Origin of the sequence: Rhodococcus sp. 14-1411-2a, from assembly GCF_002259485.1 — a bacterium.
Taxonomy (GTDB): domain Bacteria; phylum Actinomycetota; class Actinomycetes; order Mycobacteriales; family Mycobacteriaceae; genus Rhodococcoides.
In genome coordinates this window covers 230687-346029 of the sequence record NZ_NPGA01000014.1, presented here as the reverse complement: position 1 = coordinate 346029, position 115343 = coordinate 230687, and the positions used below count along the sequence as shown (strand labels likewise).

The following is a 115343-nucleotide window of genomic DNA, read 5'->3' as shown; positions in this document are numbered from 1 at the left end:
GCATCGGGAACTGCGGTCCCACGGCGCGGGACGTCGTCCGCACCGACCATTCGTCGCCGCTCGCCCCGGCCTCGCCCAGCACGTCACCCTCGAACTCGGCCAGCACCTTGGGCAGGTGCCAGTTGGTCCGGCCGCCGTGGACAGATGTCGCGGAATCGACGGCGATGAACGGCACCGCCATCCGCGGAACGCGTCCGACGTCGCGGCGCAGCACCGGGCTCGCCAGGATCTCGCGGTACGGGCCGACCGGTGAGGTGACGTAGTCGACGACCATCGCCATCGTGATCGGCAACGTCTTGGCACCGACAGGTGCGAAGTCCGACGAGCGGGCCCGATGCCACCAGATCGTGGCTCGCACGTTCGCCGGCCACGGCGCTGCCGGACTGACCGGCCAGTCGGTGCGATCGGTATCGGATTCGGTGACACTCCACATCAGGAATCCCTCCCCACGACGGTCAGTGGAAGCCGCAGGGCACCCGGTGCCGACACCGGCACCACCGGCTGCACGGGCTGAGTGGGTGCGATCTCCTGATAGCCAGAGCCCACCGCGGGTCGCCGGTCGGGCTCACCCTTGTTGGGCCACAACGCCATTGCTCGCTCGGCCTGGGCGGTGATCGTCAGGGACGGATTGACGCCGAGGTTGGCACTGACGGCCGAACCGTCGAGCACGTGCAGCCCCTCGTAGCCGTAGACGCGCTGGTAACCGTCGATCACGCCGGTCTGCGGCGAGTCGCCGATCGCGCAGCCACCGAGGAAGTGCGCGGTCATCGGAATGTTGACGATCTCGGCGATCGACCCGCCCGGGTCACCGCCGATCTTGTCCGCGAGCAGACGAATTGCCTCGTGCCCCTGCGGAATCCACTGCGGCGGTGGATCACCCGCGCCGGGCCTGCTGGTGAGGCGACGCCCGAACGGCCCCTTCTTGGATCCGAGCTCGAGCGAGTTGTCGTCGGTCTGCATCACCAACGCGATGACGGTTCGCTCCGACCAACGATGCACCGACAGGCTCCGTACCGCAGCGCCGGGGTGACGGAGCGCGACGCCGAGCGTCTTGAGCACGCGCGGCACCTTCCCGCCGCCGTCGCTGAGCACGGTCTGCAGTAGGCCGATTGCGTTGCTGCCCTTGCCGTATCGCACCGGCTCGATGTGCGTGTGATCGTCCGGGTGGAACGACGACGTGATGGCCACGCCCTCGTGGTAGTCGACCTCACGGCCGCGAGCGGTCGCGGCGAGCACGGCCTCGGAGTTGGTGCGCACCAACGAGCCGATCTTGTCCGACAACCGCGGGAGCGAGCCCTTCTCCTTGGCCGCGAGCATCAGCTTCTGGGTGCCGTAGGTGCCGGCCGAAAAGATCACCTGATCGGCGGTGATCGTCTTCTCCTTGCGACGCAGCTTGCCACCGGTCCGACGCGTCACCACGTCGTAGCCCGCGCCGTTCGGCCGCACGTCCACGACGGTGGTCAACGGAAGAACATGCGCGCCTGCGTGTTCGGCGAGGTACAGGTAGTTCTTGACGAGGGTGTTCTTCGCGCCGACGCGGCAGCCGGTCATGCACGCTCCGCATTCGGTGCAGCCGGTGCGCTCGGGCCCGGCACCGCCGAAGAACGGGTCGGGCGCGGTGCGGCCGCGATCTCCGAAGTAGACGCCCACCGGGGTCGAGGTGAACGTGTCCCCCACCCCCATGTCCTCGGCCACCTCTTTCATCACCTTGTCCGAGGCGGTGATGGTCGGGTTGGTCTCGACGCCGAGCATCCGCCGGGCCTGGTCGTAGTACGGATTCAGCTCGCGCTGCCAATCGGTGATCGAACCCCACTGCGGGTCCTCGAAGAACTTCGCCGGGGGTTGATACAGGGTGTTCGCGTAGTTCAGCGAACCTCCGCCGACGCCTGCCCCTGCCATCACCAGTACATCGGGCAGCAGGTGGATACGTTGCACCCCATAGCAACCCAACGCCGGAGCCCAAAGATACTTGCGCAGCCGCCAGCTGGTCTTCGGCAGCTCGTCGTCCTCGAACCGTCGACCGGACTCGAGAACCGCCACCCGGTACCCCTTCTCGACTGCCCGCAACGCGGCGACACTGCCGCCGAAACCGGAGCCGATGATCAATACGTCGTAGTCGCTCATGCGGATACCACCTCGTTGTCTGAGTCGAGAGCGTCGGAGACGAGCCGATAGTTCGGCACGTCGAACTCGCGCGTCTTGTTGCGGAACCGGAATGTGTAGGTGGGCCACATCGTGGAATTGCGGCCGTTGGCGTCGAGGTACCAGCTCGAGCACCCGCCGGCATTCCACACGGTGCCGTCGAGCGCGGAATCGACCCACGAATTGTGTTGCCGCTGAGCGGATTCGTTGACCTCCACGGCCGCGATCCTGCGATCCTTCATCGCGTGCAGCGCGGACACCACGTAGTTGGCCTGCGACTCGAGCATGTAGACGATGGAACTGTGCCCGAGGTTGGTGTTGGGGCCGTACATCAGGAACAGGTTCGGGAAGCCGGCGACGGTGGTGCCGAGATGCGCCTGCGGGCTACCGCCCCAGTGCTCCGCGAGCGTCCGACCGTCGTTGCCGCGCAGCAGATGCGACACCGGCGGCTCGGTGGGGGTGAACCCCGTAGCGAAGATGATGGTGTCCACCTCGTGGTTGCGGCCCGAGGCGTCGACGACGCCGTTCTCGGTCACCGACGTCAGCCCCGACGTGACGAGATCGACGTCCGGCCGGTCCAGTGTCGGCAGCCAATCATTGGACAGCAGAAGCCTTTTGCAGCCGGGCGCGTAGTCGGGAGTCAGCGCCGCACGTTTCACCGGGTTCTTGACCTGGCGCTTCAGATTCGATTTCGCGAACACCTTCACCGCGGGCAGCAGCCACGGGTTGTCCGCCAGCACGGTCACGTAGGCCTCGCGGTAGCCGTAGATGACACCGCGAACCGCGCGGTGCGCCAGAGGGATTCGCTCGTACAGCGTGCGCTCGAGCCGGCCGATGGTGCGGTCCAGGCGCGGAATCACCCACGCGGGGGTGCGCTGGAAGACGGTGAGCCGCTCGGCCCGGTCGACTATCTCGGGGACGAACTGCACCGCAGACGCCCCGGTGCCGATCACGGCGACCCGCTCGCCGGTGAGGTCGTGCTCGTGATTCCAGGTCGCAGAATGGAACACGGTGCCCGAGAACGTGTCGATGCCGGGGACGTCCGGGATCTTCGGAGTGGACAACGCGCCGGTGGCGGCAACCAGAACACGCGCGCTCGCCGAACCCTGCGACGTCTGCACCGACCAACGCTTGTTCACCTCGTCCCAGGTCGCGGACTGCAACTCACAGTTCGTGACGATGCGATCGTTCAGGTCCAGACGATCCACCACCGAACGCAGGTAGTCGAACAATTCGGGCTGACGCGCGAAGGTGTGACTCCACTTGGGGCTCGGGGCGAACGAGAACGAGTACAGCGAGGTCGGCACGTCGCATGCACACCCCGGGTAGGTGTTGTCTCGCCACGTCCCACCCACGTCGGACGCGCGCTCGATGACGGTCACGTCGGCGGTCGGGTCGGCGGCGAGAATCTTCGCCACCGCGGCCAGGCCTGCGAAGCCGGCTCCGACCACCAGCACGTCGAGCTGTTCGGGGAGAGTTGCGTTCACGAATCCATCACCTTTTCGGACCAGACGGGAAGGAGCCGCCCGCGCAGCAGCGCGTCGGCTTCGGGAGTGCGGAACAGCGCCGAGACGGCCAGTCCGCGGGCGAGTTCGACACTGAGCTCGATGGATTCTGGGGACATCCGGCTACCCATGACGATCTGGGCACCGCCCTGAATGGCCTCGGCGACGCGCCGCTCCAAGGGGATCATCGCCTCGTGCAGCGCCGGGTCGGTACGGGCAGCCACCCAGAGCTCGAGCGCGGCGTAGAACAGGGGGCCGGAGAATGCGTCGGCGAGGATCTCGGGTCCTCGCTCGGGGTCCGGTTCGGCTTCGAGGATCTCCGAGAGACGACGATCGACGAGGTGCTCGACGGCCGCGATCAGCAAGGACTCCTTGGTCGGGAAGTGGTGCAGCTGCGCCCCCCGGGACACACCGGCACGCCGCGCGATCTCCTGGGTGCTGGTCTTGGCGAAGCCCAGTTCGACCAGGCAATCGATCGCGGCGTCGAGCAGCTTCGCCCGAGTGCCCGCGGTGCGTTCGGCCTGCGTCCGGCGCTCGGTGGGCGCTGAGTCGTCGAGCCCTGTGTCGGTAGTCACACTTCGCACAGTAGCGCTAAATCAACAAACAGTCCAGCCTGACTTTAAGTTTGCTTCGGGAAGCAGTCGGTCTCGATCTCACCGTTTGATCGGAAAGTCGACTGGACTGCGCGCACCGCTTTCCAAACCATTTCCACTGTCTCGGCTCTACGATCAGGTCGGTTCGACCTGCTGTAGCCACGCGAATGCTGCGTCGAATCAGGCAAAAGAGGGCCGATGACAATCTCGACCGTCGGTGTTCGTGGGGCCGCATGCGCAGTCGTGGTAATCCACGCGTTCACCTCAGCCGACTGCAGCAGTGGATCCGACTCGGCGACCGCAGACAAGCTGGCACCACAGTTTGCGGTGATCAACCATGGGCAATTCTGTCGCCATGCCCCTCGCTTCTCATGGTCGCTTCGACTACTCCCCCATCGGCGATCGCCCACAGTTCGAGTGGCCGGGTGGGGCGCGCCTCGCGGTGTACGTGGCAGTCAACTGCGAGCACTTTCCGTACGACGACGGAGGGCCAGGGCTGGGCTACACACCCGGGATGGACCAGCCGAACACTTACAACTGGGGTTGGCGCGAGTACGGCAACCGGGTGGGCGGGTTCCGGATCGCGGAGACGTTGCAGCAGAGCGGTTTTCGCCCGACATTGCTCGTCAATACCGAGGTGTACGAGCATGCTCCGCAGCTGGTCGACGCCTTCCGCGCCCTCGATGCGGAGGTCGTCGCGCACGGACGAACGAACGCCGTGCAACCGAACGATCAAGACGAGGAAGCCGAACGACGCTCGATCGACGAGGTGACGACCGCCATCGAGCGCCACGAGGGAGCACCGCCTCGGGGTTGGATGAGCCCCGGCGCCAACCCCAGCCGAGTGACCGAGGACCTGCTCGCCGAACGTGGCTACGAATACACCTTGGACTGGCCCATCGATGATCAGCCGGTCTGGCTGAGGACCCGCGGTGGCCCGTTGCTCAGCGTTCCGTACCCGCACGAGGTGAACGACCTTCCGATGTTCGTTCACCATCACCAGACCGCAGCGACGTTCGAGCGCAACATAATCGACAGTTTCGACGAACTGAAGGAGAATTCGGAGCACCAACCCGTAGTGCTCGCCATCTCTCTGCACACGTTTCTCACCGGACAGCCTTACCGACTTCGCCGGTTCCGGTCCGCCCTGCAGCACATGCTCGACAACAGCGACGGCGTCTGGTTCACCACACCGGGCGAGATCGCCACGCACTATCGCGGTCTCGTAGCTCCCTCGGACAGCGGCCGTCGACCGCTGCGCGACGGATAGTCCACTGCCGGTGCCGCCAGCGACCTGGTCCACATGGATGCCTACCGACTGTTGAAAGCCAGCCGGTCGTCGGTGAAGCAGGTCAAGGGTGCACCGATGCCCTCTCCGATCGCGGTGGTTGCTGCGGCCGTGGAAGGGTCGGTACTCGACTTCGAGTCGGAAAAGCTCGGGCGCGCAGGAGAACTGCTGATGCGTGAGGTGCCTGGCCCGTAAGCGCTGATCGACAGCACCGTGCGCGCAGGGGGCCAGCCCGCCGAAGCCGCGCGGCCGGCGCACGGCTTCGAGAGGGAATGGCTTGGGCGGCCGAGTGGCGCGACTGATGTGTTGTCAGGCTGCGCGACGTTTTCGGCGGTGGTAGCTGGGGATGGGTTGTCGTGTGGGGTCGATGGATTCGGGTGGGATGGCGTAGGGGTGTCCGTCGTCGCCCATGAGCAGTTGCCAGTCGCCGTGGTGGACGAGGCGGTGGCATTCTCCGCAGACCAGCGCGAGGTTGTTCAGGTCGGTGCGGCCGCCGTGTTCCCAGAACTTCACGTGGTGGGCCTGGCACCACTGTGCGGGGCGGCCACACATCACGCAGCACCGATCGCGGATGGTCAGGGCGATGCGTTGGTCGTCGCTGGCAAGTCTGGTGCTGCGGCCCAGGGCGAGCGGGACGCCGTGGTGGTCGACGATGACCGGGGTGAGGTCGGCATCGCAGGTGAGAAGTTCGGCGAAAGCGCGGCTCATCGGCCCGGTCCAGTCGAAGTGGAACGGCCAGTCGGCATCACCGGGCTCGGGTGCAGACTTCTGCCCGGAATGGTCACCGGCACCAGTGCTGGGACCGACACGATCGCCGCGGGGATCACCGGTCGGTGAACCGTCGCCGACACCGCTCCCGACGTCGTGACCGCCATCAGCATCGTCGGGACCCGTGTCGGCATCGCCGGTCCGTGAACTGTCGCCGGCACCAGCACTGCTTTCGCTGACGTGGGGACCGCCGCCAGCATCACCGGTCCGTGAACTGTCACCGATGCCAGCAAGGTTCCCGCTGACGCGACGACCGGTTCCACGATCGGGACCCGCGTCGGTATTGCCGGCCCTTGAGTCGTCGCCGGCACCAGTACGGTTCCCGCTGACGCGACGACCGGCACCACGATCGGGACCCGTGTCGGTATCGCTCGTTCGTGAACTGTCGCCGGCACCCGCGCCGCTCCCGCTGACGCGACGACCGTTGCCACGATCGGGACCGCCCTCGGTATCGCTTGTTTGTGAGTGGCCGCCTGCACCGGATGCCTTCGAACCCGTTGTTGGCCTGTTCGATTGCGTGTGTCCGCGGTCGGCGAGCAGGTCACGCAGCGGGACGATCAGGTGCACCGATGCCCGCGCCCCGCCCGCCGATCCGCGGCCACCACCGCTCAGGTGCCGGTCGAGGATCCGATCGAGGGCATCGGCCCGCCGCTTCGACGGACCACGTAGGTCGCGTTCACCGCCGGGGCCGGGCTGCGGCGCGGTCAACGCCGACAGTGCGGTGAGCAGCTTCTCGGCCAGGAGCCGGTCGACGTTGCCGCCCATCTGGAAGCGGCCACTGGCAAGCGGGTGAACATCGAAACGGTTCAACTCCGGGTTCTCCGACACTGGTATCGGCGGCGGTCCAGCTGGAACAGGTTCGGGCCGAGCAGGTTCGGGCTCGCCCGAGCCGGCTGCGTCACCCGCGTCAGCTCGGCTCGCACGGTCCCGCTCTTGCTCCCGCTCCTGTTCCCGCTCCTGTTCTTGTCGTTGCTTCTCTGCCTGCTCGTGGCGGGCTCTGGCGTCCTCGGCCGCAGAATGCGCCAGTGCCTGCGCGCGGGAGGCGACCTGCCCGGCGGTGCTGCGCATGGCGGTTTCGAGCAGTTCGGCGACGACAGCGTCGCGGCGTTGTTCGTCGAGGGTGGGGTCGGCGACCACCACGGTGGCGTAACCGTCGGCGATCGCCGAGGCGTGCGCGGCGTGGATGTCACCACCTGCGAGGGCACCCAACACGCTGGGCCGGTCGGTGAGCCACTGCCCCAGCTCCATCTGACGGGCCGCGGACCCGTCGGTGATACGCACCGATCGCGCGTACCACCGGGTCACCGACGAGTAGCCGAGTTTCATGGCCAGACCGCGCCGGTCCATCTCCGCCAGCAGCGTCAATCGCGTTGCAGCGAGCTCGTTTTCGAGGGAAGACACGCCAGCGAGCTCGGAGACCAAATCCTGGTCGCCGAGCCCGAACACATCCCCCCATGTCTTCACACCACGAAAGCTATACCCACCCACCGACAAGCTTTGTCACGGAGCGACGGTGCGGTACCTGAGCATCATTTCGTGGTCCTCGTGATCGAGCATGTGGCAGTGCCACATGTACCCCTGCAGTTCGCCGCCCCCACCCATGTCGTGTCCACCGTGCTCGCCGCCGTGGTGCGCGGCCGGCCCGGCGAAGGTGGCGTCGGGGTCGAACCCGAGCTCGTCGGCCGTCGGGAATCCAACGAGGATCTGCGTGACGGTGCCCGGGTAGGTGTTGACGGTGTCCTTCCACCCGGCTTCCCACGCCGCCGGGGGCACCGACGGACCGGTGAGGAACTTCTCCACCGGCGGAGCCCATCGGGTACCGAATGTGGGCCTGGGGAAATCACGTTGGTAGGCGGCGAGGTCGATCGGGATGCGTCCCAGCGTCCGGAAGTGGGCCAGGTGCAGGTGAATCGGGTGCGGCTCCACCGTCGTGTTGACGATGTTCCACATCTCCACGGTCCCCTGCTTGGGCATCTCGATGTCCGGGTCCGAGTACCTCAGGTTGTTCAGGTTCATCAGCGTCATGTCCAGGTTGTGCCCACCGGACGGCTGGTTGACGGTGACCGTTCGCGTGAATGTCGCGGTCGGCAACGGCGGCAACACATCCGGCTGCCCCTTGCCACCGCGCAGCAGCGTCGGCACGCCGCCCCGGAACCCCGCCGCGGACGCGACGCGGAACTGGCAGAACATCGGCATCGGGACCGCACCGAGCGATGCCGCCTGAGCGGGTGGTGGCTCGTCGTTGAGCAGCTCGATCAGTGCGCCCGGCTCCACGGCACCGAAATCGACGAGGATGTCGGCGCGCTCGGCCGGGGCGAGTCGGATGCTGGTGGCTTCCACCGGAGCGTCGAGCAATCCCCCGTCGTTCCCGATGACCCAGAATCGAAGTCTGTTGGTGAAGAACAGGTTCCACACGCTGTACGACCCTGCGTTGACGACGCGCAGTCGGTACATTCCCCTGGCGACTTCCATCGTCGGCCAGATCTTGCCGTTGACGACGCCCACGTCTCCGGTGCCGCCGCCCTCCCATTTACCCTGCGGCACAGTGATGTTGGAACGGATACTCATGCTGCCGTCGGGATTCATGATCTTTTCCTGCAGCACCAACGGCAGCTCGAACTCACCCGACGGCAGACCCAGCACATTGTCGGACGTACCAGTGTCCCAACGGTCCCGCACGAGGTTCATGCCGAGCAGGCCCGCGTACACGTTGATGCGCGTCATCGACATCGCGTGATCGTGGTACCAGAGTCCCGCGGCGTCGTTGAGCCCCGAGAAGTTGTGCGTCATCGACTCTCCCGGGCGCACCAGCATCTCGGAGTGCCCGTCGCTCGCCGGTTCGGTGACGGCCCCGTGCAGGTGCAGCGCCGTCGGTGTCATCGTGCGGTCCATCTCGCTCATGCCGTGCAGCGAGGTGTCGATGTCGGCGGCGAGCGGGTTGCCTGCGGTTGTGTTGGAGTACTTCAGTGTCCAGGGCTGGCCGGTCTGCGACTCGATGGTCGGTCCGAGGTAGTCGCACTGGCCGTATCCGAAGGTGGGCGCGGGTCGCAGATCGGCGTGGAACACGTGGGTGGAGCTGTGCGCGTCCAACGTCACCTCGGTACCGCTGGTCAGCGGCAACCTGGGCAGCTCGTCCCGGAACGGCGTGAGGGGCGGTGAGTGGAACAGCAGGGGGCTCTGGCCACGAAGGAAGTCGTCGGCCATCGCGCGGCGCGTCGTCGACGCCACCGGGAGTGCAGCGGCACCAGCGGCTACTGCGGCGACGGCGAGCCCTCGAAGGGCGGTTCGCCTGGACACAGATCCGCTCACCGAGCCACCTCTCTCCTTGTTGTGATTGGGGCCATACTATGTGCCCGTCGGCTCCCGCCGTCACCCCACACTCGGATCGTCCGGCACGTTCCTGCCGGTGGAGGGATCTATCTGTCATGGCAACGATTACTTTCGAGCGCACCACCAGGCTGTTTCCGGGCTCAGACGCCCCCGCGGTGGACGAGCTCGACCTGCACATCGAGGACGGTGAATTCCTCGTTCTGGTCGGCCCGTCGGGTTGCGGAAAGTCGACGTCGCTGCGGATGCTCGCGGGGCTCGAAGAGGTCAATTCCGGTCGCATCCTCATCGGCGGCAAGGACGTCACCCACTCCGAACCCAAGGATCGCGACATCGCGATGGTGTTCCAGAACTATGCGCTGTATCCGCACATGACCGTCGCGGAGAACATGGGCTTCGCTCTGAAGTTGGCAAAGGCGAACAAGGACGACATTCGCACTCGCGTCGAGGAGGCCGCGAAGCTACTCGACCTCGAGCCGTATCTCGATCGCAAGCCCAAGGCGCTCTCCGGCGGGCAGCGGCAGCGAGTTGCCATGGGCCGCGCCATCGTTCGCCAACCCCAGGTGTTCCTGATGGACGAGCCCCTGAGCAATCTCGACGCCAAACTGCGAGTCCAAACGCGCACCCAGATCGCGCAGTTGCAGCGACGGCTCGGGACGACGACGGTCTACGTCACCCACGATCAGGTCGAGGCCATGACGATGGGCGATCGCGTCGCCGTCCTGAAAGGTGGTGTGCTGCAGCAGTGCGCCACCCCGCGCGAGCTGTACCGGAAGCCGGTCAATGCGTTCGTCGCCGGGTTCATGGGCTCACCGTCGATGAATCTGTTCCGCGTCCCGGTCACCGACGGCGGCGTTCGCCTGGCCGATCAGGTGATACCGGTGCCGCGACAAACTCTCGGCTCGGCCACCGAGGTGATGTTCGGCATCAGGCCCGAGCACATCGAGATCGCGAGCAGCGGAATCGCTCTGGAGATCGACGTGGTCGAGGAACTCGGCTCCGAGGCCTTCGTGTTCGGCCGTGCGGACATCAACGGCCGCACCGAGACCATCGTCGCACGGGCCGATTGGCGCAGCCCACCCGAGAAGGGTGACCGCGTCCACGTCCGTATCGACGACGCGCACGCACACATCTTCGACGCCTCCGCCGAGGGTCACCGCCTGAACTGATCGTCGTGCGCGTTGTGCGTACCCCTGGGGACGCACAACGCGCACGGCGTCAGACCAGCAGCTCGGCGATCTGAATCGTGTTGAGCGCCGCGCCCTTACGCAGGTTGTCGCCCGAGACGAACAGTGCCAATCCGCGGCCCTCGGGAACACCCGGGTCCTGGCGGATCCGGCCGACGAGGGAATCGTCCGCGCCTGCGGCCTGCAACGGCGTCGGCACGTCGACCAGAGAGACGCCCGGGGCGGAGGCGAGCAGCTCACGAGCGCGTTCCACCGAGAGCGGGTTGGCGAATTCGGCATTGATCGACAGCGAGTGACCGGTGAACACGGGCACGCGGACGCAGGTGCCGCTGACCAGCAGGTCCGGCAGGCCGAGGATCTTGCGCGATTCGTTGCGCAGCTTCTGGTCCTCGTCGGTTTCGCCGGATCCGTCGTCCACCAACGCACCGGCCAGCGGCAGGACGTTGAAGGCGATGGGCGCGACGTACTTGTTCGGGGCCGGGAAATCCACCGACGAACCGTCGTGCACCAGCTTTTCGACGTCGCCGATGACGGCGCGCGCCTGGGTGGCGAGCTCCTCGACACCGGCGAGTCCGCTGCCGGACACGGCCTGGTAGCTCGAGACGATCAGGCGCTGCAGGCCTGCTTCGTCGTGCAACACCTTGAGCACCGGCATCGCGGCCATGGTGGTGCAGTTGGGGTTGGCGATGATGCCGCGGGGCGGGTTCTTCGCGTCCTCGGGGTTGACCTCGCTGACCACCAGCGGCACGTCCGAGTCCTTGCGGAACGCCGAGGAGTTGTCGATAACGGTGGCACCTGCTGCGGCGAAACGCGGTGCCTGCTCACGCGAGAGAGTTGCACCCGCGGAGAACAGTGCGATGTCGATTCCGGCGAGGTCTGCGGTGGAGGCGTCCTCGACGACGATCTCCTCGCCGCGGAACGGCAGCTTCTTGCCCGCGGACCTGGCGGAGGCGAAGAATCGAACGGTGTCGGCGGGGAAGTTACGCTCCTCCAACAGGGTTCGCATGACGGCACCGACCTGGCCGGTGGCTCCTACGACTGCAACTGTGGTCATCGTCTATCGTCCTGTCCCTGCGTGTACGACGGCTTCTTCGTCGCCGCCCAGATCGAAGGCGGCGTGCAGCGCGCGTACTGCTTCGTCGAGCTGAGTGTCACTGCACAGCACCGAGATACGGATCTCCGAGGTGCTGATCAGGTCGATGTTGATGCCGGCGTCGGCGAGGGCCTCACAGAACGTCGCGGTGACGCCGGGGTGGCTCTTCATGCCTGCACCGACGAGGGAGACCTTGCCGATGTGGTCGTCGTAGAGCACCTGAGCGAAGCCGATCTCGGCCTGGAGCTTGGTGAGCTTCTCCACTGCCGTCGGGCCGTCGGCCTTGGGGCAGGTGAAGGTGATGTCGGTCTTGCCGGTGTCGATCTTGGACACGTTCTGCAACACCATGTCGATGTTGATCTCGGAATCTGCCACGGCGCGAAACACTTTGGCGGCGTAGCCGGGGGTGTCGGGCAAACCGACGACGGTGACCTTCGCCTCGCTGCGATCGTGTGCGACGCCGGTGAGAATTGCTTCTTCCACTGGAATGTCCTCCATAGATCCGGAGACGATCGTTCCGGGTTTCGTGGTGTACGACGAGCGCACGTGAACGGGAACGTTGTAGCGACGGGCATATTCGACGCAGCGCAACATCAGCACCTTTGCGCCGCAGGCCGCCATTTCGAGCATTTCCTCGAACGAGACGGTCTCGAGGTGACGGGCGTTGGGCACGATGCGCGGGTCGGCGGTGAAGATGCCGTCGACGTCGGTGTAGATCTCGCAGACGTCGGCGTTCAGCGCTGCGGCCAGCGCGACGGCGGTCGTGTCCGATCCACCGCGACCGAGCGTCGTGACGTCCTTGCTGTCCTGGCTGACGCCCTGGAAGCCGGCGACGAGAACGATCGAGCCCTCGTCGAGTGCGCTGCGCACGCGGCCGGGGGTGACGTCGATGATCTTGGCGTTGCCGTGCACGCTGGTGGTGACGACGCCTGCCTGGGAGCCGGTGAACGACCGGGCCTCGGCACCGAGCGAGTGGATGGCCATCGCGACCAGCGCGTTGGAGATGCGTTCACCCGAGGTGAGCAGCATGTCCATCTCGCGGGCCGGCGGGGCCGGGCACACCTGCTGGGCCAGGTCGAGTAGTTCGTCGGTGGTGTCGCCCATGGCCGACACGACCACGACGACGTCGTTGCCTGCCTTCTTGGTCTCGACGATTCGTTCAGCGACGCGTCGGATACGTTCGGCGGTTCCCACCGACGATCCACCGTACTTCTGGACGATGAGAGCCACGCCTGTTTACCTCCGCTGGATAGCCGACAATCGGGCGATTGTTCCGGGGTAACCCTACCGAGCGAATGCCCCGAGCAGTGGCCCGGGTAGCTCCGAGCTGGGACTTTAGGGCGGTTCGCCTGCGGATACACCTGACCTAACATGTTCGGGTGACCCTTCCCGAGCACCGCCCACCCCCACCCCCGCGAGGTCTGCGGGTGCTCTTCGGGCTCCCTGCCGTCGGCCGTCGCTGGCCGGGTGGACTGCGCTCGGCTCTGGCGTTCGGTATCCCCGCGATCGCGGCGTGGGTTCTCGGGTTCCACACCGAGGCCCTGCTGGTGGTCTCGGGCAGTTTCGCCGTCATCTACGGCGAGGGGCGTCCCTATCGTTCGCGTTGGTGGGTCGTCCTGACCGCGGGCGGCGCACTGGTGGCGTCGGTGTGGCTCGGGGCGACGGCCGGGCAGGTGGCGCTCGATCTCGGGAGTACCGGATGGGCGCAGATGATCCCGGTGACCCTGCTCTCGCTCCTGGCTCTCGTGGCGGTCTACGTCATCGCTGCGCTGCGACTCGGACCGCCGGGTGCGTTCTTCTTCGTGCTGGTGTGCGCGGTGTCGTCGTACATCCCCGGGGCCGGCATCGGCGCCGTTCACGGAGCGGTCTGCGCGGCGATCGGCGTCGCGTCGGCGCTGCTGGTGTCGATGTCCGGGGTGCTGTGGGATCCGCGAGGACCCGAGCGCGAGGCCGTCGGAGCCGCGGTGGGCGCGATCGAGAAATACACGAGCTCGCCGACGCCGTCTGCCGCCGATCGTCACGTCGCGGCCGCGCGTCTGCACGCAGCCTGGGCCGCCGTGTACGACGCCGGTGCTGCACGGTTGTCGTCGAGGCCGGTGCTGGTGCAGAGGCTGTTCGACGCCCATCGGGCGTTCGCGGCCACTAACTCTCGAGGCATGGATGCCGACCAGGCAGTCGACTCGGTGCCGGATCAGCTGCCGCTGGCGAGGCCGAGCATCGCCTACCGGTTGCGGCGCTCGCTGCACCGGGATTCACACGCATCGTCCACGGCGATCAGGGTCTTCTGCGCGGCAGCGGCGGCAGGCGGGATCAGCGTCGCGCTGGATCTGAGCCGACCGGACTGGGCGATCCTCGGTGCCGTCCTGGTGCTGCAACAGGGTCCCGACCGGGTGCACGGCACCTATCGCGGCCTGCAGCGGCTCGGCGGAACCCTCGCGGGGGTGGCCCTGTTCTCCGCCATCTTCCTCTCGCCGCTGACCGGTCTGGCCGTCATCGTGGTGTTGATGGTGTTGCAGTTCGCGATCGAGGTGTCGGTGGCGCGCAACTACGGGTTGGCCGTCACGTTCATCACTCCGCTCGCCCTGCTGATGGGGACACTGACACATCCGGGAGCTGTGCTGGAGGACATCGTCGTGGACCGGATCGTGGAAACCACGGTGGGCGTCGCTCTGGCCTTCGCTGCGCTGTGGCTGCTGCTTCCCGGGGCGTTCAGGCGCGCATTGCAGTGGTCCGACGGCCGAGTCCTGACGCTCAGCGCCGATCTGCTGACGGTGTTGCGCACCGAGGACGTGGCCGGATCGAGCGCTCTCACCGCCCGGCGCGACGTCCAGTTCGAGCTGGTCGGGTCCGCGTTGGCCGGTGCCGAGGCCGCACACAACGATCGGCGGTGGGCTCATCGGGTGTGGTCGCAGCATGCCGAGGTCGATTGCCTCGGGTACGAACTCCTCGCGCACTGCTGGACGATCACCGACGTCGGACGAATGAATGACATCGGGCACTGGCAACGCAGAGTCGATGCAGCAACTGCAGAATTCCACTCGTCAACCCTGGGGTAGGCGGTCGGCGCGCGGTAGTACACTCAGCCCATGCTGCGAGCTCTCCTTCTTAACAGCCGCGACGGGGTCTGAGACCAGACTGGCTTCCCGTCGCGGGGTTCGTTGCGCCGGTCGAACACATTGCTCTGATCTGTACGGAGAGACGAAGACCATGTCACCAGCCGACGCATTCACCTCGGGAACTCGCACCATCACCCCGCCCTCGCGGCCCGCACCAAGCGACCAGCCCGCCTGGAACACCCAGAAGAACTCCTCGATGCCGACCTACCGTTACCGGCCGTTCGCCGAGGAGGTCGAGCACGTCACCCTTCCCGACCGCACGTGGCCGGACAAGATCATCGACCGGACGCCGCAGTGGTGCGCCGTCGATCTGCGCGACGGCAACCAGGCGCTGATCGATCCGATGAGCCCGGCCCGCAAGCGCCGCATGTTCGACCTGCTGGTTCGCATGGGCTACAAGCAGATCGAGGTCGGCTTCCCGTCGGCCAGCCAGACCGACTTCGACTTCGTCCGCGAGATCATCGAGGACGGCGCGATCCCCGACGACGTCACCATCCAGGTGCTGACGCAGTGCCGTCCCGAGCTGATCGAGCGCACCTTCGTCGCGTGCGAGGGTGCCCGCAGCGTCATCGTGCACTTCTACAACTCGACGTCCATCCTGCAGCGCCGAGTGGTGTTCCGGGCCGAGCGTGACGTCATCAAGAAGATCGCCACCGACGGTGCCCGCAAGGTCCTCGAAGAAGCATCCAAGTTCCCCGATACCGACTGGCGCTACGAGTACTCCCCCGAGTCCTACACCGGCACCGAACTGTCCTACGCCAAAGAGGTGTGCGACGCGGTCACCGCGATCATCGATCCCACTCCCGCCAAGCCGCTGATCCTGAATCTGCCTGCGACAGTCGAGATGGCGACACCCAACGTCTATGCCGACTCGATCGAGTGGATGAGCCGCAACCTCGATCGGCGCGACAGCATCGTACTGTCACTGCACCCGCACAACGACCGCGGAACCGGTGTTGCCGCAGCAGAACTCGGCTACCAGGCCGGTGCGGATCGCATCGAGGGCTGCCTGTTCGGCAACGGCGAGCGCACCGGCAACGTCTGCCTGGTCACGCTCGGGTTGAACCTGTTCACCCGCGGTGTCGATCCGCAGATCGACTTCTCCAACATCGACGAGGTCCGTCGAACCGTGGAGTACTGCAACCAACTTCCCGTCGCCGAGCGTCACCCCTACGGCGGCGACTTGGTCTACACCGCCTTCTCCGGCAGCCACCAGGACGCCATCAACAAGGGCCTGGACGCGATGAAAGTCACTGCGGACGAACAGGGTTCGGACATCGGAGACGTCACCTGGCAGGTCCCGTATCTGCCCGTCGACCCGAAGGACGTCGGTCGCACCTACGAGGCCGTCATTCGCGTCAACTCGCAGTCCGGCAAGGGCGGCGTCGCGTACATCATGAAGTCCGATCACGGCCTGAACCTGCCGCGTCGACTCCAGATCGAGTTCTCCCAGGCCGTCCAGCGCATCACCGACGGTGAGGGCGGCGAGGTCTCGCCCAAGGAGATGTGGGACGTCTTCGCCGAGGAGTACCTGACCCCGATCCGCCCCCTCGAGCGCATCAAGCAGTCGGTCATCGCGGCCGAGCACGACGGTGGCACCGACACGATCACCGCGACGGTCAAGGTCGACGGCGTGGAGCAGGAGATCTCCGGATCCGGCAACGGCCCCCTCGCCTCGTTCGTCGACGCACTGTCCACCATCGGATACGACGTCAGCGTCCTCGACTACTCCGAGCACGCCATGTCCGCCGGCGACGACGCCCAGGCCGCGGCCTACGTCGAGGCCTCGGTCACCTCTCCTGCCGGTGTCGCCACCACCGTCTGGGGCGTCGGCATCGCGACGTCGATCACCACCGCGTCACTGCGTGCCGTGGTCTCGGCCGTGAACCGTGCACTGAAGTAGATTCTCTGCTCGACGCGAAGCCGCCCATATCATCACGAATGGGCGGCTTTTCGCTGTTTATCGACGCTCAGCTGGTACGCCGCGTGCGACAATGAACCTGCCGTCGGGGCACTTTAGGGAATGGAAGTTCGCCATGGATTCTTTCTGGGATTTTCTCTGGCTTCTCATCGTCGGTTTCGCATTCGTGGCTTACCTCATGGTGATGCTGTCGATCATCGGAGACCTCTTCCGAAACCACAAAGCATCCGGGCTCGTGAAAGCCGCGTGGGTGCTCTTCCTCATCATCGCGCCGTTCTTCACCGCGCTGATCTACCTCATCGTGAACGGCGGCAACATGGCCGAGCGTCAGGTTGCCGCCCTGCAGCACGCCAAGGACCAGCAGGAGAACTACATCAAAGAAGTGGCCGGTCGGTCCGCATCGGAGGAGATCGCACACGCAAAGACGTTGCTGGACAACGGAACCATCGATCAGGACGAGTTCAGGACGCTGAAGGCCAAAGCTCTGTCCTGAGGTCTGCCTCCGCCCGGAACGCGTCGAGCACGGCCGCGATCGCCGGTAGGCGTCGAGCGTCGGGCCTGGTCGCAAGTTCGTAGATGCGCCCGGCCCGAACACCCGATAACTCTCGACGCACCAGACCGGGATGCACCACGGCGTACCGCGGCATCAGTGCCACGCCGTGACCGGCCGCCACCAACACCTCGGTGACGCGAAAATCGTTCACGCGCTGAACCACTCGGGGTTCGACGCCGGTGGCCGCGGCTACCGAGAGCAGCACGTCGTCGACCGGGAATCCGCCGCGGACACTGATCCATCGTTCGTCGACCAGGTCCCTGAGGTCTATCGATTCGTGTTGCGCCAGGCCGTGATCGGGCGGGAGCACCAGATCGATGGGCTCGCGCATCAGGGTCGTCACTTCGATGCGCGGGCCTGCGGTCGACGGGGCCCGCTCGTCGCGGTGGGTGAGCACCACGTCGTAGTCGGCCAACAGTTCCGGCACCGAGGATGCAGGCAGGTCCTCGTCGCGTGCCTCGATGTCGACGTCCGAGTTACCCAACCGCGTCAGCACCCCGGGCAGCAGCAGAGCAGCACCGGACGGGAACAGCGCGACTCGGACGCGTCCCCGCGGGGACGCACGGTACCGATCCATCTCGGCTCTAGCGCGGCCGACCGCAGCGAGCACCTCGTCGGTACGCAGCACTAGAGCGCGTCCGGCATCGGTCAGTCGGAGCCGGCGACCGTCCGGTTCGAGGAGCGTCACACCCGCTTCCCTGGCCAGCAGCTTGAGTTGCTGGGATACCGCCGAAGGGGTCGTCGACATCGCGTCGGCCACCGCTGCGACAGTTCCGCGGTCGGCGAGTTCCGCGAGGATCCGTAGCCGCTCCACGTTCATGCAGTAAATCTTAACTGTTGATGCGGATATATTCGATTGTGCTGATCATTCGCAGCGGACACGATGGACGCCATGACCACTCGCGACCGCCTCCTCGGATTGACCGTCGCCGTGCTGTGGGGACTGAACTTCCTCGCCATTCGCGTCGGACTCGATCATTTTCCGCCGTTCTTCTTCGGCGCATTGCGCTTCCTGGTCATCGCCATCCCGGTCGTCCTGTTCGTCCCGAGGCCGAAAGTGCCGCTGAAGTGGTTGCTGCTCTACGGCTTCGGGTTCGGATTTCTGCAATTCGCCTTCCTGTTCGCGGCGATGGCAGCAGGCATGCCCACCGGATTGGCGTCACTCGTGCTGCAATCGTCCGCCCCGTTCACCGTTGTGCTCGGCGCTGTTCTGCTGCGCGAACACGTCTCTCGCAGACAGGCGATCGGCATCGCGGTCGCCGTCCTCGGCATGGTCCTGATCGGATGGGACCGCGCTCAGAACGCCTCCCTGCTTCCGGTGATCCTCACCCTCCTCGCCGGCCTCGGCTGGGCGTTCGGCAATCTGGGAAACCGACTCGCCAAGTCCGATTCGCCGATGACGCTGATGCTGTGGATGACCGTCGTTCCGCCGCTGCCGATGCTGGCGCTGTCCGCGATCTTCGAGGGCCCGAGCACCGGCTGGCATGCGCTGACGGAGTCGTTCGGTCCGCAAGGCTGGCCAGGGTTGGTCGCGTTGGCCTACATCGTGATTCCCGCCACCATCATCGGCAGCGGTCTCTGGAGCATCCTGATGAGCCGCAACCCCGCCGGACTGGTCGCGCCGTTCTCACTGCTCGTTCCCGTTGTCGGAATCGCCGGTGCCTGGATATTCCTGGGCGAGAACCCGTCCGTGCTCGCACTGATCGGTGGCGTCGTCGTGATCGGCGGATGCCTCGGCGGCATGGCCGTGCGACGTTCGGTCGAAGTTCGGGAGAAAGCACCGGTGTGAGAGGCGGGAGTGGAGCCTGCGGAACGACCCGGGGGTCGCGGGAGTGGAGCCTGCGGAACGACCCGGGGGTCGCGGGAGTGGAGCCTGCGGAACGACCCGGGGGTAGCGGGAGTGGAGCCTGCGGAACGACCCGGGGGTAGCGGGAGTGGAGCCTGCGGAATGACCGAGGGGTAGAAACCGCCGACGTGAAACTGCACGCTCTTCTGTGCCAGACTCGGCGGATGGTTGAAGTGGGTGAGCGCAGACGTATCGGTGCACGTGGCCGTGTGGCACTGCGCGCGGCGGAGCTGGCGACCTGGGCGTCTCGCAAGGCGGGTCGGGGCAAGGGCTCGATGATCGGCGGACTCGTCGCCCTGAAGATCGATCCGAACATCCTCGGCGGGCTCGGTCGCGGACGACGAACCGTCATCGTCACCGGCACCAACGGCAAATCCACCACCACGCGTATGACGGCCGCTGCCCTTGCCACCCTCGGTGACGTCGCCACCCAGGCCGACGGTGCGAACATGGATGCCGGCATCGTCGCGGCCCTGCACGCTCACTTCGATGCCGAACTGGCTGCTCTCGAGGTCGACGAACTGCACGTCCCCCATGTCTCCGACGAGGTGGAACCGGCGGCTATCGTGTTGCTCAACCTCAGTCGCGATCAGCTCGACCGCGTGGGCGAGATCAACATGATCGAACGCAAGCTGCGCGCCGGACTGGCCCGGCATCCCGAGACCGTCGTCATCGCCAACTGCGACGACGTCCTCGTCACGTCGGCAGCATTCGACGCACCGAACGTCGTCTGGGTCGCGGCCGGCGGCGGATGGGCCGGCGATTCGGTCAGCTGCCCGCGCACGGGCGAACCCATCCTGTGGGAGGGCGAGCACTGGTACAGCACCGGCAGCGACTTCAAGCGCCCGACGCCGGACTGGTGGCTCGACGACGAGAATCTCTACGGGCCCGACGGACTCGTCCTGCCGATGACGTTGTCACTGCCAGGTAAAGCCAACCGCGGCAACGCAGCTCAGGCCGTGGCCGCCGCAGTGACCCTCGGCGCGAGCGCGGAAGGTGCCGTCGCCGCCGCGTCGAGCGTCGACGAAGTAGCCGGACGCTACTCCACCATCCAGTACGGATCTCATTCCGTCAGAATGCTTCTCGCGAAAAACCCTGCCGGCTGGCAGGAGGCGCTGTCGATGATCGACCCCACCTGCGACGGGCTCGTCATCGCCGTCAACGGTCAGGTTCCCGACGGCGAAGACCTGTCGTGGTTGTGGGACGTCCGCTTCGAGCATTTCGAGAACGTGGCCGTCGTCGCCGCCGGCGAACGTGCAACCGACCTCGGAGTTCGCCTGCTCTACGCGGGTTCGCAGCACACCACCATCGCAGATCCGTTGCAGGCCATCGCGTCCTGTCCGCCGGGCCGCGTCGAAGTGCTCGCCAACTACACCGCGTTCCGCGATCTCGGGCGCGCGCTGGCACGTGAGGTGAAAGATGTCTGAGTCCACCGTCCGCATCGGTCTGGTCCTGCCCGACGTGATGGGCACCTATGGCGACAACGGCAACGCGCTCATTCTGCGGCAGCGGCTTCGGATGCGAGACATCGACGCCGAGGTCGTGCAGATCACCCTCAGCGATCCGGTTCCCGATTCACTCGACGTATACACCCTTGGTGGAGCCGAGGATTCGGCGCAGCGCCTGGCGACGCGTCACCTCACCCGATACCCCGGACTACAGAACGCCGCTGCTCGCGGAGCGCCCGTGCTGGCCATCTGCGCCGCGATCCAGGTCCTCGGCCACTGGTACGAGACCTCCGCAGGCGAACGCGTCGACGGCATCTCGCTCTTCGACGTCACCACCGCACCGCAGGCGACGCGTTCGATCGGTGAAGTCGTCACCGAACCCGCGCTCGAAGGACTCACTCAGAAGCTCACCGGTTTCGAGAACCACCGCGGCGGAACGACTCTCGGCCTGGATGCGTCGCCGTTGGCCAAGGTCACCCACGGTGTCGGCAACGGTGTCGGCGACGGACGCGAAGGCGTCGTGCAGGGTTCTGTGATCGGCACGTACATGCACGGCCCGGTACTCGCCCGGAACCCGGAATTGGCGGACTACTTGTTGGAGCGGGCATTGGGCACCACTCTCGCTCCCCTCGAGCTTGCCGAGGTTGCGCAGTTACGTAAAGAGCGGCTGCGCCGTACGTGAATGAAAACTCGTAGCCCGCTACGAATTTCCACTCACAAGGCGCAACGTTCGCACGGGTACGACGCGTCGTCCCAACCCTCTCTGACCAGCACCTCGCGGACCTCGCGGTACACACCGCACGGGTCGTCGGTCACTTCGCGCCAGCCGTACATCAACCGCGGCAGGTTCCTCAGCTCCGCGGCATTGTCACGCCTGCGATCGCGAAATCGCCGCTGCTTGGCAGAGTGGAAGGCCTGGCCGTCCAGCCTGACGATGAGGTCGCAGATCTGATAGCGAATGTCCTCGAAAAGCTGTCGGCCGTCAACGAATACCGGGGCCTGCCGCTGCCCGACCGGCAGACCGTGTGCCTGCTCGACGTCGAGTACATAACGGTGTTCGAGTGCAGAATGGACTCCGTCGCGCATGAGAGCCAGCGTGTGCAAAATCGGTTTGAGGTAGCGCATCGGTCGCCGGACTTCGACCTTGCTCGTCATGGCTGCGACGTTCACGCCACCCGAAGACATCGCCGAGACCAATGTGGTCGTCGCTTGCCTCGACGTCGGCTCTGCGACAACGAGATCGAGGACCGTATCGACGGTGCTCGTTCGAGCCGGATTCGTCTCGACACCGATGTGTCCCATGGCTCGGGAACGGTGGACCACTACCCCGGGATGGATTTGTTCGTTGCTTTCCGAGGTGAAGTTCTGCTTGGCGTGCCTCATCGTCGGCGGCTTGCTGGTGGCCGAGCATCCGTACGGAACGGTGACGTGAACCGGGCCTGCCGCAGGCCGAACCCACCCCCATTCCTCCGCGGCGGTGGTGTGACCGAGCAACGCTCCCCGCCCTGCGTACAGCAGCGCTGCAGATAATTGCATCTCACGAGTCAGCGGCCCATTGGTCACCGAGACGACTCCACGAAACACTCTCAGCCACTGCCCGGTTTCCACGTAGTGGTTGATCGAATCCTTGTTGACGCCGAAAGCATGCATCTGTTTCGTGGTGATGATTCCGTGCTGCTCGTCCAATAATCGCTGCCAGGTACCCGCTGGTCTTGTCCTCATGGACCTCAGGATGGCCGGTCTCCAGCGCCCACGTCAGAATCTATCCACAGGGTGTGCACAACTCCGGGTCGTGAGTGGAAACTCGACCCCTGCTACGAGGTTTCGTGCACGTGCGGCGAAGCCGCTCTACATGCGCCGACGCCCCGTCAACGCGCGCCCCAACGTCAACTCATCAGCGAATTCGAGGTCTCCGCCCATGGGCAGGCCAGAGGCGAGGCGAGTGATGGCCAGGCCGGGGAAGTCACGCATCATGCGGACCAGATACGTGGCAGTGGCTTCGCCCTCGGTGTTGGGGTCGGTGGCGATGATGACTTCGGTGACGTCGACGCCGTCGTCCTGGGTTCCGACGCGGGTCAACAACTCTCGGATTCGGAGCTGATCCGGCCCCACTCCGTTCAGTGGGTCGAGCGCTCCGCCGAGTACGTGGTAGCGGCCCTTGAACTCTCGTGTACGTTCCACGGCCTGGACATCTTTGGGCTCTTCGACGACGCAGATCATCGATCTGTCACGACGTGAGTCCGCGCAGATTCGACATAGTTCCTTGTCCGAGACCGTGCCGCAGACGATGCAGAACTGCACACCGTCGCGAATGCGCTGCAGCGCGCGCATGAGCCGATCCACCTCGGGAGGTTCGACGCCCAGGAGGTGAAAAGCTATGCGCTGAGCGCTCTTCGGACCGACTCCGGGAAACTTGCCGAGTTCGTCGATCAGATCCTGTACGGGACCTTCGTACACCGCTCAGAACCCGGGAAGGCCGGGCATGCCTCCGAGACCACCAGCGAGGGGGCCCATCTTCTCGCTCGCGACGGCCTGAGCCGCGCGAGACGCATCGGCGATCGCGCCGATCACCAGGTCCTGCAGAGTCTCGACGTCGCTCGGGTCTACGACCTTGGGGTCGATGGTCAGTCCGACCACCTCACCGGTTCCCTTGACGGTGGCGACCACGAGGCCACCGCCCGCCTGGCCGGTCACTTCGGTTTCCGCGATCTCGGCCTGCGCCGCCATCAGCTGCTGCTGCATCTGCTGGGCCTGCTGCAGGATCGATGCCATGTCGGGCTGTTCACCGGGTTGCACTGTGTCGTCCTCTCGCGTGGGTCGAAGCGAACACCAGCGTAGCCGCACCTTGGATCGCTGTGATTCACTGCGCGTCGAATCGACCTACCGACCTGAGTGTCCACAATTTCGCGGCAGACACGGGATCGCGCCTGCGGTGACGAATGGTGGACACTCAGCGCAGTGCCTTCCGGCGATGCCGCACGGTTCGCCCTCGGTAACGAGGATCAGCGTTGCTCCGCGCGATGGTCGTATCCGGCGGGGAGCAGTTCGCCGGCAAGAACGCTGACGAGGCCGTCGGGCGAATCGATGATGACCCGCATCAGGGGATAGAGGTCGGCGAAGATCTGACGATCCTTGCCGCACGGACTCTTCACCCCGCGCCCGTGGTTGCCGACCGCCACGAGGTGAGTCGGCTCGGTCGCACCGGCCGCCCGAGCCGCGGCAAGCGCGACTGTCTCTGCGCACGGGCCACCGGTGAAGTGATAGAGATTCACCCCGGCGAAGGTTCGGCCGTCCGCCACTCTCACCGCCGCACCCATCGTGTGGATGCCGTCCTCATCAGGTCCCGCATCCGTCGACGAATCGATTGTCTGGCTGGCCAGTTCGACCAGCGTCCGATCCCTGTCGGTCGCGGGTAGTGCAGAAGAGAAGGACACGATGCGATTCTAGAGCCCCGCGCCTGAACATCTGTCAGTACTGAGCGCACGTAGTCTTGCGGAATGGATCAGCCTGCGAGCCCCTCCCCTCGCAAGCGTCGGGTGACGCCTCAGACCATGGCCGAGGCGGGTATTGCGCTGACGCTGCCGAAGGTGTCGGTCAAGTCGGTGGCCGAAAGCCTGGGCGTGTCGATCGTCGCGATCTACAACAACATCGACGATCTTTGTTCACTCAAGGCCCTCGTGGCGGAGGAGATTCTGCGCAGGTGGTCGCCTCCGCTTCCCGGTGGCGACGAATCGATGCACGACGCGTTGCTGGCCCTCGCGTCCGCGATGCGCGAGCTGGTTCACTCCAACCCGGGTATCGCGGAGTATCTGATCGGCCTGACTCCCAGCTCGATCGACGCCATCCGTATGGCCGACTCGGTGCAGACGCGCTATCGAACTCGATACGACCTCACTCCGAAGCAGGCGACGTGGGCTGTCATCACCGTCTGCGAGCATGCGCTGGCCTTGGCCGAGATGGTCTACAACTCTGCTCGACGCGATCGTGAGTACGACGACGCGATCGCGGCGCGCACCGACCTGGACACACTGCCGGGGGCCTACGACACGGTCGACCGTGGACCCGACGGGATGTTCCTGTGGTCGATGCGCACCGTGGTCGTCGGAACACTCGAGCTCATCGAGGCCCCCGACTTCGAGCAGGCCTAGATCAACTCGCGGCGCAGGTTCTCCAGCGTCACGGCCTGGATCTTCTTCAGTCCCAGCGGTGCGAAGGTCTTCTCGAAGAATCCGCCGATGCCGCCTGCGCCCTTCCATTCCGTCGTCGTGGTGACCGTGGTGCCCGCGCCGTCCGGTGCGACCGACCACGTGGTGACCATGGAGGAATTGGCGTCGCGTTCGGTGATAATCGATCCGGCGACGGTGACGGTCGCGGCGACGTTGCGCACTCGCTTCTCGGTGGCCTGCAGGGTCCACGTGGCCACGGTTCCGTCTCCTTGCCCGCCCTGGACCACCTCGTAGTCGCGGTACTGCTCGGGGAGGATGCGTGGGCGCACCGTCTCGTAGTCGGCGAGCGCAGCGAGCACTCGATCCGGTGTGGTGGCGATGGTGGCGGAACTGGATGCACTGACCTGAGCCACGGAAACGTTCTCCTTCGATAGCGAACGGGATGTGCGTCCATACTGCCTCGCCGCGCACGCGCGGCAGGCATCCCGCCGGACGGTGTGTGATGTGCTTCACACACATAAATCTCATCCCGCAAAACACATGCATGACGCAACCATTTGTCCGATTTACTCCGATTCTCCGCGGAGATTCGGCAACAGTTGCGTGAAGTTTCACCGGTCGGACGCCGATGCCGGTGGATACCACGCGGTACGAGATATAGCGTCTGAGTGTGGCTTCAGTGAATGCTCTTCTCGGACGACGGCCAGAACCGAGGGAGAGCGGTTACGCAGCGCACCGGTCGGGTGTCGAGCAGCTGCTTCGCAGCTATCGCGCAATTCCCGCCGATGCGACGGTGCGTCTGGCGAAGAAGACGTCCAACCTGTTCCGGGCCAGGACGACCACCACCACACCGGGGCTCGACGTGTCGGGCCTGAGCAAGGTCATCACCGTCGATCCCGCCTCGCGCACAGCAGATGTCGCCGGAATGTGCACCTACGAGGACCTGGTCGACGCGACGCTTCCCTACGGCCTGGCACCCCTCGTCGTCCCGCAGCTCAAGACGATCACCCTCGGCGGAGCCGTCACCGGACTCGGCATCGAGTCCACGTCGTTTCGTAGCGGACTCCCCCACGAATCGGTGCTCGAGATCGATGTCCTCACCGGCAGCGGCGAGATCGTCACCGCAACACCGGAGGGCGAACACGCGGATCTCTACTGGGGCTTTCCCAACTCGTACGGAACCCTCGGCTACTCCACTCGGCTGAAGATCCAGCTCGAACCCGTGTTGCCGTATGTCGCGTTGCGCCACCTGCGATTTCACGATCTCGACACCTTGCAGTCCACGATGGACCGCGTCGTCGACGAGCGCGAGTACGACGGCATCGAGGTCCAGTACCTCGACGGTGTGGTGTTCAGCGCCGACGAAAGCTACCTCACCCTCGGCGTCCAGACCGACGAACCGGGACCGGTCAGCGACTACACCGGTGCCGACATCTTCTACCGATCGATCCAGCACGCGTCGGATACACCCAAGACCGACCGCCTCACCATTCACGACTACCTGTGGCGCTGGGACACCGATTGGTTCTGGTGCTCCCGAGCGTTCGGAACACAGAACCCGAGAATCCGACGGTTCTGGCCGCGCAAGTACCGGCGCAGTAGCTTCTACTGGAAACTGATCGGCCTCGATCGTAAGTACGACATCGGCGACCGACTCGAGAAACGCAAAGGAAATCCGCCGCGCGAACGCGTCGTGCAGGATGTCGAGGTTCCGATCGAGCACACCGCAGGCTTCGTGGCGTGGTTCCTCGACAACATCCCGATCGAGCCGTTGTGGTTGTGCCCGTTGCGTCTTCGTGAGCCCGCAGCACCGGGCGCGAATCCGGCCAGGCCGTGGCCGCTGTATCCACTCGAACCGAAACGCACCTACGTCAACATCGGCTTCTGGTCTTCGGTCCCGATCGTTGCAGGCGAACCAGAGGGTGCCGCGAACCGCGCCATCGAGAAGAAGGTCACCGAGTTCGACGGGCATAAATCGCTGTACTCGGACGCTTATTACACCGAACATGAATTCGCCGTTCTGTACGGCGGCGATCGATACGAAGTGTTGAAGAAGAAATACGATCCCGAATCCCGATTGTTGGATTTGTACTCGAAGGCGGTGCAACGCAGATGACGACGTTCAAGGACTCCGGCAATCGCACGGTGAACGGTGCCCAGAAGCTCAAGATCTCCGAGATTCTCGAACTGATCTCCGACGGCAACATCCCACTGCGCTTCACCGCCTACGACGGCAGCACCGCAGGACCCGAGGACGCGAGAATCGGCCTCAACCTCAAGAGCCCCCGCGGAACCACCTATCTCGCAACCGCTCCCGGCGATCTCGGCATGGCGCGCGCGTACGTCTCGGGCGATCTCGAAGCAACGGGAGTCCATCCGGGCGACCCCTACGAGCTGCTGGCGCTGATGGGCGACGAGCTGCACTTTCGTCGCCCCTCTGCGATGACACTGACATCGATTGCCCGTTCGCTCGGCTGGGATGTGTTGCGGCCCATCGCTCCCCCACCCCAGGAAGCAATCCCGAGGTGGCGTCGCATCGCAGAAGGTCTGCGTCACTCCAAGACTCGCGATGCCGAAGCGATCCACCATCACTACGACGTGTCCAATGCCTTCTACGAGAAGGTACTCGGCCCCTCCATGACGTACACCTGCGCGGCGTTCGAGAGCGCCGATCAGTCGCTGGAAGCCGCACAGGAGAACAAGTATCGCTTGGTGTTCGACAAGCTCGGCCTGCAACCGGGTGATCGCCTGCTCGACATCGGCTGCGGTTGGGGCTCGATGGTGCGCTACGCCGCCCGCCGCGGAGTGAAGGTGATCGGTGTGACGCTCTCCCAGGAGCAGGCGTCGTGGGCACAGCAGGCCATTGCCGACGAGGGCCTGTCAGAGTTGGCCGAGGTGCGCTTCTCGGACTATCGCGACGTCCCCGAGACCAACTTCGACGCCATCTCATCCATCGGACTGACCGAGCACATCGGCGTGCACAACTACCCGTCGTACTTCACGTTCATCCAGTCAAAGCTGCGCGACGGCGGCCGGCTGCTCAACCACTCGATCACCCGGCCGGACAATCGCGCGCACGCCAAGGCCGGCAGCTTCATCGACCGGTACGTCTTCCCCGACGGCGAACTCACCGGCTCGGGCCGCATCATCACCGAGATCCAGGACGTCGGACTCGAGGTTAGGCACGAGGAGAACCTGCGCGAGCACTACGCCCTGACGCTGGCCGGCTGGTGCCGGAACCTCGTCGAGAACTGGGACGCCTGTGTGGCCGAAGCCGGTGAGGGAACAGCCCGCGTCTGGGGCCTGTACATGGCCGGGTCTCGTCTGGGCTTCGAGCGCAATGTGGTTCAGCTGCACCAAGTTCTGGCCGTCAAACTCGGACCGAAGGGACAGGCCGACGTCCCCCTGCGGCCTTGGTGGAACGGCTGACGCAGGTGAGCGAAAACTCGACTCCTGCTACGAGGTTCCGCGCACATGGGAGCGTCAGCGACCCGTTCCCCGCAGGATGACTCGCGCGGTCTCGGTCGGCTGATCCCAGTGCGGGAAGTGTCCGCATTTGTCGAACCAGTGCAGGGTGGCGTCGGGGAATCGCTCCAACGCCACTGTGGCCTGGCTGGGTGTGGTGACCTTGTCCTGACGGCCCCAGCCGATGAGCAGCGAGCCCTGCAGGGAACCTTTCGGGGAACCCTGTTGCTTCGGCCCGTGGATCAGCGCCTTGCGTGCGGCGTCGAGCGAAGGTGATGTCTTGGTGGAGAAACCCTTCAGCTCCTGCTCGACCAGCCCACTCGGAAGTTTCCAGGGCGCGGCCGAGAACTGCGCCAGTGCAGCAGTTCTGGTGACCGGGTTACCGGCCAGGAACGGCACGAGCGGCTGCACGTTCTTCATCAGTGCCAACGACGCGGTGATCGTGGCTCCGAAGATCTTGACCTGCCGGTCGTTCCAGAACCCGCCGGGATCGAGCGCCACCATCGAGCCTCGGTGACCGCGGCGGGCCAGTTCGACGACCATGCGCGCACCCATCGAGCTTCCGACGAGATCGGCGTCGGAGAGACCTTCGTTGTCGAGAAATTCCCGCAACGCGTCGGTCAACGACGCGATGGAGACCTCGGGCAGCGGCGGAGTCTTTCCGAACCCGGGCAGGTCGAGGGCGATGACCTCACGATGTTTGGCGAGGGCGGGGACGATCGGGTCCCAGTTTCCGTGAGAGGACCCGAGCCCGTGGACGAGGACGATCGGGGTTCCGCTTCCGGTTCTGACTCTGTGCATACCGGCGTTGTACCCCGAGCGCGCCGATCTACACCTTGGGGCTGTAGTGCGAGGGGTCCGATCGCCGCTCCACGGGCGGCAGATTGCGGGCCGGTGTGTGCACCAACGGTGCCGTTCTCGGGGTTCGGCCCTTGACACGATCCCATCCCGCGCGGCCCCGCGGATGCAGTCGCCGTCGTGGTGGCACCAACCCGAACACGAAGTTCACCGCCTTGCCGAACAGCGCCAGGCGCTTCTCGTCCCGCTCGGACCAGCTGTAGCCGAGGAGCGTGCGTACCGGCTCGTCGTAGAGCCCGACGGTGATCCAGACGAACAACTTCGCCGCCGGACGCCGGAACACGGCCCAGAGCGGCTCGGGCAGCCAGGCCGCATACGGCGGTGGTCCCAGCTTCGACAGGTCCAACACCCCGCGGGCGGCCATGTTGTCCTCCAACACGTGTCGGCACATGTGATCCCAGTACTGCTGGAACTCCGGCCAGGTGGCAGGCACCGACCGCATGCTCATGCCGTAGAGGCGATACCACTGCACGTGCTCGTCGAACAGCTGCACCTTCTGAGCCTCGGTCAGCCCGCCCATGAAGTGGTCTGCGGTGAGCACCGTGCCCATGAAGAAGGTGGCGTGCGCCCAGTAGAACGTGTCGGGATCGAGCGCGTGGTACTTGCGGCCCTTGGAGTCGATTCCCTTGATGTTCGTGTGATAGCCGCGGACCTGCAGTGCGGTCTCCTCGGCCCGATCGCCGTCGAACACGACCCCACCGATGGGGTACAGGGACCGGTACAGCCGCTGCCAGCGCTCGTCGAAGAACGTGGAGTGTTGCTCCACCCCGGCTCCGAGCCCTGGGTGCATGTTCTGCATCGACCCTGCCCAGACGCCCTGCAGCATCCCGCGCCAGTCTCCGAAATACCTCCAGGTGAGCGAATCCGGACCGAGCGGGACGGGTCGATCAGGCTGACTACGCATGTTGTCAGACTAGGGTTGACAACATGCGTAGTCAACAGTTGGAGGAACGCAGATCCAAGCGCTACGACGCGTTGCTCGCGGCCGGGGTCGAGCTCCTCGGCTCGCCGGACGGTCCGGCCGTCAACGTGCGGGCCGTCTGCCGTACCGCCGGCCTGACCGAGCGGTACTTCTACGAGAGCTTCGCCGACCGCGACGCCTTCGTCCGCGCGGTGTACGCGTGGGTCGGCACCAGAGCGCAGGGCGCTTTGCTCGACGCCGTGATGCAGGCGAGCACTGCCGAGGACACCATCGCCGCGCCGGTGCGCGCATTCGTCGAACTCATCATCGACGAACCGCGAACGGGACGGGTGCTGCTCATCGCGCCGTTGGCCGAACCGGCACTGAGCCGACGCGGTCTCGATCTCCTGCCCGGCTTCGTCGAGCTGGTGCACTCCCAACTGCCCGACACCGACGATCGACAGCTGATCGCCGTCGGAACCGTCGGGGCGTTGACGGCCCTGTTCATCGGCTATCTCGACGGCACGCTCACCGTCACCCGCGAAGCCCTCGTGGCGCACTGCATTCGGCTGATCTCCGAGGCCTCCGTGCGAGGATGACACCACCTCTAACCGAAGGAGTTCTTCATGTCCGATCTCGACCAGTCGTTCGCCGACGCGCAGGTAGACGTCAAGAAGCTCACGTCCAAGCCGAGCAACGACGACCTACTGAGCCTGTACTCGCTCTACAAGCAGGGTTCGATCGGTGACGCGTCGGGTAAGCGGCCCGGACGACTGGACATGGTGAACCGAGCGAAGTTCGATGCCTGGGCGAAGCTCGAAGGTACGAGCCAGGATTCGGCGAAGCAGCAGTACGTGGATCTGGTGACCAAGCTCCTCGCCGGCTGAGCCAACGGCTATGGTCGAGTGCGGGGGTAACGCAACGAAGGGACCCGCATGAGACGCACCGACAGCGACGTCGACGAGGCCGAGCTCGACATCGAAAAGCCGAAGACCCACGCGGCAGGCCCCGTCGCCGTCGCAGTGTCGATGAAGCGAGCGCTTGGCCACATGGGCCCGAAGCGCACCGCGCAGACGCTGCTCAAGCTCAATCAGGCCGAGGGTTTCGACTGCATGAGCTGCGCGTGGCCCGATCCCGATCCGGGCCACCGACACGCGGCGGAATTCTGCGAGAACGGCGCGAAGGCCGTTGCCGAGGAAGCGACCACGACGCGGGCGACGCCGGAGTTCTTCGCGCAGCACAGCATTGCCGAACTCGACAGCCACACCGAGCACTGGCTGGGCCAGCAGGGCCGGATCACGCACCCGATGATCAAGCTGCCCGGCGGTAGCCACTACGAGCCCATCGAGTGGGACGACGCTTTCCGCCTTATCGGCGACGAACTGAAGTCTCTCGCGAGTCCCGACGAGGCCATCTTCTACACCTCGGGCCGCGCCTCGAACGAGTCCGCATTCACCTATCAGCTCTTCGCCCGGGCGTTCGGCACGAACAACATGCCCGACTGTTCCAACATGTGTCACGAGTCGACGTCCATCGCGCTGCAGGAGTCCATCGGCATCGGCAAGGCCAGCGTCACGCTCGACGACGTCCACACTGCCGAGCTGATCATCCTCGCCGGTCAGAATCCCGGAACCAATCATCCCCGTATGCTCTCGGCCCTCGAGATGGCCAAGCAGAACGGCGCAAAGATTCTGTCCATCAACCCACTTCGCGAAGCGGGTCTGCTCAACTTCAAGAACCCGCAGACCCCGCGCGGCATGGTTGGCCCGGGAACGGACCTGTCGGATCTGCACCTGCCGATCAAGCTCAACGGCGACCTCGCACTCTTCCAGGCCATCGGCTCACTGCTGGTGAAGTGGGATGCACTCGATCACGAATTCCTCGACAACTACACCGTCGGCTTCGAGGCATGGAAGGCGCATGTCGCCGAGGTCGACTGGGATCTCGTCACCGAGGTGACCGGATTGTCGGTTGCGCAGATCACCGAGGCAGCCGAGATGTTGCGCGACTCCAGGGCCACGGTCTACTGCTGGGCCATGGGTCTGACGCAGCACCGCAATGCCGTCGCGACCATCAAGGAAGTCACCAATCTCGCGTTCGCACAGGGCAACATCGGCCGAGCAGGTGCCGGACTGCTACCGGTGCGCGGCCACTCGAACGTGCAGGGCGACCGCACGATGGGTATCTGGGAACGCCCTCCGGTGAAGTTCCTCGACGCGATGGCCGCGGAATTCGACTTCGAGCCGCCGCGCGAGCACGGCTTGGACACCGTCGATTCCATCCGGGCCATGCGCGACGGCAAGGCACATTTCTTCCTCGGACTCGGCGGCAACTTCGTCCAGGCGACACCGGACAGTGACGTCACCTTCGAGGCGCTGCGCAAGATGCGGATGACGGTGCAGATCTCCACCAAGATCAACCGCTCGCACCTCGTGTGCGGTGAGACGTCGATCATCCTGCCGACCCTGGGCCGCACCGAGAAGGACGTGCAAGCCAGTGGTGAGCAATGGATCTCGGTCGAGGACTCCACGTGCTCGGTGCATTCCTCGCGCGGACCGTTGAAGCCCGCGAGCGAGTTCCTTCGTTCCGAGGTCGCGATCGTCAGCGGCATCGCAGAGGCGACACTCGGCGACCGCTACGGTCTCGATTGGAGAGGCTTCCGCGACGACTACCGCAACATCCGCAAGCACATCTCCCGCGTCGTCGCCGGTTGCGAGGGTTACGAGGTCAATGTTCGACGCCCCGGCGGCTTCGTGCTTCCGCACCCGCCCCGCGACAGCCGGACGTTCGAGACCAAGAGTGGCCGAGGCGAATTCGCGGTGTCACCGATCGATGTGCTGCAGGTTCCGCCGGGCCATCTGATCCTGCAGACGCTGCGCAGCCACGATCAGTTCAACACCACGATCTACGGCCTCAGCGATCGGTACCGTGGGATCGAGAACGGCCGACGCGTCATCTTCGTGCACCGCGAGGACATCTCGGCCCTCGGTTTCCGCAACGGTGACATGGTCGATCTCGTCACCAAGTGGGACGACGACGACGTGGATCGCTGCGCGCCGTCGTTCCGCATCGTCGAGTACGACACCCCGCGGGGATCGGCTGCTGCGTACTATCCCGAGACCAATCCGTTGATCCCGTTGGATTCGACTGCGCTGCAGAGCAACTGCCCCACCTCGAAGTCGGTGATCATCTCGATGGTTCCGGCGGGGACGGGTGTGCAGGGAACCTCGAACGGTCATCAGGACAACGAGGGTTCGGACGAGGGGCACAAGTCGCACCCGCAGCCGCATCACCTGAGCTGAGGCTCGTACTAGACCAGTGCTCGACCCGAACGCATCAGACGCTCGACATCGCGCAGCAGGATGTTGAACGGAAATGCTCGCACGACGGGCGGCAACACCCGGTTGAGCAGGGACGCGCTGCGCAGCAACAGCGCAAACCGTCTCTGCTCGACCGGGTTCCAAGGTAACTCGAGCCCGGTCATGGACTTGCGCAGAAAATCCGGATCGCCGGTCACGACGGCGTCGATTCCGCACCGATGTCCCACTGCCGGAACTGTCGACGCATCACGTCGTCGGCGGCCTCGACGTCGCGTCGCGCAAAGGCCTCGATCAGTTCTTCGTGACTGCGCACTGCATCTTCACCCCATCGCTTGTCGGTCGCGTACAACCGCGGCGTGTATCTGACCGCACCGAGGAGGAACCACGCCAACTTGGTTCCGCCTGCGATCTTGTTCACGAATCGATGGAACTCGAACTCGTAGTACTCAACCGATTCGGTATCCGAGCGGGCCACGGCGTCACGGAGACCGTCGTTGAGTGCGGTCAGCCGATCCAGATGCTCGGGTGTGATGCTGCGAGCGGCCCGACCGGCGAGTGTGCCGGCGATGGTCCCCTGCAGCCAGAAGATGTCGTCCACATCCTGGCGCGAGAGCTCACCGACGCGGTAGCCGCGTCGAGGCACCTGCTCGACGAGCCCTTCGCCGCGCAGCGAAACGAGTGCTTCCCGTACCGGAGTGGCACTGACGCCCAACTCCGCCGCCGTCTCGTCGATTCGCACGAATGTCCCTGGCTCGAGCGCACCCGTGACGATCTGCTGGCGAATACTGGCGGCGACATCCTCCGCGAGCTGTGGGCGACGACGCAACACGATGACCTACAGTCCGTACGTCTTGCCGATTATGTCGCGCTGAATCTCGTTGGTACCGCCGTAGATCGAGGACACGAGAGTGGTCCTGACATGCTTTTCCATGTCGAACTCGGTGGCGTAGCCGTAGCCACCCATCATCTGCATGCCTTCGAGCGCCACCTTCTTGGCGGTCTCGGTGAGCTTGAGCTTGGCCATCGACGCCTCGCGCGGGAAGAGCTTCGTCGGATTCTCGTCGACCAACCGAGCCACGTGGTAGACCAGCAGCCGGCCGCACTCGATCTCGGTGGCCAGATCGGCAATGCGATGCCTCAGTGCCTGGAACGTTCCGACGGGCCGTCCGAATTGCTGTCGCTGGGTGATGAAGTCGAGTGTGTCGTCGAATGCTCGTTGCGCCGTGCCGAGCATCATCGCCGCGAGAATGAGGCGCTCGATGTTCAGACCGGTCATCAGCTGAGACCACCCCTGCCCTTCCACCCCGACCACCGCGTCCTCGGGCAGCGCGCAGTCGGTGAAGTACAGGTCGTTGACTTCCTTGCCGCCCATCGTGTCGATGCCGACGATGTTCAGGCCCTCGACATCGGCCGGAACGTCGAACATCGTCAGGCCTTCGTGCTTCCCACCCTCTCTGCCTCCCTGGGTCGCTCCGCCGGCTCCGCTCCTGCCGGTGCGTGCGACGAGCAGGATCCGATCGGCGAAGTGCGCGTTGGAGCACCAGGTCTTCTGGCCGTTGATCAGCCAGCCGGTGTCGGTCTTCTCGGCGCGGCAGCTGAGGTTGCCGACGTCCGAGCCGGCCTCGGGCTCGGACATCGAGATCGAATAGCTCCGCCCGGCGACGATGCCGCCGAGAACGGTCTCCTTCTGTGTGGGTGTGCCGAATTTCTCGTAGGCCGCGCCGGTGATCAGGGTGGGTCCGATGCCGCCGATGGGAGCCATGGCCTTGGCAGATTCTTCGAGCAGAATGCACAGGTCGACGGTGCTGCCGCCCGCCCCGCCATGCTCCTCGGAGATGATCGCACCCAACCAGCCCAGCTCGGCCATCTTGTCGTAGAGCGCCTGATTGTGGGTGTGCTTCCCGTGCTCGGTGAGCGCGTCCCGCTGGGCGCGGGTGCCGGCCTCCTTGGCGCAGAAGGACGCGACAGCCTGGGCGAACGCGGTCTGTTCCTGGGTGAGATCGATACTCATGAATCGGCTCCTGCACATCGAGGCGGCGGGGGTTGTAGCAACCGAATCGGACGCATAGTGTGTCCTGGACAACATTGAATCACATCAAATATATGTGATGCGATCTGCTGGAGGATAGAGCCCGTGACAGACCAGATCGAACGAACGAACGAGAGCACCTTCGAAAGCCTCGACCCCAGAACAGGTGTCGCGCTCGCCACGTATCCGATCGCGGGCACCGCAGAGGTCGACGTCGCCGTCGCTCGCGCCCGGTCGGCCGCGCGCTGGTGGGACGTGCAGGGTTTTGTCGGACGCAAAAGGTGGCTGCTCGAATTCAAGTCCGCCATCGCCAAGGACGCCGCGAGCCTCGCTACCGTCATCGCCGCCGAAACCGGCAAGCCGGACGAGGACTCTCTGCTCGAGGTCATGCTCGGCGTCGAACACCTCGACTGGGCGGCCCGCAACGCCGAGAAGATCCTGCGGCAGCGCAAGGTCGGATCGGGCCTGCTCGCCGTGAACCAGAAGGCCTACGTCGGGTACCGCCCGTTCGGTGTCGTCGGAGTGATCGGCCCCTGGAACTACCCGCTCTACACACCGATGGGTTCGATCGCGTACGCCCTCGCGGCAGGCAACACCGTCGTGTTCAAACCGAGCGAACTGACGCCTGGCGTCGGGACCTGGTTGGCCGAGAAGTGGCAGTCGCTTGCCGCTCCGCACCCGGTGTTCCAGACGATCACCGGCGACGGATCCACCGGCACCGCCCTCGTCGAATCCGGTGTCGACAAGATCGCGTTCACCGGATCCACCGCCACGGCCAAGAAGGTCATGGCCACCTGCGCGAAGTCGCTGACCCCACTCGTCGCCGAGTGCGGCGGCAAGGACGCGATGCTCGTCGACGCAGACGCGGACATCACTGCCGCAGTGGAATTCGCGACGTTCGGCGCGATGGGCAACGCCGGGCAGACCTGCGCGGGCGTCGAACGCATCTACGTCGCGGCTCCTGTGTACGACCGATTCGTCGGCGAGTTCACCGCCGCGGTGAGGGCACTGAAGCCCGGCGGAACGAAGACCTCGTCGTACGGTCCCATGACGCTGGGTAAGCAGAGCGACATCGTGCGCGGCCAGATCGAGGACGCTCTGGCCAAGGGCGGCAAGGCGGTCGTCGGCGGACTCGACTCGTTGCACGGTCCGTACATCGACCCGGTGGTTCTCACCGACGTACCCGAGGATTCGACGGCGATCACCGAGGAGACCTTCGGTCCGACCGTGGTGGTCAACAAGGTGCGCGATCTGGACGAGGCCATCGAACGCGCCAACGCGTCCAAGTACGGACTCGGCGCATCGGTGTTCACCCAGGACGGAGCGGTGGGCAGACGCGCCGCCGAGAAGCTCGATTGTGGTGTCGTGACGGTCAATTCGGTGCTCGGCTTCGCCGGTGTTCCGGCGCTGCCGTTCGGCGGCACGGGCGACTCGGGATTCGGCCGCATCCACGGTGCCGACGGCCTCCGTGAGTTCAGCACCGTGAAATCGATGACCGTGCAGAGTTTTGCAGCTCCGGTCAATCTGCTGACGATGAAGCGCAAAGCGCGAAACATGAAGCTGTCCGTGCTGGCGCTCAAGCTTCGTCACGGACGGGGCTGACCATGGACATCAGGCCGAAGAAGGGGCGCTTCGGCTGGCTCCGCCGCATCGAGGAACTCGACCCGGTACGGGATTGCCACACGATCCACCGCATCACCGCCGGCTACGAGTTTCCGTGGGACTACCAGCGTGCACTGGAATTCGCGTTGTTCCGTACCTACTGTGTGCCGACCATCTCGGCTCTGTTGGTCAGGACCGGCGAATTCGAGAACAGGCCGCAGAAGCGCTACGACGACACCGCGCTGCTGATGGCCGAATTGCTCGAGCACGGATACGACTCCGAGCGGGGCCGCGAATCGCTTCGGATGGTCAACCGGATGCACGGGCAGTTCGACATCTCGAACGACGACATGCTCTACGTGTTGACGACGTTCATCTACGAGCCGATCGAGTGGATCGACACCTACGGATGGCGTCGCCTGCATCCGAAGGAACGACTCGCAACGTTCCACTTCTACTGCGAAGTGGGAAAGCGGATGGGAATCAAGAACATTCCCTCCTCGTACACCGAGCTCGCGCAGTTCAAGCTCGACTACGAGGAGCGCACGTTCCGCTTCAGCGAGGACAACCGACGGATCGGCACGTACACCCTCGAGCTGTACTGCTCGTGGTACCCCGCCGCGCTCACCCCCGCCGTGAAACAGGCAGTCTTCGCATTGCTGGACGACAGGATGGCGGGTGCCTTCGGCTTCCCGTCCGGCTCGGCGACGATCGAGCGGGCCGCCGTACGGGCTCTGCGTGCCCGAGCCCGGGTGGAGCGGTTCCTGCCCAAGCGGACTCACTCGCGGGCCACCGCCGACGCGTCGAACAAGACCTACCCCGGTTATCCCGTCGGCTACCGCCCTCGGGATCTGGGAGCTGGTGCCTGCCCGTACACCGCCGTGGCCACGCCTGCCTGAGTCCGGCGGCGATCACCCCAGCAGTACCGCTGTCATCGTCTGCTGCACACGGGCCATGGTTCGGTCGGAGCGCTCGAACCGCACCGTGCGACCGACGTCGAAGACCAACCCGAGAGCGGCGTGGATCAGAAATTTCGAGACCACCACGCTCGTGTTCGGCCGTGCTTCCCGCAGTAGTTGCGCCCAGCCGTCGATGTTGTGGCGCTGAATTCTGCGCAGCGTCGTCCGCCGATCGGCCGGCAGATTTCCGATCTCGGCGAAGTACACGGCCACGAGTTCGCCCTGCCTGAAGGTCAATTCGGTGTACAGCCTGGCGAACGTCCGCACCGCGTCGACCGGGGAGCTCGATTGCTCGAGCGCACCGGCGAGGGTGTCGGTGAGCTGGTCGTTGGCACGGTGCAACGCAGCCTCGAGCAGTTCGGCCTTGCTGGGGAAATAGCGGTACACACTGGAGGCAGTGATCGACGCCGCTGCGCCGATGTCGTCCAGGCCCACCTCGTGGTAGCCGTGCAGGTAGAACAGCCTGATCGAATGATGCAGCAGCTCTTCGCGTTTCGATGCATGCTCGAGCACGGATTCGCGGTGAGGAGATGCGCTGCCCTGCTGCGGAAGTTCGGTCCACAGAACCGACCGTGCGGCAGCGAGCATCGACTCCTCGATCTGCTTGGCCGACAACGCCGATCGATGCGCGGTGATGCTGGCGACCACACTGATTGCCGCGGTGGCCAGCAGCGCTGCATCGGATTCGGACAGATCGGGGCGAAGCTGTCGCAGCGGGACCGTCACCCGCTCGTGCACCGTTCGCAGCGCTCGGCGTAAGTACTCACGGTCCGAACCGACGAGATAGCGCCCCTCCCATCGATACAACCCACCGGTGCGCCGATTGTCGAGGGTGGTGGCGATGATGGCACCGATGACCGCGTCGATCCGAGCCTGCGGATCCTCCACATCGATGACGGCCGGATCGGTTGCCGCGACCAACGAGTCGGTCATCCGCGTGACGGTGTGGACGAACAAGGAGTACTTGGTGGGAAAGTGCCGGTACAGCGCAGGCCCGGAAATGCCGACGGTGGCGGCGATGTCCTCGATTCCGACGGGGTGATAGCCGCGCTCGCTGAAGGCCTCGGCCGCGGCCACCAGAATCTGCGCCTTTCGATTCCGTGGCCGACGCCGCTGCGCCGTCGTACCTGTCTCGTTCATCGCCTGCCCTTGCACCGCCGGTCGTCTCGATTCCCCATAGTAGCGGCATCGATGCGAATGATCGCAAACTTATTGCAGGGCTGAGCTGCAGAAATGCAGTCGACGAAGCTCCGGACAAAGCAGTGCCCGATCTGTAGGCTGCATCACATTCGATCCCCTGCTCTTACCGCTGACGAGAGGAACCGGCGATGGCCGCTCACCCGAACGAACCCCGGTTGTCCAACCGAAACAACTGGAACAACCACGTTCGACGGCACGCCCTCATGCAGCCCGACGCCGTGGCGCTCCGATTCCAGGGGCGATCGATCTCGTGGCGCGAACTCGACGACCGCGTGTCGAGATGCGCAGGCGTTCTGCAGAGCCGCGGAATCGGATTCGGCGACCGGGTGTTGATCGTGATGCTCAACCGACCCGAGTACCTCGAGGCGGTGCTGGCAATCAACGCGCTCGGGGCTCTGGCGGTGCCGGTGAACTTCCGGATGACTCCGCCCGAGGTGGCCTTTCTCGCGCAGAACAGTGGCTCCACCCTGGTGATCACCGACGACACGCTCACTCCGCTGGCCGAAGCAGTTGTGGCGCAGAGTGATTCACTGAACGGAATCATCACCGTCGGGGACGACTACGAGGCGCTGCTGTCCGCGGCTGAACCGGCGGACACCGTCGACGTTCCGGACGACGCCCCGGCCTTGATCATGTACACCTCGGGTACCACCGGAAGACCCAAGGGCGCGGTCCTCACGCACGCGAACATGCAGGCCCAGGCCTTCACCTGCATCCGGGCACTGCAGATGAGCGCCACCGACGAGGTCGGTTTCTGCGCCTCACCGATGTTCCACATCGCCGCACTCGGCAGTCTCGCGCCGAGCCTGCTGCTCGGCATTCCCACCGTCGTCCACCCGGTCGGTGCGTTCGATCCGGGCACCCTGCTCGACGTACTCGCCGCCGAGGGTGTCACCAATCTCTTCCTCGTCCCCGTGCAATGGCAGGCGATGTGCGCGGAGCAGGCCGCGAACCCGAGAGAACTTGCCCTGCGGGTCATTTCCTGGGGTGCCGCCCCGGCCTCCGACACCGTCCTGCGCGCGATGTCGACAACGTTCCCGGGAGCGCTCAACGTCGCGGTCTTCGGGCAGACGGAGATGTCGCCCATCACCTGCGTGCTCGACGGCGTCGACGCCGTCCGCAAACTCGGCTCCGTCGGACGCGTCATCCCGACCATCGCCGCGCGCGTCGTCGACGACGAGATGAACGACGTGGCGCAGGGCGAGATCGGCGAAATCGTCTATCGAGGGCCCACATTGATGCAGGGCTACTGGGAGAACCCGGACGCGACGGCGGACGCATTCCACGGCGGCTGGTTCCACTCCGGCGACCTCGTACGCCAGGACGAGGAAGGCTTCGTGTTCGTCGTCGACCGCAAGAAGGACATGATCATCTCCGGCGGCGAGAACATCTACTGCGCCGAAGTCGAGAACGTCCTGTTCTCCCACCCCCGAATTCTCGAGGCCGCGGTGATCGGCCGCCCCGACGACAGATGGGGTGAGGTGCCCGTCGCGGTGGTCGCACTGCACGATTCGCCCGGCACCCCGGACCTGACACTCGACGAGCTTCTCGTGTGGCTCGGCGACCATCTCGCGCGGTTCAAACACCCCAAGGATCTGGTCGTCGTCGACGCCCTCCCGCGCAACGCGAGCGGCAAGGTGGTCAAGGTCGCACTCCGGAAGACCTACTCGCCGGCACCTGCCTGAAAGGCGGGCAGGGAGGCGTCGAACATGCCCGGTACACGACGCCCTTCGCGAGCCGACACGGGGCCGAAGTGCTGGTCGGGGCACACCCCGAATCGGATAGGACGTAGCCTGGCTGGGAAGGTTCGGTGGCTCGACCGGAATGACAGTCGTGTTGTTCGGTTAGATTGGGAGAGCCACCAGGCACGATGCAAGAGGGTCGAGACCTGTCAACGAGCGACGGGTCACCACAATCGAGGAGAACAGGCCATGGCTTTACCAGTATTGACACCGGAACAGCGCACCGCGGCGCTGGCCAAGGCGGCCGAGGCACGCACTGCGCGGTCGAAGCTGCTCGCATCCGTCAAGTCCGGCGAACTCAGCGTCGCTGACGTTCTCGCCAAGGCGGAGAACGACGAGATCGTCAAGAAGACCAAGGTGTCCGCCCTGATCAAGGCCCTGCCGGGTGTTGGTTCCGTGCGCGCCGCACAGCTGCTCGAGCAGCTGTCCATCGCCGATACCCGCCGTATCGGTGGCCTCGGTGCAAACCAGCGCGAAGCCCTCCTGGCTGCCGTCGCATCCTGATCGACCTGGGTCGGGCTCACACCCGATCCGGCGATAATGCGTTGCCTGCAGGGCTAGCATTTCGACCATGAACGTCGAAGTGACCCTGCTGCCGGGAATCGGGGTGCGGAAGGATTTCGCCCTCGCTTCCGGGCGTCGCATAGGCGTCATCACCCGCAAGGACGGCGCGAACGAGTTGATCGTCTCGCGCAAGGACGACCCCGATGCGACGCAGGAATCCATCACGTTGAGCAATGAGGAAGCGGCGGCTCTGGGCAATCTGCTCGGGTCGCCGCAACTCATCGCTCAGCTCGGGGAACAGCATCGCGACCTCCCCGGCATCAACACCCGCCAGCTCCCCGTCAGGAAGGGCTCGCGTTTCGACGGCCGCCCCCTCGGCGATACCGGGATGCGCACCAAGACCGGCGTCTCGATCGTCGCAGTGATGCGCGCGGGCCAAGTACAACCGTCACCCACTCCCGGCTTCACCCTCGTCTCGGGCGATCTGCTGGTCGCCGTCGGAACCGCCGACGGTTTGGACGCAGCTGCCAAGATCCTCGGCAATGCCTGACAATCGTCGGGTCTGACCCGGTGGCCGAGACTGCACTCGCTCTGACCGAACTGGGAGCGGTGTTCTTCGTCCTCGGCCTACTCGCCCGCGTGGCAGGCAAGTTCGGGGTCTCCCCCATTCCGTTCTATCTTCTCGCCGGTCTCGCCTTCGGCAACGGCGGAATCGTCAGCCTCGCCGGCATCGACGAATTCAGTGAGATCGCCAGCGAAATCGGCGTCATCCTGCTGCTGCTCCTGCTCGGACTCGAGTACACCGCCACCGAACTCGTCACCGGACTGCGCCGATCCTGGCTGGCGGGCCTGGTCGACATCGCTCTGAACTTCACTCCGGGCGCAGTGGTGGCACTGATACTCGGCTGGGGCGGCGTCGGAGCACTGGTGATGGGCGGTGTCACCTACATCTCGTCCTCGGGCATCATCGCCAAGGTCCTCACCGACCTCGGCCGGCTCGGCAACCGAGAAACCCCCATCGTGCTCTCCATCCTGGTGTTCGAGGACCTCGCGATGGCCGTCTACCTGCCGATCCTCACCACGGTCCTGATGGGTGCCAGTTTCCTCGGCGGGCTCGAAGCTCTCGGGATCTCCCTGCTGGTGGTCACGATCGTCCTGGTCATCGCTCTGCGCTACGGCAGCTCGGTCTCCTCGCTGCTCGACAGCAAGGACCGTGAGGTCATGCTCCTCAACGTCCTCGGCGCTGCCCTGCTGGTGGCCGGAATCGCGTCGGAACTGCAGGTCTCGGCCGCCGTCGGCGCATTCCTGCTCGGTATCGCGATCTCCGGCTCGACGGCCGCCAACGCCACCCGCGTTCTCGAACCCCTCCGGGATCTGTTCGCAGCGATGTTCTTCGTCGTGTTCGGTCTCGCCACCGATCCGGCAACCATCCCGCCGGTGCTCGGCTGGGCTATCGTCCTGGCGGTCGCCACCGCAGCGACCAAGATCGCGACGGGCTGGTGGGCGGCCAGGCGTCAAGGAATAGGGCGACCGGGCCGACTGCGCGCCGGTGCGGCCCTCGTGGCCCGCGGCGAGTTCTCCATCGTCATCGCCGGGCTGGCCGTGGCCGCGGGAGCCGTCGAGGGCGAGCTGGCTGCTCTGGCCACGGCATACGTACTGCTGATGGCCATCCTGGGGCCCATCGCGGCCCGAGTCGTCGAACCGGTCGCGAAGGTCCTCCTTCGCACGAAGCCCGCCGTGTGATTGGCTTTCGGAATGGTGGACAAGCGTCGAGCATCGGTTCTGCGCCGACGGCCGCAGCTGTCGGAGGAGGTGGCCAACCACGTCCGGCACCTCGTCATGTCCGGCGAGGTGAGCCCAGGCGACTTCATCCGACTCGACGAGACCGCCGCCGAACTCGGGGTGAGCGTCACTCCGGTTCGCGAGGCACTGCTGACGCTGCGGGGTGAGGGCATCGTCGAACTCGTCCCGCATCGCGGATACAAGGTCTCGCCCCTGACGCCGAGCGACATCGTCGACATCTTCTGGCTGCAGGGCCACATCGCCGCCGAGCTGGTTCGCCGCGCCGCGCCGAAGATCACCGAGGCCGAGCTCGACCGGCTCGCCGAGCTCACCGCCGCACTGTCGGTCGCCGTCGAGAACGGTCGGCCGGAGGACGTCGAGAACTGCGAATTCGAGTTCCACCGAGTCCTCAACCGACTCGCCGAATCCGCGAAACTGGCGTGGTTTCTCAACAACGCCACCCGCTACACACCCACCCGCCTCTACGCCACCGACCGCGACTGGGGCCGAGCGACAGTACGCAACCACGAGGCCCTCATCGAGGCACTCGTTCGAAACGACATCGACGCCGCCTGCGAATTGATGAAGCAACAATTCACAGACGGCGCCGAGAGGTTGATCGCGCACCGCGGGTGAGCGCTACGCGCATGTGCGCGGAAACTCGTAGCCTGCTACGAGGTTCCGCTCACATGGGGTCAGCGCAGCGAGGCTGGAACCTGGAAGCGATCGCCGTACTTCTTTGCCAATTCGTCTGCACGAGTGACGAATCCGGCCTGACCACCCGGGTAGCCGACGACGTACTGGTGCACGCCGCCCGTCCAGGCGGGGAATCCGATGCCGAAGATCGAGCCGATGTTGGCGTCGGCGGTGGTGTTCAGGACACCCTCGTCGAAGCACTTCTGCGTCTCGATGGCCTCGATGAACAGCATGCGCTCCTTGAGGTCCTCGAACGGAATGTCCGCCGAGCCCGACTTGAACGCATCACGCAGTCCGGGCCACAGTCCGGCGCGCTTGCCGTCCTCGTACTCGTAGAAGCCCGCACCCTTGGCCTTCGACGGACGCTCGAACTCGTCGACCATCTTGTCGATGACGGCACCGGCCGGATCCTCGGGAGGAGTCTGACCCGCGGCGATGAGCGCGTCGTAGGTCTCCTTGCGGATCTTCTGCATAAGGTTGAGCGTGAGCTCGTCCGAGAGCTGCAGCGGCGCAGCCGGGTAACCGGCCTGCAGTCCGGCCTGCTCGATGGTCGACGGCTCGACGCCCTCGCCCAACATCGCGATGGCCTCGTTGATGAACGTGCCGATGACACGCGAGGTGAAGAAGCCGCGACTGTCGTTGACGACGATCGGGGTCTTCTTGATGAGCTGGACCAGGTCGAATGCCTTGGCCAAGGCTGCATCCGACGTCTTCTCGCCGCGAATGATCTCCACCAGCGGCATCTTGTCCACGGGTGAGAAGAAGTGGATGCCGATGAAGTCTTCCTGACGCTTGATGCCCTGAGCGAGGCTCGTGATGGGCAGCGTCGAGGTGTTGGAACCGAGCAGTGCCGTCGGATCGACGAGGTCCTCGATCTCCTGGAACACCTTCTGCTTCAACTCTTCCGACTCGAAGACGGCCTCGATGACGAGGTCTGCGCCTTCGACGTCCTTGGCGTCGGCCGTCGGGTGGATACGGGCCAGCAGAGCGTCGGACTTCTCCTGGGTGGTCTTGCCACGCGAGAGTGCCTTGGCTTCGATCGCCTCGGAGTAGGCCTTGCCCTTCTGAGCCGACTCGATGGCAACGTCTTTGAGCACCACGTCGATTCCGGCCTTGGCACACACGTACGCGATGCCCGCGCCCATCATGCCCGCGCCGAGAACCGCGACCTTGGTGAACGTGGTCTTCTCGATGCCGTCCGGGCGCGACTTGCCGGCGTTGATCGCCTGCAGGTCGAAGAAGAACGCCTGAATCATGTTCTTGGACACCAGACCGGTGACCAACTCGGTGAAGTACCGCGACTCGATGGTGCACGCGTTGTCGAAATCGACCTGCGCACCTTCCACTGCCGCAGCGAGAATCGCGCGCGGAGCCGGCATCGGTGCACCCTTGATCTGCTTGCGCAGGTTGGACGGGAATGCAGGCAGGATCTGCGCGAGCTTCGGGTTCGACGGCGTTCCGCCGGGGATCTTGTAGCCCTTGACATCCCACGGTGCGACGCCACCCTCGGGGTTGGCCTTGATCCACGCCTTGGCGGCGGGCACCAATTCGTCGATGCTGCCGACCAATTCGTGAATCAAACCGATCTCGAGAGCTTTCGTCGGACGGAACCGGGTGCCCTGGGCGAGGACGGTCATGAAACCGGTCTGAATGCCGAGCAGTCGCGTGATGCGAGCAACGCCGCCGCCGCCGGGAAGCAGTCCGAGCGAGACCTCGGGCAGACCGATCTGGACGCCGGAGACATCGGCCGCGATGCGGTGATGCGTCGCGAGGGCGATCTCGAGTCCGCCGCCGAGTGCTGCGCCGTTGATGGCGGACACGACCGGCTTGCCGAGCTTCTCGATGCGACGCAGCTGCCCCTTGACTTCCTGGACCTCGTCGAACACCTGCTGGGCGTCCTCGGGCTTGGCTGCGATGAGGGTGTGCAGATCGCCGCCGGCGAAGAACGTCTTCTTGGCGGACGTGATCACGACACCGGTGATGGAGTCGACCTCGGCCTCGAGGCGTTCGACGGTGGCACCCATCGAATCCTTGTACAGCTGGTTCATCGTGTTGGCGCCCTGGTTGGGGTCGTCCATTGTCAGCGTGACGATGCCGTCGGCGTCCTGGTCCCACTGAATCATGTTGTTGCTCATGCCTTTACCTCAGACTCGCTCGATGATGGTGGCAACGCCCATGCCGCCGCCGATGCACAGGGTGATCAACGCGTAGCGACCGCCGCGGCGCTCGAGCTCGTCGAGCACGGTGCCGGTGATCATCGCGCCGGTAGCGCCCAGGGGGTGGCCCATAGCGATGGCTCCGCCGTTGACGTTGAGCTTCTCGTTCGGGATCTTCAGATCCTTCTGGAACCGCAGCACGACGGACGCGAACGCCTCGTTGAGCTCGAAGAGATCGATGTCGTCGACGGTCAGCCCCGCGGTGGCGAGAACCTTCTTCGACGCCGGGGTCGGCCCGGTCAGCATGATGGTCGTGTCGGCACCGCTGGTGGCCGTCGCGACGATGCGCGCCCGCGGAACCATGTTCAGATCCTTGCCGGCCTGCTCGCTGCCGACGAGGACGAGTGCTGCGCCGTCGACGATGCCGGAGCTGTTACCGCCGGTGTGGACGTGATCGATCTTCTCGATCCAGTGATACTTCTGCAGTGCGACGTCGTCGAATCCGCCCATGGCAGCGATACCGGTGAAGGCCGGGTTCAGCTTGCCGAGCGATTCGACGGTGCTGCCCGGACGCATGTGCTCGTCCTGATCGAGGACCAGCAGACCGTTCTGGTCGGTGACCGGCACGACGGACTTGGCGAAGTAGCCGCCGGACCACGCCGCAGCGGCGCGCTCCTGAGACTGGACGGCATACGCGTCGACGTCTTCACGGGTGAAGCCCTCGATGGTGGCGATCAGGTCGGCCCCGATGCCCTGCGGGGCGAAGTAGGTGTCGTAGTTGGTGGCCGGGTCCATGGCCCATGCGCCGCCGTCACTGCCCATCGGCACACGCGACATCGACTCGACGCCACCGGCGACGACGAGCTCGTCCCAACCCGAACGCACCTTCTGCGCGGCCAGGTTGACGGCCTCGAGGCCGGACGCGCAGAAACGGTTGAGCTGGAAGCCGCCGACGGTGTCGGGCATCTTCGCAGCGAGCACGGCAGTGCGGGCGATGTCGGCACCCTGGTCTCCGACGGGCGAGACCACTCCGAGGATGAGGTCGGAGATCCGGTTCTCGTCCATGTCGGGGAAACGTCGACGAAGCTCGTCGATCAGGCCGGTCACCAGGGAAATCGGCTTCACCGAGTGCAGGGAGCCGTTCTTTCCTTTGCCTCGGGGAGTCCTGATGGCTTCATAAATGAATGCCTCTGTAGTCACAGCGCGCAGTTCCTTCCACATTCTCGATCGGCGTCGCCGTCGCCGTGCTGGCCGACCGCGTCGATGCGAGGCCACAACAGACCTCAGCTCACTTCACAGTAGGGCCGCGGGTCGATCCGACATAAGGACCGAAACGAGCGTTCTCCATGACCGGCGCGGAAGTTCAGGTTTGAACGAAGTCGGCATGGGACACTCGGATAGATCAGATCTACCGAGCGCGGAAGAAGACCCTCCATGGAAACCGACAACGAACTGACCGTGGGCGCCCGCGTCAAAGTACGCATTCACACCACCGGCACCGACGACGAGTCCGGTCAGGACGCGTACGAGACCGGAGCCATCGTCGAGGATTTCGGCGTGCAGACCCCCGACACCACGTCGAGGGAATGGGCGGTGGCACGGCGTTGGGCCGTGGCACTCGACAGTGGCCGCCTGGTGTTCGCCGACAACGAGGATCTCACCGTCGGCTGAGTCACCCGTCGATCAGATCTCTTTGAGCGGTACCGCTCCCAGTTCGCTCACCAGCAGCTCCATCGCGACTGTCTCCGGGTCCCGGCGAACCGTGGGATCGGCAGGCTCGGCGGCAGCCTTGAGCAGCTCTTCCTCGTCCTCCGGGGTCTCCGGCGGCGGTGGGCCTACCGGCTCGGGCTCGTCCGGATAGTCCGGGGCTTCCGGCATCGGAATGTCGTCCGCCCCGATGCCGGCCGAGGATCCGTCGCCCGCTGATCCGAACCCGTCCGACGTGGGACGGGGAGCCCCTGCCTGGCTCGGCCTCGAGAACTTCGGCAGCGACGCGGGTTTCGCTGCCGGTTCATCTTTTTTTGCTGATGACTGTTCCGGTGGTGCCGCGGCACCGACCAGACATACCACCGACCATTCGACGCCGAACACGTCACGCAGAGCGTCGCGAATGACGTCGGCGTTGCGGGGTTCCTCCAGACGCTTGGCCAACGGTGCCGAGTCGTGCCCGAGCGTGATGGTGCCGTTCTCGACCGCGCGCACCGAGGCTCCGGACAGCATCACCTCGACGGTCCTGCTCCGCTCCCGCACTTTCGTACGCACCTCGGACCACACCGCGCGAACCGCAGCCGCGTCGGGCTCGTTCGACGCGGCGGCAGGGGCCGCCACGGGTTCCGGTTCCGACTCGAACACGGGATCCGGTTCGGGACCGTAATCGTCCTCGGGCTCCGGCGGAAAATCCTCATGCGGCGTCGGGGCAGTTGGTGCAGCCGGGGCGGCTGGGGCCGAATCCTGTTGCACAGGAATAGATTCCGGGGCGGTCTCGGACTCGGATACTGACGCCGGCGCAGGCTCGGGTGATGGTGTGGGCTCGGGTGTTGGTGCGGGCTCGGGTGCCGGAGCTGGCTCAGGTGTCGGAGCTGGCTCAGGTGTCGGCTCGGGCTCCGGTGTTGGTGCGGGTGTCGGAACCGGCTCGGGCTCCGGTGTTGGTGCGGGTGTCGGCACCGGGACTGAGACAGCGGGTGCGGCCGCCACCGGAGCCGGTGCCGATGCGGGCGCTGTTGCCTCTGCGGCCGGGGGGCGCTGTGACGGTCGCTGGAATTTGCTCACCGGTGCCGGACCCGAGGGGGCGGGCTCCTCGGTGGGCTGCAGTTGCGGTCGCGTCGGATCCGCAACTGCCTGGGCGACGGCTGCCTGCTCCCCCGCCGGAAGGGTGACGTCCAAGCGACGTTCGACGCGTTCGAGTCGCTGCAGCACCGCCGATTCCGCGTCGGAGGCCGAGGGCAGCAGCATGCGGGCGCACATCACTTCGAGCAGCAGACGCGGGGCGGTGGCACCGCGCATCTCGCCGAGTCCCGAGTGCACTATCTCGGCGTAGCGAGTCAGCGTCGCCGAGCCGAGCAGATCGGCCTCGTCACGCAGTCGCTCGAGTACGTCGCCCGGCACGTCGACCAGACCGCGTTCTCCGGCGTCGGGCACGGCCTTCATCAGGATCAGGTCTCGCATGCGATCGAGGAGGTCGATGGCGAACCGGCGTGGGTCGTGGCCGGCGTCCATCACCTTGTCGACGGTGCCGAACAGTGCGCCGCCGTCGCCCGCAGCCAATGCGTCGACGGCTTCGTCGATGAGCGCGACGTCGGTGACGCCGAGCAGCGACAGTGCTCGCGGGTACGTGACGCCTTCCGGCCCGGCTCCGGCGAGGAGCTGATCCATGACGCTGAGCGAGTCACGGGGCGAGCCGCCGCCGGCGCGGATGACCAACGGGTAGACCGCGTCTTCGACCGGGACCTGTTCCTGACCGCAGATCTTTTCCAGCAGAACGCGCATCGTCGACGGCGCGAGCAGCCGGAACGGGTAGTGGTGGGTACGCGAGCGGATGGTGGGGAGAACCTTCTCGGGTTCGGTGGTCGCGAAGATGAAGACGAGGTGCTCGGGCGGTTCCTCGACGACCTTGAGCAACGCATTGAAGCCCGCCGGGGTCACCATGTGTGCCTCGTCGATGATGAAGATGACGTAGCGCGATTCGGCCGGGGCGTACACGGCCTTGTCTCGCAGATCACGGGCATCGTCGACGCCACCGTGGCTGGCCGCGTCCATCTCGACGACGTCGAAGTTGCCGGGTCCGCCGGGGGCGAGGGCGACGCAGGAGTTGCACACGCCGCAGGGCGTCGACGTGGGACCTTCGGCGCAGTTCAGCGATCGGGCGAGGATCCGCGCCGAGGAAGTCTTTCCGCAGCCGCGCGGCCCGGAGAAGAGGTAGGCGTGGTTGATTCTGTTGCTGTCCAACGCCACGCTGATCGGCTCGGTGACGTGCTCCTGACCGACGACCTCGGCGAACGTCGCAGGACGGTACTTCCGGTAGAGGGCCACGCCCGAAAGGGTACCGGCGACCACGGACACAGTTGCATCGCCGGTCATTGTGCGGCGGTGGATACCGCTCTGATGTTCATGACGGCGAAGCTCTCGCGGCTTCCGGTCGATTCCGACAGCGCGTACAGCCAATGGCCGTCCTGCAACGCATCCGAGATCGCATGCCGCACGATGGCTCCCCTGGAGTTCTGATAGTCGATCGTGACGGGTGTGCCGCGCGCTGCGGCGTCGGTCAACAGATCCAGCTCTCGCGGCAGCAGTCGGCTGTGCGAATCCAGCGCAGACCGCACTCGTGCCTCGTCGACGGTTCCGCTGCTGCCGGCCAGCAGGAGCCGCGCGAGCTCGCGTGGTTCGCGTCGGTGCCGTGCCTGGTGGACGGCACGATGCGTCGGCCGGGTGTCCCCCGCGCGGATCCGGGGTGCGCTGTCGAGTTGGAGTTGCCCGGTGTCGGAGTGCCGCACCGGGGAGTATCCGTGCCTGCGGAGCACTGCGATGGTGTCGATCGGCGTGGCCGAACTGACCAGAACGGTGGGAGCGAGGCGCTGGAACTGCAGCACGGCCAGGGACTCGTCGGTCTCGATGTTCGTCAGCAGGACGACGTCCTCGGAGACGATGGCGCAGGGAATTCTGCGCACGGCCAGGGCGCCGTAGGTACGCCAGCAGTCCCGGATCGTGTAGCTCAGAGCCTGGGGTACGTCGGTGTCGGCCATCGCGGTCAACGCATCGATCAACTCGTCGCCGGTGCCACCGGTGTCGAAGAACCCTCGGATGGTCGCGGGGGTGAACCGCCAGACCGATGCGACGTCCCTCGACTCGGGCTGCGCGGCCGCGCCGAGAATCGACGCCACCTCGGTACTGGGTGGTCCGGTCACCACCGCCGTGGAATCGGGCAACAGCCGAACGGAGAACGGAACCCACTCGGCCATGTCCTGCAACTGTGCGGCCAGAGCCGCACGGATTTCGCTCGGGTCACCGTCTCGACCCGCGGGGAACTCGGTGAGGGTGCGGCACAGATCGGTCGGCGCACCGTCGGCCAGTATCCCGAGTCGACTCGCCTCCAGCCACAGCGCGTGCACGTGGCCGGGCCCGGCGCTCGTCGAGACGACCGGGATGTGCCAGTCCAGGTACCGGGCGAACTCCTCGGCATCCTGCAGAACCGTCACCGGCGAGGCGACGTCCTCGTATCGGAGCAGAGCTGTCAGCGCCGTCGCGCGCAGGTCCGCTGCCGCGGGGTCGTCGAGCATCTTCTTGAGCACGGGAACGGTCTTCTGGGACGCACGGGGCACTCTATGAGTGGGAGTGAAGGGCGAACTCCACCACGCGGTCACCAGCGTCGCCGCCTGTTCGGCTCGGGCACTCGTCGACCATGTCTCGTAGGCCGAGGTCAACGCGACACCGGTCTTTCCGCGTTCGGTCAGCAGCCCGGCTTCGCGTGCCAGCATCAACATCAACGCGGTGTCGTGTTCGTCGGCGAATCCCAACCTGCTCGTCAGCGACCGAAGTTCCTTGGCACTGACGCCGCCGGTCTTCATCGTCGTCAGGCCGTCGGCGTCGATGGCCGTCAGCAATGCCTGCGTGTGTTCGCAGAACTGCAGCAGTGCGATGGAACGAGTGCGCCGCACGTCGTCGTGCGAGAGCACGCGGGTGTCGAAGGTCGGCGGCGTGAGTTCGATGGGCAGACGCCACCCCTCCCCGCGCAGGGCGATGCTCACCTCCAGCGGCATCTCGACGCGGTGCCCGTCGAGTCGGTACAACAATCCCCGCTCGAAGGCAGGCGTCCCCGCGCTCGATGGAATGTCGAAGATCAGTGACACCGGCTTGCCATCGACGAAGCGAGACAACATCGCTCGCATCTCCTCCGGCCCACCGTCGAACAGTTCACGGATGCGTTCGGGCGTCATCGCGGCTGCAACGGCGTCGGCGCGCGCCCCTCGCTCAAGCGACGGGTCGATTCCGAGGATCGACAGCACAGCCAGCCGGTCCTGCTCGACGGCGCAGTGCAGGAACAACTTTCGCTGCCTGCGGGCAAGTCCGAATGGATGCGAGAACACCCCGGACAGATCGATGGGTGAGTATTCGACCGTGCCTGCACCGGGCGAGGAGTGCGGCCAGATCAACCCGTAGGCCGTCAGTGTGGCGAGAGCGGCATCGATGTGCGGCGTCTGGTTGATGGAGCCCTCACTCGCCCAGTGCCCGATCTCGGCGCGGCTCAGATCGCCCATGAGCGCGAACAATTCGAGGAGAGCGAGCGCGCCGCTGTCGAGTCGACGCGGCAGCATCGACACGCGAGACGGTGCACCGAGCAACTGCGCGAGCAAGCCGAACGAGCGCGGCGGCGGGTCGGTCGCCACGTCCGGCCGACGATGCAGCAGATCGGTCAGTGCGTCCTCGTCGAGAGACGCAAGCCAGCCCTCGTAGGTCTCGATACTGTCGGTCATTTCGCCCCCCCGGTGAAAGTTCTGGCCACTGTATCGACGGGCACCGACAGACTTATTTGTTCTTGGCTGCGGCTTTCGCTGCCTTCTTGAATTCACGTACCTCGAGCAGCGATTTCTCGTCCACCACGTCGGCGATGGATCGACGCGCACCGTCGTCGCCGTACGCTCCGGCGGCCTTGCGCCACCCGTCGGGCGTGACGCCCATCTGCTTGCCGAGCAGCGCGAGGAAGATGCGGGCCTTCTGATCGCCGTAGCCGGGGAGTGCTTTGAGTCGCTTCAGTACTTCGGCACCGTCGGGGTTGTCGCGAGTCCAGATCTCCTGTGGCTTGCCGTCGTAGTTCTCGACCAGGAACGCCGCGAGCCCCTGGATGCGCTTGGCCATCGAACCCGGGAACCGGTGGACGGCCGGGGTCTGCGCGCACAGGGCCGCGAACTCGTCGGGATCGGCGTCGGCGACGGTGTCGACGTTCAGATCACCGAGACGGTCGACGAGCTTCTTCGGTCCTGCGAACGCCGATTCCATCGGTACCTGCTGATCGAGCAGCATGCCGATCAACAGTGCGAACGGATCCTCGGCGAGCAGTGCATCGGCCTCAGGATCGCCGACGAGGTGCAGTGTGCGAGACATGGCCTCGATCCTGCCACGCACCCCCGAAGTCAGGTGATCGAGACCAACTGCGTGATGTCGTCGAAGGGCAGCGGTCCGTCGACGACGGCTCCGACGACGGCGCTGTTGAGGATGATCGATCCGCCGTGGTTGTCGAGGAAGGCGGTGTCGGATGCGTCGCGTCCGGTGGCGATGCGCACCAGGGTCGATCGCGGGGCGAGGCAGGTCGCGTCCACCACTCGCCACTGGCCTTCGACGAATGCTTCGGCGACCGCGTGGAAGTCCATCGGATCGCAACCCGGCGCGTACACCGCGACCAGGCGAGCAGGGACGTTGACGGCGCGCAGCAGCGCCACCACGAGGTGGGTGTAATCGCGGCAGACGCCGGCACCGGCGAGGAGGGTGTCGACTGCGCCGTCGATGGGGTCGCTGCTGCCCGGTACGTAGCTCAGCCGCGCGCCGACCCACGAGGACACCTCGGCAAGCAATTTCTCCGACGGCGGGTACGAGCCGAATTCCGTTGCCGCGAAGCCGAAGAACTTGTCGGCTTCGGCGTAGCGGCTGGGCCGCAGGTACAGCGAGAGGTCGTAGTCGGAGACCGGAGCGGGCTCGGTGTTGCCGTAGATGGTCGCCGAGTACGACGCCTCGAGCTTGCCGACGCCGGCGTGAATCTTGTGGATGCGGGTGCCGTGAGCACCGCTGATCTCCTGCGCCTCGATCGGCTGACCGTCGAGTGTGAACGAGAGTGCTTCCCACACATCGGTTCCTGGATGCGGTGCAATTGCGATCTGGAACTCGAGGGTGCTGGCCTCGGTCACGTCGACATCGAGGTACGCAGAGACATCACGTTTCATCGTGCCGATCCTGCCATCTTCGAGCCGTTCGCGCAGGCTATGACTCGTCGGTGGGGCGATCGCCGGTCACCAGGAAGATGACTCGTTTGGCGACCTCGACGGTGTGGTCGGAGTATCGCTCGTAGAAGCGCCCGAGCAGCGTGATGTCCACTGCGGCAGGCACGCCGTGCGGCCAGTCGGGTGCGGAGGTCAACATGAACAGGCTGCGGTGCAGCGCGTCCATCTCCTGATCCTGAATTCGCAGGTCGGCGGCGAGTTCGGCATCACGGGTCTCCAGGACGCGTTGCGTGGACTCTGCCTGCGCGACGGCAACGCGACCCATCTGCTCGAACACGCCCTCGACCTCGGGCGGCAGTACGTGCGCGGGGTGGCGACGGCGAACCAGTTCGGCGATGTGTACGGCCAGGCCACCCATGCGTTGCAGATCGGCGACGATGTTGATGCCCGAGACGACGCGTCGTAGATCGTGGGCAACGGGGGCCTGCAGGGCCAGGAAGCCGAAGGCTCCGTGCTCCCATTCGACTGCCAGCATGTCGATCTCTTCGCGGTATTCGATCGTCTGCTCGGCGAGAACGATGTCCGCCGTCAACAACGATCGAGTCGCGTCCGCCATCGCCTTCTCGGCAATTCGCGACATTTCGGACAAATTCGACGCCAGCGAATCCAATGTCTCGGCGTAACTGTCCCGCATGAAGTACTCAACCCCTACCGTTCGGCCCTGCTGGGCCTGTAGGCCTTACCCCCGAACACTTGTTTCTACACCTCCCACGGCGCTGTGCGACGCTGAACGCCATGACTGTGTTGAAGTCGATAGTGCTGTTCGGCGTCGCCGCTCTGTTCGAGATCGGCGGAGCATGGTTGGTGTGGCAAGGGATTCGAGAGCATCGCGGATGGCTGTGGGCCGGAGCCGGGGTGATCGCTCTCGGTGCCTACGGCTTCGTGGCGACGCTGCAACCCGACGCGAACTTCGGTCGGATTCTGGCGGCGTACGGCGGGGTGTTCGTCGCGGGATCGTTGCTCTGGGCAATGGTGGTCGACGGTTTCCGACCTGATCGGTGGGACATCACCGGAGCGTCGATCGCACTGATCGGCGTCGCGGTGATCATGTACGGCCCGCGCTGACTCACGCGGGCCGTACCGAGAAGATCAGCAGTTGGACGGCGCGGGCACCCCGTTGAACCGGTCTTTGATCCAGTTCTGCGCCTCGCCGAGGCCGAGGATATCCGGAATCAGGTGTCCGGCACCCGAACCCGGCACGATGGCCGGAACCTGCGCGGCGCTCAGCTGCACGGTGGCACCCTTGCCGCACCAGTCACCGGCCAGTCCGACGGCCTGTCCGTGGGGAACGATGTCGTCGGACGTACCGGACTGAATCAGCACCGGAGCATTCGGCGTCCGCTCACCGATCTTGTTCTTGGCCAGGATCTCCTGAGCGACGGGCAGCCTGTCCAGCACCACCGAGAGCGGCTCACCGGTCTTGGTGTACTCGTTGGTGCGGTGCAGCCCGACGTTCAGAATCGTTTCTCCCACACACTGATTCGCGACCAGGTTCAGCATGGCCTTGCCCGCGTCGTTGATGTTCTCGTCGATGATGGGCTGCAGACCGGGGTCGGAGTTGAGCAGACCGTTGAGGGTGTATCCGATGACTCCGGTGAGAATGGTGCCGTCGACCTGCTCGAGGGTCGCCTTCAGATCCGCGGGAGGTGCGCCGGCGTAGGTGCCGACGAGGTTCATCTCGGGTGCGTACTCATCAGCGAGTTCCGCTGCAGCAGCGGCTGCTCCGCCGCCCTGCGAGTAGCCGTACGCGGCCACCGGGCCGTCGGCGGAGATCTTGGTGCCCTGCAGGTTCTGTGCGGCGCGGGCCGCGTCGAGCACTGCGTGAGCTTCCGAGGCGCGGTTGACGTACGTGTGCGCACCCGGAGTACCGAGGCCCTCGTAGTCGGTGATGACCACGCCGTAGCCCTGCGAGAGCAGCGAATATGCCGCGAGCACCTCGTACTCGACCATGAAGCCGAGCGGCGGGGTGTAAGTGATGACGTTGTTGAGCATCTTCGACGGCGCGCACTGATCGCCCTGACCCTGAGTTCCCGGGGCGAGGACGACGAGCGGACGCGGGCCGGGCCCGGTCCACGCCGCGGCGGGATCGATGTAGGTTCCCGTGACGGCATTGGCCTCGCCGTTGGAATCGTTGCTGCGGTACATGATTCGGGTTGCAGCACCGGGCAGCGGGCCACCGATCCCGGGAACCGACAGCGCGAGATGCGAGGGCTCGGACCGGATCACGTCACCCGGGGAGCCTGCGGGGAGCGGGCTCGGTGGAATGTAGAAATCGGATTCGACGGTCGATCCCGTCGAGGGTGCCGCTGACACCGCGGGTGCCGTCACCCCCATGAATACTGCTGCTACCGCAACAGCCGACCCGAACACGCGCTTGCAACGCACCTGATAACCCCCAACGTCGATCACTTGACTTCAAGTGAGCGCTACCCCGTGTAGCACTTATCGTGACGCACCTTACGTGATGCGCCACACAACGCATAGGGCTAGTTCGTTCTCCTCACGATCAGCGTCGACGACGATGCATCGCCGTCTTGGCCGCATCGACCTCGTCGCTGGTGAACGGGCGCCCCGGCAGCGTCGACCGAGGAACGCCGTCGCCGCGCAGACCGTCGAGCAACACGGTGAAATAGCGTCGCCAGTTCGACGCGTCGACGGTGCTGGAGAATTCGACGCTCGCGCCGATCATGCCGAGCACCGGATAGAAGTCGTTGACGGCGACGTCGGGCCGAAGCTGACCGGATGCCAGTGCTCGTTCGACGATCTTCTCGAAGAACGGATCGATGCGCGAGCGAACCTGAGCGATCCCTCGGCAGCCCTGATCGGACCCGAGTACGACGTCTCCGAGACCGCGATCGAGTGCCATTCCCGCGCACACATCGCCGAGGAACTGCACCAACCCGTCCCACGGATCCTCGGCTTCGAGCGCCCGTTCGGCGGTCGCGAGCATGTCTTCGAGACGCTGCTCGAACACGCCGTCGATCAGTTCTTCCTTGCACGAGAACCGCCGATAGACGGTGCCGACGCCCACCTTGGCGTGCGCCGCGACGTCGTCGAGCGTGATGTCGATGCCGTGTGAGGCGAACAGTTCGCGGGCCGCGTCGACGATGCGTCGACGGTTGCGTTCGGCATCCGCCCGTAGTGGCTTCGATGCCGTTGTGTCCGCTCTCACACTCATTCGATGTCCGTTTCACCCGATAAGCGGAGGACATCCCTCCACTTAGCTGCTACCTTATCTCTACAACCGGAGGGTACACCTCCGCATAGTCGAACCGAGGACACTATGACCACCCTTTCATCGGAGAACGTGGGCGACGCCACGTCGAACACCACGCCGGTCGACGAACGTTCGCATCGGAATCGTTGGCTGATTCTCGCGACGCTCGGGCTGGCTCAGCTCATGGTCGTGCTCGACGCGACCATCGTGAACATCGCACTCCCCGCCGCCCAGCTCGACCTGGGCTTCGACAACGCCGACCGCTCCTGGGTCGTCACCTCGTACGCACTCGCGTTCGGCAGCCTGCTGCTGCTCGGTGGACGACTGAGCGACCTCTTCGGACGACGCAACACCTTCCTCATCGGGCTCGTCGGTTTCGCGCTGATGTCGGCTGTGGGCGGCGCGGCCGTCAACTTCGGCATGCTGGTCGCGGCTCGCGCCGGTCAGGGCGTCTTCGGCGCTCTGCTCGCCCCCGCGGCCCTGTCCCTGTTGGCCACCACCTTCACCGATACCAAGGAACGCGCCAAGGCATTCGGCATCTTCGGTGCCATCGCCGGCGGCGGCGGCGCTCTCGGCCTGCTGCTGGGCGGCATGCTCACCGAATGGGCCAACTGGCGCTGGAGCCTGTACGTCAACCTGATCTTCGCCGCACTCGCCTTCGTAGGCGGGTTCCTGTTCCTGGCCAAGCACAAGGTCGACGTCCGCCCCAAGCTCGACATCCCCGGCACCCTCGCCGTCTCGGCCGCACTGTTCTCCATCGTCTACGGCTTCGCTCACGCCGAGTCCGACGGCTGGGGCAACTCGGTCACCCTCGGATTCCTGGCCGCCGGTGTCGTACTGCTCGCAGTGTTCGTGACCATCCAGATGCGCGTCGAGCATCCGTTGTTGCCGTTGCGGATCGTGCTGAACCGCACTCGTGCGGGATCATTCCTCGCGGTATTCGTCACCGGCGCAGGCATGTTCGCGGTGTTCCTGTTCCTGACGTACTACCTGCAGAACACGCTGAAGTACACACCCATCACCACCGGGTTCGCGTTCATGCCGATGATCGCGTCGCTGATCCTCACGGCGACGCTGTCCACGGCGCTGATCCTGCCCCGCTTCGGACCCCGCATCCTGATGACGACCGGCCTGGTCGTGGCCTCGATCGGCATGGCACTGCTGACGCAGATCGACGTCGACAGCAGCTACGTCACGCACATCCTGCCCGGCCTGGTCATCATGGGCCTCGGCCTCGGTGCCACCATGGCCCCGGCCATGCAGGGCGCGATCTCGGGCGTCGACCCTGACGATTCCGGTGTCGCATCGGCAACGGTGAACACGATGCAGCAGGTGGGCGGCTCGATCGGCACGGCGCTGCTGAGCACCGTGGCCGCCAATGCAGCGACCAGCTACGTCAGCTCGAACATGGCGACGGCCACCGACGCGGCACTGCTGCAGGCCAACGCGGAGATCGCCAGCTACACCACCACGTTCTGGTGGGCGTCGGGAATCTTCCTGCTCGGCGCGGTGCTGTCGGCCACGCTGCTGAAGAACGGACCGTTGCCTTCGGCTCCCGAAGGTGCGGTAGTCGTCGGGCACTGAGCGGCTTCGCCGCATGTGAGCGGAACCTCGTAGCCTGCTACGAGGTTCCGCTCACGTGCGTCAGCCTTCGAGCAGCTTCTCGGTCGCGGCCAGCAGAACGCAGGTCGCGACGCCGTCCATCGATTTCTCCAACTCACCGAGTGACGGGAAGCTCGGGGCGAGGCGAATGTTCTTGTCTTCCGGATCTTTTCCGTACGGGAAGGCCGAGCCGGCGGCCGTCAGAGCGATTCCGGCTTCCTTGGCCAGCGCGATCGACCGCGCGGCCGTGCCCTCGAGTACGTCGAGGCTGATGAAGTAGCCGCCCTTGGGTTCGGTCCAGGATGCGATCTTCGACGCACCGAGACGGTCCTCGAGGATCTGCTGCACCAGAGCGAACTTGGGGGCCAGGATCTCGCGATGCTTGGCCATGTGGGCCCGCACACCGGCGGCGTCGCCGAAGAAGCGCAGGTGCCGCAGCTGGTTCAACTTGTCCGGGCCGATGCTCTTCTTGCCGAAATGCTTCTGGTACCAGGCGAGGTTCTCCTCGGAACTGCCGAGGAAGCTGACCCCCGCACCGGCGAACGTGATCTTCGAGGTCGACGCGAACACGAACGGGCGGTTGGGGAACCCGGCCTCGGCGGCCATGCCCAACACGTCGTACGACGGCGCGAATTCCTCGGTCAATGGATGCACCGCGTAGGCGTTGTCCCAGAACAGTCGGAAATCGGGTGCGGCCGCAGGCATGGTGGCCAGCGCGCGAACGACGTTATCCGAGTAGACGGCACCGGTGGGGTTCGCGTAGTTCGGCACCACCCACATGCCCTTGATCTGCGGATCCGACGCCACCAGGTTGGCGATCTCGTGCACGTCCGGGCCGTCGGGCCCCATCGGAACCGGGATCATCTCGATGCCGAAGCTCTCGGTGATCGCGAAGTGCCTGTCGTAGCCGGGCGAAGGGCAGAGGAAGCGCACGTTCGGCTCGGCCGACCAGGCGCGAGGAGAATCGGGCAGCCCGTGCAGCAGCGCCCAGACCACCAGATCCTGCATGATCTCGAGGCTGGCGTTGTTGCCGGCGAGCAAGTTCTTCACCGGGATGCCGAGCAGTTCGCCGAAGATGGCACGCAGTTCCGGCAGGCCCGCGAGGCCGCCGTAGTTGCGGCAGTCGGTGCCGTTGCCGTCCTTGTAATCCGCACCCGGAAGCGTCAGCAGGTCAGCAGCCAGGTCGAGCTGCTCGGGCGACGGCTTGCCGCGAGTGAGATCGAGAGTGAGCTTCTCGGCTTTGAGCTGCGTGTACTTCGCGCTCTGCCGCTCGTGCTCGGAGGCAAGCTCCTCATGGTTCATCAGACCCAACTGGGTTTGCGCTGGCATGCGGAGCGGCCTCTCGGTGACGGGTTCCCCGGACAGTGTCGATGTCACTGAAATAAAGGGGACCCCGCGCACCCGGCAGAGCCCATTGACCCTTGCTGCCTTCCGGCCCTGGGGGAGTTCACAGGATGCGCGCCGCGCGGGATCCGTTAGGAAGTGTAGCCGCCTCTCGTCCGACAACACATCACCACCCTTCGCGCCTCCCGATTTGGGAGATGGTGGGGGTAACCGGGTAAGCTCCCCCACGGAGGATTCGCCTAGTGGCCTATGGCGCTCGCCTGGAACGCGGGTTGGGTTAACGCCCTCAGGGGTTCAAATCCCCTATCCTCCGCCAGAGAAGCCCCCGTGACATGTCACGGGGGCTTTTTGCTGTTCGAGGCGAGGTGGTTCACCTGCCCGCTCTGTCGTCCGGTGAGGTTCGTGCCCATCCAACTCCGGATCAATGGGCGTTCGAGTCCGTCTGAGTGCAAGAAAGCCACATTCATCCGGTGGCGGGCGACGACCCGATCCGAATGAATGCGACTTTGTTGCTATCTGAGCGACTGGAACCCACATTGATCCCAGAGTGGGGGCGCGAAGCGTGCGGGGCCGAACTATCGAGCCGACCAACCACCGTCCATGGTGTATGACGCTCCAGTGACCATGCCGGCGTTTTCGGAGGTCAACCAGCCCACCAGTGAGGCGACTTCGGCCGGTTCGACGAGTCGCTTGATGGCCGCCTCGGTCAGCAGGACTTTCTCGAGTACCTCGTTCTCGGGGATGCCGTGCGCCTTGGCCTGGTCTGCGATCTGTGTTTCCACCAGCGGCGTTCGGACGTATCCCGGGTTGACGCAGTTGCTCGTCACACCGTGGGCGGCACCTTCGAGGGCCGTCACTTTCGACAGTCCTTCGAGTGCATGTTTGGCGGTGACGTAGGCGACCTTGAATTCCGAGGCACGCAGTCCGTGCACCGAGGACAGGTTCACCACCCGACCGAAGCCGCGAGAGTACATGTGCGGCAACGCAGCTCGAACCAACAGGAACGGTGCCTCCACCATCAGCGTCTGGATTCTGCGGAATGCGCCCGGGTCGAAGTCGACGATCGGTGCGACGGTTTGGATACCCGCATTGTTGACGAGGATGTCGACGTCCAGCCGGAGGTCGTCCAACGCGGTGGTGTCGAGCAGATCCACCGACCAGACGTCTCCGCCGATCTCCGACGCCAATTCCTTTGCAGCGACGTCGTTCACATCGGCGACGGTGACGCGGGCACCGCGCCCGGCGAGCTCGCGTGCACACGCGGCCCCGATGCCGGACGCTCCCCCGGTGACGAGGGCGGAGCGTCCGTTCAGGTCGTTCATCGCTGTGCAGTCTTGTCGAGCAGGCCGGCCTTCGCCAGCTCGGCCTCGGTGGCCAGGTTCTTGGCGTCGGCGATGTCGATACTTTCGAGCGCCAGTCCCTTGGTCTCCCGAGCGACGACGACGGCCACGACGGTGATGGCGCAGGCCACGGCCAGGTACACCGCGATCGGGACGGACGAGCCGTAGACGTCGAGCAGCTTGACCGCGATGATCGGGGCCAGCGAACCGGCGACGATCGAGGTGACCTGGTAGCCGAGGGACACACCGGAGTACCGCATCCGCGTCGGGAACATTTCGGCCATGATGGCCGGCTGCGTGGCGTACATGAAGGCGTGGAACATCAGGCCGATGATGATGGCCAGCATGATGACGACGTTGTGGCCGCTGTTCATCATCGGGAAGGCGAAGAAGCCCCACGTTGCCGCGGTGACGGCTCCGGCGAAGTAGACCGGGCGACGTCCGACGCGGTCGGCGAGCTTGCCCACCAACGGAATCGTGCAGAAGTGGATCGCGTGGGCGATGAGCATCCACCACAGGATCGTGGAGGTGTCGGTACCCACCTCGACCGACAGGTAAGTGATGGAGAAGGTGACGACGAGGTAGTACATGACGTTCTCACCGAAGCGCAGCCCCATCGCGGTGAAGACGCCACGCGGGTAACGCTTGACGACCTCGAAGACGCCGTATGACGCGGCCTTGATGACCTCGGCCTGCTTGTGTGCCTCGAGGAAGATCGGGGCATCGGAGACCTTGGTGCGGATGTAGTAGCCGACGAAGACGATGACGGCGGAGAGCCAGAACGCGACGCGCCAGCCCCAGCTGAGGAAGGCTTCGTCGGACAGGGTGGTCGTCAGGACGAGCAGCGCGACGGTGGCGAGCAGGTTACCTGCGGGCACGCCGGCCTGCGGCCAGCTGGCCCAGAATCCGCGGGACTTGTTCGGGCTGTGTTCTGCAACAAGGAGAACCGCGCCGCCCCATTCGCCGCCGACGGCGAAGCCCTGGATGAATCGCAGGGTCACCAGCAGTCCCGGTGCCCAGTAGCCGATGGCTTCGAAGGTCGGTAGGCAGCCCATGAGGAACGTGGCCCCGCCGACGAGGACGAGGCTGAACTGCAGCAACTTCTTTCGACCGTACTTGTCGCCGTAGTGACCGAAGACGATGCCGCCCAAGGGACGTGCGACGAAGCCGACGGCGTAGGTGACGAAGGCCGCGAGGATCGCGTCGAGCTCACTGGTTCCGGCAGCGAAGAAGATCTTGCTGAACACCAGCGTTGCGGCGGTGCCGTAGAGGAAGAACTCGTACCACTCGACGATGGTGCCTGCCATCGACGCCCCGACGACCTTCTTCAGGCCTGTAGGCGTGGCATCTGGATCCGGTTCTGGTCGTTCTGTCAGCGGCTGATCGACGCTCATGTTTTCTCCTGTGTTACTCAGCACGTCACGTTCATGCATGTGATGGACCACACAACTGCGGGTTGCTCTGAGTATTGGTGCAGATGTTTGTAGGCGCAAGAGCCATGAACGCAGGTCGGATCTGCAAAACTGCACACATGACGCTCGGTGGCGCGAAGATCCCCAGTGCAGACGACCTGCTGGTGCTGCTCGCTGTCAGTCGTACCGGTCGCTACAGCTCCGCCGCCGACGACCTGGGCATCAACCACACGACCATTTCCCGACGCATCGCCGCACTCGAGGACACGCTCGGCGGCCGGGTCCTCACCCGTGGTGCCGGTGGCTGGGAGCTGACGCAGCTGGGCCGCGGGGCGCTGGCCGCTGCGGAGGCCGTCGAGGATGCGCTGCGCACCCTCGTCTCGAGCGATGTCGGCGCGTTGGAAGGCGTCGTGCGCATTTCGGCGACCGACGGATTCAGCGCCTACATCGCGGCTCCGGCCGCGGCGCGGGTGCAGCGCGCTCATCCGCGCGTGTCCGTGGAAATCGTGGCGGTCACCAGGCGCGCGTCGCAGCAACGATCGGGCCTGGACATCGAGATCGTCGTCGGGCAACCGCAAGTGCATCGCGCCGAGGCCATCCGGCTCGGGGACTATCTACTCGGCCTCTATGCCTCCGAGGACTATCTGCACGAGCACGGAACGCCCCAGGTGCCGGCCGATCTCTCCGCACACCCGTTCATCTATTTCATCGACTCGATGCTGCACGTCGACGATCTCGATCTGGCCCCCAACTTCACCCCGACGATGCGCGAATCGGTCACCTCCACCAACGTCTTCGTGCACGTCGAGGCCACCCGCGCATCCGCGGGCATCGGGCTGTTGCCGTGCTTCATGGCCGACCGCCACCCCGACCTACGACGAGTCCTGCCCGACGCCATCGCGGTGAAACTGACCTACTGGCTCGTCACCCGTACCGAAACACTGCGGCGGCCGGAGGTCTCGGCGGTGGTCGACGCCATCCGGGCCGTCGTCACCGAACAACGTTCGGCACTGTTGGGTGAACACTGAATACCTACGCCCCATAAGGAGACCCCTGATGTCCGATATCGAGTTCTATTTCGATCCGGTGTGCCCGTTTGCCTGGATGACCAGCAAATGGGTTCGCAAGGTCCAGGCCCAGCGCGACTACACCGTCGACTGGCGGTTCATCTCGCTGCGGCTGCTCAACTCGCACATCGACTACGACGCCCACTTCCCGCCCGAGTACGAGGCCGGGCACACCGCGGGTCTACGACTGCTGCGGGCTACTGCCGATATTCGTCGTGAGCACGGATCGGCAGCGATCGGGCCACTGTACGAGGCCCTCGGCACCCGCATCTTCGACACCGAGGTGGTGCCCGACGACGCTACGAGCCACAGCCATCGCGGCACCGCAGAATTCCTGGGGCCGATCCTCGAACAGCTCGGACTGCCCACCCATCACACTGCAGCACTGGATGATTCGTCGCTCGACGAGGAGATCCGAGCGGAAACCGATCACGCCCTCTCGCTCACCGGCAAGGACGTCGGAACCCCGATCATCGCCTTCGAGCCGCCGGACGGCGTCGCATTCTTCGGGCCGGTGATCAGCCGACTGCCCAGCGACGAGGAGGCAGTACCGCTGTGGGACAACGTGATCGGACTCGCTCGCTTCCCCGGCTTCGCCGAGATGAAGCGCAGTCTGCGTGAGCTTCCGCAACTCAAGGCCCTCGGCGTGCAGGAAGACGAAGCGGGCGTGCAACAGGACTGGCACGGAGGTAGCCGACGCCAGAAGAAGTGAACTTCTCGGCCAGATCAGCCGCCCTGCAGGTCGTCCATGTTGCCGACTTCCGGGGTTCCGGCATCTAGGCCGTAACGCAGGTACACGGTGCCTTCGCCGTCGACGGCCGGTGGCTCGAGCAACGTCAGGTTGCTGGGCACGGTGCCGTCGGCGAACACTCTCTTTCCCACTCCGAGCAGGATGGGATGCACCCACAGATCGAGGCGGTCGAAAAGCTTCTCGCGCAACAGGGTCTGCACCAGATCGAGGCTTCCGACCACTTTGATGTGGTCGTGTCGATCTCGGATTTCACGCACCGCATCGACCAGGTTCGGTCCGAGTTGAGTCGAACCGTCCCACCGCAGATCGGGTGTGCCGCGCGAGGCCACGTATTTCGGTATGGCGTTGAACAGCGTTGCGAACGAGCCTTTATGGTTCGGCCAGTAGGCGGCGAAGATGTCGTAGGTGCGTCGGCCGAGCAGGAGCGCATCCGTGCCCTCGTATGCGGCGTCGACTTGCGCTCCGGAGACCTCGTCGAGCAGAGGAGCCTGCCAACCACCGAAGGGGAAGTTCTCGGGATCTTCCTCGGGGCTTCCTGGTGATTGTGCGACGAGGTCGAGGGTGGCGAACAACTCCAATGTGATGAGGCCCATGATTGCTCCTGGTTCTGTAGGACGGAATCTTCTTCAGCTCAATACTCTTCGCAGACTCTCGGCAAATTCGGTCGGTTTTCCGGTCTGACCAAATTCGCCGCCGAGGAATCCCGAGTGGCCGCCGGGAAAGACGATCGGCTCCGATCCGAGGAGCGCTGCAGTCGAATACGCTGCGCGAGCCGCGATGTGACCGTCCTCTGGGCCGCCGGATTCTTCACCTACTCCGATCACCACTGTGGTGGGAGCAGCACGCAATGCATCGACATCCGGCGCGAAATCGACGCCTCCCCCGCGCATGTTGGACATCAGGGCATCGTCGCGGGTTCCGTCGTCCTCGGTCGGTAGGCCGAACTGCGCCGGGTCCGGTGCCGGGCGAGCGAAGAACGCGTCGTCGATAGGGCCTGCATGCATCAACAGCGACATGAATTCGGCCATGGCCGAGCCGAGGCCGTGAGCGTCGTACGTGGCCACCATGTGTGCGCACACTGTCGCGATGTTCTCGCGGTCCGGCAGAGTGCCTCCGGCGGGCGGTTCGTGGGCAACCAACGTCCGAACGTCGGACGGGTATCTGCTCACGAGCACCAGCGCATTGACCGCGCCCCCGCTGGAGGCGAAGACATCGACAGGACCGTGGCCGACGGCGGTGAGCACTGCATGCAGGTCGTCGGCATGTTCGCCGACGGTGACCGCCGCGGTCGCGTCGTCTCGTCGACTACGTCCGACATTTCTCGGGTCGTATGTGACGACCACCCGGTCGCGGAAGTGCGATGCCAACGTACCGAACCCGCTCGCATCCATCGGTGAGCCGATGAGCAACAACGGGGTGACCCCTGGCTCGAGCTCGCCGATCACGTCGTAGGTCAGGGTCGCACCGGGAACGGAAACCGTCTGTGTCGTCATGATCGGTTGGACCTCGGCGCGAGCAAAAACTCACCGGTCGTCACGCAGGCGAGCGTCGGTTACGAACTCGGCGCTGCTGGGCGTGATGCAACAGTCCCGACGCGGACCTGGATGTGGCCGCCGCGAACGGAGCGAGTCGACAGATCGCGCAGCCGTGGCGTCATCGCCGTCCACGGATGGGCTTCGATGTCCGCGCCTCCGAGTCGGCAGGCAAGTTTCGCCAGCGGGGTCCAGGCCGCCGCCCGTCCGACGGGCCGCTGCATGTCGACGACGGCCACGACGCCGCCCTCGCGAGTGTGCGAGATCATCGAGTCGAGGGCCGCCTGCCACGGCGTCATCAGCGAGAGTGCATACGTACTCAGCGCAGCATCGAACTCGGCCTCGCCCAGATCCGCGCTGGTGAGGGCGGTGGCGTCGGCAGCGACCAGCGTGATGTTGTCCCAGCCGGCCCGGTCGGCTCGCCGCCTGGCCTGTTCGAGCATCTGTGAGCTGGCGTCGACTCCGGTGATCGAGCCGGTCGGGCCGATCATCCGCTGCAGCCCGGCGAAGTTCAGTCCCGTCCCGCAGCCGAGGTCCAGAACATGGCTTCCCGCAGGCAGATTCAGCAGCTCGAACGCCGCCTCCCGACCGGCTCGATACACCGGCCATTCGAAGGAGATCACGTCGTACAGGCGGGCCGACATCGTGTATTTCGTCGGTCGTCTCATGTCGGGTCTCTCCAGGGCGCGGGCATAGTGGGAAGTATGGGAATCCGTCGTTCGTCTTCGAGTGTGCCCGAGAACCGCGCCGACGTGGTCGTGGTGGGCGGTGGCACCGCCGGCATCGTGGCGGCGAAGACCGCAGCGGGCTTCGGCATTCACGCCGTATTGATCGAACGGGAACGCACCGGCGGCGACTGCCTGTGGACCGGATGCGTTCCGTCCAAAGCGCTCCTCGCGGCGGCCTCGGCGGCACAGACGGTTCGATCCGCGTCCCGCTTCGGCATCGTCACCCAGCCACCGATCGTGGACTTCGCACGCGTGATGCAGCACGTGCACGGCTCGATCGCCGAGATCGCGCCGATCGATTCACCGGAGGCACTCACCGAGGCAGGAGTACAGGTGATCAGCGGGGACGCTGTTTTCACAGGTCCGAACACGGTGAAAGTCGGTATGCGGATACTGCATTTCGGTCAGGCGATCGTGACCACCGGCGCGCATCCCACGGTGCCGGCGATCGACGGCATCGACAACGTGGACTATCTGACCAGCGACACCCTGTGGGATCTCGAGGACTTGCCGGAGCGACTGCTGATCGTCGGTGCCGGTTCGGTAGGTTGCGAAATGGCGCAGGCATTCTCGCGTCTCGGATCGGACGTCACCCTCGTCGGACGGTCGGACACGATCCTGCCGCGCGAGCATCCTGAGGCCTCGTCGATCCTGATGCAGTCGTTGACCGACGAGGGTGTGCGCGTGCTGACCTCGACGTCCGTCGTGCGCATCGCCGACGGCTCGGCCGTGACCGATACGGGTGTCGAGATTCAATTCGATCGAGTGCTCATCGCCACCGGACGGACTCCGCGAACCGCGTCGCTCGGCTTGGACACGGCCGGTGTGGAATTGGACGACAACGGATTCGTTCAGGTCGACGAGCATCTGCGGACCACCAATCCCCGCATCTGGGCGGCCGGAGATCTCACCGGTCATCCGCAGTTCACGCACACTGCCGGTGTGCACGGCAGTCTGGCTGCGAGCAATGCGGCACTCGGTCTGAACCGAAAAGTGAGTACGACGGGAACTCCGCGGGTGACGTTCACCGATCCCGAGATCGCCTCGGCCGGAATCGATGTGCGGACCGCTTGCAGTCGCGGACTACGGCTGCAGACTTTGGACCACCATCACGTCGACAGAGCCGTCACCGAGAAAGCGACGAACGGATCGACGACGCTGGTGCTCGATGCCAAGCGTCGCATCGTCGGGGCCTGTGTGGTGGGACCGAGAGCGGGCGAGACGATCGGGGAGCTGATCATCGCCATCGAGCAGGGGCTGCGTACCCGCGACCTCGCTGGGGCCACCCATCCGTATCCGACGTACAACGACGGTCCGTGGAACGCGGCGATAGCGGACGTGAAGGCGCAGTTGGGTTCTCCGGTTATTTCCCGCGCAACGGCCGCACTGGCGAAAGTGCGCGGCACGTGGATCAGGAGAGCGCGCGATACCCGGCGATGATCCGCTGACCGGAGCTCACCGCGACCACCGCCGCCCAGACCACCGCGATCTGCCACGAGATACCAGGCAGCAGAAGCCAGAGACTGTGCACCGCAATGGTTTCGGCACCCTCGGCCAAGCCGCCGAGGAACGACAGTGATCGGCCGTCGTCGATGGTACGGCCGGTGCGCTCGGCGATCGAGGAGAACGCCAAGAACGCGGTGCCGTTGATGTAGTACGCCAACAGCACCAGCAGGAACGGCCACCAGGGGGCGTCGTATCCGGCCGAGGCACCCACCGCGACGCCCACCACCGTCGTGCCGTAGACCACGAAATCGGCGGTGATGTCGAAGAATCCGCCTGCCCCGGCTGTTGTCGCCCGCCTGCGCGCCAGGGGCCCGTCCAGGCCGTCGGCGATGCGGGAGACGATCCACAACACCAACGCGAGGATCCAGAACTGCAGCCCGGCCGCCAATGCACTCCCGAGACCGAGCACCAGTCCGGCGGCGGTGATGCGGTCGGGTGTGATCGCGGGGCGGTCGAGGGCGCGGGCACAGCGATCGAGCGGGCTTTCGAGGTGGCGACGCAGAAAGCTGTCGATCATTCGGCAGCGCCGGTGAGACCCAGGCGGCGTGCCAACAGCGCCGAACCCGCCGCGATCGCCAGCACCGCGAGCAATGCGATGGCGAACGGCCACGAGAATGGAGACGTTCCGTAGGCCCCGAGCGCGGTGTAGGCGACGGTCGCCGGCACGATGCCGACCATCGTCCCCACCACGTAATCACGCTGACCCACCGCGCTGACTCCGGCCGCGTAGTTGACCAAGGAGAACGGCAGCGGCACCAGACGCACGAGCAGCACCGACAGCAATCCGCGCCGTCCGAGCATGGCGTCGAGCCGGCGGAGCCTGTCCCATTCGGTGCGGGCCACCTGGCCGCGTCCCAGGGCCCGAGCGCCCCAGTACCCGAGATACGCCCCCATCGTGGCGGCGAACACCACGACGGTTGCGCCCACCGCCAACCCGAACAGCAGTCCCGACGCGATGGTCAACGTGCTGGCGGGGAACGGAGTGGCCGACAGGACGGCATAGAGCACCACGAACAGCGCGATGCCCCACGGCCCGGCCGATGCCACTCGGTCACGGATGAACGACGGATCGGGTAGGTCGACGGTGCCGAGCACGATCACCAGAGCGATGACGACCACGGCAGCCGCGAGCAATTTCAGGGTGGTGCCGCGGCGACTACGCGTCAAGCGGTCCTGCGTCACGGTGTGTGCCTCTCGTCCGGCGGTCAGGATCCATTGTGCACAAGACTCGTGTGCCCGCGTGTTCAGCGGTTGTCTCATTCGACCGATTACGGTGGTGAGGGCAGCGTCGACGACGGCTGCTTCGGTTGATCTGGAGGGCCAACGGTGATTCGTTCAGTACGGTGCGCAGTGACGATTGCGGCGAGCGCAGGGCTGCTGCTGACCTCCTGCGCTGCGCCGGATTCGGAAGCACCGATTGCCGAGGCGCAGTCGTGGAGCGAGATCGAACAGCAGGCGCAGGGGCAGACCGTCTCGCTCTGGATGTACGGCGGCGACGAGCAGGGCAATGCCTACGTCGACGACGTGCTCACCCCCGCGGCCGCTGCCGAAGGTGTCACGCTGCGCCGCGTACCGGTGGAATCGACGACCGACGCCGTCAACCGCATCCTGTCCGAGCGGCAGGCCGGGGTCACCGACGGCGAAGTGGACCTGGTGTGGGTCAACGGCGCGAACTTCGGCACCGGTAAGCAGGCAGGCGCGTGGCTGTGCGGTTGGACGCAGAATTTGCCGAACATGGAACTGACCGATCCTGAGGATCCGCTGTTGCTAGACGACTTCGGTACCCCAGTAGAGAACTGCGAATCACCTTGGCACAAAGCTCAATTCACCCTCGTCTACAACGCGGCAGCCATCCCTGATCCGCCGACGACATTCGACGGCGTGCTCGACTGGGCTCGCGCGAACCCGGGCCGCTTCACCTACCCCGCTCCCCCGGACTTCACCGGCTCGGTGTTCGTGCGTGAAGCCTTGATCAATGCCTCCGGCGGCGTCGACGAGGTTCCCGCTCAGTTCGATCAGGACTCCTACGACCGCCTTGCCCCGGCGTTGTTCGATCAGTTGAACGAGCTCGCCCCGTCACTGTGGCGCGAGGGAACGACGTATCCGCAGTCCTCCTCCGAGCTCGACGCCCTCTACGCCGGTGGCCAGGTCGACATGACGATGACGTACGGCCCCGCGACCCTCCCGAAACTCGTCGCCGACGGCACCTTCCCACCGGAGACCCGCGTCCTGACGCTCGACGAGGGAACCGTCGGGAATGCGAGTTTCCTTGCCATTCCGTCGACGTCGGGGAAGTCGGCCGCTGCGCAGGTGGTTGCCAATCTCGCGTTGTCGCCCGAGCAACAACTCGAGAAGGCGACGCCGGACGTGTGGGGGCAGTTCTCTGTGCTCGATATCGACCAATTGCCCGATGACGCCCGCGCCCGGTTCGAGGCGTTGCCGAGTTCGACGGTTCTGCCGTCCTACGAAGAGCTCTCGGCCAATGCGCATCCCGAACTCTCGGCGGACTGGGTCTCGCCGCTCGACGAGGGTTGGCGTCGAAGCGTGCTCGCCGGTCAGTGAGCACGTCCACGAAAAGCTTTCGCGGCACGGCAGCGGTACTGCCTGCCGTCGTGCTGGTCGTTCTCGTCGTCGGCGGCGGTCTCGGAACCGTGGTGCTGCAGAGCCTGGGTCTGATGCCGTTGGTCGGAACCCCCGAACTATCGGTCGACGCGTACTCCGCGCTGGGCGGTGACCTGTGGCGCTCGGTCGCGCTGACGCTGTCGATCGCCGTCGTCTCGACGGCTCTGGCCACGGTGATCGGGCTCGCGGCTGCGCTGACGGCGTTGTCGGGTGGACGCGCCGCGTTGGTCGCTGCCGGGTTGACGGTCACGGTGCCGCACCTGATCGGGGCGGCCGCGATGGCCCTGCTGCTGGCGGATTCGGGAATGCTTCCCCGCATCCTCGGCATGACCGACGGCGGCTGGCCGGAGTTGGTCGGCGGGCGGTGGTGGATTGCTGTCGTCGCCGAATACGCCTGGAAGGAGTCGGCTTTCGTGGCCGTCGTCGTGGCCGGGACTCTCGCCACCCGGGTTGCTGCATTCGACGAGACAGCGGCGACCTTGGGCGCAGGTCGATGGGCTCGACTCCGGTTGGTCACGCTGCCATTGGCTCGGCCCGCGCTGATCGCGTCGGCAGCCATCGCCTTCGCATATACCGTCGGATCCTATGAGGTGGCCCGCATTCTGGGTCGACCGTATCCGGAGCCGTTGTCGGTGATGGCAATTCGCCTGTTCACCTCGATAGATCTTCAGACGCGTCCGCAGGCAGCAGCTGCCGCGACGATTGCCACCGCTCTGACGGTGGTCGTGGCCGCGGTGGCACTGCACTATCTGCGCAGATCGGCGGTGTGGAAATGAACAGGGTTGCTCCCGCTGTCGGCAGGTCCGTTCTGGTCCTGTGGTTTCTGCTGCCGCTGATTCCGGTTGTTTTGTGGGCCATCAGCAATCGATGGTCGTTTCCCGGTTCGGTTCCGCAGGACTGGGGATTCGACGGCGTTCGCAGTGCTCTCGACGCCGGGGGCGTCGATGCGTTCGTGCGCTCGACCCTGCTGGCTCTCGCCGTCGCCGCCATCGCAACACCATTGGGCGCGTTGGCCGCTCGCGCCCTCGTGAACGGCACCGTGCGTTTCCCCGCTTTCGTGGCCGGCGTTCTCTTCGCACCACTGGCCCTGCCCCCGTTCGCCGTGGCGTTGGGACTCGATGTTCTGGTGCTGCGCTCCCGCATTCCGAGCACGGTGGCTGTGATCGCGCTGCTGACCGTTGCGGCCATTCCGTACACGACGTATCTGATGCGAGTGGCGTTCGGCGCGTACGACATCGGCTACGAGGAGGAGGCGCGCACGCTCGGTGCGTCGAGTGCCATGGTGCTGCGGCGGATTCGCATTCCGCTGCTAGCTCCGGCGTTGGCGGGTGCGGCGTTGCTCGCGTTCCTCGTGGCGTGGAGCGACTACGTGATCACCCTGTTGATCGGCGGGGGCAGACTGGTCACCGTGCCCATTCTCGTCGCCTCGTTCGCTGCGGGGACCGGTAACGATTCGGTGGTGGCTGCGCTGTCGGTCGCCGCCGTCGTGCCACCGTTGTTGCTGGTGCTCATGCTGGCCCGGTTGCGTCGTAGGAGTGCCCGATGAGCGTCGAACTGTCCGTTCACGGACTCACCAAAGTGCATGCCGGTCAATCGGTTGCGGCTCTGGATTCGTTGGATCTCACCGTGCCGCCGGGGTCGTGTACTGCGATTCTCGGGCCCTCGGGCTCGGGCAAGAGCACTGCGCTAAGGCTCATTGCGGGTCTGGATTCGCCCACTGCCGGCACGGTGCACATCGACGGCCGTGAGGTGAACGGTGTTGCGGCCGAGAACCGCGGCGTCGGGATGGTGTTCCAGCGTCCGATGTTGTTCCCGCACATGTCGGTACTGGACAACATCGGCTTCGCTTACCGTGCTGCCGGGGAGAGCCGCAAGCGGTCGCGCGAGCGGGCCCGGGAGTACCTCGACCTGGTGCATCTCGGTGACATTGGAGATCGCGCGGTGTCCGAGGTGTCAGGTGGGCAGGCGCAGCGGGTGGCGTTGGCGCGCTCGCTGGCGGGCTCTCCGCGAGTGTTGTTGTTGGACGAGCCCTTCAGTGCGCTGGACCCGGTGTTGCGCACCGAGATGCACGACCTCGTCCGGGAATTGCGTTCGTCTTTGGATCAGACTCTGCTGCTCGTCACCCACGATCAGCAGGAAGCGGCCGTGCTGGCCGATTCCGTGGCGGTACTCATCGACGGTCGATTGGAGCATCACTCCGATATCGCCACGGCCTACACGCGCCCGAGCACGCTTGCAGTGTCGCGCCTGATGGGTGGGATCAACGAAATCGAGGGTCAGTGGGACGGGGCTGGGATGCATCGCTCCGAGCTCGGGGAGTTGGAGGTCGAGGGGGTTTCCCTTGCGGCTGGGCCGTCCGTGTTGCTGCTGCGGCATGAGCTGATAACGTTGAATGACAACGGGATTCGTGGAGTTGTTTCGGGTCTGCGGCCTACCGGATTTCGCAGCATCGCTGACGTGACTGTGGGCTCGACAGTTGTGAAAGTGGAGTTGGCGGCGGGATCTGCGGTGCGAATTGGGGATGCAGTGGGGTTGAAGATTCCAGGTGGGGCGAGGTTCGTTGTTGCGGGCTGAGTGCCGAGGAATTGTTGCCGAACAATGAGATCGAACGAGCCGCACTATCGACCGGCCACCACCGGTCTGTGCGAGAACGCACGGGCGTAGTTGGGTGGGTAACGGAGCGGCTCACCGAGATGACGTGCGGCTCGGTGTGCCCAATACGGATCGCGTAGCAGCTCACGCGCGAGGAACACCGCATCCGCCTCACCGGATTGCACGATCGCTTCCGCTTGCGCGGGGTCGGTGATCAATCCGACAGAGGCCGTGGGCAGAGATGTCCGCCGCCGTATCTCGGCCGCAAAACGAGTTTGATAACCCGGGCCGACCGGGATGTGCGCGTCCGGCACGATACCGCCGGTGGATACGTCGATGAGGTCGACGCCGCGGGCGGCCAGTACAGCTGCGAGCTGAACGGTGTCCTCCGACGTCCAGCCGGGTCGGGGGTCGTCTGTGTCCCCGCTGAGCCAGTCGGTTGCCGAGACGCGGAAGAACAGCGGACGGTCCTCTGGCCACTGCGTCCGGACTGCGTCTACGACCTCTGTCGCGAACCGCATCCGATTCGCGCGCGAGCCCCCGTACTCGTCCGTGCGTTGGTTGCTGACCGGGGACAGAAACTGGTGGATCAGGTATCCGTGTGCCCCGTGCAGTTCGAGAACGTCGAATCCCGCGTCCCTCGCATGCATCGCACTGGTCGCGAAAGCATCGATCACCTGGGTTATTCGGGCGGTCGTCAGCTCGGCGGGCGCGGGCATGCCGCCGAACGCGACAGAGCTCGGCGCGACCGTCTGCCATTGCTGCTCGATGTGCGAGCCACTGGACCACGGGCGTCCGGTCGATCCCTTACGTCCGGCGTGGACCAGTTGGATACCCGCCGCCGTTCCTTGGCTGTGCAGAAAGTCGATGACACGACGATGCGAATCGGCCTGTACGCCGTTCCACAACCCGAGATCGTATTCGCTGCTCCGACCGTCCTCGGTGACCGAGGTCGCCTCGACCATCGCAAGTCCCACTCCCCCGACGGCACGTGCTGCAAAGTGCTGAAAATGCCAATCTGTAGCGGCGCCCGTTGCCGGCCCGGTCGGTTCGGCAGCGAACTGCATCATCGGTGACATCCAGACGCGGTTCTCGATCGTCAACCCGCGCAGAGTAATCGGCTCGAACAGGGCGCTCACGAGTGAACCGCCGACGAAAGATCGACTCCCAGGAAGCCACGTCCATTTTCTGCAATTACCGCGCGGTCGAGATCAGATCGGTCGATGAACCCGGCGACATCGAACTCGGCCATATCGAACGGATAGTCGGTGCCGCAGACGATCCGACCTGCACCCGCGTGTGCGCGCAGCAGATCCAGGGCCGCGTCATCGTGGGTCACTGTGTCGAAATACGGCGTTCTGAACAGTTCTCGCGGACTGGCGGTACTGCCTGCTCGTACGTCGGGGCGTGCCTCCCATGCGTGTTGCCAGCGGCCCAGGAGGTCCGGAGCGCAGCCGCCTCCGTGTACGAAGCACAGGCGTAGGTCCGATATTTCCTCCAGTACGCCGCCGAGGATGCTCGATGCGACGGCTGTCGCGGTCTCCACCGGGTTTCCGATGAGGTTCGCCAGGTAGTGTTTCGCCCATTCCGGCCGCGGGAGCTGCATCGGGTGCACCAGTACCGCCATCCGGTTCGCCGCTGCCGACCGCAGTACCGACCTGAGTACACCGGTGTCGAGAGACGTTCCGCGTAGTACGGGCGGGATAGCGATGCCCACGAGGATGTTTTCGGATGCGAGAGCTCGGATTTGGCGCTCGGCTGCGCCGGCGTCGTCGAGTCGAATGGATCCGAGCCCGGCAATGCGCCCGGCCGAATCCGAAACGACCTCGGCGAGAGCACTGTTGTAGGCGTCGGTGTAGTCGCCCGCGGGTGCCTCGGCATCGACTGCGAAGGCGAAGGGCGGCGAGGACAACGCCCGAACAGCAATTCCCGATGCGTCCATGTCCGCCACGATCGCGTCGACGTCGCTCATCGCCTCCGTCCGAATGGACAACGGGGTTTCACCGAGGAACAGTTCACCGTCACGGTCGTGCATGGCACCGAACGGCGAGTTCGGTGGGAGGCCGAACAGGTCGGTGGGCAACCAGTGAGCGTGAACATCGACCAGACCGGCGGTCATGACGATGCCGCCAGCGGCGCGTTCTCGGAATCGAGGTGCTCGACTGTGGTGAAGATCAGTTCTCCGTCGCCCACATTTTCGATGTCGTGAAGAAGGTATTCGCCTGCAGCGAAGTGGAAATGGCGAGTTTCGCCGGCCGAGTAGGTCACGTCCCGCGTGGTGCCGTCGAAGGTGTGTTGGCGACTGGTTCCGGCGTTCACAGCAGTCCAGAAGTAGTCCAGCACGTGCCGATGGGCATGCCACCGCTCACCGGGTGCCAGGCGGATTTCCCACACACGTACTCGATCGTTTTCGCTGAGCAGTCGCGATCCCACTTCACCGTCGTATGCGTGGGTGTCGAATTCTGCGCGAAGGTCGTCGGTCCACCCCTCGAAGTTTTCGCCGATCAGGGTTCCAGCCAGTGGGAGGTCGCTCAGAAAGTTGTTGGTAGTCACAGTGTTTCCTTTCGGGTGGTTGTTATCGGCCGGGTCCGTACAGGCCGAATCGCAGGTTCTTGTCCCCTGGTGTCCAGGTGTTGGTGAACTGCGACCGCTCACCCATCGCTTTGACTCGTGTCAGGAGGTTGCTGCTCAATTCGAGCTGGCCCGGTTCCCATTTCTCCAGCGCTTCGGCGACGTTGCCTGCAGCCGCGGTCAAGGCGTCACTCAGCGCCCAGGCGTCGGCAGCTGCCTTTGCCGTTCCCGCGGCCGCGTGTGGCCTCGCGCCACACGCGGCGTCTCCGATCAGTGCGACGCGGCCGCTGGCCATCTTCGATGCCCTCGAGTCCCATACGACCTGAATGAACGGCGCTTCGGTCGATGTGACGACCTCGGCTGCAGCGGGTGCGAGCATTTGTCTTGCGGCATCGCGCATCTCGTCGACGTAACGGTCCTGTACCTGGTGGGGGTGTACGGATACCTTGCCGAGAAAGCCTCTTTTGTCGGTCAGCATCTCGTCGAGGTCAGGGCCCTCGGCGACGTTGCGGTACCAGACGTAGTTCATCAACCTGTCCCCGATGGCAGTGCCGCGTCCGCTCGGAATCGGATACATCGTGATCTGCGAATTCGGGACGATGTTGTAGGTGATCGAATTGTGGAGCAGCTCTGCGGTTTCGGGTGACAGCGCGGCCTCGTCGACGGTGCCGCGCCAGCCGATGTAACCCGAATAGCTCAGTTCGACGGTCGGATCGATGCGGGCCCGATTGGCTGAGGTGACACCGTCTGCGATGACGACGAGGTCGGCCGTCTCGCGTCTACCGCTCACGAATCGAACGGTGACGGATTCGTCGTCTTGGTCGAACCCGCAGGCGAATTCGCCGAGATGGTAGTGCTCGCGTCCGAAGTCGGCAAGGAGAGCGCGGTAGAAGGTGCCCCACGATGTGTGCGACCACGACCGAGCATCACGATCGAGCATCTGGTTGCCTTCTCCGATGTACTGCACCCAGTCGGTGGTGGTGCTGACATCTTCCGGCCGTTGTGTGCTCCGTTCACGGAACCACCGCAGGGTGTCGGGCTGGAGTACGATTCCGCCGCCGCGTCCGTCCAGGTCGGACGGCGTCCTTTCGTAGACATCGACCTCGAAGCCGAGGTCCTTCAGTAGTAGTGCGGCCGTCAGGCCGCCGATCGATCCTCCGACGACGATTGCTCGCGATCCGACGTAGGCGCTCATGCCGGCGTTCCTTTCGATGATGTGGTGGCCGGCGTGGTGGAGTCGGCGTGGTCGTGGGGAAGTGGGTCGGTGGGCAGAGCTGCATCACGTGTCTCGGGGGCGAAGTAGAGCCCGACGAGGGCGATGACACCGGTGGAGGCGAGGACAGCGGTCGCGATGCCCAGGTCGCCACCGAACCACGATGTCGCGATGACGCCTGCGACGAGTGGGCCTGCTGCGGTGATGTAGCGGCCGATACTGTTGGCGAGGGCGATACCACTGGCTCGCATGCTCGGTGAGAACATTTCGGGCCCGTAGACGAAGTTGCCGGACAGTGCACCGAAGAGTCCGAATCCGACGATGGGGATGACGATCAGATAGGTCGTGTACGAGTGCTCGAACGGGAAGAGGTAAGCGATGCTCAGACCCGAGACCACAAAGCTGACGAGGAATGCCTTGCGGCGTCCAATGGCGTCGGCGAGAAATCCCCATGTGGCGTAACCGAGGATGCCGCCTGCGTTGAACAGCATCGAGGAGATCGCAACGCGGTGATTGGCGATCTCGGTCGACAACGACTCGGCAGAGGACATGTTGCGGATGATCTGCGGGTACCAGGTCGATACGCTCCAGAAAGCCAGCAGCGATCCTGTAGCCAAGGCGGTGCAGATCAGCGTTGCGCGAAGGTTCGGCGGCGACAGCAGTCGCCGTAACACGAACTGGTCCTCTGGGCGCTGAATTGCGTTCTTCTTGCGCGCTTTTCGGGTCGCAATGACGTTCTTGATCTCCTCGGGTTCCGGCACGTAGCGCCGCAGGAACCACACGAGGAAAGCCGGAACGACAGCGAGAACGAGCATGAAGCGCCAGCCTTGACTGCTGAGCATGCTGTAAGCCAGGGCTGCAATGAAGAACCCGCCTGCGTAGCCCGACATCATCACCCCGCACGCTCGCGCACGGTACTTGTTCTTCCATACCTCGGCGACCAGGGCGGCACCCACGGGTGCTTCGACGCCGGATCCGAGACCGGCGATGAAACGCAGAATCCCCAGCTGCCACCAGGTTTCGGCGAAGGCGGCCAGGGCAGTGAACAGGGCGTAGGTGAGTATGCCGATCGAGAGCACGCGAACTCGGCCGAAGTAGTCGGCGAGAACTCCGAACAGGATGCCTCCGGTGGCCCATCCCGCGAGAAACAGAGCTACGGTCATGCCGCCGTACAGACCGATTTGTGCGGAGTCCACGGTGATGCCGGAGTTCGGGAGCAAATCGGTCATGGCGGGGCCGAGGACAAGTGCGTAGAGGCTCCCGGCGAAGCCGTCCAATGCCCAACCCATGGTCGTTCCGAACAGGACCAGCCATTGCACTCTGGTTATTTCTTGGCGCCAGCCAGGTCCGGCCGGCCTGTCGAGATTCGATGTCATGTCGGTGTCCAATCGTGAGGTGACGGTTGCGTTCGTCGTCAGTTCAGGCGGCCGGGGGTGTCGGATCCGTACCAGTCGACGGCGTCGTCGGCTATGCGCACCACGATGGTCTTGACCCAGGTGAAATCGTCGAAAGACTCTGTGCCCGCATCTTTTCCAGTGCCGGATTCCTTGACTCCGCCCCAGGGCAGTGACGGTTCGAGACGGTGGTGGTCGTTGACCCAGACCATGCCGGACTCGATTGCGTCGGCAACGCGGTGTGCGCGAGCAACGTCGCGGGTCCACACCCCTGCTCCGAGTCCGAAACGGTTGTCATTGGCCATCTCGATCGCCTCGTCTTCGGTGTCGAAGGGTACGACGACTGCAACCGGGCCGAATATCTCTTCCTGTGCAACCCGCATGGAGTTGGTGGCGTCGGCGAGGACGGTCGGACGAACGTAGAACCCGTCGTTCAAGTTTCCCGGAAGTTCCGGAATCCCTCCGCCGGCCACCACTCGTGCGCCTTCGCCGCGGCCGATCTCGATGTAGTCGAGCACCTTCTGGCGTTGGCGGTCGCTGATCATCGGACCCATCTGAGTGGAGACCTCGGCCGGGTCACCGAGGCGGATGCTGTCGGCTCGCGCGACGAGGGCGGAGACGAACTGCTCGTACCGGCCGCGCTGAACCAGGAAGCGAGCTCCCGCCACGCACGATTGGCCTGAGGCGACGAACGCTGCGAAGGCTGCGCCTTCGGCGGCGGCGACAGGGTCGAAGTCGTCGAAGACGATGACGGGGGTCTTTCCGCCGAGTTCGGCGGTGATCCGGGCGAATCGTGCCGCGGTTGCTCCTGCGGCGGAGCGGCCGGCCTCGGTTCCGCCGGTGAGGGTTATCTTGGCGATGTCTTCGTGTTCGGTCAGACGCACGCCGGCCTCTTTGCCGCCGGTGACCACGTTGACGACGCCCTGGGGAATGCCGGCGTCGGTGACGATGCGTGCGATGGCCAGAGTCGTCAACGGTGTGAGCTCGGACGGCTTGATGACGACGGTGTTTCCTGTTGCCAACGCGGCAGATAGGCTTCTGGCAAGAATCAGGGCCGGGTGGTTGAACGGAGTGATGATGCCGCACACCCCCAGTGGCGCGCGTCTCTGGTAGGTCAAGTACGGGCCGTCGCTCGGGAGCACTGCCTCACGTTGCGCAGCGAGGAGACCGGCGTTGTATCGAAACCATTCCGGTACTCGAGACAATTGCGCGCGTGTCTCGCTGATCGGCCGGCCGTTGTTCTGGGTTTCGAGCGTATAGAGAGTGTCGCTGGCCTCTTCGAGTGCATCGGCCGCCCGCAACAGCACCTTGGCGCGGTCCGTGCGGCTCATCCGGCGCCACGGTCCGGACTCGAAGGCGGCGCGGGCGACGCCGACGGCCTTGTCGACGTCGACGGCGTTACCGTCGGGAACGGTGGCTATCGGCGATCCCGTGGCGGGGTTGACGATCGTCAGCTCTCGGCCACTGTCGGCCTGCACGTCTTTTCCATCGATGTACATCGAATATGCGGTCATGGGATCTCGTTTCGTCTGCTCTGTCGATGATCGACTCCTATTCTGCGATCCGGGTCACAGCACAGCCATGTCTGTGTCAACATAAAATGAACACCAGCATGTGCCGCTCTACATACCGGATCGGATCCCCTGATGCCCCACACCGCGGCCACGACCCACCCACCCACGAGTCGGGTCCTCCCAGAGGTGCATCGATGGCTCGACAGCGTGCGGACCATCAGTAAGACCGTGGCAACCGGCCGTCCCCTTCCCGAGGTGCTGGACTTGATCGCGCGAACTGCAGCGTCGCTGATGGGGTACGAGTTCTGCGGGGTTCTTCTCCCCGACCACGCACGGCGAACGTTGACGATCGAAGGATCCAGTGGACTGTCGGCGGACTACATCGCGCAGGTCAATGCCGACCGACCCGTGCGCCTCGACCAGCCGCCAACCGTCGAAGCGCCGTCGAGCACTGCATTTCGTACCGGAATCCCGACGGCGATTGCCGACATCGACGCCGAGCCTCAGTTCGCGCCGTGGGGCGGAGTCGCGAAGGAGCAGGGCTACCGCTCGATGATCTCGGTGCCGCTGATGGAGTCACCTGATATTTCGATCGGAACGCTCAACTGCTACCGCAGATCCACCCACAACTTCGCCGAACAAGAGATCGCACTGCTCACAGTCCTTGCCGACCACGCAGCAATCGCACTGACCACCTCGCGGCTGCGATCGGAAGAGGCGACGCGAATGAGCGAGCTCGTGATTCTCAACGAAGAGCTTCACCAGCAACGCGATCTTCTGCAGAAGTCCGAGGACATTCACCGCAAGCTCACTGAGATCGCGCTGCGCGGCGGCGGCGTTGCGGGCATAGCGACGGCCCTGTCGATCCTCATCTCGCGGGCAATCCTCATAGAAGACACTCATGGGGGAGTTCTAGGGCAGTCGAGCCGAACCGCCGTTTTTCCAGACGACAGGACGAGCGCACCGGCCGGCACAGACGCGAGCAGCAGTGAATTTCGTTGTCACCCGGTACTTCTCGCAGGGTCCGAGGTGGCACGAATGTGGATTGCGCCAGGACTTTCGGCACTGTCGTCGATCGAAGAACGCGCCGTCGAACACGCAGCGCTGGTGACCTCGCTCGAAGTCCTGCGTAGCCGCACCGCAGACGAAGTGCAGTGGCGACTGCACGGTGACCTGGTGAGCGACCTGCTCGGCGGCGAACCGGGTGCCGTGAATACCGTCATCGAACGCGCCGGCCGCCTCGGGCACGACCTGACCCTGCCCCATTCCCTGGTCGTCCTGGCACTGAGTGGAGTTCAGCCCGGACATGTCGATGCTTCGTTGCAGCAGGCCATCAGGCGAATCCACCTGTGGGCGGAGAACGCCGCCCCGCGGCCGCTGTCTGCCATCCACCACGACCGCATCGTCGTGCTGGTACCGCACGTGGGGCAGTCTCCAACCGCTCTGTACGACGCCGCCGAGAAGATTCGCGGTCTTTCCGCTTCCCGCAGCCCGCACGCTGTAGCCACAGCGATCACAGTCGGCCCGTGCACAGACCTCAACGGATACATCCGCCTCCACCGCTCCGCCGTCGGCGCTCTGGGCATGCTGGCACTCACAGGTCGAATCGATACCACCGTCTCGCTCGACGAACTCGGTTTGGTCGGACTGCTGTTGCAGCTCGACGACACTTCGCAACTGCTTTCTTTTGCAGATCGGATCCTCGGGCCTGTTCGATCCCACGACACAGCACGGGGCACCGACCTTCTGAAGACACTGCGGACCTACTTTGCGTGTGGACTCGCCAACCGCGACACCGCACGCTCGCTGCATGTCCACGTCAATACGGTCGGACAGCGACTTCGACGGATTCAGATGCTGACCGGGATGGACCTGGCCCGGCCGGACCATGCGATGGAGATCGCGGTGGCATTGACCGTCGGTGATGTCGGCGAGGCATCGCGGCCCGCGTGATCACCACTACCGAGATCTGTCGGTAGATGCGATCGTTGTCACCATGGACGAGCGACACCTCGAATTCTTCGTTGCGGTGACGGAGGAGCTCAACTTCACCCGCGCCGCGGCGGCACTGTCGGTCGTCCAGTCGACCGTCTCCGCGACCATTCGCGCCTTGGAGAAGGACCTGAACACCCAATTGGTCGACCGAGTCGGCAAGCAGATCCAGTTGACCGAGGCCGGGCGTGCGTTCCTTCCTGAAGCAAAAGCAGCTCTGGCAGTTCTCGACCGAGCCCGGTCCGTCGTCGCAGACACCGACAAGGGACTGCGAGGCACCATGCGAGTGGGCACTCTCAGCGGCATGACCGCTCTCGACACACCCGCACTCGCACGGGAGTTTTCGCAGCTGTATCCGAACGTAAAGTTCTATCTCGAAACCTCACCCAGCGGATCATCCGGTCTTCTGAACAAAGTACGAGACGCCACCCTCGACGTCGCCTTCGTCAGCATCGTCCGACCGTCCGATGCGGCGGGCATCGAGTCTCGGCCGCTGCGCACGCTGCCGCTACGTGCGCTACTTCCTCCCGACCATCCGATGCGTGACCGCACATCACTTCGCCTGGCCCACATAGCATCCGACCCGTTCGTGGACATGCCCCTCGGCTTCGGTCTTCGAACCCTCGTCGACGACGAGTTCCGTCGAGTCGGACAGGTCCGTAGCATCGCGGTGCAAGCTGCAGACCTGACGACCATCCCCGATTTCGTCGCAGCGGGACTGGGTACGGCGATCGTGCCGGACCTGACTCGATCTGCTGAACTGCGCTTGCCCTCGGTCGCGCTCAGTGGCTCCGATCTACTCTGGACGCTCTCTGCCGCATGGCGGGCCGGCACCCCTCCGTCCCGCGCCGTTGAGGCAGTCCTCGCACTCGCCCATCAATTCCTGTCCGAGAACTGGGTCTACTGAGACGTTCCACCGCAGTGGGATTCAGCACCGGTACGCACTCGATTGTCGACACGCCTCGACGAACCAACGATGTTTCGGCGCACATACACCGCACTCCAATTGTGTAGCAGCGGCACATTGTTACGAAATCTCCCATGCCCCATGGTTATCGGAAGCGGTGACACCAGTCACAGCAGTCAACCAGCAAGGAGGTGCCCGTGCGCACACGCACCAGGGCAACAGGACATGCCGTCACGGCTGTCGCACTCGCCACGGTCGCGGCCACAATCCTCGCCACTGGCTGCTCGGCGGGCCTGGGCGGGCCACCATCGTCGCGATCCGCCGTGGACGGCGAAATCCGGTTCACCTTCGCACCGGATCCTATCTGGGACTTCATGAACGAAACCGGCGTCGTCGACGAATGGCAGGACGAGACCGGCTTCACCATCGACACGAGCGCCACGTGGGATGAGTTCGGCCTGTTCGCAGGTGGACACGCCGACATCATCTCGACCGCATCGTTCGAGGTGCCGTACCTCGAGGAGCAGACTCAACGCGAGACGCTCATCATCGGCCGCTACAACGCCGAACGCAGCCGCGTCCTGGTCCGCAACGGCGATCCTGCTCAATCGATGAAAGACCTGCAGGGCAAACGTATCGGTGTATTCACCACGGTTTCCGGCACGCTGGTCTGGAGCGCCCTGATCAAGCAGATGCACGACTTGAACCTGGTAGATGCCGCCGACGGCGACAGCGACTTCGAGATTGTCGTGGCGGACATCCAGAACTTGTCGAATCTATTGGCGCGCGGCGAGATCGACGCGTGCATTTGCTATCCCGATCTGTCGGCTCGCGAACTGCGGGATGGTTCGGTTCGACCGCTCTACGAAGGTAAGTCCTCGGCCGATCTGTTCGCGGAACTCGATGCACCCGGACACGACGGACCGATGGGAAACGTCTTCGTCGCCCGCGCTGATTGGGTGAAGGACAATCCCGAGGAAGTGTCGGCCTTTCTCGACCTCTGGGACCGCGGCTTGTCCGAATGGCGGACCCACCGGGACGAGATCATCGAGCGTTACCCCCAGCACTTCGCGGTCTCGACATCGGAGGACATTGACTTCATGAAACAGTATGTGCAAGAACATGACTGGGTGGTCGATGAAGTTCGATTCGACAAGCAGTGGGCACAGGACGAGAGTTCCATCTTCGACCTGATGCGCACCACCGACATCATCGGCGACGACATCGCCGAGCCGAAGTTCCTGCCGAGCAAAGGAGTACAGCAGTGACCCAGACCATCGCGCCACCGGATCGTGAGCCGCCACCGGGCGCGCCGGCTTCGGAATCCAGATGGGGTCGCCGGCCGCGTAGTCGAGTCAGTGGTCCCCGTCGGTGGATGGTCTCCGGTGTCACGTTGATCGTCGCCGTAGGTGCCTGGTCGGCGATTGCCGCGTGGGTGAACGACCCGATCCTTCCCAGACCCGGCGCTGTTGCCGTGCAAATAGTCGAGATCGTCGTCTCCGGCGAAGCATTCAGCAACTTCACCTCCAGCATCGTCAAGATCGCCACCGGGTTCCTGATTGCGATGGTGGGCGGACTGCTCGTCGGATTCGCCATGGGGCGTAGCAAATTCATGGCGTCCTACTTCTCGTTACCTCTCTTCGTGCTGGGGAACATGCCCGGTCTGACGTACGCAGTGTTCGGTCTGTTGATCTTCGGTGTCGGTGCCCGCGGCCCCGTCGTCGTGTCCGCTCTGGTTGCGTTGCCGTTCATTGCAATGAACGTCGCAGAGGGAGTGCGATCGGTCGACGGCAACCTGCTCGCGATGTGTCGGGCATTCGGACGCAACCGACGAGACGTGCTGCGCCACCTCTACCTGCCGGCACTGGCAACCTTCGTATTCGCCGGCGTGCGATACGGATTCGCGATGGCCTGGAAAGTAGAGGCGCTGACCGAGGTGTTCGGTGCCAGTGACGGCGTCGGATTCATGATCCGCAAGGCCTACCAAGAGTTCCATATCGCGGACATGCTTGCTTGGACAGCACTTTTCGTGTTTGCCATGATCGCCATAGAACGTGGACTCGCGTACTCGGAAAACCGATTCTTCGCATGGCGGAAGGACCTCGCATGAGTACCACCACCGCGTCGACGATTCCATCGTGGCAACGTCACCTTCGAGCCCAAGGGTCCTCCGCCGTCGCCACGATCGCCGCGGTGCTCAGCATCCTCGCCGTGTGGCAGGTCGCTGTCGTCGTCGGAAACCGCGTCCCTTCCCCGACTCAAAGCATCGACCGACTGGTCTCGGAGGCCGCGATCGGCGAGCTGTGGCACAACCTGGCGATCAGCATGAATCGCTTTCTTCTCGGACTTGTGCTGGCCTTGGTGGTGGGCACCGCGATTGGCGTTCTCATGGGCCAGTCGAAGCTGGCAGACCTGGCCCTGTCCGATCTCAACGCGGCCGCCCTCGCCATCCCCGCGGTGATCTGGGCGCTGCTGACCACGATGTGGTTCGGCTTCGGCTGGTTGACCTCGGTGGTCACTGTGTTTCTGTCCGGGGTGCCGTTCGTGGTCGTCAACATCGCCAAGGCAACGCGGGCCGTGCCGGCGGATCTGGTGCTGATGTCCCGCGCCTTCGGTGTCCCTCGGGCCAAGGTGCTTCGGCACATCGTTGCACCTGCGGTCGCAGGTTCGACAGTGGCAGCCGTCCGGTTCGCCATCATGAGCGCATGGAACGGGCTACTCCTCGCCGAGTGGTTCGGCGCGACCTCGGGTGTCGGGTGGCGGTCCCGGTACTGGTACGACGCCAACCAACTCGATGGATTCTTCGCCTGGGTCCTGGTGTTCATCCTGCTGCTGGTCTTCGCCGACCTTCTGATCCTCGGTCCGATCGAACGATATGTCTCCCGATGGCGCACAGCCCAACAACCCCTACGAACACGAAAGAAGTGAAATTTCATGGCTTCCATCGAGATCAGAGAGCTGGTCAAGGAATTCCACGACCGACAGGGCAACCGAACGCGAGTCATCGACGGGATCGACCTGACGATCTCCGGTGAAACGTTCGTTTCGGTGGTCGGACCGTCCGGAAGCGGAAAGACGACCTTGCTCAACATCGTCTCGGGAATCGAGACGCATACCTCCGGTTCGGTCGACCTGCGATCCAACGGCCGGGAGGCCAAAGTCGGATACGTCTTTCAGGATCCTCGACTGCTGCCTTGGCGGACGGTATCGGCCAACCTGGGCTTCGTCCAACATGAACGGACCGGGTGGGAAGAACGCGCACGGCACTACCTCGACTTGGTCGGGCTGAGCCACTGCGCCGACCGCTACCCCTCTCAGCTGTCGGGCGGACAACAGCAACGTATCGGCATCGCACGCGCCTTCGCCGTCGAACCGGACGTCCTGCTCATGGACGAGCCGTTCTCCCACCTCGACGCCATGACGTCGCGCACGCTACGTGAGCATCTCGAGCGGATCTGGTTGGAGTCGCGCCGCACAGTCATGTTCGTCACTCACGATGTGACCGAAGCGGTCCAGCTGTCGGATCGAATCGTCGTTCTCGCACCCGGCGGCCGGATTCACGAAATCATCGACGTCGATCTGCCCCGCCCCCGGAAAGCGTCCGATCCCGCGGTAGCGGTCTTGCAAGCCGAGGTTCTGGCGCGCTTCGAGGCACTCGAAGCCGGCCAGGTCGACGTGGCATAACCGGGAGGGCAACGCGGACACGTCACCGGTGATCCGACCACCGCCGTGTTGCCTCGTCGCCTCGGAGTCGACCGTGCGTGAGCGCACACTCCGACATGACGGCGCTGCGAACGGTCAGGATTACCGCAACCCTTCGATAGTGACTCGAGTCACACCAACTCGTAGTATAGGAGGACGCAGTCCGGACGAAAGAGGTAGCGACATGTGGGATGTCTTTGCGCGGGCGATGAGGTTCGGGCCTTACGCGAAATTGCTCGATGGCCCGGAAACCCAACGCGCCCCCCTCTGTGCTATCTCCGGATGGGCTGTGGCGCACGGGGCGAGGATCGAGTGCATGCAGACCGCCAGTTCATCGGGCTGAAACTCCTCTCGCGGCGCGGCAGTCCCTCAGGGACAGGAGCACCGGGGTCGGAGAACGAGAGATTTCGACGGACGCCACCACCGGGAGTCGAGCTCAGCTCATCGTTCGGTCCCCACAGAAATCTGAAACTACGATGCACCCATGCCCGCCGGACGCTTCGCTCCCAGTCCCTCGGGCGATCTCCATCTCGGCAATCTACGAACCGCACTTCTGGCCTGGCTCTTCGCCCGCTCCACTGAACGGCGCTTCCTCATGCGCGTCGAAGACCTCGATCGAGTGAAAGCCGGCTCGGAGCAACGTCAACTCGATGACCTCGCCGCCATCGGACTCGATTGGGACGGGCCCATCATGCGGCAATCAGAGCGTCGTGAGATCTACGACGCCACGATTCGCGCGCTCACCGCAGCCGGGATGACATACGAATGCTTCTGCACGCGTCGGGAAATCCAACAGGCCGCATCCGCGCCCCACGCGCCCGACGGGGCCTATCCCGGAACCTGCCGCAACCTGACTGCAGACCAGAGAGCAGAGAAGCACCGCCCACCGGCCATTCGATTACGTTCGCAGGTAACCGAATTCACCGTCGTCGACCAGCTGCACGGTCTGTTCCGAGGCCAGGTGGACGACTTCGTCCTTCGTCGATCCGACGGTGTGCCCGCCTACAACCTCGCCGTCGTCGTCGACGATGGCGCACAAGGCGTCGACCAGATCGTCCGCGGCGACGACCTCCTCACCTCCGCGCCGCGGCAGGGATATCTGGCTCAACTCCTCGGCCTCACCCCCGCGACGTACGTCCACGTGCCCCTCGCACTCAATGTCGAAGGCAAGCGTCTGGCCAAGCGAGACGGCGCGGTGGCCCTGCGCGAGCGGCCCGATGCGTGGTCGCTCATCAACGCCTCCCTCGGCATGCCGAATGCGAAGAACGCCGAGCAACTGCTCGAACAATGGAAGCCAACGCTGGTACCACGCGAACCGTGGGTGTTCGACCCCGCGAATCTCTGACCGTTGTACCGATCGAGATCACGTTGCAACGCGACAGCGCCCAACTCGGGAGGAATCGGACGTACAGTGGCCGCGACAACTCTTCCCGAGGGAGAAGGACACGATGACCTCAGGCGGTTACGACCCCGACAAGGATCCACAGAACCCCGGCGGCTATCCCCCGCCGCAGGGCGGCTACCCGCCACCTTCCCAGGGCAACTACCCACCACCGCCCCAGGGCAACTACCCACCACCTCAGCAGGGCGGCTACCCACCACCCGGCAACTACCCACCGCCCCCGCAGGGCAACTACCCCCCGCCTCCGGCCTTCGGTGAGTCACCGATGCCGACGCAGCTGTCCGTGGGAACGGCCATCGGCTACGGCTTCAACAAGTTCAAGGAAAACGCCCTCGTCTGGATCGGCATCGTCCTGATCGCCGCGATCATCCAGGGCGTTCTGAACTACGTGTTGAGCTCCGACAACTTCGTCCTCAGCTTGATCTTCAGTGTCATCGTCGGAGTCGCCACGCTCCTCATTCAGGCGGCACTCGTCCGCGGTGCTCTGCACGAGGTGGACGGGATGAAGCCCGCATTCGGGTCGTTCTTCCAGTTCAACAACGTCTTCGCCATCGTCATCGCCGGCGTCCTCGTCGGCATCGCAACCGGCATCGGCTACATCCTGCTGGTCATCCCGGGACTCGTCGTCACGTTCTTCACGTGGTGGACCTTCCAGTTCGTCATCGACCGCGGCGACGAGCCGATCCCCGCCATCAAGGCCAGCGCCAAGGCGATCGCGTCGAACGGTGGCACGATCTTCGTGCTCGCACTCGCCCTGTTCGGCCTCAACGTCCTCGGCGCGATCCTGCTCGTGGTCGGCCTGCTGGTGACCATTCCGATCACGATCATCGCCGGAACCTACGCCTACCGCGTCACGGTGCGCGGACGCGTCGCCTGACCTGAGATCCGCCTCGATGGGCGCGCATCCCTCACCCGGGATTCGCGCCCATCGTCGTCTCGGTGCTTGGATCGAGCAGTGACTACTACCGAACACACCGCCGCCAACGGCGGCACCGAGTCTGGGCAGGCCACGTTCGCTCACATCAGCCGGGGCTACTACCCCACCATCGTCGCGCTCTTCGTCGCGACGCTGCTGATCTCGAACGTGGCCGCCAGCAAAGGTGTCGCCTTCTTCGCCTCGTCCGACGTCATGCTCGGACCACTGCAGATCCTGCCGATCAACACCGACGGCGCATTCTTCCTGTTCCCCCTCGCCTACATCCTCGGCGACGTCCTCAGCGAGGTCTACGGCTTCAAAGCCGCACGCCGCGCGATCTACCTCGGCTTCGGCTCCCTGATCCTCACCTCGGTGTGCTTCTGGATCGCCATCGAACTCCCCGCCGCCTCGTTCTACGAGAACCAAGAGGCACTCGAAACCGTCGTCGGTGTCGTCCCCCGACTCGTCCTCGCCGGTCTCGCCGGCTTTGCCGTCGGCCAGCTGCTCAACTCCTACGTCCTGGTCAAGATCAAGGAACGCACCAAGGAAAAGCACCTGTGGGCGCGCCTGATCGGCTCGACCGTCGTCGGCGAATTCTTCGACACGCTGATCTTCTGCGCCATCGCCGCCGGAGTCATCGGCATCAGCACGTGGACCGACTTCATCAACTACGTCGTCGTCGGATTCCTGTGGAAGACACTCGTCGAGGTCCTCGTCCTCCCCATCACGTACCGCGTCATCTCGTACATCAAGAAGCGCGAACCGTCGTACCAGAGCAGTTAGCTCGCAACCCATTCTCGACTGACCTCGAGGTAGCGCCCTCGCGCTGCCTCGAAGGTCGCGACGGCCCGGGTTCCCGGCCAGTCCTCCGGCGTCATGGACGGCGGGAGGCCCGGGTCGACGTAGGGAATGACGCGCCACTCGTCGAGCAGCGTCGCGAACGTGACGAACGCGTCGCGCGGATTCCGAGCCGGGGCGACGGTCTCGTAAGCGGCAAGAAATGCCCGATGCCGATCGGCGATGCCGGTCAGATCCCACCATTGCGCGGCGCTCTCACGCAGCGTGGTGGGCGATGCGATCTCGGAGGCGACGAACGTCGTCACGTAGGGCGAGAGATCCAACGCGTCGACGATGGCACCGGCCTCGTCCGCGAGGTACTCGGGTGCGATCCACAAACCGGGTGAGACTGTGCCGCATCCTATTCCGGTGAGTCGACGCCTGAGCTGGTGGCGCGCGGCGCGTTGGGTCTCGGGGATGGTGAACGAGATGAGCCGAAACGGATCACCGTCGGCCATTCGCCGGAACCCGAAGATCCGACCATCGCCGCGCGCGAACATGGCGTCGGCCTGTTCGGTGATGCGATAGCCGGTGCGGCCCTCACGATTGCTCGATTCGACGACGCCCTTCTTCTTCAACCTGGTCACAGCGATGCGCGTGCTCTCCGGTGGCACCCCGAGCGCGTCCATCCAGACGACGAAATCGGCGATGGCGAACCAACCTCCGAGGGGGCGAACGTAGGCCCCGAGCACGGTACGCACCAACGAGGTGGCGCTTCCCGGACGAGAGTCGAAGTCGTCGAGGATCGCCCCGGCAGTGCTAGGCGCGGAGTTCGTCACGGATCGCCACGATTCCCAGATACACCTCTCGGTAGGAAGTACTGAGAGGGCTCAATCCCAGGCGAATACCCTGCGGCGCGCGGTAATCCGGGATGACGCCCTGCTCCCACAGGCGAGCGGTGATCGCCTTGAACTCGGGATGGTCGATGGTGACGTGACCGCCGCGTCGATTCGAGTCCTCGGGTGAGGCGATCTCCACGCCGAGCGGAACCAGCATCTCGCGGACGAGTTCGAGGGCGTATTCGGTGAGTGCGACGGACTTCGCGCGTATCGCGTCCATCCCCACCTCGGCGATCATCTCGATGGTGTCCTGCATCGCGATCATCCCGAACACCGACGGGGTGCCACTGATGACGCGTCGAATACCCTGTGCCGGAACGTAACCCTGCGCCATCTCGAACGGATCGGCGCGACCCATCCAGCCCCAGATCGGCTGGACGAAATCGCCTTGAAGATCACTGCGCACGTACGCGAAAGCCGGCGATCCGGGTCCTCCGTTGAGGTACTTGTACGTGCACCCGACGGCCAGATCCACTCCCCAGGAATCGAGTTCGAGCGGTACCGATCCGACGGAGTGGCACACATCCAGCAGCATCAAAGCTCCGGCAGCATGCGTGATGCGCGTCGCCTCTGCCACGTCGACGAGGAAGCCGGACCGGTAGGCGACGTGAGTGATCACCACCAAAGCGGTGTTCGCCCCCACCACCTCTGCAAGTTGTTCCGGTTCGATACCACCGCGGCGGTCAGTCTCGATCCACTGCAGGGTCATATTCAGCTCTGCTGCAATGCCTTCGAGCAGATAGCGATCGGTCGGAAAGTTGTCCCGGTCGATGACGATCTCGGTGCGGCCCGGCCGCATGGCGATCGCCGCCCGCGCCAGTTTGTACAGCAATACCGTCGTCGAATCGCCGATGGTGGTCTGACCGGACGCTGCCCCGAGGGTGGCGTCGGCCAGGGCGTCGCCGATGGTGACGGGGAGATCGAACCACTGCTCGTCCCAACCACGGATCAAACGTCCACCCCAGGCCTGCGTCATGAAGGTGTTGATCCGTTCGACGCTTGCCTTGGTGGGCCGGCCCAGCGAGTTGCCGTCGAGATATGCGCTGATCGACGGATCGTCACTGCCGAGGAATTTGTCTCGGTAGCTGCGGAGTGGATCCTTGTTGTCGAGTTCGAGTGCGCGTTCCGTCATCGTCCGATTTCCGTTCTCACAGCGAGCAATTCGGGAAAGAAGGTGAGTTCGAGTGCCTTCTGCAGAAATCCGACACCACTCGAGCCTCCGGTTCCGGTCTTCATTCCGATGGTTCGCAGCACTGTGCGCATGTGCCGGAAGCGCCAGAGCTGAAAGTTCTCCTCCAAGTCAACGAGCTCCTCGAATGCCTCGTACACCGCCCAATGTTCGGTGTGGTTCTCGTAGACGAACTTGATCAGCGGCATCAAGTCCTCGTTGAACGTGTATGCCGTAGTGACGTCACGGTCGAGGGCAGATGCCGGTACGTCGTACCCCTGCCGCGCCAGCGATTGCCAGAAGGCGTCGTACAGGCTCGGTTGGTGCAGCAGAGTCGAAAGCTGTTCGTGAGCAGCCGGATCGGACTCGAAGACCTTCAGCATGCCCGCGTTCTTGTTGCCGAGGACGAACTCCACGGCCCGGTACTGATACGACTGGAAGCCCGAGGAGTTGCCGAGGAAGTCGCGGAACTGCGAGTACTCCGTCGGGGTGAGCGTGGCCAGGACGGACCACTGCTCGGTCAGCGTCTTCTGAATGTGCTTGACCCGGGCAACACATTTCAGCGCGGTACCGATGTCGTCGGCATCGAGAGACGCTCGCGCGGCCAGGGTCTCGTGCAGCACCAGCTTGAGCCACAGTTCGGTGGTCTGGTGCTGAATGATGAACAGCAGTTCGTCGTGATGCTCGGGGGTGCTCACCGGCTTCTGGGCGCTGAGCAACGTGTCGAGGTCCAAGTAAGCGCCGTAACTCATACGGTCGCTGAAGTCGGTGACGACGGTCTTCTCTAGCGCGCGGGTATTGCCTTCGACGCTCATGGCTGGTCCTCGAGGTGATGGGCTGGTGAGGCCAGCGTATTACAGATTCGTGCCGCCCGCCAGATCGACGACATATCGCGGTTTCGCAAATGCCACCCGTCGCCTATCCTCGAAGTAATCGAGTCGAGTGAGGAATCGCAGTGCGTAGAGCGTCCGGACAGTTGGAGGAGTCGATCCTCGAGTTGCTCGGCGAGCACACGGAACTCTCGGTGGCCCAGGCCCGCGAGCATCTTGGCTCGGATCTCGCCCACACCACGGTCATGACCGCTCTGGTGCGCCTGCACGGCAAAGGCCTGGTCGATCGCGAGCGGCGCGGGCGGTCTTTCGTTTACACCCTCAACGCCCCGGTCGACGAGATCCCGGCTCTTCGGGCTGCGATGCGGATGCGCACCGAACTCGGTGCCAGAGCCGAACGCGCAGACGTACTGGCCAGCTTCGTGGCCGCACTCGACCCCGAGGACGAGGCGACGCTGCGCGAACTGCTCGCCAAGTCGGACGCAGCCGAGCAACACCCATGACCCTGCTCCTGGTCGTCGCCGTGCTGCCGTGGGTGCTGTCGCTGCTGCTGGGATTCGGAGCCGATCAGCTCGACCGTCGACTCAATCCGTCGACCGCCGTCGTCCTGTTGCCCATCCTGTCCATGGTGACCGCATTCTCCGTGGCAGCGTCCATGGCCGCACTCGCTGCGGTACTGCTGGCGTCAGGTGAGATTGCCTGGCTGTCGGTGGGAATCATCATCTGCGCGTGGATGTTCTGGCGCGTGGTCGAGGTCGCCCGCCATGTTCGACGCGTCGCCGTCGGTGCGTCGATCGCATCGGAATTCGGCGACGAAGCGCGGGCGACGGGCGGCATCGTCGTGGTCGACTCCGACGTTCCCGACGCCTTCGCCGTCCCCTCCGGCGGCGGTGCCGTCGTGATCACCACCGGCCTCGCGGAGGCTCTGTCGGACAACGAATTACGCGCCGTGGTCGAACACGAGCGTGCGCACCTACGGCATCGCCACAGCGTGTGGATCCAGATGTGTGAGATTGCAGCTCGACTGAATCCGATTCTCGGGCCGGTGCCGTCGAAGGTCCGGCACGCCGCCGAGCGTCAGGCCGACGAGAGCGCAGCGTCTCTCGGGCGTCGAGACACGTTGTCTGCCATCGCCAGAACCGCCCTGCTGCGGAAACAACTCGACCATGGAACCCGCACGCTCGCCAGTACCGGCGGCGACGTCGTTCGCCGCGTGCAGGCCCTCAGCGAACCACCACGGCACCGTCGTGATCGCGGGATTCTCGCGGCCGGTTTGGTGCTGATCCTCGCCTTCACCGTCATTTCCACGGCCCTGTTCGATGTCGTTCAAGATGTGGTGGCCCCCGAAACCGGAGAAGTCGCCACCTCGATCTTTCGCTGATCTCAGATACCGGCGACGCCCGCCAGTTGGCCGATCGCATAGGTGACGGCCATCGCGATTGCGCCACCGATCACGATACGAGTCACCGCCGGCCGACTCGGCGCACCGCCGAGGCGCGCACTGATGGTTCCGGTCAACGCCAGAGCCAGCAACACGACGACAAAGGTGACCGGAATACGTTGCGAAGCAGGCAGAAGCAGGATCGAGAGCAACGGCAAAAGCGCACCGCTGATGAACGACACCGCCGACGATGCGGCCGCTTGCCATGGATTGGTCAACGCGTCCGGGTCGATTCCCAACTCGACGTCCACGTGCGCGGCAAACGGATCGTGTTCGGTGAGTTCGCGCGCAACGGTCTGGGCAGTCTCTGCCGAGAGCCCCTTGGCCTCGTACAGTGCCGCGAGCTCAGCCAATTCTTCCTCGGGCTGCTCGTCCAGCTCTTTGCGTTCCTTGATCAACAGGGATCGCTCGGCGTCGCGCTGCGTGCTCACCGAAACGTACTCGCCGAGCGCCATCGACACAGCCCCCGCAACGAGCCCGGCAACACCTGCAGTGAGCAGCGACCCCCTGTCGGTGGTGGCCGCTGCTACACCGACCACCAGGCCGGCAGTGGAGACGATGCCGTCGTTCGCGCCCAACACGCCTGCCCGCAGCCAGTTCAGCCGACCGGACATATCTGCGTGCGGTTCGTGATCGTGCAGGCTCGGCTCGGGCTCACTCATCGACGGCCGTTACCGATACGTCATCCCATGCGGCGCGAGCGCCGGACTCACCGATTCTGTACACCTGGACGATTGTGGTCGCTCCGACCACCACTGCCAACACCACCACCGCGATCGACTGCCACCGCACGGGCGCGTTGCCGCGACGCTCACGCAGATGCAGGAACACGAGCGCCGCGGCGACGACGACAAGACCGACGGAGAAGAAGATCATCCAGTCGCCGATTTCGGCGTGCTGTTCGACCGCAGCAGTCTCGGGGACGCGCTTCTCGAGCCACTCGCCTGCCTCGGTCGTCAGCGGCGTCAACACCAACGTGAACACCGCCAGGGCTGCGATGAGCCACACGAGACGGCTGCGCACACCGGACCAGATGCCGGCCGCGATGGCGAGCAGGGCGGTCAGCGGTGCCAGCACCACAATGAAGTGAACGAGCAGAATGTGGGCCGGTAGGCCGTTGAAGGTGGACATGCGTTCTCCCGCTGGCTTGGAAAGTCGCGTGCACCTCACGCACAGCACATGCTACACGTTGTGTAGTAGTTGCAGGGATGGATAGAGTTCCGTCAGGGTTCGCCACGCCACGTCGGGATCGGCGACCATCGCATACACGATCTGCTCGAGACTCCGTCCCAGCGCGAGAGCGGTGTTCGCGTCGAACAGTGCTGTGGGATAGACGATATCGATGTCGATACCGATAGCCTTCCCTTGGTCGTCCCGCCGTTCGGTGACGTGCAGATGCAGGTCGCATTTGGCGATGTCGATCGGTCGGGGTGTGATCTCGACTCGTGTGTCCCCCAGGTCGAGGGTTGCGGCGGTGAAGACGTCCAGAGACAGCGCGACCTGGAAAATCGGGTGCTGCCCGGCCGCCGTGTCAGGAGCGAGATCGGCGACGACATCCTCGAACGGCACCGATGCATGGTCGAATGCGCGCAGCTCGCTCCCACGGGCCGCCTGCACCACGTCTTCGACGGTCGTAGCGGACGCGATGTCCGTCCGAATCGCGACGGTGTTGGTGAAGGTACCGACCAGCTGCTCGAGCCTCGGATCGTCGCGCCCGGCAACCGGGGTTCCGACGACGATATCGGTGGAGTCCGTCACCTCCGCGAGCAGAATCAGCAGTGCTGCGCGCAGCACGCTGAATCGTCCTGTCCCACAACGCTGGGCAAGTTCGGTGATTTTCTCCGTGGCGGGTGCATCGAAGCGAAGCGATGTGCGCGCACCGGAGAAGTCCCACTCCTGTGTACGTGGTCGGTCCAACGGTAGCTCTGTGCCGCTGGGGACACCCGCGAGTTCCGCGCGCCAGAACTCGATGTCGGCCGATACATCCCGATCGGCGGCCCAGACGCTGTAATCGGCGTACTGCAAGGGCAATTCGGGCCACGACGGTGCACTGCCGGCCATCCTGGCCTGATAAGCCAGTACGAAATCCGAGGCCAGCAGCCCGAGCGACCACCCGTCCGCTGCGATGTGGTGAACGGCGCACGCCAACACGTGGTGATCGGGTGCTAACGCGAACAGCCGAGCACGGATCGGGAACTCGGTCCGCACGTCGAAAGGGTGCTCCATGGTCTGCAGTACCTCGGCGTCATCGAAGTCGACCACGTCGAGGTTCGGTGCCACGGCGGCAGAATCCTGCTCGGCGACCTGAACTACGGCCCCATCGATATCCGGGTAGCGCGTCCGCAGCGTGCTGTGTCGCTCGATCAGATCGGTCAACGCCTGCGAGGCTGCCGCTGGATCGAACTCCCCTGTTATCGACACCGTGAACGGCAGATTGGACAGCGGCAGCGCTGCACTGCGATCGATGTGGCGTTGCTGCGGAGCTAACGAAATTGTAGTCACGCCCTGCGACATACCTTGTTCAGGTCGCGAATTATGTTGTAGCCCAACACGACGGCGTGCATCGATCCGTGCCGCGAAGGCCTGCACGGACGGAGCCACCGCAAGGTCTCGTACGCCGATGTCCACCGATGCCTCGGCCCGGATCGATGCGACGACCCTGGTCGCGGCCAGTGAGTCACCACCGAGGTCGAAAAACGAAGTGGCGCAGTCGATGTCATCTCTGTCGAGTACACGCGAGAAGGCTGACGACACCATCTCCTCGGTTGCACCGGACGGCGCAGTTCGGTCCCCGGTCGACACCATGGACAGATCGGGTGCCGGCAGCGCTCCGCGATCGATCTTCCGGTTGATCGTCAGCGGAATCTCGTCGACAACCGAGATGGTCGCCGGCACCATATGGGCAGGCAGACGCCCCACGAGATCGTTGCGGATTCGCGTCGTGTCGACGAGTTCCCCCGGCCGCTTCGGGACGATGTACCCGTCGATACGAAGGTCACCAGTACGGCTGCGGCGCAACGACGACGATGCAGCAGCGACCTTCGGATGCGCCCGCAGTGCCGCGTCGATCTCGCCCAGTTCGACGCGATTGCCGCGGATCTTGATCTGGTCGTCGGTACGTCCAAGGAACTCCAATGTCCCATCTCCGCGCAGACGCGCCCGATCTCCACTGCGGAACATCCGAAGGCCGCTGCTGCCGAACGGATTCGCGACGAAGCGGGCTGCTGTTTCTGCGGTGCGCCCGAGATATCCACGCGCAACGCCGCGCGTTTCGATGTAGATTTCGCCGACTGCACCCGAGGGAACGGGCCGCAACGCCCGATCGAGAAGGTGAATCACCGCCCCCACCATGGCTCGACCGATTCCGTCCGCGCCGCCCGGGTTCAGTGGCTCGGTCATCGTGACACTGCAGGTCGTCTCGGTGGGCCCGTAGGCATTGAGTAGCCGATGACCCACCGACCATCGGTCGACGGTGTCCTGCGGTGCCGATTCACCGCCGATGATGATGGTCCCGACACGCGACAGGGCTGCGGGATCCAGCGTGGCCAGCGCCGAGGGCGTGATCAGCAGGTGTGTAATCGTCTGCCGAGCAATCACTTCCGACAGTTCTGCGCCGCCATAGCTATCCGGCGGAGCGATCACCACTGCCGCGCCTGCGGTTGCTGCGGCGAACACTTCGACCACAGCGGTATCGAACCCGGGAGAGGCGAGATGGCAGACGCGCGACTCGGCGTCGAGGTCGTAGCTGCTCCTGATCTGTTGCACCAGAGCGGCGATGCCACCGTGAGTGACGACAACGCCTTTGGGAGTCCCGGTGGAGCCGGAGGTGTAGATGACGAACGCCGCGTGGTGCGGTGTCGTCGGCGCGGGTTCATCACCCGGGCCTCCCTCCGCGAGAACGTCATCGAGGTTCAGCCATTCCACCTCGCCCAGATCGTCGCCTCCGGCGCACAGGCCCAACACCGCTCCGCTGTTTCGCACCACGAACTGCGCTCTCTCGCGTGGGTGATTCGGGTCGACCGGAACGTACACCGCACCCACTCGTGCGACGGCCCAGAACGCGACGATCCCCTCCACGGATCGGCCGATGCGCACGGCGACCCGGTCCTGGCTACCGATTCCTCGCGCACTCAAGGCGGATGCGAGTGCGGCGACTCTCGTATCCAACTCCGCGTAGGTGACCGACACCTCCGCATCCTGGATCGCAATTCGATTGCGGTGCTGCATGATTGCCGTCGAGAACACGTCGTTCAGAGATCCACGCTCGGTCACGGCCGCGCCCACCGAGGCGGGCGTCGTACACGGTTCGTCGGGCAGGAACAGGTCGAGGTCTGCTATCGCGGTATCGCCGTAGCCGGATTCGGCGAAACTCTCGAGAAAGTGCAGGAATCGAGCATGGTGGCGCGCCAGGTCGCTCGGTGTGTAGGCGGCAGGGTTGGCCTCGAAGTCGATGCGAGGACGCGCTCCACCTCGCCCGGGGTAGATGTTGACGGCGAGGTCCGACACCGGGCCCGTCGTCAGAATGTTGATCTCGCCGTCGAAGTCGCCGATGGCCACGGTGTTCGCGAACATCATCACGTTGATCGTCGGCCCGAAACGCCCTGCGCTCAGCGCATTACCACTCTCGGACAACTGAGGTCTGCTGCGCTGATGGCGGAGCACGGCACCGATCGCCACCTCGGTGGACTTGATCACGTTGTTCACCGTCGCAGACCCGATGCCCGGGAGGCTCAGCGGCACAACGTTCGACAACGAGGACCCGGCCCGGCGCAACATCGCCGTCGGCCGCGCTGAGACCGGCAACGACAGATCCACGTTCTCGGTGTCGTTCATCCGCGCCAGGTACGCGGCGAAGGCCGCGATCACCACAGTCGACGTCGCATGACCGGCAGCGGTCGGAGAAACCGATCGATCCTCGCCGACGACGATCGGCACCGATGCAGGTTGAACGATTCGGCCGAGAGGCTCGGCGTGACCCAGATCGGCGGACTGCCAGTGCGCTCGATCGCGTCGTGCGCGGGCGGAGTTGCGGTAGCGCTCGTCCTCGGAGACAGGCGCGGCCGGCGTCGTCGGGTCGACAGCCACAGGCTCGACGCCATCAGACGCGGCGGCATACAGGGCCGCCGCCCGCTCGAGTACCTTCATCGAGGCATAACCGTCGAGCGCGATGTGGTGGGCTCGGGTGTACCAGAACACGCGATCGTCGCCGACGCGAAGGACCCGCAACCGCACGAGCTGGCCGTCCATCGGGAAGGGCGTGCGGCAGTCGTCATTCATCCACTGCGTCGCCGCGTCGGCCGGCCGGTCGTGTTCGCGGAAATCGAGGATCTCCACCCTGTCGGTCTCCCGAGGCTCGAACCGCTGCATCGGGGTGCCGTCGACCTCGACGATTCGCATCGTCGACGACGAGAACTCCCGATGCGCCCTGCTACCGCACTCGACCAGCGCGTCGAGGTTCACGGCGCCGATGATGTCGACGAAATACGCAATGGTGAAGGGCACGTCCGGCATGAATTGTTGGGCAATCCAGATATCGGCCTGGGACGAACTCACAGGTAATGCGTCGTCGAACATGGTGGTCCCCCCAGGGCGTGCTGCTACTACACAGTCGGTAGTACCACCGTACGCCCCGATCCGAAGTGACGGTGCCGAGCGCGTCAGGCAGCGGCCTGAACGCGGGAAACACCAGGCCTGTCCTAAGGTGACACCCGTGCCGCAGAGCAACCACTATCACCACTTGATGTTCGGTCCTGCTGCGATTGCGCGGCAGAAGGTCGACGGCAGTTACACCGCCTACGGCTCACAGACCGAGCGACCGGACGATGGCCCGACACCTCTCTACACTCGCGAGAAGGCCATGATTCGCGCGCTCGATCAGTTCCAGATCGCCACTGTCGCAGAGACCGGGTGGCCCTACATCCAGTACCGAAGTGGCCCGAAAGGCTTTCTGCAGGTTCTCGACGATCACACGTTGGGTTTCGCCGATTTCGCCGGAAACCACCAGTACGTGACGGCGGCCAATCTCGATCACGACGATCGCGTCGCACTGCTTCTGGTGAATTACCCTCTGCGCCAACGCCTCAAGCTCTACGGACGGGCACGCACCGTCGAGGCGGCCGACGACCCCGAACTGCTGGACCGCCTGAAAAAGATCGGCGACATGACCGTCGCCGCCACGTGCGAACGCAGCGTAGTGATCGACGTCGAGGCATTCGACTGGAACTGCACCCGCAGCATCATCCCCCGCTACGACGCGGCCTACCTCGCGGAGCTCTCCGAGGTCTACCAGCGCAAAGCCGGCGAGCGGGAACAGGAACTGCTACAGCGCATTTCGGAGCTCGAAGATCAGCTCACGCAGTCTTCGACGCATAGAAGCGACCCAGGAACTCCGTCTTGAATTCGATGAAGCGTCCCTGATCGATGGAGGCGCGAATGTCGTCGACGAGTTTGACCGTGAAGCGCTCGTTGTGGATGGTGCACAGCGTCGAGGCGAGCATCTCCTTGGCCTTGAACAGGTGATGGATGTACGCGCGGGTGTAGTGCGCGCAGGTGTAGCAGTCGCAGTTCTCGTCGATCGGGGTGAAGTCGCGACGATGCTTGGCGGTGTTGATGTTGAAGCGTCCCGTCGGCACGTAGATCGCCGCATTGCGAGCCACGCGTGAGGGATTGACGCAGTCGAACGTGTCGGCACCGTTCTCGATGGCGGTGAAGAAGTCGTCCGGTTCGCTGATGCCGAGCATGTGCCGCGGCTTGTGTTCGGGCAGTTCCTCGTTCACCCACCGGGTGATGGTGCCGAGGTTCTGCTTCTCGAGTGCCCCGCCGATTCCGTAGCCGTCGAACCCGCGACCCGTCTCTCCGGTGATGGTCTCGAGATCGTGTGCGGCCTTGCGTCGCAGATCCTCGTACTGGGCACCCTGCACTACCCCGAACAGCGCTTGATACGGCTTGTCGGCGCGCTCGACCGTCAGCCGTTCGTGCTCGAGGACGCATCGCTCGGCCCACGCCTGCGTCCGATCGACCGACTTCTCCTGGTAGCCGCGGGTATTCATCAGCGTGGTCAGCTCGTCGAACGCGAACATGATGTCTGCTCCGAGGCGATGCTGAATCTGCATCGACACCTCGGGAGTGAACCGATGCTTGGAGCCGTCGAGGTGGGACTTGAACGTCACCCCGTCGTCGTCGACGTGTGCGAGACGTTCCTTGCCCTCGGCGATGACGTCGTCGGACTGCACGCGCGTGGCATCCATCGAGATGACCTTTTTGAACCCGACGCCGAGCGACATCACCTGAAATCCGCCGCTGTCGGTGAACGTCGGCCCGTCCCAGTTCATGAACTTGCCCAGCCCACCTGCCTCGTCGACGATGTCCGAGCCCGGCTGCAGATACAGGTGGTAGGCGTTGGCGAGCACCGCCTGAGCGCCGAGTTCCTTCATCGCCTCCGGCAGCACCGCTTTGACGGTTGCCTTGGTTCCCACCGCGATGAACGCAGGGGTGGCGATATCACCGTGCGGGGTGTGGATGGTGCCGGTGCGGCCCAACTCACCGTCGAGCCGGGTACCGATATCGAAGCCGAAACTGGAGGAACTCACCGCGTCAGTATGCCGCTTCGCCGCTTGTGAGCGGAAACTCGTAGCAGGCTACGAGGCAGGAGTGGAGCCTGCGGAACGACCGGTGACTCAGCCGTGCACCTGCGGCGGAGCCGCTCCAGCCGCATTCAGGCGGAAGTAGGCACCCTTGGCCGCGAGCAGTTCCTCGTGATTGCCCTGTTCTACGATGCTGCCGTTCTCCATCACCACGATGGTGTCCGCGTCGCGGATGGTCGAAAGCCGGTGCGCGATAACGAAGCTGGTGCGATCGGTGCGCAGCTTCGCGGTGGCCTTCTGCACCAGCAGTTCGGTACGGGTGTCGACGGAGCTGGTGGCCTCGTCGAGGATGAGGATCAGCGGCTTGGCCAGGAAGGCGCGGGCGATGGTGATGAGCTGCTTCTCACCGGCGCTGACGTTGTTGCCTTCCTCGTCGATGATCGTGTCGTAGCCGTCGGGCAACGAGTGGACGAAGCGGTCCACGTAGCTCACTCGCGCGGCCCCGAGGATTTCCTCCTCACTGGCAGTCGGGTCGCCGTAGGCGATGTTGTCGCGAATGGTTCCGCCGAACAGCCAGGTGTCCTGCAGCACCATTCCGGTACGAGCGCGCAGTTCCTCGCGGGTCATCTTGCGGGTGTCGACGCCGTCGAGGGTGATTCGGCCGGAATCGATCTCGTAGAACCGCATGATGAGGTTCACCAGGGTGGTCTTGCCCGCGCCGGTCGGTCCGACGATCGCGACCAGATGCCCGGGATCGGCCACCAACGAGAGGTTCTCGATGAGCGGGCGGTCGGGAGAGTAACCGAACGAGACGTCCTCGAATTCGACGCGTCCTCGGCGCTCGGTGGGCCGCACTGCATCGGCCGGGTCGGCGTCTTCTTCCTCGGCGTCGAGGACCTCGAAGATCCGCTCGGCCGACGCGACACCCGACTGCACCAAGTTCACCATCGAACCCACCTGCGTGAGCGGTTGCGTGAACTGACGCGAGTACTGGATGAACGCTTGCACCTCACCGAGCGTGAGTGTGCCCGACGCGACCCGCAGCCCGCCGACCACGGCGATGACCACGTAGTTGATGTTCCCGAGGAACATGATGACGGGCATGATCATGCCGGAGATGAACTGCGCCCGGAAGCTCGACTGGAACAACTTCTCGTTGCGCTCGCCGAACTCGCGCTCCACCTCGGCCTGACGGCCGAAGGCCTTGACGATCTCGTGGCCCGTGTAGGTCTCTTCGATCTGCGCGTTGAGCTTGCCGGTGTGCTTCCACTGCGCGACGAAGTGCGGCTGTGAACGCTTGGCGATGACGGCGGTGACCGTGAACGACGCCGGAATCGTCAGCACCGCAACGAGAGCGAGCAACGGCGAGATCCAGATCATCACGCCGAGGATGCCCAGGACGGTGAGAATGCCGGTGATCAACTGACTCAGTGTCTGCTGCAGGCTCGTCGAGACGTTGTCGATGTCGTTGGTGACGCGGCTCAGCGTCTCGCCGCGAGCATTGTTGTCGAAGTACTTCAGCGGCAGTCGATGCACCTTCGCCTCGACGCTGCCGCGCAGCAACAGGATTCGCCGCTGCAGCGCGATGTTGAGGATGTATCCCTGCGCCCAGGCCAGCACCGCAGAGAGCACATACAGAACCAGGACCCACATCAGTACGGTTCCGACTGCACCGAAGTCGATTCCGGCTCCAGGAGTCAGGTCCGTCCCGGACACCAGATCTGCGACGGAGTCGTTCCCCGCCGCCCGGAGCTGATCGATGGCCTGCTCTCGGGTCTGCCCCGGATCGAGCTCGCGGCCGACGACGCCGTTGAAGATGAGGTCCGTCGCGTGCCCGAGGACGCTGGGTGCCGCGACGGTCAGCACGGTGCTGGCGATACCGAACGCCAGCATCACCGACAGGAGCACTCGCTCGGGAGCGAGCAGGCCCACCAGACGCTTGAACGAACCCTTGAAGTTGCGGGCCTTGGTTCCCGGCTTCACAGTCTTGGAGACGGGGGCGATGTCCTCCTCTTCCGCCTTCTCCACCTGCGCGGTCACAGTGCACCCACTGCGTGCTGCGAGTCGACGATCTCGGCGTAGGTGGGGCAATCGGCCATCAATTGGTCGTGGGTACCCACACCTACCGGCTTTCCGTCGTCGAGTACGAGTATCTGATCGGCGTCGATGATGGTCGAGACGCGTTGAGCGACAACGATCATGCACGCATCTCGCGTCACTGCCTTCAGAGCCCCGCGCAGATTGGCGTCGGTGGTGAGGTCGAGTGCGGAGAACGAGTCGTCGAACAGATAGATGCTGGGTTTGCGCACCAGCGCGCGAGCGATGGCGAGGCGTTGCCGCTGACCGCCGGAGACCGTCGTACCGCCCTGCGCGACGGGCGTCTCCAATCCCTCCGGCATGGCGCGAACGAAGTCGGCTCCCTGGGCGATCTCGAGTGCCTCCCACAGTTCGTCGTCGGTGGCGTCGGATTTGCCGTAGCGCAGGTTGCTCGCGATGGTGCCCGAGAACAGGTACGGCTTCTGCGGGATCAGACCGATCTCGGAGCGCAGCAGATCCAAATCGAGTTCGCGGATATCGACGCCGCCGACGCGTACCTCACCGCCGGTGACGTCGATGAGTCGCGGAATCAGGTTGACGAGAGTGGACTTTCCCGAGCCGGTGCCGCCGATGATGGCGGTGATCTTGCCTGCCTCGGCGGTGAGGTTGACCCCGCACAGCACCGGATATTCGGCTCCGGGGAAAGAGAATTCGGCGTTCACGAGCTCGACGGTTCCCGGCGACGACGCGAAGGTCTTGGGCTCGCGGGGCAACACGACCGAGGATTCGGTGGCGAGTACCTCGCTGATGCGATCGGCGCACACCGACGCGCGGGGAACCATCATCGCGATGAACGAGGCCATCATCACCGACATGAGGATGAGCATGATGTAGCTCAGAAGTGCTGTGAGCGAGCCGATCTGCATCGTGCCGTCGTCGATCGCGTGACCACCGAACCAGATGACGGCAACGCTGGTGACGTTGCTGATGAGCATGACAGTCGGGAACATCAGTGCCATGAGCCGTCCGACGCGCAGGGCGGTATCGGTGAGTGCGGCGTTGGCCGACCCGAAACGGTCGATCTCGAAATCCTCGCGGACGAAGGCTCGCACCACGCGAATTCCGGTGATCTGCTCGCGCAGGACACGATTGACGGCGTCGATACGCTTCTGCATCGAGCGGAACGCGGGGACCATCTTGACGATGATCAGGCCCATGGAGATCGCGAGCCCCGGCACCGCGATCATCAGGATCCACGACAACCCGAGATCCTCGCGCAGCGACATCACGATGCCGCCGACGCACATGATCGGTGCCATCACCACGATGGTGAACCCCATGACGATCACCAGCTGCACCTGCTGAACGTCGTTGGTGTTGCGGGTGATCAGCGACGGCGCTCCGAACTGGCCGACCTCACGGGCGGAGAACGTGCCGACGCGATGCAGGATGGCACCGCGCAGGTCGCGTCCGACACCCATGGCCGCGCGCGCACCGATGAACACCGCGGCCACCGAGCTGATGATCTGCACTGCCGAGACCAGCAACATGACTCCGCCGGCCGAGAGGATGTAGCCGGTGTCGCCGGTGGTGACGCCCTTGTCGATGATGTCGGCGTTGAGACTGGGCAGGAACAGGGCGGCAAGCGTGGCCACGAGTTGCAGCAGAATCAACGCGACGATCGGCATCTTGTACGGAGCCAGATACGTGCGCAGCAGGGGGATCAGCATGATGACCGAAGATTACTCGTACACATGGATAACAGTCTCTCCGTTCGAGTATTACGGGTAATCTTCGGCCTCAGCCGCGACGCAAGTACTACGCGCTCTTCTCCGGGGCCGTCTTCAGCTTGGCACCTTCGATGTCGACGTTGGGCAGGATCTTGTCCAGCCACTTCGGCAGCCACCAGGCCTTGTCGCCCATCAGCGCCATCACCGACGGGATCAGCACCATGCGCACGACGAAGGCGTCGAAGAACACGGCTGCGGCGAGCGCGAATCCGATGGACTTGATGAACGAGTCCGGCTCGGCGATGAAGGCGGCGAACACCGAAATCATGATGACTGCAGCCGAGGTGACCACGCGTGCGCCGTACTTGAAGCCGTTGACGACGGCGTCCTTGGCGGCGGCTCCGTGGACGAACTCCTCACGCATCCGCGAGACGAGGAACACCTGGTAGTCCATCGCCAGGCCGAACACCACACCGATGAGGAAGATCGGCATGAAGCTGACGATCGGCTGCGGGTTGGAGATCAGGCCGAGCCCGCCCTCTTGGAAGATGAACACCGTGGCACCGAACGTCGCGAGCACGCTGAGCAGGAAGCCGAGTGTCGCGGTCAGCGGCACCAGGATCGAGCGGAACACGAGCATCAGCAGCACGAACGCCAGGCCGACCACCACTGCCAGGTACGGGATCAAGGCGTCCTGCAGTCGTTCGGAGACGTCGAGTTCGAGCGCCGTCTGGCCGGTGACGCCGTACGAGACGCCGTCGCTGGCCTGCACGCCCGGTTCGGCGTTGCGGATGTTGGCCACCAGGTCCTTGGTCTGCTCGCTGTTGGGCGAGGAAGACGGGGTGACGAGGATCTGAGCGGTGTCACCGGCCGGGTTGACGGCGATGATCTGCGCGTTGGTGACGTCGGACTGACCGGTGATGGTCTCGACGACCTTGCCGAACGAGGCAGTCCGGTCGGCCTCGGCAACGCCGGATGCGTCGGCGATGACCAGCAACGGTCCGTTGCGTCCCGGCCCGAAGCCCTCGTCGACGATGTCGTAGGCCTGACGTGCGGGCGTCGACGGGTCGGCGGTGGCGGTGGACGGCAGTGCCAACGACAGTCCTGTGGTCGGGCCTGCGATGACGCCGAGGAGAACGATGCCGCCGATGAGACCCAGCGCGGGCCTCTTGACCAGGAACCGCGCCCAACGCAGTCCGTTGGTGGCCTTGGCGTTCGGGTCCTCGGGATCGGTGGTGTTGACGAACTTGACCTTGCCCGCGAAGGCCTTGCCCTTGTAGAGACCGAGCATTGCCGGCAGGAACGTCAGTGCGATCAGGACCGCGATGAACACCGCGAAACCGGCAGCCGCACCCATCTGGGACAGGAACGGAATGCCGACGACGCGCAGCGCGACGAGGGCGATGAGCACGGTCGCGCCGGCGAACACGACGGCCGAGCCCGCGGTTCCCACGGACCGCCCGACGGCTTCCTCGCGGTCGTCGGTGAGCGTCAACTCGTGTCGATAGCGGGCGAGGATGAACAGCGAGTAGTCGATGGCGACGGCCAAGCCGATCATGATGGCGAGAACCGGTGTGAACGACGACAGGTCGGCGAAACCGGACGCCGTGGTGATCGCCAGACTCGAGATGCCGATGCCGACGATGGCCGTGATGAGCGGCAGGCTGGCGGCCGCGGCGGAGCCGAACATGATGAGCAGCACCACGGCGGCGACTGCGAGACCGACGAGTTCGGACGTTCCACCGGGCGAGACGTTCTCCTGCGCGACGGTACCGCCGAGCAGAACCGTCAGGCCGGCGTCACGGGCGGGCTGCGCGGCCTCGTCGAGCTGGGTGCGGATCTCATCGGTGACGTCGGCGAGTTCGACGTTGATCGGCACGGTGACCGTGCCGACGTTGCCGTTGGGGCTCAGCGGAGACGTGGCAGCGGCGTCGGCGGCCACCTGATCGGCCGGGGTGCCTGCTTCCGTTGCCGCTTCGGTGTACCGCTCGATGATCGACTGGTTGGCCGCGACCGGGTTGGCCAGTGCCGGAGCGCCTTCCGCAGGCTTGGCCGCGTCGATCTTCTCGATTTCGGCGATGCTGGCATCGATGGCCGAGGTGTACTGCGGGGTGTCCAGCGTCTGCCCGTCGGGTGCCTGGAACACGTACTCGGCACTGACCGCGGTGAGCGGATCCTCGGCGTTGCCGAAGCGCTCCTCCTGCAGGTCCAGTGCGGCCTGGGCGGGCGTACCCGGGATGGAGAACGAGTTGACCGTCGGGCCGGACAGCGTCGCTGCGCCCACCCCGGCGAGAACCAGAATCGCCAGCCACAGTCCGAGGACCATGCCCTTGCGTCGGTACGCGAATCTTCCGATTCGGTAGAGATAGGTGGCCACTGTCAAGCTCCTCGGTTGTGTTCGGACGAGTGGGGGTGGGGTTCGGGAGTGGAGCCTGCGGAACGACCCTTGGGTTCGGGAAGTCCCGCGCGGAGTTGGTCGAAGGCGTCCTCGATGAGCGCCCTCGGCGTCGATGCGCCTGCGGAGTCGGTGACCCAGATGTTCAGTGCTGCAGTGACGGCACCACCGACGGCCATCTGGAGCAGGTTGGGGTAGAGATCGGTGTCGATATCGGTGCCGGTTCGCTCGGCGATGGCTTCGCCGAGTTTGCGGGTCAGCGATTGGTGCATCTCGAGCTTGCGGGCCATCAGGGCGGGGTTGGCTTCGATCAGCCGCGCTGCCGCAAACGTGTCGTCCAGATCCCGGCCGGGGTCCGCGACGAGGTCGATTGCGATGTGCCGCAACGAGTCCCAGATCGGTTCGGTCGCCGGCCTGGCGCGCAGGAGCTCGAACCATTCGAGGGCAGACACCTCGATGTGATGGAGAACTGCTTCTTCTTTGTTGGAGAAGTAGTTGTGGAACGTACGGGTGGAGACTCCCGCTTCGTGCGCGATGGCGTCGGCGGTGACCGCGTCGATGCCGTGCTCCTTGCCCAGACGCACGGCGGCCATGCCGAGTGCGTCGCGGGTTGCGGCCTTCTTCAGATCACGAAGGCCCGTCGGAGAAGTCACGACTACCAACCTACGGAACTTGCACTGTTCTGCAAGTTTGCAGTGATGTGCAATTTTGTCGATCGCGCCACACCGAAGATCGGATGTGACTCACATCATCGACGAGCCCATGCGGTCGGCTCGCTGATGAGTTCCCCCACCAAGTCCGGCAAGTCGTTCTCGACGATGTCCGCCAGCGAGACCGCCTCGAGCACCGCCCGCAGATTGGCGCGTACGGCGAGCCACACGCGGGTGAGCGGCTCGGCCGGACCGGAGTACTCCGCATCCTCGGGCCGCAGACCGCGCACCGACGCCAGCGGTCCCTCCACGGCCCTCATCACGTCGGCAACAGAAATGTCCGACGCCTCCCGCGCCAGCCAGTAGCCGCCGTCGGGTCCCCGTCTACTGCACACCAGATCTGCTCGACGCAGATCGGAGAGCACCGATTCGAGAAACTTGTGCGGAATTCCCTGCGCCAGGGCCAGCGCCTCGGCCTTCGCGGGCCGCTGCCCGCCGACCGCCGCGAGTTCGACGAGCGTCCGAACTGCGTAGTCCGCCTTGGCCGTGATGTGCACGCTCAATTCCTACCATTGCAATAGGGAATTAGCGAGCAGTTGCCGGAATGCCCCGACGCGTCAGGAACCGTCCGGTATCGCCACGACCACCTCGTTGCGACGCAGCGGCGGCAAGGTCCACGGAGGATCGTAGAACCAGGTCATCGGCTCACCGAGCATCTCGATGCCGTGTGCACGCAGCGCTTCGGTCAACGCGGCCATCTGCGGTTCGACGTCGTCCCGGCTGCGGCCACCGCTGAAACGCAGCACGGCCACCGTCTCCGCTGGGACCTCCACCAATGTCACCCGGTCGTCGTCGGGCGTGGGCAGCGTGTCCATCGTCCACTCGGCCGGCATGAAGAACCGGACGACCCAGCCGTCGCTGCCGGGCGTGCTCGACACGGGGGCAGTCATCGCGATCTTCTTCGAGCCTGCGGGCGACTGACTGACGGGAGCGGTCATGGCAACCTTCTGCTTGCCCCCGTTTCCACCGAATATGTACCCGGCGAGCCGACGGAAACCTTCCTGGCGTGCCTCGTCCTCATCGGCGTCGACCGTGGTCTGCGCCGCGATGCGTGGTGAGTAACGACGGATCTCCACCGCATCGGTCAGTCGACGGCTCGTGTGCGGCGGTTCCTCGGTACCGACCCGAATGCCGACGACACCCAACACGGACTCGCCCACCTGCCCGACCGTGGACGCGATCTTCTGCAACATGTCCGACTCCGCTCCCTCGACCGATGCGTGCGCCCTCCACGGTACGAGCCGTAGGAAAGTAGGGCAGGCAGCGTTACACTCAACCTCTCACTGTCACGCGGGAGGTTCGATGAGCGACTGGATCGGTTCGGCGTGGAATGCACTGCCCGAACCGCTGCGCGACCCCGTCGCGCTGGCCATTCCCGCGTTCGCGCTGCTGCTGGCCATCGAGTGGATTGCCGCCGCGAAGCTAGAAGACGGGTCTCGCGGCAGCTACTCCGCCAGGGATGCGCGCGCCAGCCTGAGCATGGGCCTGGTGTCGATCGCGACCACCACGGCATGGAAGGCGCTCGCCCTCGTCGGCTACACCGCCATCTACGTCTACGTTGCGCCGTGGCATCTCCCGGCCGACGCCTGGTACACGTGGGTGATCCTGATCCTGGGCGTCGACCTGCTGTTCTACGGCTATCACCGCATCGCGCATCGGACCCGACTGATCTGGGCGACGCATCAGGCTCATCATTCGAGCGAGTACTTCAACTTCGCGGCGGCGCTGCGACAGAAATGGAACAACAGCGGCGAGGTCATCATGTGGCTACCGCTCCCACTGCTGGGAATGCCGCCGTGGATGGTGTTCGTCGGCTTCTCGATCAACCTCGTCTATCAATTCTGGGTCCACACCGAGCGCATCGACCGGTTGCCGCGGCCGTTCGAGTTCGTCTTCAACACGCCCTCGCACCATCGCGTCCATCACGGCCGCGATCCTCAGTATCTCGACAAGAACTACGGCGGCATCCTCATCGTCTGGGACCGACTGTTCGGCACCTACGCCGAGGAAGTCGAGCGCCCAAACTACGGCCTCACCAAGCCAGTGGACACGTTCAACATCTGGACCCTCCAGACACACGAATACCGCAACATCGCACGGGATGTCGCGGCATCGCGGTCATGGAAGGAACGCGTCGGATATCTCGTCGGGCCGCCGGGATGGACGCCTGCGGCCGCGAGAGAACGCGCTACTGCTGACTCAGATTGATCAGGAAGTCGACGGTTCCCGAGCCCTCCACGGTGACGAAGCCGAGCGACGGCGGTTCGATGCCGTAATCGGCCCACGTGGTCGGAATTGCGCCCGACGCGATGAGCGTGTCACCGGACTGCAGCACCTCCATCTGCACCGAGACCGGACGCGTCTGGTCCTTGAGCGTCAATGTGCCCTCGGCGGTGACGGTTTGGGTGGTGCCGTCCTTGGGCAGGGAGGACAGGTCGATCGGCGAGTCGATGTCGAACGTCGCCGTCGGGTAGGCGGCGGTGTCGAAGATGTTGCCGCGGAACTGACTGTCGCGACGATCGCTGTCGGTGGTGATCGAGTTGGTCATCACGACCACCTGTCCCTCGGTCAGGGTGTCGTCGGCGATGACGACGTTGCCCGAGACCTCGGTCGTCGACCCGACCACAGTGACATCGGACCCGTTGAGCAGTTCGTCGACGGTATAGCCCGCGGCGGTGGCGTTGGCAGCGTCACCTGGGGTGACGATCCACCGTCCATCGATGCTCTCGGTACTGGCGGCCTGCGCGCCCGAGGTGGACACCGATGCTGCCGGTGCGTCGTCTTCCTGGAGCGACGCATAGATCTTGGGGCCGAAGTACAGCCCGAGCGCCGCCACGACGACAACAACCACTCCGACGATCCACCATTTCTTGGTCATGACTGCCGATGGTAGTTGCAGCTTCAAGCCTATGGGGAGTGAGCGACCTGGTAACTCCCTGAGAGTTTTGTCCGTTTACCCCGTGAACGCGTGTCGGTACCGCCAGGCACAATGGAACGCATGGATCCGGTGGACGCACTCCGAGAGATCGGGTACTGGCTCGAGCGCTCACGTTCGGACACCCACCGCGTCAAGGCCTACCGTCGGGCCGCCGATGTCGTCGAATCCCTCACGCCCGCACAGCGATCCGAGCACGAGAAGGCCGACAGCTGGTCCTCGCTGGCCGGTATCGGAGCCAAGACCTCGCTGATCATTCGCCAGGCTCTCACCCAGGACGTCCCGGACTACCTCCGCGAACAACGAGACGCCGCAGAACCGATCGGCGACAACGAACTTCGCAGCGCATTGAAGGGCGATCTGCACACCCATTCCAACTGGTCCGACGGCGGCAGCCCCATCGAGGAAATGATGCGCACCGCCGCGCGGCTCGGCCACGAATACTGTGCTCTCACCGACCATTCCCCGCGACTGAAGGTCGCCAACGGCCTCACGGCCGAGCGCCTACGCGCACAGCTCGACGTCATCGCCGAGCTGAACGAGCGGCTCGCACCGTTCCGCATCCTCACCGGAATCGAAGTGGACATTCTCGACGACGGATCACTCGACCAGGACGAAGGTCTGCTCGCCGAGCTGGACGTGGTCGTGGCGAGCGTGCATTCCAACCTGCGTGCCGACTCCAAGACCATGACCAAACGCATGGTCACCGCCATCGCCAACCCGCACGTCGACGTGCTCGGTCACTGCACCGGACGGCTCGTCGAGGGTGGCCGCGGCACCAGGCCCGAATCGACGTTCGACGCCCCCGTGGTCTTCGAGGGCTGCCGACAGTTCGGCACCGCGGTGGAGATCAACGCCAGACCCGAGCGCCAGGATCCTCCGGAGCGACTGATCGACATCGCCCTCGAGCGCGACTGCCTGTTCTCCATCGACACCGACGCGCACGCACCCGGACAGCTGGACTGGCAGGGCTACGGCTGCATCCGTGCCGAAGCGCGCGGCGTCCCCGCCGAGCGCGTGATCAACACCTGGCCGCTCACCGAACTGCTCGAGTGGACGGCGCAGCGCGCGTGAATCGTCGCCATTTCCTCTCGGGTCTGCTGGCTGTCGCGTTGGTCGGCTGCAGTTCGGCCGACACCGACTCCTCACCGAGCACCGCCGAAACGTATTCGGCTGCGCTACAACCGGTATCAGGCCCGGCCGGGGATCCCATCCGGCTGAAGTACGGATACGACTCGGACAACATCGGCGACCTGTACCTCCCGGACAACAACGCCAGCTCGCTCCCGGTGGTGGTGATGATTCACGGCGGCGGGTGGCAGGAAGACCTCGACCTGTCGTACTTCCAACAGATGTCGACGGCCATCGCCGACGAGGGCATCGCCGTGTGGAACGTCGAATACCGACGTGGCCCGAACAACTGGGCCAACACCCTCTCCGACGTCGACGACGCCACCGAGGCACTGGCAACCGTCGTACAGGACGCAGCCGACGGGCGACTCGATCTCGATCGCGTCCACGTCGCCGGACATTCGGCCGGTGGCCAACTCGCCGCATGGGTGGCCGCTCGACACCTCATGCCCGTCGATGCTCCAGGAGCGGAACCGAAGATCAAGCCCCGCAGCGCCACCATCATGGCCGGCGTCTTCGACATGAAGAGAGCGGCCGACATCGGCGGCGACAAATTTGTGCCCGCATTCCTGGGCGGCATGCCGGACGAAGTGCCCGGGCGCTACGAGATCGCCTCGCCCATCGAATACCTCCCGCTCGACGTGCCGCTGACCGCACTGCACGGTGACGCCGACCAAACCGTCTCGGTGAATCAGAGCCGCGTTTACGTCGACGCTGCCGTGAAGGCGGGCAGCACCGACCCCGAGCTCGTCGTTCTGCCCGGAGCCGGACACGGAGCGTTCCTCGACCCGAAAGACCTCGCCTGGTCGACGGCGCTGAGCACCATCACCGGACGTGCGCAGACCCTGCTTTGACGTCGGCGGTTTCGCCGTAGGTGGTACACAGTTGCGATGAACGGAAAAATCTCGACCGGATTGCTCGGGCTGATCGTGGCCGTCTCGGTGGCCGGATGTGGCAACGAGGCGTCGACCGAGGAAGCGTCGAGCACATCCGCCACTGCTACGACCACGTCTGCTGTCGCCTCCACCACGGTCCCGACCAGCACCACGGTGGAATCACCTGCGCCCGCGCCCGCTCCTGCGCCTGTTTCCGAGGTACCGCCTGCTGCCGAGCCCGCAGCTCCGACCGACGCGACCTCCGGCGTCACCGGTGAAGCGCTCTACCAGCAGACCTGCACCCAGTTTCTGCCGTCCATCGATGCGCTGGAGCAGACCGGAATCTCCGACCGCGCCGCCTCCGTCGAGGGTCTGCGCACCGAAATGACCACCGCGCCCAGCTGGAACGACGTCCCGCCCGGCGATCAGAACGAAATTCTGCGGGGACTCGACGCCGCCGGGGCTGGACAATGCTGAGCGTCTGAGTCGCGTGGGGTTCGGATCTGCCCCAATCCCCGTCCTGCCTCGGTGATCCCGCGACCCACCCCCGTGATCCCGCAAACGCGCGCGCGTTCGCCAAGTGCGCGCGAAATAGACCCGAATCGATAGCGAATCCGAACGCGTCTGACGAATGCGCGCGCATCTGCGACGAACCCAGCCCCCAGCGCACAAAAAACTCCCCACCCGACGGATCGGGTGGGGAGTTCTTGGCGGTGGCGGAGGGATTTGAACCCTCGGACGGGGATTACCCGTCACACGCTTTCGAGGCGTGCTCCTTAGGCCGCTCGGACACGCCACCGCAGAAGACTGTACCGGAATGACGGCCTGAGGCTAAATCGCCTGCTCAGCGCGCAGATCTAGTTGCCGGTGAGCTTGTCCTTGATGTTCGAGGCTGCGTCCTTGACTTTCTCGGCACCGTCTTTGAATGCGGCCGAGGTCTGGTCGCCCTTGCCCTCTGCTTCGAGGTCCTTGTCTCCGGTGGCCGAACCTGCGGCTTCCTTGGCCTTGCCGCCGAGGTCTTCGGTCTTGTTCGAGATCTTGTCGCCGAGTCCCATGAGTGTCTCCTTCGCAAGTTCGGAGCGCAGCGTTGCGCTCTGCCCTCTACCCTCCACAAAATCGGACATGCAGGCCACCATGTGACGAGATCGTTATCTCTGACGGGCGAAGAATCGGGTCAACACTTCGGCGCATTCGGCTTCCAGTACACCGCCGCGGACCTGTGGCCGATGGGTGAGTCGGCGATCGCGCACGACGTCCCAGAGCGAACCGACAGCACCGGTCTTCGGCTCCCATGCTCCGAACACCACCGCTCCGACGCGGGCGAGGACCAGCGCCCCGGCGCACATCGTGCAGGGT

General features: G+C 64.9%; 107 protein-coding genes, 2 tRNA genes and 1 other RNA gene (2 of these 110 running past the window's edge). 49 read left to right on the top strand and 61 right to left on the bottom strand.

Translation table 11 applies throughout. The features are described 5' to 3' along the window. The 4 genes in view from CH291_RS12550 to CH291_RS12535 are tightly spaced (each overlapping or abutting the next) and all read right to left on the bottom strand, a layout consistent with a single transcriptional unit that may run on beyond the window. Nucleotides 1–433, bottom strand: the 5' portion of a protein-coding gene (locus CH291_RS12550) for an acetoacetate decarboxylase family protein (protein ID WP_094638708.1). It extends 209 nt beyond the left edge of the window; only the first 433 of its 642 coding nucleotides appear in the window; the start codon lies at nt 431–433; its stop codon lies beyond the left edge, outside the window. Then, nucleotides 433–2124 carry a GMC oxidoreductase gene (locus tag CH291_RS12545; protein WP_094687634.1) on the bottom strand — a complete coding sequence of 564 codons (1692 nt, stop codon included), beginning with the start codon at nt 2122–2124 and terminating at the stop codon, nt 433–435. Before CH291_RS12545 ends, CH291_RS12550 begins: the two co-directional genes overlap by 1 nt. Next, on the bottom strand, nt 2121–3629 hold the full coding sequence (locus CH291_RS12540; RefSeq protein ID WP_068054035.1) for a flavin-containing monooxygenase: 1509 nt from the start codon (nt 3627–3629) through the stop codon (nt 2121–2123). The genes CH291_RS12545 and CH291_RS12540 overlap by 4 nt, the downstream gene beginning before the upstream one ends. Next, the gene (locus tag CH291_RS12535; RefSeq protein WP_373455126.1) at nt 3626–4231 is read right to left on the bottom strand and encodes a TetR/AcrR family transcriptional regulator; all 606 of its coding nucleotides are present in this window, start codon (nt 4229–4231) and stop codon (nt 3626–3628) included. The genes CH291_RS12540 and CH291_RS12535 overlap by 4 nt, the downstream gene beginning before the upstream one ends. A 346-nt stretch (nt 4232–4577) precedes the next feature. Here CH291_RS12535 and CH291_RS12530 point away from each other — a divergent pair, with 346 nt between their 5' ends. After that, complete coding sequence (locus CH291_RS12530) at nt 4578–5510, top strand: polysaccharide deacetylase family protein (protein ID WP_256980828.1); 933 nt, start codon at nt 4578–4580, stop codon at nt 5508–5510. A 33-nt stretch (nt 5511–5543) separates the two neighbouring features. Beyond that, complete coding sequence (locus tag CH291_RS12525) at nt 5544–5723, top strand: hypothetical protein (protein WP_094687632.1); 180 nt, start codon at nt 5544–5546, stop codon at nt 5721–5723. A 114-nt stretch (nt 5724–5837) separates the two neighbouring features. Here CH291_RS12525 and CH291_RS27180 read toward each other — a convergent pair whose 3' ends face one another. Together CH291_RS27180 and CH291_RS12510 are read right to left on the bottom strand one after the other, a co-directional pair. After that, a complete protein-coding gene (locus CH291_RS27180) occupies nt 5838–7760 on the bottom strand; it encodes a DUF222 domain-containing protein (protein ID WP_256980827.1) in 1923 nt (640 codons plus the stop codon). Nucleotides 7761–7796: 36 nt separating this feature from the next. Then, nucleotides 7797–9605: a multicopper oxidase family protein gene (locus CH291_RS12510; RefSeq protein ID WP_094687631.1), complete on the bottom strand. Its 1809-nt coding sequence runs from the start codon at nt 9603–9605 to the stop codon at nt 7797–7799. 116 nt (nt 9606–9721) lie between these two features. Between CH291_RS12510 and CH291_RS12505 the strand changes: the two genes are divergently transcribed. Continuing rightward, a complete protein-coding gene (locus CH291_RS12505) occupies nt 9722–10792 on the top strand; it encodes an ABC transporter ATP-binding protein (protein ID WP_094670568.1) in 1071 nt (356 codons plus the stop codon). Between the two features lie 49 nt (nt 10793–10841). Here the strand turns inward: CH291_RS12505 and CH291_RS12500 are convergent, their stop codons facing one another. Both CH291_RS12500 and CH291_RS12495 read right to left on the bottom strand, forming a co-directional pair. Then, nucleotides 10842–11864: an aspartate-semialdehyde dehydrogenase gene (locus CH291_RS12500; RefSeq protein ID WP_068054019.1), complete on the bottom strand. Its 1023-nt coding sequence runs from the start codon at nt 11862–11864 to the stop codon at nt 10842–10844. Between the two features lie 3 nt (nt 11865–11867). Further along, on the bottom strand, nt 11868–13133 hold the full coding sequence (locus CH291_RS12495; RefSeq protein WP_094678190.1) for an aspartate kinase: 1266 nt from the start codon (nt 13131–13133) through the stop codon (nt 11868–11870). Nucleotides 13134–13282: 149 nt separating this feature from the next. On the opposite strand from CH291_RS12495, the gene CH291_RS12490 reads away from it, so the two are divergent. The 3 genes from CH291_RS12490 (at nt 13283) to CH291_RS12480 (ending at nt 17433) form a co-directional block, all read left to right on the top strand. Continuing rightward, complete coding sequence (locus tag CH291_RS12490) at nt 13283–14959, top strand: FUSC family protein (RefSeq protein ID WP_143545922.1); 1677 nt, start codon at nt 13283–13285, stop codon at nt 14957–14959. A 151-nt stretch (nt 14960–15110) separates the two neighbouring features. After that, nucleotides 15111–16922 carry a 2-isopropylmalate synthase gene (leuA, locus tag CH291_RS12485; protein WP_094687629.1) on the top strand — a complete coding sequence of 604 codons (1812 nt, stop codon included), beginning with the start codon at nt 15111–15113 and terminating at the stop codon, nt 16920–16922. Between the two features lie 133 nt (nt 16923–17055). Then, nucleotides 17056–17433: an SHOCT domain-containing protein gene (locus CH291_RS12480; RefSeq protein ID WP_094638721.1), complete on the top strand. Its 378-nt coding sequence runs from the start codon at nt 17056–17058 to the stop codon at nt 17431–17433. Here the strand turns inward: CH291_RS12480 and CH291_RS12475 are convergent. Then, on the bottom strand, nt 17402–18313 hold the full coding sequence (locus CH291_RS12475) for a LysR family transcriptional regulator (RefSeq protein ID WP_094687628.1): 912 nt from the start codon (nt 18311–18313) through the stop codon (nt 17402–17404). The two genes, CH291_RS12480 and CH291_RS12475, sit on opposite strands and share 32 nt — an antisense overlap. 72 nt (nt 18314–18385) lie before the next feature. Here CH291_RS12475 and CH291_RS12470 point away from each other — a divergent pair, with 72 nt between their 5' ends. The 3 genes from CH291_RS12470 to CH291_RS12460 all read left to right on the top strand — a co-directional run bounded on the left by CH291_RS12470 (nt 18386) and on the right by CH291_RS12460 (nt 21469). Then, on the top strand, nt 18386–19282 hold the full coding sequence (locus CH291_RS12470; RefSeq protein ID WP_094638953.1) for an EamA family transporter: 897 nt from the start codon (nt 18386–18388) through the stop codon (nt 19280–19282). Nucleotides 19283–19503: 221 nt separating this feature from the next. Further along, nucleotides 19504–20766 carry a Mur ligase family protein gene (locus CH291_RS12465; protein ID WP_094687746.1) on the top strand — a complete coding sequence of 421 codons (1263 nt, stop codon included), beginning with the start codon at nt 19504–19506 and terminating at the stop codon, nt 20764–20766. Then, nucleotides 20759–21469 carry a type 1 glutamine amidotransferase gene (locus CH291_RS12460; protein ID WP_094687627.1) on the top strand — a complete coding sequence of 237 codons (711 nt, stop codon included), beginning with the start codon at nt 20759–20761 and terminating at the stop codon, nt 21467–21469. The genes CH291_RS12465 and CH291_RS12460 overlap by 8 nt, the downstream gene beginning before the upstream one ends. A gap of 32 nt (nt 21470–21501) precedes the next feature. Here CH291_RS12460 and CH291_RS12455 read toward each other — a convergent pair whose 3' ends face one another. From CH291_RS12455 to CH291_RS12440, 4 genes are all read right to left on the bottom strand, one after another. Further along, complete coding sequence (locus tag CH291_RS12455) at nt 21502–22509, bottom strand: type IV toxin-antitoxin system AbiEi family antitoxin domain-containing protein (RefSeq protein ID WP_094687626.1); 1008 nt, start codon at nt 22507–22509, stop codon at nt 21502–21504. Nucleotides 22510–22635: 126 nt separating this feature from the next. After that, a complete protein-coding gene (gene recR / locus CH291_RS12450) occupies nt 22636–23244 on the bottom strand; it encodes a recombination mediator RecR (RefSeq protein ID WP_032379989.1) in 609 nt (202 codons plus the stop codon). A gap of 3 nt (nt 23245–23247) precedes the next feature. Beyond that, on the bottom strand, nt 23248–23583 hold the full coding sequence (locus CH291_RS12445) for a YbaB/EbfC family nucleoid-associated protein (RefSeq protein WP_094638725.1): 336 nt from the start codon (nt 23581–23583) through the stop codon (nt 23248–23250). Nucleotides 23584–23789: 206 nt separating this feature from the next. Continuing rightward, on the bottom strand, nt 23790–24221 hold the full coding sequence (locus CH291_RS12440; protein ID WP_218829028.1) for a hypothetical protein: 432 nt from the start codon (nt 24219–24221) through the stop codon (nt 23790–23792). Nucleotides 24222–24284: 63 nt separating this feature from the next. On the opposite strand from CH291_RS12440, the gene CH291_RS12435 reads away from it, so the two are divergent. After that, a complete protein-coding gene (locus CH291_RS12435) occupies nt 24285–24935 on the top strand; it encodes a hypothetical protein (RefSeq protein WP_143545921.1) in 651 nt (216 codons plus the stop codon). On the opposite strand, the gene CH291_RS12430 is transcribed toward CH291_RS12435, so the two are convergent. Further along, nucleotides 24932–25366: an SRPBCC family protein gene (locus CH291_RS12430; protein ID WP_094687623.1), complete on the bottom strand. Its 435-nt coding sequence runs from the start codon at nt 25364–25366 to the stop codon at nt 24932–24934. The two genes, CH291_RS12435 and CH291_RS12430, sit on opposite strands and share 4 nt — an antisense overlap. Nucleotides 25367–25623: 257 nt before the next feature. On the opposite strand from CH291_RS12430, the gene CH291_RS12425 reads away from it, so the two are divergent. Further along, nucleotides 25624–27069 carry an FAD-binding oxidoreductase gene (locus CH291_RS12425; RefSeq protein WP_179276523.1) on the top strand — a complete coding sequence of 482 codons (1446 nt, stop codon included), beginning with the start codon at nt 25624–25626 and terminating at the stop codon, nt 27067–27069. Then, nucleotides 27066–28382, top strand: a complete 1317-nt coding sequence (locus CH291_RS12420) for a class I SAM-dependent methyltransferase (RefSeq protein WP_094638728.1) — start codon at nt 27066–27068, stop codon at nt 28380–28382. The genes CH291_RS12425 and CH291_RS12420 overlap by 4 nt, the downstream gene beginning before the upstream one ends. Nucleotides 28383–28436: 54 nt before the next feature. Here the strand turns inward: CH291_RS12420 and CH291_RS12415 are convergent, their stop codons facing one another. Together CH291_RS12415 and CH291_RS12410 are read right to left on the bottom strand one after the other, a co-directional pair. After that, a complete protein-coding gene (locus CH291_RS12415; RefSeq protein ID WP_094687622.1) occupies nt 28437–29219 on the bottom strand; it encodes an alpha/beta fold hydrolase in 783 nt (260 codons plus the stop codon). Between the two features lie 28 nt (nt 29220–29247). Beyond that, on the bottom strand, nt 29248–30180 hold the full coding sequence (locus CH291_RS12410; protein ID WP_094687621.1) for an oxygenase MpaB family protein: 933 nt from the start codon (nt 30178–30180) through the stop codon (nt 29248–29250). Nucleotides 30181–30203: 23 nt separating this feature from the next. Between CH291_RS12410 and CH291_RS12405 the strand changes: the two genes are divergently transcribed. Genes CH291_RS12405 through CH291_RS12395 form a run of 3 tightly spaced genes read left to right on the top strand, consistent with a single transcriptional unit; the run spans nt 30204 to nt 33479 of the window. Continuing rightward, nucleotides 30204–30776, top strand: coding sequence for a TetR/AcrR family transcriptional regulator (locus tag CH291_RS12405; RefSeq protein WP_094638731.1), 573 nt, complete (start codon nt 30204–30206; stop codon nt 30774–30776). A gap of 27 nt (nt 30777–30803) precedes the next feature. Continuing rightward, a complete protein-coding gene (locus CH291_RS12400) occupies nt 30804–31064 on the top strand; it encodes an acyl-CoA-binding protein (RefSeq protein ID WP_032379982.1) in 261 nt (86 codons plus the stop codon). Nucleotides 31065–31112: 48 nt separating this feature from the next. Continuing rightward, nucleotides 31113–33479, top strand: a complete 2367-nt coding sequence (locus CH291_RS12395; protein WP_094687620.1) for an FdhF/YdeP family oxidoreductase — start codon at nt 31113–31115, stop codon at nt 33477–33479. 8 nt (nt 33480–33487) lie between these two features. Here CH291_RS12395 and CH291_RS12390 read toward each other — a convergent pair whose 3' ends face one another. The 3 genes from CH291_RS12390 to CH291_RS12380 are packed head-to-tail and all read right to left on the bottom strand — an operon-like array spanning nt 33488 to nt 35508. Beyond that, nucleotides 33488–33694 carry a hypothetical protein gene (locus CH291_RS12390; protein WP_094687619.1) on the bottom strand — a complete coding sequence of 69 codons (207 nt, stop codon included), beginning with the start codon at nt 33692–33694 and terminating at the stop codon, nt 33488–33490. Then, the gene (locus CH291_RS12385) at nt 33691–34326 is read right to left on the bottom strand and encodes a GntR family transcriptional regulator (protein ID WP_256980826.1); all 636 of its coding nucleotides are present in this window, start codon (nt 34324–34326) and stop codon (nt 33691–33693) included. Before CH291_RS12385 ends, CH291_RS12390 begins: the two co-directional genes overlap by 4 nt. 6 nt (nt 34327–34332) lie before the next feature. Then, the gene (locus CH291_RS12380; protein WP_094638735.1) at nt 34333–35508 is read right to left on the bottom strand and encodes an acyl-CoA dehydrogenase family protein; all 1176 of its coding nucleotides are present in this window, start codon (nt 35506–35508) and stop codon (nt 34333–34335) included. Nucleotides 35509–35610: 102 nt separating this feature from the next. Between CH291_RS12380 and CH291_RS12375 the strand changes: the two genes are divergently transcribed. Both CH291_RS12375 and CH291_RS12370 read left to right on the top strand, forming a co-directional pair. After that, nucleotides 35611–37128 (top strand): aldehyde dehydrogenase family protein, encoded by a 1518-nt coding sequence (locus tag CH291_RS12375; protein ID WP_373455129.1) that lies wholly within the window; start codon nt 35611–35613, stop codon nt 37126–37128. 2 nt (nt 37129–37130) lie between these two features. After that, nucleotides 37131–38027, top strand: coding sequence for an oxygenase MpaB family protein (locus CH291_RS12370; RefSeq protein ID WP_068050468.1), 897 nt, complete (start codon nt 37131–37133; stop codon nt 38025–38027). A gap of 12 nt (nt 38028–38039) precedes the next feature. Here the strand turns inward: CH291_RS12370 and CH291_RS12365 are convergent, their stop codons facing one another. After that, nucleotides 38040–39227: a TetR/AcrR family transcriptional regulator gene (locus CH291_RS12365; protein ID WP_068050467.1), complete on the bottom strand. Its 1188-nt coding sequence runs from the start codon at nt 39225–39227 to the stop codon at nt 38040–38042. Between the two features lie 188 nt (nt 39228–39415). Between CH291_RS12365 and fadD5 the strand changes: the two genes are divergently transcribed. The 5 genes from fadD5 (at nt 39416) to CH291_RS12340 (ending at nt 43951) form a co-directional block, all read left to right on the top strand. Further along, nucleotides 39416–40972 (top strand): fatty-acid--CoA ligase FadD5, encoded by a 1557-nt coding sequence (gene fadD5 / locus CH291_RS12360; RefSeq protein ID WP_094638736.1) that lies wholly within the window; start codon nt 39416–39418, stop codon nt 40970–40972. 246 nt (nt 40973–41218) lie between these two features. After that, on the top strand, nt 41219–41533 hold the full coding sequence (gene mihF / locus CH291_RS12355; protein WP_008712632.1) for an integration host factor, actinobacterial type: 315 nt from the start codon (nt 41219–41221) through the stop codon (nt 41531–41533). A 67-nt stretch (nt 41534–41600) separates the two neighbouring features. Next, complete coding sequence (locus CH291_RS12350) at nt 41601–42083, top strand: cation:proton antiporter regulatory subunit (RefSeq protein ID WP_094638737.1); 483 nt, start codon at nt 41601–41603, stop codon at nt 42081–42083. Nucleotides 42084–42103: 20 nt separating this feature from the next. After that, nucleotides 42104–43276, top strand: coding sequence for a cation:proton antiporter (locus CH291_RS12345; protein ID WP_094638738.1), 1173 nt, complete (start codon nt 42104–42106; stop codon nt 43274–43276). Between the two features lie 12 nt (nt 43277–43288). Continuing rightward, entirely contained in the window at nt 43289–43951 is a 663-nt protein-coding gene (locus CH291_RS12340) for a GntR family transcriptional regulator (protein WP_068050457.1), read from the top strand. A 59-nt stretch (nt 43952–44010) separates the two neighbouring features. Here the strand turns inward: CH291_RS12340 and CH291_RS12335 are convergent, their stop codons facing one another. Together CH291_RS12335 and CH291_RS12330 are read right to left on the bottom strand one after the other, a co-directional pair. After that, a complete protein-coding gene (locus CH291_RS12335; protein ID WP_094687618.1) occupies nt 44011–46146 on the bottom strand; it encodes a 3-hydroxyacyl-CoA dehydrogenase NAD-binding domain-containing protein in 2136 nt (711 codons plus the stop codon). 9 nt (nt 46147–46155) lie between these two features. Beyond that, on the bottom strand, nt 46156–47367 hold the full coding sequence (locus CH291_RS12330; RefSeq protein ID WP_094687744.1) for an acetyl-CoA C-acetyltransferase: 1212 nt from the start codon (nt 47365–47367) through the stop codon (nt 46156–46158). A gap of 234 nt (nt 47368–47601) precedes the next feature. Between CH291_RS12330 and CH291_RS12325 the strand changes: the two genes are divergently transcribed. After that, on the top strand, nt 47602–47838 hold the full coding sequence (locus CH291_RS12325; protein ID WP_068050455.1) for a hypothetical protein: 237 nt from the start codon (nt 47602–47604) through the stop codon (nt 47836–47838). Nucleotides 47839–47850: 12 nt separating this feature from the next. Here the strand turns inward: CH291_RS12325 and CH291_RS12320 are convergent, their stop codons facing one another. From CH291_RS12320 to phoU, 5 genes are read right to left on the bottom strand one after another with little or no spacing between them, the layout of a single operon-like run. After that, the gene (locus tag CH291_RS12320) at nt 47851–50196 is read right to left on the bottom strand and encodes a DNA polymerase III subunit gamma and tau (protein WP_094687743.1); all 2346 of its coding nucleotides are present in this window, start codon (nt 50194–50196) and stop codon (nt 47851–47853) included. 44 nt (nt 50197–50240) lie between these two features. Beyond that, nucleotides 50241–52634 carry a helicase-associated domain-containing protein gene (locus CH291_RS12315; RefSeq protein ID WP_094687617.1) on the bottom strand — a complete coding sequence of 798 codons (2394 nt, stop codon included), beginning with the start codon at nt 52632–52634 and terminating at the stop codon, nt 50241–50243. 52 nt (nt 52635–52686) lie between these two features. Then, entirely contained in the window at nt 52687–53262 is a 576-nt protein-coding gene (locus CH291_RS12310) for an HhH-GPD-type base excision DNA repair protein (protein WP_094687742.1), read from the bottom strand. Nucleotides 53263–53291: 29 nt separating this feature from the next. Further along, the gene (locus CH291_RS12305; RefSeq protein WP_068050450.1) at nt 53292–54095 is read right to left on the bottom strand and encodes a transglutaminase-like domain-containing protein; all 804 of its coding nucleotides are present in this window, start codon (nt 54093–54095) and stop codon (nt 53292–53294) included. 37 nt (nt 54096–54132) lie between these two features. Continuing rightward, nucleotides 54133–54786: a phosphate signaling complex protein PhoU gene (gene phoU, locus CH291_RS12300; RefSeq protein ID WP_068050449.1), complete on the bottom strand. Its 654-nt coding sequence runs from the start codon at nt 54784–54786 to the stop codon at nt 54133–54135. A 101-nt stretch (nt 54787–54887) separates the two neighbouring features. Between phoU and CH291_RS12295 the strand changes: the two genes are divergently transcribed. Next, on the top strand, nt 54888–55217 hold the full coding sequence (locus CH291_RS12295) for a YnfA family protein (protein ID WP_068050448.1): 330 nt from the start codon (nt 54888–54890) through the stop codon (nt 55215–55217). A gap of 24 nt (nt 55218–55241) precedes the next feature. Here CH291_RS12295 and CH291_RS12290 read toward each other — a convergent pair whose 3' ends face one another. Continuing rightward, nucleotides 55242–56486: a lipase family protein gene (locus CH291_RS12290; protein ID WP_094687741.1), complete on the bottom strand. Its 1245-nt coding sequence runs from the start codon at nt 56484–56486 to the stop codon at nt 55242–55244. Nucleotides 56487–56658: 172 nt separating this feature from the next. Continuing rightward, entirely contained in the window at nt 56659–57330 is a 672-nt protein-coding gene (locus CH291_RS12285; protein WP_068050447.1) for a TetR/AcrR family transcriptional regulator, read from the bottom strand. 105 nt (nt 57331–57435) lie between these two features. Here CH291_RS12285 and CH291_RS12280 point away from each other — a divergent pair, with 105 nt between their 5' ends. Next, nucleotides 57436–58953, top strand: coding sequence for a DHA2 family efflux MFS transporter permease subunit (locus CH291_RS12280; protein ID WP_094687616.1), 1518 nt, complete (start codon nt 57436–57438; stop codon nt 58951–58953). A 60-nt stretch (nt 58954–59013) separates the two neighbouring features. Here CH291_RS12280 and CH291_RS12275 read toward each other — a convergent pair whose 3' ends face one another. Next, entirely contained in the window at nt 59014–60300 is a 1287-nt protein-coding gene (locus CH291_RS12275) for an aminotransferase class I/II-fold pyridoxal phosphate-dependent enzyme (RefSeq protein WP_094687740.1), read from the bottom strand. Nucleotides 60301–60353: 53 nt separating this feature from the next. Continuing rightward, an RNA gene (gene ffs, locus CH291_RS12270) (signal recognition particle sRNA small type) lies at nt 60354–60448 on the bottom strand. A gap of 95 nt (nt 60449–60543) precedes the next feature. On the opposite strand from ffs, the gene CH291_RS12265 reads away from it, so the two are divergent. Continuing rightward, a tRNA-Ser gene (locus CH291_RS12265) sits at nt 60544–60631 on the top strand. Between the two features lie 259 nt (nt 60632–60890). Here CH291_RS12265 and CH291_RS12260 read toward each other — a convergent pair. Both CH291_RS12260 and CH291_RS12255 read right to left on the bottom strand, forming a co-directional pair. Further along, complete coding sequence (locus CH291_RS12260; RefSeq protein ID WP_068050445.1) at nt 60891–61637, bottom strand: 3-hydroxybutyrate dehydrogenase; 747 nt, start codon at nt 61635–61637, stop codon at nt 60891–60893. Beyond that, nucleotides 61634–63049, bottom strand: coding sequence for an MFS transporter (locus CH291_RS12255; RefSeq protein ID WP_068050444.1), 1416 nt, complete (start codon nt 63047–63049; stop codon nt 61634–61636). Before CH291_RS12255 ends, CH291_RS12260 begins: the two co-directional genes overlap by 4 nt. Before the next feature lie 137 nt (nt 63050–63186). Here CH291_RS12255 and CH291_RS12250 point away from each other — a divergent pair, with 137 nt between their 5' ends. Together CH291_RS12250 and CH291_RS12245 are read left to right on the top strand one after the other, a co-directional pair. Next, nucleotides 63187–64095 (top strand): LysR family transcriptional regulator, encoded by a 909-nt coding sequence (locus CH291_RS12250; RefSeq protein ID WP_094687615.1) that lies wholly within the window; start codon nt 63187–63189, stop codon nt 64093–64095. Between the two features lie 28 nt (nt 64096–64123). Next, entirely contained in the window at nt 64124–64846 is a 723-nt protein-coding gene (locus tag CH291_RS12245; RefSeq protein ID WP_094687614.1) for a mycothiol-dependent nitroreductase Rv2466c family protein, read from the top strand. 14 nt (nt 64847–64860) lie between these two features. Here CH291_RS12245 and CH291_RS12240 read toward each other — a convergent pair whose 3' ends face one another. Genes CH291_RS12240 through CH291_RS12230 form a run of 3 tightly spaced genes read right to left on the bottom strand, consistent with a single transcriptional unit; the run spans nt 64861 to nt 67085 of the window. Continuing rightward, a complete protein-coding gene (locus CH291_RS12240; protein WP_094687613.1) occupies nt 64861–65478 on the bottom strand; it encodes a dihydrofolate reductase family protein in 618 nt (205 codons plus the stop codon). Between the two features lie 33 nt (nt 65479–65511). Continuing rightward, a complete protein-coding gene (locus tag CH291_RS12235) occupies nt 65512–66378 on the bottom strand; it encodes an alpha/beta fold hydrolase (protein ID WP_094638747.1) in 867 nt (288 codons plus the stop codon). Between the two features lie 59 nt (nt 66379–66437). Continuing rightward, the gene (locus CH291_RS12230) at nt 66438–67085 is read right to left on the bottom strand and encodes a class I SAM-dependent methyltransferase (protein ID WP_094687612.1); all 648 of its coding nucleotides are present in this window, start codon (nt 67083–67085) and stop codon (nt 66438–66440) included. Between the two features lie 36 nt (nt 67086–67121). On the opposite strand from CH291_RS12230, the gene CH291_RS12225 reads away from it, so the two are divergent. Beyond that, the gene (locus CH291_RS12225; protein ID WP_094687611.1) at nt 67122–68585 is read left to right on the top strand and encodes a dihydrolipoyl dehydrogenase family protein; all 1464 of its coding nucleotides are present in this window, start codon (nt 67122–67124) and stop codon (nt 68583–68585) included. On the opposite strand, the gene CH291_RS12220 is transcribed toward CH291_RS12225, so the two are convergent. Continuing rightward, nucleotides 68557–69168, bottom strand: coding sequence for a CDP-alcohol phosphatidyltransferase family protein (locus CH291_RS12220; RefSeq protein WP_094687610.1), 612 nt, complete (start codon nt 69166–69168; stop codon nt 68557–68559). The two genes, CH291_RS12225 and CH291_RS12220, sit on opposite strands and share 29 nt — an antisense overlap. Beyond that, on the bottom strand, nt 69165–69833 hold the full coding sequence (locus CH291_RS12215; RefSeq protein WP_256980825.1) for a TVP38/TMEM64 family protein: 669 nt from the start codon (nt 69831–69833) through the stop codon (nt 69165–69167). Before CH291_RS12215 ends, CH291_RS12220 begins: the two co-directional genes overlap by 4 nt. Before the next feature lie 168 nt (nt 69834–70001). Between CH291_RS12215 and CH291_RS12210 the strand changes: the two genes are divergently transcribed. Genes CH291_RS12210 through CH291_RS12195 form a run of 4 tightly spaced genes read left to right on the top strand, consistent with a single transcriptional unit; the run spans nt 70002 to nt 73847 of the window. Continuing rightward, nucleotides 70002–71213, top strand: coding sequence for an ABC transporter substrate-binding protein (locus CH291_RS12210; RefSeq protein ID WP_256980824.1), 1212 nt, complete (start codon nt 70002–70004; stop codon nt 71211–71213). Continuing rightward, nucleotides 71210–72049, top strand: coding sequence for an ABC transporter permease (locus CH291_RS12205; RefSeq protein WP_094687608.1), 840 nt, complete (start codon nt 71210–71212; stop codon nt 72047–72049). Before CH291_RS12210 ends, CH291_RS12205 begins: the two co-directional genes overlap by 4 nt. Further along, nucleotides 72046–72819 carry an ABC transporter permease gene (locus CH291_RS12200; protein WP_094687607.1) on the top strand — a complete coding sequence of 258 codons (774 nt, stop codon included), beginning with the start codon at nt 72046–72048 and terminating at the stop codon, nt 72817–72819. Before CH291_RS12205 ends, CH291_RS12200 begins: the two co-directional genes overlap by 4 nt. Next, nucleotides 72816–73847 (top strand): ABC transporter ATP-binding protein, encoded by a 1032-nt coding sequence (locus CH291_RS12195; protein WP_094687606.1) that lies wholly within the window; start codon nt 72816–72818, stop codon nt 73845–73847. Before CH291_RS12200 ends, CH291_RS12195 begins: the two co-directional genes overlap by 4 nt. A 44-nt stretch (nt 73848–73891) precedes the next feature. Here CH291_RS12195 and CH291_RS12190 read toward each other — a convergent pair whose 3' ends face one another. From CH291_RS12190 to CH291_RS12165, 6 genes are read right to left on the bottom strand one after another with little or no spacing between them, the layout of a single operon-like run. Then, nucleotides 73892–75004 carry an NADH:flavin oxidoreductase/NADH oxidase gene (locus tag CH291_RS12190; protein WP_094687605.1) on the bottom strand — a complete coding sequence of 371 codons (1113 nt, stop codon included), beginning with the start codon at nt 75002–75004 and terminating at the stop codon, nt 73892–73894. Further along, nucleotides 75001–75984, bottom strand: a complete 984-nt coding sequence (locus CH291_RS12185; protein WP_094687604.1) for an amidohydrolase family protein — start codon at nt 75982–75984, stop codon at nt 75001–75003. The genes CH291_RS12190 and CH291_RS12185 overlap by 4 nt, the downstream gene beginning before the upstream one ends. Then, the gene (locus CH291_RS12180) at nt 75981–76418 is read right to left on the bottom strand and encodes a hypothetical protein (RefSeq protein WP_094687603.1); all 438 of its coding nucleotides are present in this window, start codon (nt 76416–76418) and stop codon (nt 75981–75983) included. The genes CH291_RS12185 and CH291_RS12180 overlap by 4 nt, the downstream gene beginning before the upstream one ends. Before the next feature lie 22 nt (nt 76419–76440). Then, the gene (locus tag CH291_RS12175) at nt 76441–77631 is read right to left on the bottom strand and encodes an FAD binding domain-containing protein (protein WP_094687602.1); all 1191 of its coding nucleotides are present in this window, start codon (nt 77629–77631) and stop codon (nt 76441–76443) included. Further along, a complete protein-coding gene (locus CH291_RS12170; RefSeq protein WP_218829027.1) occupies nt 77628–79025 on the bottom strand; it encodes an MFS transporter in 1398 nt (465 codons plus the stop codon). Before CH291_RS12170 ends, CH291_RS12175 begins: the two co-directional genes overlap by 4 nt. Before the next feature lie 38 nt (nt 79026–79063). Continuing rightward, nucleotides 79064–80542 (bottom strand): aldehyde dehydrogenase, encoded by a 1479-nt coding sequence (locus tag CH291_RS12165; protein ID WP_094687738.1) that lies wholly within the window; start codon nt 80540–80542, stop codon nt 79064–79066. A gap of 222 nt (nt 80543–80764) precedes the next feature. Here CH291_RS12165 and CH291_RS12160 point away from each other — a divergent pair, with 222 nt between their 5' ends. The 9 genes from CH291_RS12160 to CH291_RS12120 all read left to right on the top strand — a co-directional run bounded on the left by CH291_RS12160 (nt 80765) and on the right by CH291_RS12120 (nt 90259). Beyond that, nucleotides 80765–82510: a helix-turn-helix domain-containing protein gene (locus tag CH291_RS12160; protein ID WP_179276522.1), complete on the top strand. Its 1746-nt coding sequence runs from the start codon at nt 80765–80767 to the stop codon at nt 82508–82510. A 43-nt stretch (nt 82511–82553) separates the two neighbouring features. Next, nucleotides 82554–83456 (top strand): LysR family transcriptional regulator, encoded by a 903-nt coding sequence (locus tag CH291_RS12155; RefSeq protein WP_094687737.1) that lies wholly within the window; start codon nt 82554–82556, stop codon nt 83454–83456. A gap of 197 nt (nt 83457–83653) precedes the next feature. Continuing rightward, on the top strand, nt 83654–84724 hold the full coding sequence (locus CH291_RS12150; RefSeq protein ID WP_179276521.1) for an ABC transporter substrate-binding protein: 1071 nt from the start codon (nt 83654–83656) through the stop codon (nt 84722–84724). Beyond that, nucleotides 84721–85566 carry an ABC transporter permease gene (locus CH291_RS12145; protein WP_256980823.1) on the top strand — a complete coding sequence of 282 codons (846 nt, stop codon included), beginning with the start codon at nt 84721–84723 and terminating at the stop codon, nt 85564–85566. Before CH291_RS12150 ends, CH291_RS12145 begins: the two co-directional genes overlap by 4 nt. Next, nucleotides 85563–86384: an ABC transporter permease gene (locus CH291_RS12140; protein WP_094687599.1), complete on the top strand. Its 822-nt coding sequence runs from the start codon at nt 85563–85565 to the stop codon at nt 86382–86384. Before CH291_RS12145 ends, CH291_RS12140 begins: the two co-directional genes overlap by 4 nt. Before the next feature lie 6 nt (nt 86385–86390). After that, nucleotides 86391–87140 carry an ABC transporter ATP-binding protein gene (locus tag CH291_RS12135; protein ID WP_094687598.1) on the top strand — a complete coding sequence of 250 codons (750 nt, stop codon included), beginning with the start codon at nt 86391–86393 and terminating at the stop codon, nt 87138–87140. A gap of 502 nt (nt 87141–87642) precedes the next feature. Beyond that, nucleotides 87643–88503 carry a tRNA glutamyl-Q(34) synthetase GluQRS gene (gluQRS, locus tag CH291_RS12130; RefSeq protein ID WP_094687597.1) on the top strand — a complete coding sequence of 287 codons (861 nt, stop codon included), beginning with the start codon at nt 87643–87645 and terminating at the stop codon, nt 88501–88503. A 103-nt stretch (nt 88504–88606) separates the two neighbouring features. Beyond that, on the top strand, nt 88607–89437 hold the full coding sequence (locus CH291_RS12125) for a hypothetical protein (protein ID WP_094687596.1): 831 nt from the start codon (nt 88607–88609) through the stop codon (nt 89435–89437). A 78-nt stretch (nt 89438–89515) separates the two neighbouring features. Continuing rightward, nucleotides 89516–90259: a queuosine precursor transporter gene (locus CH291_RS12120; protein ID WP_068054742.1), complete on the top strand. Its 744-nt coding sequence runs from the start codon at nt 89516–89518 to the stop codon at nt 90257–90259. Here the strand turns inward: CH291_RS12120 and CH291_RS12115 are convergent. From CH291_RS12115 to kynA, 3 genes are read right to left on the bottom strand one after another with little or no spacing between them, the layout of a single operon-like run. Continuing rightward, on the bottom strand, nt 90256–91092 hold the full coding sequence (locus CH291_RS12115; protein ID WP_094687595.1) for a PaaX family transcriptional regulator: 837 nt from the start codon (nt 91090–91092) through the stop codon (nt 90256–90258). The genes CH291_RS12120 and CH291_RS12115 overlap by 4 nt on opposite strands. Next, complete coding sequence (locus tag CH291_RS12110) at nt 91073–92284, bottom strand: kynureninase (RefSeq protein WP_094687594.1); 1212 nt, start codon at nt 92282–92284, stop codon at nt 91073–91075. Before CH291_RS12110 ends, CH291_RS12115 begins: the two co-directional genes overlap by 20 nt. Next, entirely contained in the window at nt 92281–93135 is an 855-nt protein-coding gene (gene kynA, locus CH291_RS12105; RefSeq protein ID WP_094687593.1) for a tryptophan 2,3-dioxygenase, read from the bottom strand. Before kynA ends, CH291_RS12110 begins: the two co-directional genes overlap by 4 nt. 140 nt (nt 93136–93275) lie before the next feature. Here kynA and CH291_RS12100 point away from each other — a divergent pair, with 140 nt between their 5' ends. Beyond that, nucleotides 93276–93653 (top strand): BlaI/MecI/CopY family transcriptional regulator, encoded by a 378-nt coding sequence (locus CH291_RS12100; RefSeq protein WP_037187682.1) that lies wholly within the window; start codon nt 93276–93278, stop codon nt 93651–93653. Then, nucleotides 93650–94531, top strand: coding sequence for a M56 family metallopeptidase (locus tag CH291_RS12095; RefSeq protein ID WP_094687592.1), 882 nt, complete (start codon nt 93650–93652; stop codon nt 94529–94531). The genes CH291_RS12100 and CH291_RS12095 overlap by 4 nt, the downstream gene beginning before the upstream one ends. 2 nt (nt 94532–94533) lie before the next feature. Here CH291_RS12095 and CH291_RS12090 read toward each other — a convergent pair whose 3' ends face one another. From CH291_RS12090 to CH291_RS12080, 3 genes are read right to left on the bottom strand one after another with little or no spacing between them, the layout of a single operon-like run. Next, on the bottom strand, nt 94534–95253 hold the full coding sequence (locus CH291_RS12090; RefSeq protein ID WP_094687591.1) for a VIT1/CCC1 transporter family protein: 720 nt from the start codon (nt 95251–95253) through the stop codon (nt 94534–94536). Further along, entirely contained in the window at nt 95246–95722 is a 477-nt protein-coding gene (locus CH291_RS12085; protein ID WP_094687590.1) for a DUF2231 domain-containing protein, read from the bottom strand. Before CH291_RS12085 ends, CH291_RS12090 begins: the two co-directional genes overlap by 8 nt. A 51-nt stretch (nt 95723–95773) precedes the next feature. Continuing rightward, a complete protein-coding gene (locus CH291_RS12080) occupies nt 95774–100144 on the bottom strand; it encodes an amino acid adenylation domain-containing protein (RefSeq protein ID WP_256980822.1) in 4371 nt (1456 codons plus the stop codon). A gap of 157 nt (nt 100145–100301) precedes the next feature. On the opposite strand from CH291_RS12080, the gene CH291_RS12075 reads away from it, so the two are divergent. Next, complete coding sequence (locus CH291_RS12075; RefSeq protein WP_256980821.1) at nt 100302–100988, top strand: pyridoxamine 5'-phosphate oxidase family protein; 687 nt, start codon at nt 100302–100304, stop codon at nt 100986–100988. On the opposite strand, the gene tgt is transcribed toward CH291_RS12075, so the two are convergent. The 7 genes from tgt to CH291_RS12040 form a co-directional block, all read right to left on the bottom strand. Continuing rightward, complete coding sequence (gene tgt / locus CH291_RS12070) at nt 100942–102180, bottom strand: tRNA guanosine(34) transglycosylase Tgt (protein ID WP_094687588.1); 1239 nt, start codon at nt 102178–102180, stop codon at nt 100942–100944. The genes CH291_RS12075 and tgt overlap by 47 nt on opposite strands. Nucleotides 102181–102267: 87 nt before the next feature. Beyond that, entirely contained in the window at nt 102268–104202 is a 1935-nt protein-coding gene (locus CH291_RS12065; RefSeq protein WP_306437684.1) for an ABC transporter ATP-binding protein, read from the bottom strand. An 8-nt stretch (nt 104203–104210) separates the two neighbouring features. Next, nucleotides 104211–105941 (bottom strand): ABC transporter ATP-binding protein, encoded by a 1731-nt coding sequence (locus CH291_RS12060; protein ID WP_094687586.1) that lies wholly within the window; start codon nt 105939–105941, stop codon nt 104211–104213. 88 nt (nt 105942–106029) lie between these two features. Beyond that, a complete protein-coding gene (locus CH291_RS12055; RefSeq protein WP_068054685.1) occupies nt 106030–108318 on the bottom strand; it encodes an MMPL family transporter in 2289 nt (762 codons plus the stop codon). 2 nt (nt 108319–108320) lie between these two features. Beyond that, a complete protein-coding gene (locus tag CH291_RS12050) occupies nt 108321–108998 on the bottom strand; it encodes a TetR/AcrR family transcriptional regulator (protein ID WP_068054682.1) in 678 nt (225 codons plus the stop codon). A gap of 86 nt (nt 108999–109084) precedes the next feature. Next, nucleotides 109085–109543 carry an RrF2 family transcriptional regulator gene (locus CH291_RS12045; RefSeq protein ID WP_094687585.1) on the bottom strand — a complete coding sequence of 153 codons (459 nt, stop codon included), beginning with the start codon at nt 109541–109543 and terminating at the stop codon, nt 109085–109087. A gap of 60 nt (nt 109544–109603) precedes the next feature. Beyond that, nucleotides 109604–110239 carry an SOUL family heme-binding protein gene (locus CH291_RS12040; protein ID WP_094687584.1) on the bottom strand — a complete coding sequence of 212 codons (636 nt, stop codon included), beginning with the start codon at nt 110237–110239 and terminating at the stop codon, nt 109604–109606. A 109-nt stretch (nt 110240–110348) separates the two neighbouring features. On the opposite strand from CH291_RS12040, the gene CH291_RS12035 reads away from it, so the two are divergent. Then, nucleotides 110349–111254, top strand: coding sequence for a sterol desaturase family protein (locus tag CH291_RS12035; RefSeq protein ID WP_068054672.1), 906 nt, complete (start codon nt 110349–110351; stop codon nt 111252–111254). On the opposite strand, the gene CH291_RS12030 is transcribed toward CH291_RS12035, so the two are convergent. Then, entirely contained in the window at nt 111235–111924 is a 690-nt protein-coding gene (locus CH291_RS12030) for a YceI family protein (protein ID WP_068054670.1), read from the bottom strand. The genes CH291_RS12035 and CH291_RS12030 overlap by 20 nt on opposite strands. Nucleotides 111925–112044: 120 nt before the next feature. On the opposite strand from CH291_RS12030, the gene CH291_RS12025 reads away from it, so the two are divergent. From CH291_RS12025 to CH291_RS12015, 3 genes are read left to right on the top strand one after another with little or no spacing between them, the layout of a single operon-like run. Next, nucleotides 112045–113055, top strand: a complete 1011-nt coding sequence (locus tag CH291_RS12025) for a PHP domain-containing protein (RefSeq protein WP_094687734.1) — start codon at nt 112045–112047, stop codon at nt 113053–113055. Beyond that, nucleotides 113052–113966 carry an alpha/beta hydrolase family protein gene (locus tag CH291_RS12020; RefSeq protein WP_094687733.1) on the top strand — a complete coding sequence of 305 codons (915 nt, stop codon included), beginning with the start codon at nt 113052–113054 and terminating at the stop codon, nt 113964–113966. The genes CH291_RS12025 and CH291_RS12020 overlap by 4 nt, the downstream gene beginning before the upstream one ends. 36 nt (nt 113967–114002) lie before the next feature. Further along, nucleotides 114003–114464 (top strand): hypothetical protein, encoded by a 462-nt coding sequence (locus CH291_RS12015; RefSeq protein ID WP_094687583.1) that lies wholly within the window; start codon nt 114003–114005, stop codon nt 114462–114464. A gap of 231 nt (nt 114465–114695) precedes the next feature. On the opposite strand, the gene CH291_RS12010 is transcribed toward CH291_RS12015, so the two are convergent. The 3 genes from CH291_RS12010 to CH291_RS12000 form a co-directional block, all read right to left on the bottom strand. Then, nucleotides 114696–114786: transfer RNA gene (locus tag CH291_RS12010), tRNA-Ser, on the bottom strand. A gap of 58 nt (nt 114787–114844) precedes the next feature. Further along, nucleotides 114845–115042 (bottom strand): CsbD family protein, encoded by a 198-nt coding sequence (locus tag CH291_RS12005; RefSeq protein WP_032380656.1) that lies wholly within the window; start codon nt 115040–115042, stop codon nt 114845–114847. Nucleotides 115043–115135: 93 nt separating this feature from the next. Then, a protein-coding gene (locus CH291_RS12000; protein ID WP_094668655.1) for a nucleoside deaminase crosses the window boundary here: on the bottom strand, nt 115136–115343 show its final stretch. It continues 242 nt past the right edge of the window; 208 of the gene's 450 nt are visible here — the last part of the coding sequence; its start codon lies beyond the right edge, outside the window — the gene reads right to left on this strand; its stop codon occupies nt 115136–115138.

Excerpts from the sequence above, each read along its gene's own strand:
- CH291_RS12275 (WP_094687740.1), bottom strand. The coding sequence starts at position 60,300 with ATGCCAGCGCAAACCCAGTTGGGTCTGATGAACCATGAGGAGCTTGCC.
- CH291_RS12085 (WP_094687590.1), bottom strand. The coding sequence starts at position 95,722 with ATGTCCACCTTCAACGGCCTACCGGCCCACATTCTGCTCGTTCACTTC.
- CH291_RS12325 (WP_068050455.1), top strand. The coding sequence starts at position 47,602 with ATGGAAACCGACAACGAACTGACCGTGGGCGCCCGCGTCAAAGTACGC.
- CH291_RS12125 (WP_094687596.1), top strand. The coding sequence starts at position 88,607 with ATGACCTCAGGCGGTTACGACCCCGACAAGGATCCACAGAACCCCGGC.
- CH291_RS12530 (WP_256980828.1), top strand. The coding sequence starts at position 4,578 with ATGGGCAATTCTGTCGCCATGCCCCTCGCTTCTCATGGTCGCTTCGAC.
- CH291_RS12140 (WP_094687599.1), top strand. The coding sequence starts at position 85,563 with ATGAGTACCACCACCGCGTCGACGATTCCATCGTGGCAACGTCACCTT.
- CH291_RS12310 (WP_094687742.1), bottom strand. The coding sequence starts at position 53,262 with ATGTCTCGCACACTGCACCTCGTCGGCGATCCTGAGGCCGATGCACTG.
- fadD5 (WP_094638736.1), top strand. The coding sequence starts at position 39,416 with ATGGCCGCTCACCCGAACGAACCCCGGTTGTCCAACCGAAACAACTGG.
- leuA (WP_094687629.1), top strand. The coding sequence starts at position 15,111 with ATGTCACCAGCCGACGCATTCACCTCGGGAACTCGCACCATCACCCCG.
- CH291_RS12005 (WP_032380656.1), bottom strand. The coding sequence starts at position 115,042 with ATGGGACTCGGCGACAAGATCTCGAACAAGACCGAAGACCTCGGCGGC.
- CH291_RS12475 (WP_094687628.1), bottom strand. The coding sequence starts at position 18,313 with ATGAACGTGGAGCGGCTACGGATCCTCGCGGAACTCGCCGACCGCGGA.
- CH291_RS12245 (WP_094687614.1), top strand. The coding sequence starts at position 64,124 with ATGTCCGATATCGAGTTCTATTTCGATCCGGTGTGCCCGTTTGCCTGG.
- CH291_RS12255 (WP_068050444.1), bottom strand. The coding sequence starts at position 63,049 with ATGAGCGTCGATCAGCCGCTGACAGAACGACCAGAACCGGATCCAGAT.
- CH291_RS12365 (WP_068050467.1), bottom strand. The coding sequence starts at position 39,227 with ATGAACGAGACAGGTACGACGGCGCAGCGGCGTCGGCCACGGAATCGA.
- CH291_RS12095 (WP_094687592.1), top strand. The coding sequence starts at position 93,650 with ATGACCCTGCTCCTGGTCGTCGCCGTGCTGCCGTGGGTGCTGTCGCTG.
- CH291_RS12185 (WP_094687604.1), bottom strand. The coding sequence starts at position 75,984 with ATGACCGCCGGTCTGGTCGATGTTCACGCTCACTGGTTGCCCACCGAC.
- CH291_RS12470 (WP_094638953.1), top strand. The coding sequence starts at position 18,386 with ATGACCACTCGCGACCGCCTCCTCGGATTGACCGTCGCCGTGCTGTGG.
- CH291_RS12090 (WP_094687591.1), bottom strand. The coding sequence starts at position 95,253 with ATGAGTGAGCCCGAGCCGAGCCTGCACGATCACGAACCGCACGCAGAT.
- CH291_RS12370 (WP_068050468.1), top strand. The coding sequence starts at position 37,131 with ATGGACATCAGGCCGAAGAAGGGGCGCTTCGGCTGGCTCCGCCGCATC.
- CH291_RS12335 (WP_094687618.1), bottom strand. The coding sequence starts at position 46,146 with ATGAGCAACAACATGATTCAGTGGGACCAGGACGCCGACGGCATCGTC.
- CH291_RS12035 (WP_068054672.1), top strand. The coding sequence starts at position 110,349 with ATGAGCGACTGGATCGGTTCGGCGTGGAATGCACTGCCCGAACCGCTG.
- CH291_RS12525 (WP_094687632.1), top strand. The coding sequence starts at position 5,544 with ATGGATGCCTACCGACTGTTGAAAGCCAGCCGGTCGTCGGTGAAGCAG.
- CH291_RS12250 (WP_094687615.1), top strand. The coding sequence starts at position 63,187 with ATGACGCTCGGTGGCGCGAAGATCCCCAGTGCAGACGACCTGCTGGTG.
- CH291_RS12395 (WP_094687620.1), top strand. The coding sequence starts at position 31,113 with ATGAGACGCACCGACAGCGACGTCGACGAGGCCGAGCTCGACATCGAA.
- CH291_RS12110 (WP_094687594.1), bottom strand. The coding sequence starts at position 92,284 with ATGACGGAACGCGCACTCGAACTCGACAACAAGGATCCACTCCGCAGC.
- gluQRS (WP_094687597.1), top strand. The coding sequence starts at position 87,643 with ATGCCCGCCGGACGCTTCGCTCCCAGTCCCTCGGGCGATCTCCATCTC.
- CH291_RS12410 (WP_094687621.1), bottom strand. The coding sequence starts at position 30,180 with ATGCGTAGTCAGCCTGATCGACCCGTCCCGCTCGGTCCGGATTCGCTC.
- CH291_RS12420 (WP_094638728.1), top strand. The coding sequence starts at position 27,066 with ATGACGACGTTCAAGGACTCCGGCAATCGCACGGTGAACGGTGCCCAG.
- CH291_RS12290 (WP_094687741.1), bottom strand. The coding sequence starts at position 56,486 with ATGGGGGTGACGGCACCCGCGGTGTCAGCGGCACCCTCGACGGGATCG.
- CH291_RS12015 (WP_094687583.1), top strand. The coding sequence starts at position 114,003 with ATGAACGGAAAAATCTCGACCGGATTGCTCGGGCTGATCGTGGCCGTC.
- CH291_RS12175 (WP_094687602.1), bottom strand. The coding sequence starts at position 77,631 with ATGAGCGCCTACGTCGGATCGCGAGCAATCGTCGTCGGAGGATCGATC.
- CH291_RS12135 (WP_094687598.1), top strand. The coding sequence starts at position 86,391 with ATGGCTTCCATCGAGATCAGAGAGCTGGTCAAGGAATTCCACGACCGA.
- CH291_RS12400 (WP_032379982.1), top strand. The coding sequence starts at position 30,804 with ATGTCCGATCTCGACCAGTCGTTCGCCGACGCGCAGGTAGACGTCAAG.
- CH291_RS12285 (WP_068050447.1), bottom strand. The coding sequence starts at position 57,330 with ATGAGTGTGAGAGCGGACACAACGGCATCGAAGCCACTACGGGCGGAT.
- CH291_RS12340 (WP_068050457.1), top strand. The coding sequence starts at position 43,289 with ATGGTGGACAAGCGTCGAGCATCGGTTCTGCGCCGACGGCCGCAGCTG.
- CH291_RS12545 (WP_094687634.1), bottom strand. The coding sequence starts at position 2,124 with ATGAGCGACTACGACGTATTGATCATCGGCTCCGGTTTCGGCGGCAGT.
- CH291_RS12455 (WP_094687626.1), bottom strand. The coding sequence starts at position 22,509 with ATGAGGACAAGACCAGCGGGTACCTGGCAGCGATTATTGGACGAGCAG.
- CH291_RS12235 (WP_094638747.1), bottom strand. The coding sequence starts at position 66,378 with ATGACGACACAGACGGTTTCCGTTCCCGGTGCGACCCTGACCTACGAC.
- CH291_RS12280 (WP_094687616.1), top strand. The coding sequence starts at position 57,436 with ATGACCACCCTTTCATCGGAGAACGTGGGCGACGCCACGTCGAACACC.
- CH291_RS12165 (WP_094687738.1), bottom strand. The coding sequence starts at position 80,542 with ATGTACATCGATGGAAAAGACGTGCAGGCCGACAGTGGCCGAGAGCTG.
- CH291_RS12350 (WP_094638737.1), top strand. The coding sequence starts at position 41,601 with ATGAACGTCGAAGTGACCCTGCTGCCGGGAATCGGGGTGCGGAAGGAT.
- CH291_RS12295 (WP_068050448.1), top strand. The coding sequence starts at position 54,888 with ATGACTGTGTTGAAGTCGATAGTGCTGTTCGGCGTCGCCGCTCTGTTC.
- CH291_RS12315 (WP_094687617.1), bottom strand. The coding sequence starts at position 52,634 with ATGACCGACAGTATCGAGACCTACGAGGGCTGGCTTGCGTCTCTCGAC.
- CH291_RS12170 (WP_218829027.1), bottom strand. The coding sequence starts at position 79,025 with ATGACATCGAATCTCGACAGGCCGGCCGGACCTGGCTGGCGCCAAGAA.
- CH291_RS12465 (WP_094687746.1), top strand. The coding sequence starts at position 19,504 with ATGGTTGAAGTGGGTGAGCGCAGACGTATCGGTGCACGTGGCCGTGTG.
- kynA (WP_094687593.1), bottom strand. The coding sequence starts at position 93,135 with ATGAGCGTCGAAGGCAATACCCGCGCGCTAGAGAAGACCGTCGTCACC.
- CH291_RS12480 (WP_094638721.1), top strand. The coding sequence starts at position 17,056 with ATGGATTCTTTCTGGGATTTTCTCTGGCTTCTCATCGTCGGTTTCGCA.
- phoU (WP_068050449.1), bottom strand. The coding sequence starts at position 54,786 with ATGCGGGACAGTTACGCCGAGACATTGGATTCGCTGGCGTCGAATTTG.
- CH291_RS12260 (WP_068050445.1), bottom strand. The coding sequence starts at position 61,637 with ATGAACGACCTGAACGGACGCTCCGCCCTCGTCACCGGGGGAGCGTCC.
- CH291_RS12500 (WP_068054019.1), bottom strand. The coding sequence starts at position 11,864 with ATGACCACAGTTGCAGTCGTAGGAGCCACCGGCCAGGTCGGTGCCGTC.
- CH291_RS12505 (WP_094670568.1), top strand. The coding sequence starts at position 9,722 with ATGGCAACGATTACTTTCGAGCGCACCACCAGGCTGTTTCCGGGCTCA.
- CH291_RS12230 (WP_094687612.1), bottom strand. The coding sequence starts at position 67,085 with ATGAGACGACCGACGAAATACACGATGTCGGCCCGCCTGTACGACGTG.
- CH291_RS12195 (WP_094687606.1), top strand. The coding sequence starts at position 72,816 with ATGAGCGTCGAACTGTCCGTTCACGGACTCACCAAAGTGCATGCCGGT.
- CH291_RS12460 (WP_094687627.1), top strand. The coding sequence starts at position 20,759 with ATGTCTGAGTCCACCGTCCGCATCGGTCTGGTCCTGCCCGACGTGATG.
- CH291_RS12415 (WP_094687622.1), bottom strand. The coding sequence starts at position 29,219 with ATGCACAGAGTCAGAACCGGAAGCGGAACCCCGATCGTCCTCGTCCAC.
- CH291_RS12060 (WP_094687586.1), bottom strand. The coding sequence starts at position 105,941 with ATGCTGATCCCCCTGCTGCGCACGTATCTGGCTCCGTACAAGATGCCG.
- mihF (WP_008712632.1), top strand. The coding sequence starts at position 41,219 with ATGGCTTTACCAGTATTGACACCGGAACAGCGCACCGCGGCGCTGGCC.
- CH291_RS12040 (WP_094687584.1), bottom strand. The coding sequence starts at position 110,239 with ATGTTGCAGAAGATCGCGTCCACGGTCGGGCAGGTGGGCGAGTCCGTG.
- CH291_RS12200 (WP_094687607.1), top strand. The coding sequence starts at position 72,046 with ATGAACAGGGTTGCTCCCGCTGTCGGCAGGTCCGTTCTGGTCCTGTGG.
- CH291_RS12225 (WP_094687611.1), top strand. The coding sequence starts at position 67,122 with ATGGGAATCCGTCGTTCGTCTTCGAGTGTGCCCGAGAACCGCGCCGAC.
- CH291_RS12240 (WP_094687613.1), bottom strand. The coding sequence starts at position 65,478 with ATGGGCCTCATCACATTGGAGTTGTTCGCCACCCTCGACCTCGTCGCA.
- CH291_RS12030 (WP_068054670.1), bottom strand. The coding sequence starts at position 111,924 with ATGACCAAGAAATGGTGGATCGTCGGAGTGGTTGTTGTCGTCGTGGCG.
- CH291_RS12155 (WP_094687737.1), top strand. The coding sequence starts at position 82,554 with ATGGACGAGCGACACCTCGAATTCTTCGTTGCGGTGACGGAGGAGCTC.
- CH291_RS12380 (WP_094638735.1), bottom strand. The coding sequence starts at position 35,508 with ATGAGTATCGATCTCACCCAGGAACAGACCGCGTTCGCCCAGGCTGTC.
- CH291_RS12405 (WP_094638731.1), top strand. The coding sequence starts at position 30,204 with ATGCGTAGTCAACAGTTGGAGGAACGCAGATCCAAGCGCTACGACGCG.
- CH291_RS12025 (WP_094687734.1), top strand. The coding sequence starts at position 112,045 with ATGGATCCGGTGGACGCACTCCGAGAGATCGGGTACTGGCTCGAGCGC.
- CH291_RS12220 (WP_094687610.1), bottom strand. The coding sequence starts at position 69,168 with ATGATCGACAGCTTTCTGCGTCGCCACCTCGAAAGCCCGCTCGATCGC.
- CH291_RS12305 (WP_068050450.1), bottom strand. The coding sequence starts at position 54,095 with ATGAAACGTGATGTCTCTGCGTACCTCGATGTCGACGTGACCGAGGCC.
- CH291_RS12435 (WP_143545921.1), top strand. The coding sequence starts at position 24,285 with ATGGATCAGCCTGCGAGCCCCTCCCCTCGCAAGCGTCGGGTGACGCCT.